This window comes from Cellulosimicrobium protaetiae (assembly GCF_009708005.2).
Lineage (GTDB): Bacteria > Actinomycetota > Actinomycetes > Actinomycetales > Cellulomonadaceae > Cellulosimicrobium > Cellulosimicrobium protaetiae.
The window spans coordinates 4,135,558-4,250,900 of sequence record NZ_CP052757.1; the positions used below are offsets into that span (position 1 = coordinate 4,135,558).

General features: G+C 74.4%; 96 protein-coding genes and 1 tRNA gene (2 of these 97 only partly in view). 40 read left to right on the forward strand and 57 right to left on the reverse strand.

From position 1 onward, the window contains the following. From FIC82_RS17795 to FIC82_RS17815, 5 genes are all read right to left on the reverse strand, one after another. Window positions 1-461, reverse strand: partial view of a UxaA family hydrolase gene (locus tag FIC82_RS17795; RefSeq protein WP_168732061.1) — the beginning only. 1,090 nt of this gene lie to the left of the window's left edge; only the first 461 of its 1,551 coding nucleotides appear in the window; it begins with the start codon at window positions 459-461; its stop codon lies off the left edge, out of view. Further along, a complete protein-coding gene (locus FIC82_RS17800) occupies window positions 458-1,792 on the reverse strand; it encodes a Gfo/Idh/MocA family oxidoreductase (protein ID WP_154800505.1) in 1,335 nt (444 codons plus the stop codon). The genes FIC82_RS17795 and FIC82_RS17800 overlap by 4 nt, the downstream gene beginning before the upstream one ends. Window positions 1,793-2,012: 220 nt before the next feature. Further along, window positions 2,013-3,359 carry an ABC transporter substrate-binding protein gene (locus FIC82_RS17805; RefSeq protein WP_154799372.1) on the reverse strand — a complete coding sequence of 449 codons (1,347 nt, stop codon included), beginning with the start codon at window positions 3,357-3,359 and terminating at the stop codon, window positions 2,013-2,015. 93 nt (window positions 3,360-3,452) lie between these two features. Continuing rightward, a complete protein-coding gene (locus FIC82_RS17810) occupies window positions 3,453-4,430 on the reverse strand; it encodes a carbohydrate ABC transporter permease (RefSeq protein WP_154799373.1) in 978 nt (325 codons plus the stop codon). Further along, a complete protein-coding gene (locus FIC82_RS17815) occupies window positions 4,423-5,346 on the reverse strand; it encodes a carbohydrate ABC transporter permease (RefSeq protein WP_154799374.1) in 924 nt (307 codons plus the stop codon). The genes FIC82_RS17810 and FIC82_RS17815 overlap by 8 nt, the downstream gene beginning before the upstream one ends. Before the next feature lie 243 nt (window positions 5,347-5,589). Between FIC82_RS17815 and FIC82_RS17820 the strand changes: the two genes are divergently transcribed. The 3 genes from FIC82_RS17820 to FIC82_RS17830 all read left to right on the forward strand — a co-directional run bounded on the left by FIC82_RS17820 (window position 5,590) and on the right by FIC82_RS17830 (window position 9,251). Beyond that, the gene (locus tag FIC82_RS17820; RefSeq protein ID WP_154799375.1) at window positions 5,590-7,566 is read left to right on the forward strand and encodes a DUF6807 family protein; all 1,977 of its coding nucleotides are present in this window, start codon (window positions 5,590-5,592) and stop codon (window positions 7,564-7,566) included. Further along, complete coding sequence (locus tag FIC82_RS17825) at window positions 7,563-8,741, forward strand: Gfo/Idh/MocA family protein (protein ID WP_253691259.1); 1,179 nt, start codon at window positions 7,563-7,565, stop codon at window positions 8,739-8,741. The genes FIC82_RS17820 and FIC82_RS17825 overlap by 4 nt, the downstream gene beginning before the upstream one ends. Window positions 8,742-8,831: 90 nt before the next feature. Continuing rightward, complete coding sequence (locus FIC82_RS17830; protein WP_168732062.1) at window positions 8,832-9,251, forward strand: TIGR03618 family F420-dependent PPOX class oxidoreductase; 420 nt, start codon at window positions 8,832-8,834, stop codon at window positions 9,249-9,251. A 22-nt stretch (window positions 9,252-9,273) separates the two neighbouring features. Here the strand turns inward: FIC82_RS17830 and FIC82_RS17835 are convergent, their stop codons facing one another. The 8 genes from FIC82_RS17835 to FIC82_RS17870 form a co-directional block, all read right to left on the reverse strand. After that, a complete protein-coding gene (locus tag FIC82_RS17835; RefSeq protein WP_154800508.1) occupies window positions 9,274-10,389 on the reverse strand; it encodes a mannonate dehydratase in 1,116 nt (371 codons plus the stop codon). Between the two features lie 2 nt (window positions 10,390-10,391). Beyond that, on the reverse strand, window positions 10,392-12,011 hold the full coding sequence (locus FIC82_RS17840; protein WP_253691260.1) for a mannitol dehydrogenase family protein: 1,620 nt from the start codon (window positions 12,009-12,011) through the stop codon (window positions 10,392-10,394). Window positions 12,012-12,202: 191 nt separating this feature from the next. Then, window positions 12,203-13,312 carry a Gfo/Idh/MocA family protein gene (locus FIC82_RS17845; RefSeq protein ID WP_253691261.1) on the reverse strand — a complete coding sequence of 370 codons (1,110 nt, stop codon included), beginning with the start codon at window positions 13,310-13,312 and terminating at the stop codon, window positions 12,203-12,205. Beyond that, window positions 13,309-14,124: an ABC transporter ATP-binding protein gene (locus FIC82_RS17850; protein WP_216609929.1), complete on the reverse strand. Its 816-nt coding sequence runs from the start codon at window positions 14,122-14,124 to the stop codon at window positions 13,309-13,311. The genes FIC82_RS17845 and FIC82_RS17850 overlap by 4 nt, the downstream gene beginning before the upstream one ends. Further along, window positions 14,121-15,143, reverse strand: coding sequence for an ABC transporter substrate-binding protein (locus FIC82_RS17855; RefSeq protein WP_154799378.1), 1,023 nt, complete (start codon window positions 15,141-15,143; stop codon window positions 14,121-14,123). The genes FIC82_RS17850 and FIC82_RS17855 overlap by 4 nt, the downstream gene beginning before the upstream one ends. A 69-nt stretch (window positions 15,144-15,212) precedes the next feature. Then, complete coding sequence (locus tag FIC82_RS17860) at window positions 15,213-16,106, reverse strand: ABC transporter permease (RefSeq protein WP_154799379.1); 894 nt, start codon at window positions 16,104-16,106, stop codon at window positions 15,213-15,215. Window positions 16,107-16,168: 62 nt separating this feature from the next. Continuing rightward, the gene (locus FIC82_RS17865; RefSeq protein ID WP_154800510.1) at window positions 16,169-16,996 is read right to left on the reverse strand and encodes a sugar phosphate isomerase/epimerase family protein; all 828 of its coding nucleotides are present in this window, start codon (window positions 16,994-16,996) and stop codon (window positions 16,169-16,171) included. Window positions 16,997-17,485: 489 nt separating this feature from the next. Further along, window positions 17,486-17,773 (reverse strand): adenine nucleotide alpha-hydrolase family protein, encoded by a 288-nt coding sequence (locus FIC82_RS17870; RefSeq protein WP_154799380.1) that lies wholly within the window; start codon window positions 17,771-17,773, stop codon window positions 17,486-17,488. 317 nt (window positions 17,774-18,090) lie between these two features. Between FIC82_RS17870 and FIC82_RS17875 the strand changes: the two genes are divergently transcribed. Beyond that, entirely contained in the window at window positions 18,091-19,095 is a 1,005-nt protein-coding gene (locus tag FIC82_RS17875; protein ID WP_154799381.1) for a LacI family DNA-binding transcriptional regulator, read from the forward strand. A 154-nt stretch (window positions 19,096-19,249) separates the two neighbouring features. Next, window positions 19,250-22,639 (forward strand): 3-keto-alpha-glucoside-1,2-lyase-like domain-containing protein, encoded by a 3,390-nt coding sequence (locus tag FIC82_RS17880; protein ID WP_253691263.1) that lies wholly within the window; start codon window positions 19,250-19,252, stop codon window positions 22,637-22,639. A 372-nt stretch (window positions 22,640-23,011) separates the two neighbouring features. Here the strand turns inward: FIC82_RS17880 and FIC82_RS17885 are convergent, their stop codons facing one another. After that, window positions 23,012-24,052, reverse strand: coding sequence for a LacI family DNA-binding transcriptional regulator (locus tag FIC82_RS17885; protein ID WP_168732064.1), 1,041 nt, complete (start codon window positions 24,050-24,052; stop codon window positions 23,012-23,014). Between the two features lie 136 nt (window positions 24,053-24,188). On the opposite strand from FIC82_RS17885, the gene uxaC reads away from it, so the two are divergent. The 4 genes from uxaC (at window position 24,189) to FIC82_RS17905 (ending at window position 27,819) form a co-directional block, all read left to right on the forward strand. Beyond that, entirely contained in the window at window positions 24,189-25,691 is a 1,503-nt protein-coding gene (gene uxaC / locus FIC82_RS17890; protein WP_253691264.1) for a glucuronate isomerase, read from the forward strand. Window positions 25,692-25,950: 259 nt separating this feature from the next. Beyond that, the gene (locus tag FIC82_RS17895) at window positions 25,951-26,121 is read left to right on the forward strand and encodes a hypothetical protein (protein ID WP_154799383.1); all 171 of its coding nucleotides are present in this window, start codon (window positions 25,951-25,953) and stop codon (window positions 26,119-26,121) included. Beyond that, the gene (locus FIC82_RS17900) at window positions 26,121-26,477 is read left to right on the forward strand and encodes a YciI family protein (RefSeq protein ID WP_154799384.1); all 357 of its coding nucleotides are present in this window, start codon (window positions 26,121-26,123) and stop codon (window positions 26,475-26,477) included. The genes FIC82_RS17895 and FIC82_RS17900 overlap by 1 nt, the downstream gene beginning before the upstream one ends. A gap of 10 nt (window positions 26,478-26,487) precedes the next feature. Further along, complete coding sequence (locus FIC82_RS17905; protein WP_168732065.1) at window positions 26,488-27,819, forward strand: RNA polymerase sigma factor; 1,332 nt, start codon at window positions 26,488-26,490, stop codon at window positions 27,817-27,819. A gap of 131 nt (window positions 27,820-27,950) precedes the next feature. On the opposite strand, the gene FIC82_RS17910 is transcribed toward FIC82_RS17905, so the two are convergent. Further along, window positions 27,951-28,694: a FadR/GntR family transcriptional regulator gene (locus FIC82_RS17910; protein WP_168732066.1), complete on the reverse strand. Its 744-nt coding sequence runs from the start codon at window positions 28,692-28,694 to the stop codon at window positions 27,951-27,953. 175 nt (window positions 28,695-28,869) lie between these two features. Here FIC82_RS17910 and FIC82_RS17915 point away from each other — a divergent pair, with 175 nt between their 5' ends. The 3 genes from FIC82_RS17915 to FIC82_RS17925 are packed head-to-tail and all read left to right on the forward strand — an operon-like array spanning window position 28,870 to window position 32,068. Beyond that, window positions 28,870-29,664 (forward strand): (Fe-S)-binding protein, encoded by a 795-nt coding sequence (locus FIC82_RS17915; RefSeq protein ID WP_154799385.1) that lies wholly within the window; start codon window positions 28,870-28,872, stop codon window positions 29,662-29,664. Further along, a complete protein-coding gene (locus tag FIC82_RS17920; protein WP_171445718.1) occupies window positions 29,661-31,388 on the forward strand; it encodes a LutB/LldF family L-lactate oxidation iron-sulfur protein in 1,728 nt (575 codons plus the stop codon). Before FIC82_RS17915 ends, FIC82_RS17920 begins: the two co-directional genes overlap by 4 nt. After that, window positions 31,385-32,068 (forward strand): LutC/YkgG family protein, encoded by a 684-nt coding sequence (locus tag FIC82_RS17925; RefSeq protein WP_154799386.1) that lies wholly within the window; start codon window positions 31,385-31,387, stop codon window positions 32,066-32,068. The genes FIC82_RS17920 and FIC82_RS17925 overlap by 4 nt, the downstream gene beginning before the upstream one ends. Before the next feature lie 85 nt (window positions 32,069-32,153). Here FIC82_RS17925 and FIC82_RS17930 read toward each other — a convergent pair whose 3' ends face one another. Further along, window positions 32,154-32,843, reverse strand: a complete 690-nt coding sequence (locus tag FIC82_RS17930; protein ID WP_253691265.1) for an NUDIX hydrolase — start codon at window positions 32,841-32,843, stop codon at window positions 32,154-32,156. Window positions 32,844-33,071: 228 nt separating this feature from the next. On the opposite strand from FIC82_RS17930, the gene FIC82_RS17935 reads away from it, so the two are divergent. After that, window positions 33,072-33,785: a uridine kinase family protein gene (locus FIC82_RS17935; RefSeq protein WP_336240110.1), complete on the forward strand. Its 714-nt coding sequence runs from the start codon at window positions 33,072-33,074 to the stop codon at window positions 33,783-33,785. Between the two features lie 24 nt (window positions 33,786-33,809). Here the strand turns inward: FIC82_RS17935 and FIC82_RS17940 are convergent, their stop codons facing one another. The 8 genes from FIC82_RS17940 to FIC82_RS17965 all read right to left on the reverse strand — a co-directional run bounded on the left by FIC82_RS17940 (window position 33,810) and on the right by FIC82_RS17965 (window position 44,067). Continuing rightward, the gene (locus tag FIC82_RS17940) at window positions 33,810-34,367 is read right to left on the reverse strand and encodes a hypothetical protein (RefSeq protein ID WP_154799387.1); all 558 of its coding nucleotides are present in this window, start codon (window positions 34,365-34,367) and stop codon (window positions 33,810-33,812) included. Between the two features lie 162 nt (window positions 34,368-34,529). After that, window positions 34,530-35,417: a methyltransferase gene (locus tag FIC82_RS17945; RefSeq protein ID WP_168732067.1), complete on the reverse strand. Its 888-nt coding sequence runs from the start codon at window positions 35,415-35,417 to the stop codon at window positions 34,530-34,532. Between the two features lie 192 nt (window positions 35,418-35,609). Then, window positions 35,610-36,686, reverse strand: coding sequence for an LLM class flavin-dependent oxidoreductase (locus FIC82_RS17950; protein ID WP_168732068.1), 1,077 nt, complete (start codon window positions 36,684-36,686; stop codon window positions 35,610-35,612). Continuing rightward, window positions 36,683-38,122, reverse strand: coding sequence for an LLM class flavin-dependent oxidoreductase (locus tag FIC82_RS17955; protein WP_154799388.1), 1,440 nt, complete (start codon window positions 38,120-38,122; stop codon window positions 36,683-36,685). The genes FIC82_RS17950 and FIC82_RS17955 overlap by 4 nt, the downstream gene beginning before the upstream one ends. Continuing rightward, window positions 38,119-38,964, reverse strand: a complete 846-nt coding sequence (locus tag FIC82_RS20895) for an ABC transporter ATP-binding protein (protein ID WP_216609930.1) — start codon at window positions 38,962-38,964, stop codon at window positions 38,119-38,121. The genes FIC82_RS17955 and FIC82_RS20895 overlap by 4 nt, the downstream gene beginning before the upstream one ends. Continuing rightward, complete coding sequence (locus FIC82_RS20900; RefSeq protein WP_418884334.1) at window positions 38,940-39,803, reverse strand: ABC transporter permease; 864 nt, start codon at window positions 39,801-39,803, stop codon at window positions 38,940-38,942. Before FIC82_RS20900 ends, FIC82_RS20895 begins: the two co-directional genes overlap by 25 nt. Further along, on the reverse strand, window positions 39,800-40,945 hold the full coding sequence (locus FIC82_RS20905; protein ID WP_154799389.1) for an ABC transporter substrate-binding protein: 1,146 nt from the start codon (window positions 40,943-40,945) through the stop codon (window positions 39,800-39,802). The genes FIC82_RS20900 and FIC82_RS20905 overlap by 4 nt, the downstream gene beginning before the upstream one ends. 554 nt (window positions 40,946-41,499) lie before the next feature. Next, complete coding sequence (locus FIC82_RS17965) at window positions 41,500-44,067, reverse strand: ATP-dependent Clp protease ATP-binding subunit (RefSeq protein WP_053369871.1); 2,568 nt, start codon at window positions 44,065-44,067, stop codon at window positions 41,500-41,502. 312 nt (window positions 44,068-44,379) lie between these two features. Between FIC82_RS17965 and FIC82_RS17970 the strand changes: the two genes are divergently transcribed. The 3 genes from FIC82_RS17970 (at window position 44,380) to FIC82_RS17980 (ending at window position 48,092) form a co-directional block, all read left to right on the forward strand. After that, window positions 44,380-45,027, forward strand: coding sequence for a hypothetical protein (locus FIC82_RS17970; RefSeq protein ID WP_253691266.1), 648 nt, complete (start codon window positions 44,380-44,382; stop codon window positions 45,025-45,027). Between the two features lie 286 nt (window positions 45,028-45,313). Then, complete coding sequence (locus FIC82_RS17975) at window positions 45,314-46,267, forward strand: universal stress protein (protein ID WP_154799390.1); 954 nt, start codon at window positions 45,314-45,316, stop codon at window positions 46,265-46,267. Between the two features lie 49 nt (window positions 46,268-46,316). Next, window positions 46,317-48,092: an ABC transporter ATP-binding protein gene (locus FIC82_RS17980; protein WP_154799391.1), complete on the forward strand. Its 1,776-nt coding sequence runs from the start codon at window positions 46,317-46,319 to the stop codon at window positions 48,090-48,092. 166 nt (window positions 48,093-48,258) lie between these two features. Here FIC82_RS17980 and FIC82_RS17985 read toward each other — a convergent pair whose 3' ends face one another. Genes FIC82_RS17985 through FIC82_RS17995 form a run of 3 tightly spaced genes read right to left on the reverse strand, consistent with a single transcriptional unit; the run spans window position 48,259 to window position 51,461 of the window. Then, complete coding sequence (locus tag FIC82_RS17985; RefSeq protein WP_154799392.1) at window positions 48,259-48,939, reverse strand: HEAT repeat domain-containing protein; 681 nt, start codon at window positions 48,937-48,939, stop codon at window positions 48,259-48,261. After that, entirely contained in the window at window positions 48,939-49,349 is a 411-nt protein-coding gene (locus FIC82_RS21340) for a putative toxin (RefSeq protein ID WP_154799393.1), read from the reverse strand. Before FIC82_RS21340 ends, FIC82_RS17985 begins: the two co-directional genes overlap by 1 nt. A gap of 36 nt (window positions 49,350-49,385) precedes the next feature. Beyond that, a complete protein-coding gene (locus FIC82_RS17995) occupies window positions 49,386-51,461 on the reverse strand; it encodes an ABC1 kinase family protein (RefSeq protein WP_154799394.1) in 2,076 nt (691 codons plus the stop codon). 132 nt (window positions 51,462-51,593) lie between these two features. On the opposite strand from FIC82_RS17995, the gene FIC82_RS18000 reads away from it, so the two are divergent. Continuing rightward, a complete protein-coding gene (locus FIC82_RS18000; RefSeq protein ID WP_154799395.1) occupies window positions 51,594-51,926 on the forward strand; it encodes a cupin domain-containing protein in 333 nt (110 codons plus the stop codon). Window positions 51,927-52,013: 87 nt separating this feature from the next. Here FIC82_RS18000 and FIC82_RS20910 read toward each other — a convergent pair whose 3' ends face one another. Next, the gene (locus tag FIC82_RS20910; RefSeq protein WP_216609931.1) at window positions 52,014-52,307 is read right to left on the reverse strand and encodes a hypothetical protein; all 294 of its coding nucleotides are present in this window, start codon (window positions 52,305-52,307) and stop codon (window positions 52,014-52,016) included. A 297-nt stretch (window positions 52,308-52,604) separates the two neighbouring features. Between FIC82_RS20910 and FIC82_RS18010 the strand changes: the two genes are divergently transcribed. The 6 genes from FIC82_RS18010 (at window position 52,605) to FIC82_RS18035 (ending at window position 60,455) form a co-directional block, all read left to right on the forward strand. After that, window positions 52,605-53,651 carry a LacI family DNA-binding transcriptional regulator gene (locus FIC82_RS18010; RefSeq protein ID WP_168732070.1) on the forward strand — a complete coding sequence of 349 codons (1,047 nt, stop codon included), beginning with the start codon at window positions 52,605-52,607 and terminating at the stop codon, window positions 53,649-53,651. 124 nt (window positions 53,652-53,775) lie between these two features. Beyond that, window positions 53,776-54,942, forward strand: a complete 1,167-nt coding sequence (locus FIC82_RS18015; protein WP_154799396.1) for a Gfo/Idh/MocA family protein — start codon at window positions 53,776-53,778, stop codon at window positions 54,940-54,942. Between the two features lie 134 nt (window positions 54,943-55,076). Then, entirely contained in the window at window positions 55,077-56,258 is a 1,182-nt protein-coding gene (locus FIC82_RS18020) for a dihydrodipicolinate synthase family protein (RefSeq protein WP_154800518.1), read from the forward strand. After that, on the forward strand, window positions 56,255-57,157 hold the full coding sequence (locus FIC82_RS18025; RefSeq protein WP_168732071.1) for a sugar phosphate isomerase/epimerase family protein: 903 nt from the start codon (window positions 56,255-56,257) through the stop codon (window positions 57,155-57,157). The genes FIC82_RS18020 and FIC82_RS18025 overlap by 4 nt, the downstream gene beginning before the upstream one ends. Window positions 57,158-57,434: 277 nt before the next feature. Next, complete coding sequence (locus tag FIC82_RS18030) at window positions 57,435-59,735, forward strand: heavy metal translocating P-type ATPase (protein WP_418884335.1); 2,301 nt, start codon at window positions 57,435-57,437, stop codon at window positions 59,733-59,735. 123 nt (window positions 59,736-59,858) lie between these two features. Next, complete coding sequence (locus FIC82_RS18035) at window positions 59,859-60,455, forward strand: alpha/beta hydrolase family protein (protein ID WP_168732072.1); 597 nt, start codon at window positions 59,859-59,861, stop codon at window positions 60,453-60,455. 19 nt (window positions 60,456-60,474) lie between these two features. On the opposite strand, the gene FIC82_RS18040 is transcribed toward FIC82_RS18035, so the two are convergent. Continuing rightward, complete coding sequence (locus tag FIC82_RS18040; RefSeq protein WP_168732073.1) at window positions 60,475-61,017, reverse strand: rRNA adenine N(6)-methyltransferase family protein; 543 nt, start codon at window positions 61,015-61,017, stop codon at window positions 60,475-60,477. A gap of 165 nt (window positions 61,018-61,182) precedes the next feature. Here FIC82_RS18040 and FIC82_RS18045 point away from each other — a divergent pair, with 165 nt between their 5' ends. After that, window positions 61,183-61,938: a hypothetical protein gene (locus FIC82_RS18045; RefSeq protein WP_154799397.1), complete on the forward strand. Its 756-nt coding sequence runs from the start codon at window positions 61,183-61,185 to the stop codon at window positions 61,936-61,938. A 179-nt stretch (window positions 61,939-62,117) separates the two neighbouring features. Here the strand turns inward: FIC82_RS18045 and FIC82_RS18050 are convergent. The 3 genes from FIC82_RS18050 to FIC82_RS18060 form a co-directional block, all read right to left on the reverse strand. Then, window positions 62,118-62,193: transfer RNA gene (locus FIC82_RS18050), tRNA-Thr, on the reverse strand. A gap of 112 nt (window positions 62,194-62,305) precedes the next feature. Beyond that, window positions 62,306-63,856, reverse strand: coding sequence for an alpha/beta hydrolase (locus FIC82_RS18055; RefSeq protein ID WP_168732074.1), 1,551 nt, complete (start codon window positions 63,854-63,856; stop codon window positions 62,306-62,308). An 89-nt stretch (window positions 63,857-63,945) separates the two neighbouring features. Next, on the reverse strand, window positions 63,946-64,539 hold the full coding sequence (locus FIC82_RS18060; protein ID WP_154799398.1) for a hypothetical protein: 594 nt from the start codon (window positions 64,537-64,539) through the stop codon (window positions 63,946-63,948). 128 nt (window positions 64,540-64,667) lie between these two features. Between FIC82_RS18060 and FIC82_RS18065 the strand changes: the two genes are divergently transcribed. After that, a complete protein-coding gene (locus FIC82_RS18065) occupies window positions 64,668-65,900 on the forward strand; it encodes a low temperature requirement protein A (protein WP_154799399.1) in 1,233 nt (410 codons plus the stop codon). A 149-nt stretch (window positions 65,901-66,049) separates the two neighbouring features. Beyond that, window positions 66,050-66,424 carry an SHOCT domain-containing protein gene (locus FIC82_RS18070; protein ID WP_168732075.1) on the forward strand — a complete coding sequence of 125 codons (375 nt, stop codon included), beginning with the start codon at window positions 66,050-66,052 and terminating at the stop codon, window positions 66,422-66,424. Window positions 66,425-66,481: 57 nt separating this feature from the next. Here FIC82_RS18070 and FIC82_RS18075 read toward each other — a convergent pair whose 3' ends face one another. Beyond that, the gene (locus tag FIC82_RS18075; RefSeq protein WP_154799400.1) at window positions 66,482-67,618 is read right to left on the reverse strand and encodes a DNA polymerase III subunit delta'; all 1,137 of its coding nucleotides are present in this window, start codon (window positions 67,616-67,618) and stop codon (window positions 66,482-66,484) included. Then, a complete protein-coding gene (tmk, locus tag FIC82_RS18080; protein ID WP_168732076.1) occupies window positions 67,615-68,388 on the reverse strand; it encodes a dTMP kinase in 774 nt (257 codons plus the stop codon). Before tmk ends, FIC82_RS18075 begins: the two co-directional genes overlap by 4 nt. A 59-nt stretch (window positions 68,389-68,447) precedes the next feature. Here tmk and FIC82_RS18085 point away from each other — a divergent pair, with 59 nt between their 5' ends. Then, window positions 68,448-69,158 carry an HAD-IA family hydrolase gene (locus FIC82_RS18085; protein WP_154799401.1) on the forward strand — a complete coding sequence of 237 codons (711 nt, stop codon included), beginning with the start codon at window positions 68,448-68,450 and terminating at the stop codon, window positions 69,156-69,158. Between the two features lie 87 nt (window positions 69,159-69,245). Here the strand turns inward: FIC82_RS18085 and FIC82_RS18090 are convergent, their stop codons facing one another. After that, complete coding sequence (locus tag FIC82_RS18090) at window positions 69,246-69,749, reverse strand: MarR family winged helix-turn-helix transcriptional regulator (protein WP_154799402.1); 504 nt, start codon at window positions 69,747-69,749, stop codon at window positions 69,246-69,248. 86 nt (window positions 69,750-69,835) lie between these two features. On the opposite strand from FIC82_RS18090, the gene FIC82_RS18095 reads away from it, so the two are divergent. Further along, entirely contained in the window at window positions 69,836-70,045 is a 210-nt protein-coding gene (locus FIC82_RS18095; RefSeq protein ID WP_154799403.1) for a hypothetical protein, read from the forward strand. A gap of 12 nt (window positions 70,046-70,057) precedes the next feature. Here FIC82_RS18095 and FIC82_RS18100 read toward each other — a convergent pair whose 3' ends face one another. Continuing rightward, a complete protein-coding gene (locus tag FIC82_RS18100; protein WP_154799404.1) occupies window positions 70,058-71,140 on the reverse strand; it encodes a Gfo/Idh/MocA family protein in 1,083 nt (360 codons plus the stop codon). Window positions 71,141-71,276: 136 nt separating this feature from the next. Here FIC82_RS18100 and FIC82_RS18105 point away from each other — a divergent pair, with 136 nt between their 5' ends. Together FIC82_RS18105 and FIC82_RS18110 are read left to right on the forward strand one after the other, a co-directional pair. Then, complete coding sequence (locus tag FIC82_RS18105) at window positions 71,277-72,179, forward strand: ABC transporter ATP-binding protein (RefSeq protein WP_154799405.1); 903 nt, start codon at window positions 71,277-71,279, stop codon at window positions 72,177-72,179. Beyond that, the gene (locus FIC82_RS18110) at window positions 72,176-74,866 is read left to right on the forward strand and encodes an ABC transporter permease (RefSeq protein WP_154799406.1); all 2,691 of its coding nucleotides are present in this window, start codon (window positions 72,176-72,178) and stop codon (window positions 74,864-74,866) included. The genes FIC82_RS18105 and FIC82_RS18110 overlap by 4 nt, the downstream gene beginning before the upstream one ends. A gap of 65 nt (window positions 74,867-74,931) precedes the next feature. Here FIC82_RS18110 and FIC82_RS18115 read toward each other — a convergent pair whose 3' ends face one another. The 5 genes from FIC82_RS18115 to FIC82_RS18135 all read right to left on the reverse strand — a co-directional run bounded on the left by FIC82_RS18115 (window position 74,932) and on the right by FIC82_RS18135 (window position 83,415). After that, window positions 74,932-76,377: an MFS transporter gene (locus tag FIC82_RS18115; RefSeq protein ID WP_168732077.1), complete on the reverse strand. Its 1,446-nt coding sequence runs from the start codon at window positions 76,375-76,377 to the stop codon at window positions 74,932-74,934. A gap of 1 nt (window position 76,378) precedes the next feature. Next, on the reverse strand, window positions 76,379-76,942 hold the full coding sequence (locus FIC82_RS18120; protein ID WP_168732078.1) for a MarR family winged helix-turn-helix transcriptional regulator: 564 nt from the start codon (window positions 76,940-76,942) through the stop codon (window positions 76,379-76,381). Between the two features lie 611 nt (window positions 76,943-77,553). After that, window positions 77,554-80,316 (reverse strand): type I DNA topoisomerase, encoded by a 2,763-nt coding sequence (gene topA / locus FIC82_RS18125; RefSeq protein ID WP_154799409.1) that lies wholly within the window; start codon window positions 80,314-80,316, stop codon window positions 77,554-77,556. Window positions 80,317-80,489: 173 nt separating this feature from the next. Further along, on the reverse strand, window positions 80,490-81,632 hold the full coding sequence (locus FIC82_RS18130; RefSeq protein WP_154799410.1) for a phosphatase PAP2 family protein: 1,143 nt from the start codon (window positions 81,630-81,632) through the stop codon (window positions 80,490-80,492). A gap of 76 nt (window positions 81,633-81,708) precedes the next feature. Further along, window positions 81,709-83,415, reverse strand: coding sequence for an ABC transporter substrate-binding protein (locus FIC82_RS18135; RefSeq protein WP_154799411.1), 1,707 nt, complete (start codon window positions 83,413-83,415; stop codon window positions 81,709-81,711). Window positions 83,416-83,550: 135 nt separating this feature from the next. Between FIC82_RS18135 and FIC82_RS18140 the strand changes: the two genes are divergently transcribed. Further along, window positions 83,551-84,261, forward strand: a complete 711-nt coding sequence (locus FIC82_RS18140; protein WP_168732079.1) for a TetR/AcrR family transcriptional regulator — start codon at window positions 83,551-83,553, stop codon at window positions 84,259-84,261. A gap of 159 nt (window positions 84,262-84,420) precedes the next feature. Here the strand turns inward: FIC82_RS18140 and FIC82_RS18145 are convergent, their stop codons facing one another. From FIC82_RS18145 to FIC82_RS18155, 3 genes are read right to left on the reverse strand one after another with little or no spacing between them, the layout of a single operon-like run. Further along, a complete protein-coding gene (locus FIC82_RS18145; RefSeq protein ID WP_154799413.1) occupies window positions 84,421-88,083 on the reverse strand; it encodes an ATP-binding protein in 3,663 nt (1,220 codons plus the stop codon). Next, complete coding sequence (locus FIC82_RS18150; protein ID WP_216609932.1) at window positions 88,083-88,841, reverse strand: DUF4194 domain-containing protein; 759 nt, start codon at window positions 88,839-88,841, stop codon at window positions 88,083-88,085. The genes FIC82_RS18145 and FIC82_RS18150 overlap by 1 nt, the downstream gene beginning before the upstream one ends. Next, window positions 88,838-90,562: a DUF3375 domain-containing protein gene (locus FIC82_RS18155; protein WP_168732080.1), complete on the reverse strand. Its 1,725-nt coding sequence runs from the start codon at window positions 90,560-90,562 to the stop codon at window positions 88,838-88,840. Before FIC82_RS18155 ends, FIC82_RS18150 begins: the two co-directional genes overlap by 4 nt. Window positions 90,563-91,007: 445 nt before the next feature. On the opposite strand from FIC82_RS18155, the gene FIC82_RS18160 reads away from it, so the two are divergent. After that, window positions 91,008-91,721, forward strand: a complete 714-nt coding sequence (locus tag FIC82_RS18160; protein ID WP_253691267.1) for a vitamin K epoxide reductase family protein — start codon at window positions 91,008-91,010, stop codon at window positions 91,719-91,721. Between the two features lie 121 nt (window positions 91,722-91,842). Here the strand turns inward: FIC82_RS18160 and FIC82_RS18165 are convergent, their stop codons facing one another. The 6 genes from FIC82_RS18165 to FIC82_RS18190 all read right to left on the reverse strand — a co-directional run bounded on the left by FIC82_RS18165 (window position 91,843) and on the right by FIC82_RS18190 (window position 98,331). After that, window positions 91,843-93,336 (reverse strand): S1 family peptidase, encoded by a 1,494-nt coding sequence (locus tag FIC82_RS18165; RefSeq protein WP_154799414.1) that lies wholly within the window; start codon window positions 93,334-93,336, stop codon window positions 91,843-91,845. A 135-nt stretch (window positions 93,337-93,471) separates the two neighbouring features. After that, a complete protein-coding gene (locus tag FIC82_RS18170; protein WP_154799415.1) occupies window positions 93,472-94,443 on the reverse strand; it encodes a LysR family transcriptional regulator in 972 nt (323 codons plus the stop codon). An 85-nt stretch (window positions 94,444-94,528) separates the two neighbouring features. After that, a complete protein-coding gene (locus FIC82_RS18175) occupies window positions 94,529-96,202 on the reverse strand; it encodes a DUF7059 domain-containing protein (RefSeq protein ID WP_154799416.1) in 1,674 nt (557 codons plus the stop codon). 103 nt (window positions 96,203-96,305) lie between these two features. Next, a complete protein-coding gene (locus tag FIC82_RS18180) occupies window positions 96,306-96,833 on the reverse strand; it encodes a hypothetical protein (protein ID WP_154799417.1) in 528 nt (175 codons plus the stop codon). 107 nt (window positions 96,834-96,940) lie between these two features. Further along, complete coding sequence (locus tag FIC82_RS18185; RefSeq protein ID WP_154799418.1) at window positions 96,941-97,540, reverse strand: hypothetical protein; 600 nt, start codon at window positions 97,538-97,540, stop codon at window positions 96,941-96,943. A gap of 80 nt (window positions 97,541-97,620) precedes the next feature. Continuing rightward, window positions 97,621-98,331: a DUF981 domain-containing protein gene (locus FIC82_RS18190; RefSeq protein WP_253691268.1), complete on the reverse strand. Its 711-nt coding sequence runs from the start codon at window positions 98,329-98,331 to the stop codon at window positions 97,621-97,623. Window positions 98,332-98,466: 135 nt separating this feature from the next. Here FIC82_RS18190 and FIC82_RS18195 point away from each other — a divergent pair, with 135 nt between their 5' ends. Both FIC82_RS18195 and FIC82_RS18200 read left to right on the forward strand, forming a co-directional pair. Then, complete coding sequence (locus FIC82_RS18195; protein WP_154799419.1) at window positions 98,467-99,156, forward strand: TetR/AcrR family transcriptional regulator; 690 nt, start codon at window positions 98,467-98,469, stop codon at window positions 99,154-99,156. A gap of 134 nt (window positions 99,157-99,290) precedes the next feature. Continuing rightward, window positions 99,291-101,528, forward strand: a complete 2,238-nt coding sequence (locus tag FIC82_RS18200) for an exo-beta-d-1,3/1,6-glucosidase (protein ID WP_168732081.1) — start codon at window positions 99,291-99,293, stop codon at window positions 101,526-101,528. Window positions 101,529-101,612: 84 nt separating this feature from the next. On the opposite strand, the gene FIC82_RS18205 is transcribed toward FIC82_RS18200, so the two are convergent. Next, the gene (locus tag FIC82_RS18205) at window positions 101,613-103,928 is read right to left on the reverse strand and encodes a sodium-translocating pyrophosphatase (RefSeq protein ID WP_154799420.1); all 2,316 of its coding nucleotides are present in this window, start codon (window positions 103,926-103,928) and stop codon (window positions 101,613-101,615) included. 207 nt (window positions 103,929-104,135) lie between these two features. Here FIC82_RS18205 and FIC82_RS18210 point away from each other — a divergent pair, with 207 nt between their 5' ends. From FIC82_RS18210 to FIC82_RS18225, 4 genes are all read left to right on the forward strand, one after another. Then, window positions 104,136-104,726: a sigma-70 family RNA polymerase sigma factor gene (locus tag FIC82_RS18210; RefSeq protein ID WP_253691269.1), complete on the forward strand. Its 591-nt coding sequence runs from the start codon at window positions 104,136-104,138 to the stop codon at window positions 104,724-104,726. Then, window positions 104,723-106,132, forward strand: a complete 1,410-nt coding sequence (locus FIC82_RS18215; protein ID WP_154799422.1) for a hypothetical protein — start codon at window positions 104,723-104,725, stop codon at window positions 106,130-106,132. Before FIC82_RS18210 ends, FIC82_RS18215 begins: the two co-directional genes overlap by 4 nt. A gap of 121 nt (window positions 106,133-106,253) precedes the next feature. Then, complete coding sequence (locus FIC82_RS18220; RefSeq protein ID WP_168732082.1) at window positions 106,254-106,859, forward strand: RNA polymerase sigma factor; 606 nt, start codon at window positions 106,254-106,256, stop codon at window positions 106,857-106,859. After that, window positions 106,856-108,091, forward strand: coding sequence for a serine/threonine-protein kinase (locus FIC82_RS18225; protein ID WP_154799423.1), 1,236 nt, complete (start codon window positions 106,856-106,858; stop codon window positions 108,089-108,091). Before FIC82_RS18220 ends, FIC82_RS18225 begins: the two co-directional genes overlap by 4 nt. A 24-nt stretch (window positions 108,092-108,115) precedes the next feature. Here the strand turns inward: FIC82_RS18225 and FIC82_RS18230 are convergent, their stop codons facing one another. Next, entirely contained in the window at window positions 108,116-108,877 is a 762-nt protein-coding gene (locus tag FIC82_RS18230; protein ID WP_154799424.1) for an alpha/beta fold hydrolase, read from the reverse strand. 91 nt (window positions 108,878-108,968) lie between these two features. Here FIC82_RS18230 and FIC82_RS18235 point away from each other — a divergent pair, with 91 nt between their 5' ends. After that, on the forward strand, window positions 108,969-110,366 hold the full coding sequence (locus tag FIC82_RS18235; protein WP_253691270.1) for a M18 family aminopeptidase: 1,398 nt from the start codon (window positions 108,969-108,971) through the stop codon (window positions 110,364-110,366). 138 nt (window positions 110,367-110,504) lie between these two features. On the opposite strand, the gene FIC82_RS18240 is transcribed toward FIC82_RS18235, so the two are convergent. Further along, a complete protein-coding gene (locus FIC82_RS18240) occupies window positions 110,505-111,164 on the reverse strand; it encodes an SRPBCC family protein (protein WP_216609933.1) in 660 nt (219 codons plus the stop codon). Between the two features lie 102 nt (window positions 111,165-111,266). Here FIC82_RS18240 and FIC82_RS18245 point away from each other — a divergent pair, with 102 nt between their 5' ends. Further along, window positions 111,267-113,801 (forward strand): DEAD/DEAH box helicase, encoded by a 2,535-nt coding sequence (locus tag FIC82_RS18245; protein WP_216609934.1) that lies wholly within the window; start codon window positions 111,267-111,269, stop codon window positions 113,799-113,801. A 139-nt stretch (window positions 113,802-113,940) separates the two neighbouring features. Here the strand turns inward: FIC82_RS18245 and FIC82_RS18250 are convergent, their stop codons facing one another. From FIC82_RS18250 to FIC82_RS18265, 4 genes are all read right to left on the reverse strand, one after another. Then, on the reverse strand, window positions 113,941-114,441 hold the full coding sequence (locus FIC82_RS18250) for an Rv3654c family TadE-like protein (protein WP_154799426.1): 501 nt from the start codon (window positions 114,439-114,441) through the stop codon (window positions 113,941-113,943). Further along, complete coding sequence (locus FIC82_RS18255; RefSeq protein ID WP_253691271.1) at window positions 114,438-114,851, reverse strand: TadE family type IV pilus minor pilin; 414 nt, start codon at window positions 114,849-114,851, stop codon at window positions 114,438-114,440. The genes FIC82_RS18250 and FIC82_RS18255 overlap by 4 nt, the downstream gene beginning before the upstream one ends. 57 nt (window positions 114,852-114,908) lie before the next feature. Further along, window positions 114,909-115,115: a DUF4244 domain-containing protein gene (locus FIC82_RS18260; RefSeq protein ID WP_154799427.1), complete on the reverse strand. Its 207-nt coding sequence runs from the start codon at window positions 115,113-115,115 to the stop codon at window positions 114,909-114,911. 209 nt (window positions 115,116-115,324) lie between these two features. Continuing rightward, window positions 115,325-115,343 carry the 3' portion of an aminoglycoside 3'-phosphotransferase gene (locus FIC82_RS18265; protein ID WP_154799428.1) on the reverse strand. It continues 788 nt past the right edge of the window, so 19 of the gene's 807 nt are visible here — the last part of the coding sequence; its start codon lies off the right edge, out of view — the gene reads right to left on this strand; the stop codon is at window positions 115,325-115,327.

Below are 115,343 nucleotides of genomic sequence, written 5' to 3' on the forward strand. Positions count from 1 at the left end.
AACTGGTCGGCGATCATGCGAGCCGTGCTCGCGGAACAGTTGACCGAGGTGAGGATCGCGACGTAGCTGCGCGTGCCCGTCGTCCCGTTCGCGCGGCGGTAGCCGCGGAACGTCGGGCGAGGTCCGGGCGGCGCGGCCAGCGGGGTGTGCACGGTGGCGAGCTCGTGCTCGCGCTCCCCCGGCGCGTACCCGAGGTTCTGCGTGTGCACGTGCTCGCCCGCACGGACGTCGCGCGTCGCGACCCCGATGACCTGCCCGTACTTGCGCACGGGACCGCCTGCGGGGACGTCCCGCAGGGCGACCTTGTGCCCGCGCGGGACGGCGTCGAGCACGTCGACGGCGCCGCCCCCGGCGACCTCGACGACGTCGCCCGGCGCGAGGTCGCGCGTCGCGACGGCGACGTCGTCCTCGGGGCGCAGGACGAGCACGGGCGCGTCGGTCGCGCGCGCGGCCGTCGTCACGACGGCACCGCCTCGGCGCGGACCGCCGCGGTGCGCTCGAGCGACACGCCGAGGTCGGCGGTGCGCACCACCTGGCCCGTCTCGAGCGACCGGTTCGCCGCCACGCCGACGGCGACGCTGCGCAGCCCGTCGACGTAGCCCGCGGCCCGCGCGAGCGGGTCGTCCCCCGGGCCTCGGAAGACGTCGGCGAGGAGCAGCCGGTCGCCGCCCCCGTGGGAGCCCTCGCCCTCCTCGATGACGACCTCGCGCGCGGGCTCCCAGTGCCGCTGCACGACGAGCCGCGCACCGTAGGGCCGGACGTCGCTCGCCCCGGGGTCGTGCACGGCGCTCGGGTCGACCGCGGGGCGGCGCTTGCCGTCCGGCCCGAGGTCCGCGGCGGCGCGCCCGGACTCGACGTGGGCGCGCTCGACGACGTCGAGCTCGGCCCGTCCGCGCGTGCCGTTGACCGCGACGCGGTACCCCTCCCACGGGCTGTGCGCGGTGAGGGAGTAGGTGAGGGTCGCGCCGCGCCGGTAGCCGACCAGCGCGCCGATCGTGTCCTCGATGGTGACGCCGGGCGCGAACACGTCGCGGTCGCGGACGTAGCCGTCCTCGCCCTCGGCGTCGAGGTAGAGCGCGCGCAGGGTGTCGTCGGACGCGAGGTCGATCCCGAACGGGTCGTCCGGCGTGGCGTCGCGACCGAGGCCGGGACGGTCGCCCGGCGGCCGCCCCGCGCCGTCGTCTCCGTAGAAGCGGAGGCCGCCGCGGGCCGCGACCGTCTCGGGGACGTCGTCGATCCACCAGTTGACGAGGTCGAAGTGGTGGCTCGCCTTGTGCACCGCGAGGCCGCCCGACGCGGCCTTGTCGCGGTGCCACCGGCGGAAGTAGTCGGCGCCGTGGACCGTGTCGAGCAGCCACTCGAAGTGCACGGAGACGACGTCGCCGATCTCCCCCGAGGCGATCACGCGCCGCAGCGCGGTGTTGCGGGGCGAGTAGCGGTAGTTGAAGGTCACCGTGAGCGTCGCGGACGAGCGCTCCGCCGCGGCCCGGATGCGCGCCATCCCGGCGGCGTCCGTCGTGAGCGGCTTCTCGCACACGACGTCGACCCCGGCGTCCAGGGCGGCGACGACGTAGTCCGCGTGGGCGTGATCAGGCGTCGTCACGATCAGCGCGTCCACGGCCTGCTCGGCGAGCATGCGGCCGAGGTCGGACGGCTCGTAGCGCGGCAGCGGCACGAGGCCCGCGGCCTCGAGGCGGCGGTCGTACCACGCGGCGCGCACGGGGTTGGGCTCGCACCACGCGACCAGGTGCCCGTCCTCGCGGTGCTCGCCGAGCAGCGCGTCGACGAACATGCGCGCGCGGTGCCCGGTGCCGGCGACGGCGTAGCGCCGGGGGCTGGTCGTGGCGAGCTCGGTCGGGGTGGTGCCGGGGTGGTGCACGGTCTGCGGTCCTCTCGGGTCCTGGGTCGCCGAGACGGTTCGGCGGGGCTGGGGTCGTTCCGGTGCGAGGCGTGGCCGGGCCGGTCCGTGGGGCGACGGACCGGCCCGGCCGGTCGGGGAGGCGGGCGGCGGGTTACTTCCCGATCGCGGCGCCCACCTCGTCGAGGAACTGCGCAGCGGCGTCCTGCGGCGACTTCTGCTCGAACAGCACCTCGGTGTTGATGCGCTTGAGGATCTCGACGACGTCCCCGGCACCCTGCGGCGGGACGGGCGGACCGTCCACGATGTCGTCACCGAGCCCCTCGAGGAAGTCCGCGGCCTGCTTGTCGGCCGGGGGCAGGCTGTCCTTCACGGCCGCGCGGACCTCGGTGTTCGCGGGCAGTCCGCGGTCGGAGAGCATGAGCGCACCGGCCTCGGGGTCGTTGAGGAGGAAGTCCACGAACGCCGCGGCCGCCTCGGGGTGCTCGGACGTCTTCGAGACCGAGTAGTACATGGCGGGCTTGAAGTACATGCCGGTGCGCTCGGCCTCGGTCTCGCCGGGCAGGCGCAGGAGCTGGAGCTCCCGGCCCGACGCCGTGCTGATGGCCCCGAGCTGGTTCGTCCACCACATGCCCATGGCGCCCGTGTTGGTCCCCAGGAGCGAGCCCTCCGGGCCGGCGCCCTCGAGCTCGACGGACCGCGCGGCGTCGGGCTGGCCGCCGCCCGCCTGGAGGTCGAGGGAGAGCTGGAAGAAGTCCGCGACGGTCTCCGCGGAGACGCCGAGCTCGCCCTCGGGCGTGTACAGCGCCTCGCCGCGCTGGCGCGCGAGGATCGACAGGCCCGCCTCGTTGAAGCCGTAGTCCTGCGTGCCGTAGACACCCCCGCCCCCGCCGGCGCTCACGGCGTTCGCGACCTCGACGTACTGCTCCCAGGTCCACGACCCGTCGTCGGGCACCTCGACGCCCGCGTCGGCGAACACCTGCGGGTCGGCGAGCACCGCGTAGGCGTTCACGCCGGTGGGGATGCCGTAGAGCGCCCCGCCCGTCTCGCCCGAGCCGAGCACGGAGCCGTCGATCGAGCCCGTGTCGATGTCGAGCGACCCGAGGTCCGCGAGGACGCCGCGCGAGGCGTAGTCCGCGAGGTAGCGCTCCTCCTGCGTGATGACGTCGGGTGCGTCGCCCGCGGCGACCGAGGTCGCGAGCTTGTCCCAGTACCCGCCCCAGTCGGTGTAGTCGGGGACGACCGTGATGTCCGGGTTCTTCTCCTCGAAGAGGTCGATGATCTGCTGCGTCGTCTGGTGGCGGGTGTCCGACCCCCACCACGAGAAGCGGATCTCGACGGGACCGGACTCCGCGGCCGACGACTCGTCGTCGCCGCCCGGGTTGGCGACGCCGCCGTCGCCCCCGCAGGCGGTCAGGGCGAGGGCACCGACGGTCAGGGCGGCGGCGAGCGCCGCGCGGCGGGCGCCTGGCCGGAGCGAGCGGTGGATCGAGGTGTTCATGACTCTCCTTGTGCGTGACGGGACGTCGTCGTTCTGTCGTGCGGAGCGGTGCCGGACGGCACCGGGTGCGGGCGAGCCCGCGGGTGGGAGGGACTACTTGATCCCCGTCGTGGCGATGCCCTTGACGAGGTACTTCTGACCGAAGAGGAACACGAGGAACACGGGGATCAGGGAGACGATCGACATCGCGAACATCGGGCCCCACGAGCTCTGGCCCGTGGCGTCGACGAACGTGCGCAGTGCGATCGGGACCGTGTACATGTCCGGCTTGGTCAGGAAGATGAGCTGGCTGAAGAAGTCGTTCCAGGTCCAGATGAAGGTGAAGATCGCCGTGGTCGCGAGCGCCGGCAGCGCGAGCGGCATCATGATCCGCAGGTAGATCCGCCCGTGGCCGCAGCCGTCGAGCCGCGCGGCCTCGTCCAGCTCCTTGGGGATGCCGCGGAAGAACTGGACCATGAGGAAGATGAAGAACGCGTCGGTCGCGAGCAGCTTCGGCACGATGAGCGGCAGGAACGTGTTGATCCACTCGAGCGAGGAGAACAGCACGTACTGCGGCACGATCACGACGTGGATCGGCAGCATGATCGACATGAGCATGATCGCGAACCAGACCCCGCGGCCCCGGAACTGCAGCCGGGCGAACGCGTAGGCGGCGAGCGAGCACGAGACGAGGTTGCCGAGCACCGACCCGAGCACCACGATCGCGGAGTTGAGCAGGTAGTGGCCGAACGGGTGCGTGAGCGCGTTCCACCCGTCGGTGTAGTTGCCGAGGTCGACCGCGGACGGGATGAGGCCCGGCTCGCGGAAGATCAGCGCCGACGGCTTGAACGAGCTCGCGAGCATCCACAGCAGCGGGTACAGCATGACGAGCCCGAACGCGATGAGCAGCACGTGCTTGAGCACGGACCGGACGCGGGCCGACTGCGCGCGACGCCGGGGGCGCGGGGCGGTGGGCGGCGCGTCGGCCGCGAGCTCGGAGAGCGTCGACCGGGAGCGGGTGCCGGGGACGGCGTCCTCGGTGACGACGGCGTCGGTGGGGGTCCCCGTGGCGGGGTGCGTGGTGTCAGTCATCGTAGAAGACCCAGTACTTCGAGGCGAGGAAGTTGACGAACGTCATCCCGCCGATGATCAGGAGCAGGAACCAGGCCATCGCCGACGCGTAGCCCATCTCGAGGGAGCCGAATCCCTTGAGGTAGAGGTAGAGCGTGTAGAACATCGTCGAGTCCGCCGGCCCGCCGGTCCCGCCGCTCACGACGAACGCCTGCGTGAACGACTGGAAGGCGTTGATGAGCTGCAGCACGAGGTTGAAGAAGATGATCGGCGTGAGCATCGGGACGGTGATCGAGCGGAACTGCCGCCACCGGCCGGCGCCGTCGATCGAGGCCGCCTCGTAGTACATGCGGGGGATCTGGCGCAGCCCGGCGAGGAAGATGATCATCGGCGCCCCGAAGGTCCAGACGTTGAGGGCGACGAGCGTCCCCAGCGCGTAGTCCGGGTGCGAGACCCACCCCTGCCCCTCGATCCCGACGAGCGCGAGGACCTGGTTGATGAGTCCGTCGGCGCCGAAGACCTGGCGCCACAGGATCGCGATCGCCACGCTCCCGCCGAGCAGCGAGGGCAGGTAGTAGATCGAGCGGTAGACCGCGAGCCCGCGCAGCCCCTTGTCGAGCAGGAGCGCGAGGCCGAGCGCGGCCGCGAGCTGGAGCGGCACCGAGACGAACACGTAGGTGAACGTCACCTGCAGCGAGTTGAGCAGTCGCGGGTCGTCGAACATCCGCTGGTAGTTGTCCCACCCGATCCAGGTCGGCGCCTGGAGCAGGTTGTAGTCCGTGAAGGACAGGTAGAGCGACGCGACCATGGGGCCCGCCGTGATGAGCGCGAGGCCCACGAACCAGGGCGCGAGGAACAGCGCCGCGGCCTTCCCGTCCCCCTTCTTGCGTGCGGGCCGCCGCGCTGCGGTCCCTCGCGCGAGCTCGGTCACCGCCATGCGAGACCCTCCTCGCACCTCGTGCCGGTCATCGGTCACCCTTCCGGTCGTCGTCGATCGGTAGTCCGGCATTCCCCGGGGAGGGGAAACCGGTTGCTGGATGAGGACCGTAGCACATGTGGAACCGGTTTCCCATGGTGTACGGTCGGGTCATCGCGCGGCACCGGCCGACCCCGGCGAGCGCGGGCACCACGCCGTCGTGCGTGCCCGCGCGACGCGCGGACCACGACTCGAGGGAGAACGATGGCAAGCGTGAGCACACGGCGAGGCGGGGTGACGATCGCCGACGTCGCGACCGCCGCGGGCGTCTCCCGGGCGACGGTGTCGCGCGTCATGAACGGCCGCGCGACGGTCGACCCGGAGATCAGCGCGCGCGTCCGCCAGGCTGCCTCCGACCTGAGCTACCGGCCCAGCAACGTCGCGCGGAGCCTGTCGCTCGGACGGACCAACACGGTCGCGCTCGTCGTCCCGGACCTGGGCAACCCGGTCTTCCAGCAGATCCTGCGCGGCGTCACCTCCGCGGCCGCCCCGGCCGGGTACCGCGTCCTCGTCGCGGACACGGCCGAGGACCCCACCGAGGAGGCCGCGATCGCGCTCGAGGCACGGCTGCGCTGCGACGCCCTCGTGCTCGTCTCCCCGCGCATGCCCGCGTCCGAGCTCGCGCTCCTCGTCCCCGACGTCTCCCCCGTCGTGCTCGTCAACCGCGAGATCGCGCCCACGGGCGAGGCGGCCGTGCCGTCCCTCGTCGTCGACTACGCCGACGCCGCGGCCCAGGTGCTCGAGCACCTGCTCTCCCTCGGCCACCGCCGGGTGGCCTACCTCGCCGGGCCGCCCAGCAGCGCCTCGGACGCGCTCCGGCGCACCGGGTTGCGGCGCGTGCTCGAGCGCACCCCCGACCTCGAGCTCGTCGAGCTCCCCGCCGGCCCCGACATCGCCGCCGGTCACGCCGCCGTCGACGAGGTCCTCACGGCCAGGCCGACGGCCGTCGTCGCGTTCAACGACCTCGTCGCGTTCGGCCTGCTCGCCGGGCTCAACGAGGCCGGCGTCGCGGTGCCCAAGGACATGTCCGTCGTCGGCTTCGACGACATCGACCTCGCCCGCTACGCGACGCCGTCGCTCACGACGGTCGCCGTGCCGCAGGCCGAGCTCGGGCGGCACGCCTGGAAGGAGCTCTCCGCGCTCGTCGACGGCTCCGCGCCCGCGTCGCGCACCACCCGGTTCGAGCCCCGGCTCGAGGTCCGCGCCACGACCGGGCCCGTGCCGCGCCAGGTCGCCCGCGCCCGCGTGGTCCCGGCGGCCGCGCCGGCCGGCGCGGTCGTCACGGAGAGCGCCGGGACCGGCCCTGCCCAGCCCGCGTCCCGCGAGGTCCGCTGGTCCCCCGACGGGGAGGCCGTCGTGCTGCGCGCCGGCGACCTGCGCCTGGCCCGCTACCAGCAGGGCGACCGGATCCCCGCCGTGCACGCACCGCGCTCCTACCTGCACCCGGTCCACACGCTCGCCGGCGTACCCCTCACCGACGCGGGACCCGTCGACCACCGCCACCACTACGGCGCCTCGATGGCCGTCGCCGACGTCAACGGGACGTCCTACTGGGGCGGGCGCACGTTCGTCGCCGACGTCGGCCCGACGCTCCTGCCCAACCACGGTCGCCAGGTCAGTCACGCGCTCGCCGTCGACCCCGTGGAGCAGCACCTGCTGCACGACGGCGTCCGCTGGCACGACGAGCAGGGCGTCCCGCAGCTCGAGGAGGACCGGCGCCTCGACGCCTGGGTGCTCGACGACGAGTCCTGGGTCCTGGACTGGCGCTCGACCCTCCGTGCCGAGCGCGGCGCCCTCGTCCTCGGGTCGCCCGCGACCAACGGGCGCCCCGGCGCCGGCTACGGCGGCTTCTTCTGGCGGCTGCGCGCGGCGACCTCGACGACCGTGCTCTGCGCGCACGGGCGTGGCGAGGAGAGCGCTCACGGAAGCACGTCGCCCTGGGTCGCGTTCGTGCAGGAGCACCCCTCCCACACCACGACCCTGCTGCTCGTCCAGCAGGGCGAGACCGTGCCCTGGTTCCTCCGCGCGTCCGAGTACCCCGGTGCCGGGCCCGCCCTGGCGTGGGACGCCCCGCGGACGGTCCCCGCGGGCGGCACGCTCGAGACGGGCGCGCGCGCCGTGCTCGTCGACCGCGGGCTCGACCTCGACGAGGCCGCCGCGCTCGCGGAGCGCGTCCGGTGACCGGTTCGCCCCGGGCCGCCTCGGGGACGAACCACGTGCTCGACCGGGCGCAGGCGGCCGTCCCGGTCGCCGTCGTCGGGGTGCACGGCCACGGCGGGTCGCACCTGCGCACGGTGGCCGCGCTCGCGGAGCAGGGCCACGTCCGGCTGAGCGCCGTCGTCGACCCGCGCCGGCCCGACGACGCCCCCGCGCCCTGGTTCCCGACGCTGGGCGACCTGCTCTCGTCGTCCGACCCCGGCGTGCGCCCCGAGGTCGTCGTGATCTCGACGCCGATCCCCACCCACCTCCCGCTCGCGCGCGCCGCCATGGAGGCGGGTGTCGACGTGCTGCTGGAGAAGCCGACCGCCGCGTCGCTCGCGGAGCACCTCGCGCTGGTCGAGGTGGCCGAGCGCACGGGCCGCCGGTGCCAGGTGGGCTTCCAGACCTTCGGCTCGCACGCGGTGGACGCGGTCGCCGAGCTCGTCGCGGACGGCGAGATCGGCGACGTCGTGGGGATCGGGGCGGTGGGCGCGTGGGTACGGACGACGGGCTACTGGCGCCGCGCACCGTGGGCAGGCCGACGCCGGCTCGACGGTCGCGACGTCGTGGACGGCGTCGTCACCAACCCCCTCGCCCACGCGGTCGCGACCGCGCTGCGCATCGGCGGCGCCCGCACGGCCGAGGACGTCGCGCACGTCGTGACCGACCTCTGGCGCGCCAACCCGATCGAGGCCGACGACACCTCGTCGCTGCGCGTCGTCGCGCGCGACGGCCTGCCCTACGGGTTCGGCCTCACGCTCTGCGCGCCCGAGCGCACCCCCGCGCGCGTGCTCGTGCTGGGGACGGACGGCGAGATCACGCTCGAGTACGAGCACGACCGAGTGCTGATGCGCACCCCGCGCGTCCAGGTCGAGAAGACCTATGGGCGCACCGGGCTCCTGGAGGACCTCCTCGCCGCGCGGCGCGACCCGCGGCGCAGGCTCGCGTGCGACGTGCGCGACACGGGCGCGTTCATGCGCGTGATGGAGGCCGTGCGGACGGCCGCGGACCCGCGGCCGCTCGACCCGGCGGCCGTGACGTGGACGGGCGAGGGCGACGAGCGCCGTCCCCTCGTCGACGACGTCGTGAGCTGGTGCGAGGAGGCCGCTCGCACGGCCCGGACGTTCACCGAGCTCGGCGCGCCCTGGACGCGCTGAGCGCACTCGCGGGCCACACGCGCGAGCGGTGGGCGGGCCCGTCGTGACGTACGGTCAGGACGTCCCGTCCGTGCCGTCGAAGGAGGCGTCGTGCCCCGACCCCCGCTGCCGTCCCGTCTCGTCGAGCTGCTCCGCCGCCCGAACGCCGCCGTCATGGCGACCGTGCGGTCCGACGGCGCACCCGTCACCGCGGCGACCTGGTACGTCTGGGAGGTCGACGGCCGCGTGCTCGTCAACCTCGACGAGTCCCGCGTGCGGCTCCAGCACCTGCGGAACGACCCGCGCGTCTCGCTCACCGTGCTCGACGAGAACTGGTACACGCACGTGACGCTCATCGGGCGCGTGACGGAGCTGCGCGCCGACGAGGGACTGGCCGACATCGACCGGATCTCGCGCCACTACACGGGGCACGAGTACGCGAACCGGCACAGCCCGCGCGCCAGCGCCTTGATCGAGGTCGAACGCTGGTACGGCTGGGGCGAGGCGAAGGCCGCAGCCGGGGACGCGTAGCACCCCGTCGCCGGCCCCACCGTCAGGCGTCGTAGCGGAACGCGTCCCACGCGCCGAGCAGGTACTGGACGCCGAGCGCGCGGTCGTACAGGCCGTAGCCGGGCCGGGGCTTGTTGGTCGTGTTCTCGTCCCACAGGTGCCGGCCGTGGTCGGGGCGCACGTAGCCCTCGTAGCCCGCCTCGGCGTACGCACGCATGATGCCGGTCGTGTCGACGCTGCCCTCGCACGCGCGGTGCGCGACCTCGGTGAAGTCGCCGTTCCCCAGGTGCTTGATGTTGCGCACGTGCGTGAAGTGGATGCGGTCCATGAACGTGCGCACGGCGTCGACCGCGTCCTGCCCGGGGTTCGCGGAGAACGAGCCGAGGCACAGGGTCAGGCCGTGGTTCGGGCTGTCGTTCAGGGACAGCACGCGCGCCAGGTCGTCCTTGGTCGACACGACACGGGGCCAGCCGAAGACGTCGTAGGGCGGGTCGTCGGGGTGCACGCCCAGCCTGACGCCAGCCTCCTCGCACGCCGGGATGACGGCGTCGAGGAAGTACCGGTAGTGGGCGTACATGTCCTCGCGCGTCACGCCCTCGTACGCGGCGTCGAGCTCGGCGAAGCTCGCGAGCCGCTCGGGCTCCCAGCCGGGCAGCGTCAGCCCGTGCGTGTTCGCCTCCATGTCCGCGATGAGGCTCTGCGGCGACATCGCGTCCACGACGGCGCGCTCGAAGAACAGCGCCGTCGAGCCGTCGGGCAGCGGGTGCCACAGGTCGGTGCGGAGCCAGTCGAAGACGGGCATGAAGTTGTAGCAGACGACCTTCACCCCGGCGCGGCCCAGCCGGCGGATCGTCGTCACGTAGTTCTCGATCGCCTCGTCGCGGCTCAGCCCGAGGACGGTCTTGCCGAGCTTGATCGACTCGTGCACGTTGACCGACTCGACCACCTCCGCGTCGAAGGTCCGGGTGATCCCGCGCGCGCGGGCCTCGTCGTTCAGCCCGGTGATCTTCGCGACCTCGGCGTCGATCTCCGCCTGCTCCCACACCTCGCCGGCCTGCTTGCCGTGCAGGCTCCACACGATCGTCTCGACGCCGGGGACCTGGCGCACGTGGTCGAGCGTGACCGTGTCGTTCCCCTCCCCGTACCAGCGGAACCCCATCTTCACGGCGTGGTCTCCTCGTTCGTCGTGGTGGTCGTGCTGCTGGATGTCGCGCTCGCGACGACGACCGCGTCGGCGATCTCTCGCAGGCGGCCCTCCGGGACGCCGGGCAGCAGGCCGGGGAGGAGGACCAGCGCGCGGACCGCCGCAACGTCGTCCGGCGCGTTCTCGACGACCGCGCGCAGCTCGTCTCCACGCGGGTCGTCCACCGCGCGCGCCGCCCGCGTCTCCGCGACGACGTACCCGGCCCAGGCGGCGAGCGCGGCGACGACCCCCCGCGGGGCCGGGGCCCCCGGATGCGCGTCGAGGAGGTCGGCGAGCGTCGCGCCCCAGCGGAACGGGATCTTCTGCGTCCCGTCCATCGCGACCTGGCGCGTCGTGTGCCCGGTCGCGGGGTTCGCGAACCGGTCGAGCAGCGTCTCCGCGTACGCGCCGAGGTCGACACCGTCTGGCGCGTCCAGCGTCGCGAGCGCGTCGGCCTGCAGCGCCCGGGCGCCCGCGGCGAGCGCCGGGTCGGCGACCGCCTCCGCGATCGTCGCGCACCCCGCGAGCGAGCCCGCGTAGGCGAGGTAGGAGTGCGCGCCGTTGAGCAGGCGCAGCTTCGCGCGCTCGTACGGCGCGACGTCGCTCGTCAGGGTCGCCCCGCCGCGCTCCCACGCGGGGCGGGGGCCGGCGAAGCGGTCCTCGATCACCCACTGCAGGAACGGTTCGGCCACGACCAGGCCCTCGTCGCGCGCGCCGAGCAGCGACTCGACCTCGTCGCGCTGCGCGGGCGTCGTGGCCGGCACGATGCGGTCGACCATGCTGCACGGGAACGTCACCGAGGCGGCGAGCCAGTCGCGCAGCGCGTCGCCCTCCGCGCCCGGGAGCGCGGCGTCGACCGCCTCTCCCACGAGCCGCGCGAGCACGTGCCCGTTGTCGGCGAGGTTGTCGCAGCTCAGCACGGTGAGGGGGGCTCCCCCGGCCCGACGGCGCGCCGCGAGCCCGCGCACGAGCAGCCCGACGGCGCTGGTCGCCGCGACGGCTCCCGTCGCCTCTCCCGTCGCGTCGTCCGGGAGGAGCGCGTTCGTCGCGCCCGCGCCCGGAGAGCTCGTTGCCGCCTCCTCGCGGAGCAGCGTGTCGAGGTCGCCCGCGACCGCGTCGACGTCGAGGTGCCCGTCGGCGCGGCGCGCGTACCCCTTCTCGGTCACGGTGAGCGTCACGACGTGCGTCGTCGGGGCGGCGAGCGCCGCGAGGACGCGCGGCGTCTCCTCGGCCGGCCAGGCGACGTCCGTCACCGACCCCACGACGCGCGGGGACGCGCCGTCGGGCCCGACCGTCAGCACGGTGTAGACCCCGCCCTGCGGACGGAGCTGGTCGCGGACCGCCGCGGACCGCTGCGTCACCCCGAGGATCCCCCAGCGCGTCTCGCCCGTGGCGCGCGCGGCGTCCTCGGTGACGACGGCCTGGTGCGCGCGATGGAAGGCGCCGATCCCGAGGTGGACGATCCCGACCTGCGTCGGGCGGACGGGAACCGGCGGGAACGCGGGGTGCGCGTCCCGGTGCAGTCGGGGCTGCGCCGCGCTCGGGGCGTCGGGTGACGCCGCGCCGGGTCGGTTCGGGGCGTCGGTCGGGGCGGTCACGCGGCCTCCTGCGGCTGGGGCGGGTCTCGGATCGGCGACGGGCGTCACCGGTGCGGCACGGCCAGGGGCGCCCCGGCGACGAGCCTTGCGAACGATTGTATCCATACGGGTACGGGGAAAGTCGCGGTTCGGTGCGTGGCGTGTGCAAACGTTCGCAGGTCGGTCACGACGACGCCCGAGAGTCGGCGACGTCACCGCACCGGGGCTGCGGACTCCCGCGCGGCAAGGTCGGCCGGGCGGACGGCGCGTCCGGTCGCGGCGGCCTCGCGGATCGCGCACAGGAGCCGGACGGTCTCCACGGCGTCCGCGGCCCCGACGGGTGGCGGCGCGGCGCCGTCGAGGGCCGCCAGCACCCGCTCCCACTGGGCGCGGTGCCCGGCGTGGCCGATCGCGAGCGGGTCCGCCGCGCCGCCGGCCGAACCCCCGGACCCTGGTGCCGCGACCCCCGGCACGTCCCAGCGCAGCACCTCGTCCTGCGCGAGCTCCACCGAGCCGTGCGACCCGTGGAGCGCGAGGGTCGCCGGGAACCCGGGGGGCGTCGCCGTCGTCGTCGTGACGACACCGAGCGCCCCCGACGCGAGGCGCAGCGTCGCGACCGTGGTGTCCTCGGCGGTGTCGTCGGCGGCGACCGGCCCGGGGCCCACCGCGCGCGCGAGCGTCCCCGCCTGGGCCGTGACCGACTCGACCGGCCCGCACAGCCAGCGCAGGAGGTCGACGTTGTGCACCCCCTGGTTCATGAGCGACCCCCCGCCCTGCCTCGTGGACGACCGCCACGGCGCGGCGGCGTAGTAGTCGTCGTCGCGGTACCAGGGCACGTGCGTGGCGACGAGGCGCAGCCGACCGAGCGCACCGTCGTCGAGCGCGCGCCGGAGCGCCTGGTGCTGCGGCTCGAAGCGGCGCTGGGACACCATCGAGACGAGAAGGCCCCGCTCGCGCGCCACCCGCTCGACGCGGAGCGCGTCGCCGACGGTGAGCGCAAGCGGCTTCTCGACGACGACGTGCTTGCCCGCCTCGAGCGCCGCGAGCGCGAGGCGCGCATGGCTCCCGCTCGGCGTGCAGACCGCCACGACGTCGACGTCCTCGTGACGGACCACGTCGTCGGGCGGCACGTGCGCGGCGTGCCCGCCCGGGGTCAGGTGGGCGTCGAGGTCCCCGCCCCCGCTGTACGCGACGAGCCGGGCCCGGGGCGCCAGGTCGCGCAGCGCGAGCGCGTGCAGCACGCCGATGCTGCCCATCCCGACGATCCCGACACCGACCACGGGCCCGGCGGCCCCCGGAGCGGACTGCACGGTCCCGGTCACTCGGCGACGTGGCTGGCGCCGAGCAGGTCGCGCAGCCGCTCGGCGGCACCCGTGAACCGCGGGTCGACGAGCGTCGTCCCGTAGTCGCGCTCGTCGGGCAGCCCGGGCTCGAGGGTCTCGACGATCCGCCCCGGGCGCGGGCTCATGACCACGATCCGGCTCCCCAGGAACACCGCCTCCGGCACCGAGTGGGTGACGAGCACGATCGTCGTGCCGGTCTCGCGCCAGATGCGGTTCATCTCGATGTTCATCTGCTCGCGCGTGAGCGCGTCGAGCGCGCCGAACGGCTCGTCCATGAGGAGCACGCGGGGCTCGTGCAGCAGCGCCCGGCACAGCGCGACGCGCTGCTGCATACCGCCGGACAGCTCGTGCGGCAGCGCCTTCTCGAAGCCCGTGAGCCCGGTGAGCGCGATGAGCGCGTCCGCACGCTCGTGCGCCCGGCGCCGGTCCATGCCCCGCATCTCCGCCTGGAGCAGGATGTTCTTGCGCACACCGCGCCACTCGAGCAGCGCCGAGCGCTGGAACGCGAACCCGATCTCGCGCTGCGGGCGCGTGACCGCCTTCCCGTACAGGCGCACCTCGCCCTCGGTGTAGGCCGTGAGACCCGCGACGATCTTCAGCAGCGTCGACTTCCCGCAGCCGGACGGCCCGACGATCGTGACGAACTCGCCCGGCTGGACGCTCAGCGAGACGTCGTCGAGCGCCACCGTCTCCGACCGTTTCGACGTGAAGCGCATCGTGAGGTCGCGGACCTCGATGATGGGGTCGGCGCCGACCGCGTCTGCGCGGGCGTCGAGCTCGGTCGCGGTCACAGGTCCGCCCCGAACGCGCCGTCCCAGAAGTCGGCCGGGGTCGTGCCGCCGTCGAAGTCCGTGTTCTCGGACAGGAACGTCAGGGTGTCCGTCCACTGCTCCTCCGTGTTGACGCCGGGGGCGGGCGCGTTCTCGAGGTCGAGCAGGTCGATCGTCGCGGCGAGCTGGGCCGCCAGGACCGCCTCGTCGGGCGCCTGCTCCGCGCCCGCGGTCATCGCCGCGACCGCCGCGTCGGGGTCCTCGGACGCCGCGAGGAACGAGCGCGACGTCGCGCGCACCATCGCCTCGACGAGCTCCGGGTCGTCCGCGATGAGCTTCTCGTTGGCCACCAGGCCGGTGCCGAGCAGGTTCATGCCGAAGTCCGCGAAGGGCAGCGCGTCGACCTCCTCACCGGTCTGGTTCTCGATCGTCGGCGCCTGGTCGTGGTGGAAGCCCTGGATCGCGTCGACCTTGCCCTCGATGAGCGCGGCGATCTTGCCCGCCGCGTCCACGTTGACCACGGTCACGTCCGCCGGGTCGACACCGTTGAGCTCCAGCCAGGCCGGGAACGTCCCGTACATCGCGTCGCCCGGCGTGCCACCGACCGTCTTGCCCACCAGGTCGGCGGGCTCGGTGATGCCCTGCTCGGCGAAGAACTCCACCGAGCTGGGCCCGGTCTGGAGGAACACGCCGACGCTGCGCACCGGCATCCCCGAGCTGATGGCGTTCGCGAGCGGCGGCGTGTCCGCCCAGCCGAAGTCGGTGTTGCGCTGCGCGACCTGCTGGACGGTGTTCCCCGACCCGTTGCCCGGCTGGATCGTGAGGTCGATGCCCTCCTCCTCGAAGATCCCCTGCTCGACGCCGTAGTAGAACGGCGCGTGCTCGCCGTAGGGGACCCAGTTGAGCGTGACCGTGACCTCGGTGAGGCCGCCCTCGCCCTCGGCGGGTCCGGACGGGTCGGCCGACTGCCCGCAGGCCGCCGTCCCCGCCACCACGACGCCGGCCACGGCCAGCGAGACTGTCAGACGTGCACCACGCATGGGAAGACTCCTTCTGCTCGCGCCGCCTCGTCGTCGAGGCGGCGAACTCTCGGGTGGGTCAGGGGTGGGTCAGGAGGACGCGAGGACGAGGTTCCCGCGCCGCGACGCGTGCCACGGGATGAGGAGCCGCTCCAGCAGCTCGACCAGGAGGAAGAGCACGACGCCGATGAGCGACATGAGGATCAGGTCGGCGAACAGGAGCGGCGCGTCGAGGTTGCCGCTCGCGAGGAGCAGCACGTACCCGAGGCCCCGGTCGGCGCCGACGAACTCGCCGACGACGGCGCCCACGACCGCGAGCGTCACGGCGACCTTGAGGCCGGACATGAGCTGCGGCAGCGACCCCGGGAAGCGGATCTTGCGGAACGTCTTCCAGCGCGAAGCGCCCATGGTCGCCGACATCTCCAGCAGCTCGGGGTCGATCGACCGGAGCCCGGCGACGGCCGAGACCACGACCGGGAAGAACGCGATGAGCACCGCGAGGATGATCTTGGGCGTCGCGCCGAACCCGAACCAGACCACGAGGATCGGGGCGATCGCGATCTTGGGGATCACCTGGGCGAAGAGGATGAGCGGGTAGAGCGACTTCTCGGCCGTCGGCGAGTAGACGAGGAGCACTGCGGTCGCCACGCCGATCACGGCCGCGAGCACGAACCCGACGACCGTCTCCATCGTGGTCACCCACGTGTGCTCCGCAAGCATGGCCCAGTCCTCGACCATGGTGTCCCACACGGCCCCCGGCGCGGGGACCAGGTAGGCGGGCACGAGCTCGCGCCAGGCGACGAACCACCACACGGCGAACAGCGCGAGCAGCACGAGCGCGGGACGCCAGGCCGCCGAGGCGACCGCCGCCACCCGGCTGCCGAACGACGTCGTGCCGCGCGTGCGCGGGGCGGAGCGCCGGGCCGCCCCGGCGGGCGGTCGCGCCGCCTGGCGGGCCGGTCGCACTTCCTGGGCAGTCGTCATCGTGCGGTCCTCCATGGTCGTGGTCCTGGTCGTCGGCGGGGCGTCCGGGCGGGGAGCGTCGGTCATCGGAACGGCACCGCCTCGGCGTCGAGGATCGTGGTGAAGGCCTCCCAGGCCTCCGTGAACAGCTCGGGCCCGGAGAAGCCGCCCAGGCTGTGGGCGTCGCTCAGGTGCGGCTCGAGTGAGAAGAACCCGTCGAAGCCGTCGTCGCGCAGCGCCCGCACGGTCTCGGGCACCTCGCCGTCGCCGCGCCCCGCGGGGACGACGGCGCCGGTCGCCGCCAGCGCGTCCTTCACCTGGACGTACTCCAGGTGCGGGCGCAGCAGCGCGTAGCCGTCGGTGAACGGGCGCACACCGACCTGGACGAAGTTCGCCGAGTCCCACGCGAGCGCCAGGTGCGGCGAGCCGACGGACTCCACGACGTCCAGGCACCGTTCGGGGACGTCCCCGTAGATGCCCTTCTCGTTCTCGTGCACCAGCACGACGCCGGCCGCGCGCGCCACGTCGGCGAGCGCCTCCATGCGGCGCAGGACGACGTCGCGCCACGACGCCGGGTCCGTCCCGGGGCGCACGAAGAACGAGAACACGCGGACGTACGGCGCCCCGAGCTCGCGCGCGACGCGCGCGGCGTGCCGCATCCGGTCGAGGTGGGGGTCGAAGTCCTCGTCGACGAAGATCTTGCCCACCGGAGACCCGATGCTGGAGACGCGGAGGTCGTGCCGGCGCAGCAGGCTCGCGACCCGCTCCCGCTGGTCGTCGTCGAGGTCGAGCACGTTGGTGTCCCACGCGCTGCGGAGCTCGACGAAACCCAGCCCGAGCCCGGAGGCGACGGCGCACTGCGTCTCGACGTCGGGAGAGATCTCGTCGGCGAAGCCCGAGAGCGTCCACATCGCGCGCTCTCCCTTCTGCTGGGGCTCCCGGTGCGACGACGCGACCGGCACCGTGGGACCGCAGACCGCAGCCTCCGGCCCGGGGAGGGGCTGGTGCGGAGGGGCGGCGCGGGGCCGGTGAGGCGCGGACGCGGGGTCGTACGGGACGGTGGTCGAGGTCCTGCGCGCGGAGCTCGTTCTCCGTGCGCCTGGCATGGACAGTAGGTGCGGGCCATGGCATGGACAACGAGTTGCCATTTGTTGCACCTGACAGCGCTGGACGAGCAGCCGCGGCGCGAGGCGCACCGGGCCGCGGGTGCCGGACCGTGCGAGAGCGCGACGCGCGCGAGAGGGCGTGGTTGCCGTCGGTTGCCACCGGTCGGCGACGCTGGGCGCCGCCTGGCGACGTTGCGGCGACGGTGCGGCGACGGTGCGGTGACGGATCGTCGCCGGCTGCCGGTCCGCGTCGGAGGCGCTCCAGGCAGGGCCGCGCGGAGGCGCTCCGGCACGTCAGGTGCCGGGGTCCGCCGGGGCGCCGAGGTCGAGCGCGACGAGCCGGAAGCCCGCCGACCGGACCGCCCGCAGTACCTCACCGCGCAGGGGCTCGCTCGCCACGACGGGCAGCTCCGCCTGGGGGGCCTCGATCCGGGCGAGCTCGCCGTGGTGGTGGACCCGCAGGTCCTCCAGGCCGAGCCGGCGCAGCTCGCTCTCGGCCGCCTCGACCTGGACGGCCGCCTCGCCGTCACGGGCCCGGTCGACGGCGAGGTCGACCGGCGGAGCCTGGTCGGTGTGGCTCATCGACGCCGTCCGCCGGGCACGACCAGGACGGCACCGGAGGGTCGGGGTCCAGGCCGCCGACGTGCCGCCGTCGGGCGCAGGGACGCGTTCGCACGCGAGATCACGGAGCCATTGGAGGATGCCGCCGGGTGGCCGTCAAGGAGTTGCCACCGGTTGCCGCGGGGCTGCCACGGGACGCGCCGCGGGGCGGGCCGTGGCAGGGGTGGGGAACGAGGTGGGCTCGGCGCGCGTACCGGCTGGTCACACGGCATGTCCACGACACGAGGGCGACAACCGGTTGTTGTCCAGCGCTGTCAGGGCCGTTACAGTCCGACCGCATGACCTCAGCCGGCAATGGTGCCAGCCCGACGATCTACGACGTGGCCCAAGCCGCCGGCGTCGCCCCCTCGACCGTGTCGCGGACGTTCTCGCGTCCCGGCCGCGTCAACGCGCAGACCGCGGAGCGCATCCGCCAGGTCGCCGCCGAGCTCGGCTACCGGACCAACCCGCTGGCCCGCGGGCTGCCGACGGGCCGGACGTCGCTGCTCGCGATCGTCGTCGCCGACGTGACCAACCCCTTCTTCTTCGAGATCATCCGGGGAGCGGAGAAGACGGCGCGCGACGCCGGGTACACGCTGCTCATGGTCGACGCCCACGAGTCCGACGAGGCGGAGCGTCGCGCGCTCGACCGGACGCTGCCCCTCGTGGAAGGCCTGATCCTCGCGACGTCGCGGCTCTCGGACTCCTCGATCCGGGTCGCCGCGAAGCAGCGGCCGACCGTCGTCATGAACCGGCACATGACCGACGTCCCGAGCGTCCTGACGGACAACGCCCAGGGCATGCGCAGCGCCGTCGAGCACCTGGCCGGGCTCGGGCACACGAGCCTCGCCTACGTCGCGGGGCCCGAGGCGTCGTGGGCCGACGGGATGCGCTGGCGCGCGTTCCGCGAGGCGACGCGCGAGACCGACGTCCAGGCGCGGCGGATCGGCCCGTTCGCCCCGACGCTCGCCGGCGGGCTCTCCGCGGCCAAGTCTCTCGTCAAGCACCCCGCCACCGCGGCGGTCGCGTACAACGACCTCATCGCGATCGGCGCGATGCGCGGGCTGCGCCGGCTCGGGGTCGAGGTCCCACGGGACCTGAGCATCGTCGGTTTCGACAACATCTTCGGCTCGGACTTCTGCACCCCACCCCTCACGACCGTCGCCGCACCCCTGCGGCACTTCGGGTCGTTCGCAGTCCAGCGCCTCCTCGCGCAGCTCCGTCCGTCGCCCGCGCCCGCCGCCGGTCCGACGCTGCTCCCGGCCAAGCTCGTCGAGCGCGGCTCGACCGCCCGCCCGGCCTGACCGCACCCCGCGGGCGCGGCCTCCGGCGGACCAGGGGCAACAAGTGGCAACTCGTTGCCCGGACCGCGCACGCCCCCGGATAGTGACGGCACAGCGCACCGATGCGCGCCCTGTGCGCAGTCCGACGCACGGTCCTCGACGGAGAGGCAGGCTGATGGAACACCCCTCGACCGACGCACCACCCGCGCACGTCACGCCCCGGCACCGACGCAGAAGACGGCGTGCCGTCGTCGCCGCGCTCGCCGCCCTGGCCGTACCGTCCGGCGTCCTCACGGCCCAGGCCGCCGTCCCGACCGCGGCACCCGCCGTCGCACCCGCCGCGGCGCAGGCGGACATCCGCCCGCAGGAGCCCGGCGTGACGCTGCGCGTCTTCGACGTCCAGGTCATCCTCGACGACTACTGCACGCTCAAGCCCGGCCAGACGCCCAACGTCGACAAGATCATGCCGACCATCGACTGGACCACGGCGGCCGACTTCGGCCTCACGGACAAGTTCGTCACCGAGGTGACGGGGTACCTGAACGTCCCCGAGGCCGGCACGTACGACTTCCGGATCACGAACGACGACGGCGCGCGCCTGCTGCTCGACGACGAGCTCGTCGTCGACCACCCGGGCCGCCACGGCGCGACGTCGAAGGAGGGGTCGATCCAGCTCGACGCGGGCTACCGCGCGCTGCGCATCGACCACTTCGACGGCGAGTTCGACCAGCGGCTCAAGCTCGAGTGGCGGCCGCCGGGCGCGTCGGGCTACGTCGTCGTCCCGAACTCCGTGCTGAGCACCGACGCCGACGTCACGCGCGTCACCTCGCCCGGCCGCAAGGAGTGCGAGGGCGTCACCGAGGCCCCGGGCGACGGTCTGCCGCTCACCGAGGTGCACCCCGACTACACGCTCACCGACCTGCGCCCCGAGGGCTTCCAGCCCCAGGTGACGGGCATGGACTGGCTGCCCGACGGTCGTCTGGCCATCTCCACGTGGGGCGGTGACCGGCTCACGCAGCGCGGCGAGGTCTACCTGATCGACCACGTCCAGGGAGACACCGGCGCCGACGACGTGACCTACACGAAGGTCGCGGAGGGCCTCACGGAGCCGATGGGCCTCAAGTACGTCGACGGCACGATCTACGTGTCCGAGAAGGACGGCCTCACCGCGCTCGTCGACACCGACGGCGACGAGGTCGCCGACGACTACGACACGATCGCGACCTGGCCGTTCGGCGGCAACTACCACGAGTTCGCGTTCGGCCTGCTCTACGAGGACGGCTACTTCTACGTCACCACCGGCATCGCCATGGTGCCGGGCGGCAACTCGCTCGACCCGCAGCTCGCGGAGAACCGCGGCTCGGTCATGAAGATCAGCAAGGAGACCGGCGAGGTCGAGTACGTCGCGGGCGGCCTGCGCACCCCCAACGGGCTCGGCTGGGGCGCCGACGGCGGCATGTACGTCACCGACAACCAGGGCGTCCGCATCCCGACGTCGAAGCTGGTGCGCGTCGAGGAGGGCGCGTTCTACAACCACTTCACCAACCCCGACGGCCCCTACGACGACCAGCCCGTCACCGAGCCGGTCCTGTGGATGCCGCACAGCGAGATCTCGAACTCGCCGAGCAACCCGGTCGTGCTCACCGAGGGCGTGTTCGCCGGGCAGCTCGCGATCGGTGACGTCACGTACGGCGGCCTCCAGCGCGCCTACCTCGAGGACGTCGCGGGACAGGAGCAGGGCGCCGTCTTCCGTATGACGCAGGGCCTGGAGTCCGGCGTGAGCCGGACGAGCGTCGGTCCTGACGGCGCGATCTACGTGGGCGGCATCGGCTGGTCCGGCAACTGGGGCCAGGCGGGCAAGCTCTCCTACGGGCTCCAGAAGCTCACGTATGACGACAACAACGCGTTCGACATGCTCGCGATGCGCGCCGTCGAGGGCGGGTTCGAGATCGAGTACACGCAGCCGCTCTCCGAGGAGACGGCGCAGGACCTCGCGTCGAAGTACACCGCCGCGCAGTGGCGCTACGTCGCGACCCCGCAGTACGGCGGTCCGAAGGTCGACGAGGAGGACCTCGACGTCACCTCCGCGACCGTGTCGGAGGACCGCAAGACCGTCACGCTCCAGATCGACGGGCTCAAGCCGGGGCGCGTCGTGAACGTCCACTCCCCGCGCCCGTTCGCGTCCGAGACCGGGCAGGAGCTGTGGAGCACCGAGGCGTGGTACACCCTCACGCGTCTGCCCGACGGCTCCGTCGCACCGCCGGTCTACGAGGCCGAGGCCGCGGACATCAGCGGCGGCGCCGGCTGGAACAGCAACCACGCCGGCTACTCGGGCTCCGGGTTCGTCGACCGCAACTGGGAGCCGGGCGCCCAGACGACGTTCGCCGTCCGCACCGAGGAGGCCGGCCCGCACGATCTCGCGATCCGCTACGCCAACGGCCAGAACAGCGACCCCGCGCCGCTGCCGAGGAACCTGAGCCTCTACGTCAACGGCGAGAAGCTCAAGCAGGTCTGGTTCGACAGCACCGTGGCGTGGTCCACCTGGGCGACCCAGGTCGAGACCGTGCCGCTGCGCGAGGGCGCCAACACCATCACGATCCGGCACGACGACGACGACATCGGCCACGTCAACCTCGACAGTCTCACCGTCACCCCGACCGAGCGCGTCACCCTGTTCGACGGCGACGACCTCGACCAGTGGGCAGCCGTCAACGGCGGCGGTCCCGCCACGTGGCCGATCGCCGACGGGTCCGTGGAGTCGTTCGGCGGCGACATCCGCACCCGGGAGAAGTTCGACGACTTCCGGATGCACGTCGAGTGGTACCAGCCGGAGCACGACCCCTCCCAGACCGGTCAGGCCCGCGGCAACAGCGGCGTCTACATCCAGGAGCGCTACGAGGTGCAGGTGCTCGAGTCCTTCGGCATCGACCCGCCCAAGAACAACGACGCCGGGGCGATCTACCTGCAGAAGGCCCCGGACGTGAACGCGGCGACCCCGATGGGCACGTGGCAGACGTACGACCTCGAGTTCCGGGCGGCGCGCTTCGGCCCCGACGGCAAGAAGACCGAGGACGCCCGCATCACCCTCGTGTGGAACGGGCAGGTCGTGCACGACGACGTCGCGGTCACCGGCAAGACCGGCAACGGCAAGAACGAGGGCCCGACGTCGGGGTACATCAAGCTCCAGGACCACGGCGACCCCGGGCTCAACCCGCGGTTCCGCAACATCTGGATCGAGCGCCTCCCCAGCGTGGAGGAGCCCGGCCAGGAGGAGGTCGCGGTCACCGCGACCGCCGAGGTCCGGTGCCTCGCGGGCACGCCGTACGTCGCCGTGCGCGCGGTCAACGACGACACCGTCCCCCTGGACGTCGTCCTCGACACGCCGTTCGGGTCCAAGACGTTCACCGACGTCGCCCCCGGCAAGAACGCCTACCAGTCGTTCGCCGTCCGGGGCGTCGAGGACCCGACGGCCGGATCCGTGACCGTCACCGCCCGTCCGTCCGACACCTCTGACGAGCGGCAGACCGTCGCGACACCGGAGCACGGCCAGCCGTCCTGCGGCTGACCGTGCCGGTCCCGGACCCGGGGTCGTCCCACGCGCCACCCGGCGCGCGAGGCGGCCCCGGGTCCGTCGTCCGCCGAGGTAGAACCCTGGTACCGCGAGATAGAACCGTGGTCACGCGAGGTAGAACCGTGGTCGTGCCCGACGGCGCATGGTTGCGTTGGGTGGTCGAGGTGAGTGGTGGTGCCGCGTCTACCATCCGCCGCTCGTTCCTCGCGGCTCCCGCCAAGCCCGCCACGACGCGGCACCACCACTCACCCCGACCGGCGTCGTCTCGCCCTGGTCGGTCCTCAGCCGGGCGGCCGCAAGCCCGCCACTCGCATGACCAGGGGCCTACCTCGGCAGACCACGGTTCTACCTCGGCAGACCAGGGGTCTACCTCGGGGGGACCGAGAGCTCGCTGGTGGGGGCGAGGGTCGTGGAGTCGCGGACCACGAGCTCGACCGGGAGGACGTCGTCCGGTGACGCCGTGGGAGCGGCCGCGGGGTCGCCGTCGGACCCGCTCGGTCGGCGTGTGCCGAGCACCGCGACCAGGCGGTCGACGGCGCGGGCGCCGAGGCGCGCGAGGTCGGTGCGGACCGTGGTGAGCGGGGGCGTCGCGAGGGTCGCGACGAACGTGTCGTCGAACCCGACCACGCTGAGGTCGCGCGGGACGTCGACCCCGCGCTCGCGCAGGCGCGCGACGAGGCCGAGGGCGACGAGGTCGTTGTAGGCGAGGACCGCCGTCGCGCCCGACGCGACGACGAGGTCGGCGGCGGCGCGGCCGCCCTCGACCCGAGGGCGGAACGACCCGACGGTCACGGTCTCGACGTCCGGGTAGCGCTCGCGGGCGGCGTCGAGGCCCGCGCGGCGCCGCGCGTCCGACCACGACCGGTCGGGCCCGCCGACGTACGCGACGCGGCGGTGGCCCAGCGCGCGCAGGTGCTCGACGGCGAGGACGACGCCGTGCGCGTCGTCGGAGGAGACGGACGGGACGCCGTCATGACGGAGGTTGACGAGCACGACGGGGGCGTCGCGCGCGGCCTCCAGGTCCGCCTCGGCCGCGCGCGGGGAGCACAGCACGAGCCCGTCCGTCTGGGACCGCAGCCCGGTCACGAGCTCGGTCTCGAGCGCGGGGTCCTCCCCCGCGTCGACGACGAAGACGGCGTGGCCGGTCTGGCGTGCCCGCGCCTGCACGCCCTTGGTCACGGACGCGAAGTAGGGGTTCTCCAGGTCGGGCACCACGAGCCCGAGGGCTCCGGTCCGTCCGGCGCGCAGCCCGCTCGCGGCGCGGTTGGGCCGGTACCCGAGACGGTTCGCGACGGCGACGACGCGGTCGCGCGTCTCGGGGGCGACCCGCTCGGGCTCGGCGAGGGCGCGCGAGACCGTGGAGATCGACACCCCGCTCTCGCGGGCGACGTCACGGACGGTGACCACGGCTGCCTCCTCGGCGCTCGGGGCCCCGCGGGGAGAACCGGGGCTGCGAACGATTGTAGCGCTCGGCGACGGAACACCATCGGAGTACCGATGACGTAGGATGCAAACGTTCGCAACGACGCCTCTGGAGGAACCCGTGACGAGCACGGCCCACCTGGACCCGACCACCGCGACGGCGCCGTGGTCCCTGCACCCCGACCGCGCGCTCCCCGCCGACCCCGTGCTCCGACCGCTCGCCCGCGAGGTCTACGCCGCGACGCGCGACCTGCCGATCGTCTCGATGCACGGCCACGTCGACGTCGCGCTGTTCGCCGACGACACCCCGTTCGGTGACCCCGCCGCGCTGTTCGTCACGCCCGACCACTACCTCGTGCGCATGCTCGTCGCCCAGAGCACGTCTCCGCACGGGTCGCCGGGCGTGCGCGGCGTGCAGGACCTCGGGGTCGAGCCGCTGCCCGGTGCCCCCTCCGGCACCGCCCCCGCCGAGACGAACCCGCGCGAGATCTGGCGCCGGTTCTGCGCGGGCTGGCACCTGTTCCGCGGCACCCCGACGCGCTACTGGACCGAGCACGCGCTCGTCGAGGTCTTCGGCGCCCCGGTGAGGCCGTCGGCCGAGACCGCGGACGCGCTGTACGACCACCTGGTCGACCGCCTCGCGCGCCCCGAGTACCGCCCGCGCGCGCTGTTCGAGCGGTTCGGCCTCGAGCTCCTCGCGACGACCGACCCCGCGCAGTCCCCGCTGGCCGACCATGCGCGCCTCGCGGCGGACGGCTGGGGCGAGCGCGTCGTGCCGACGTTCCGCCCCGACCCGCTGCTGCACGTCGACCGCGCCGACTGGGCCGCGCAGGTGGCCGAGCTCGGCGCGGCCGCGGGGACGGACGTCGTCGACTACCGGTCCTACCTCGACGCGCTCCGCGCCCGCCGTGCCGAGTTCGTCGCGGCAGGAGCCCGCGCGACCGACCACGGCCACCTGACGGCCGACACCACCCCGCTCGACGACGCCGACGCCGCCCGCATCCTCGACCGCGCGCTGCGCGGCGAGGTCACGGCGGCCGAGGCGCGGGCGTTCTCCGCGCACATGCTCTTCCAGATGGCCGCGATGTCGGCCGAGGACGGGCTCGTCCTGCAGCTCCACCCCGGCGTCCTGCGCGACCACTGCGCCGGCATCGCGCAGGCCTACGGGCCCGACAAGGGCTACGACATCCCCGAGCGCACCGAGTACGTGCGCGCGCTGCGCCCCGTCCTCGAGGCGTTCGGCCACCACCCGGGCTTCCGCATGATCGCGTTCACCGTCGACGAGGACACGTTCTCGCGCGAGCTCGCGCCGCTCGCCGGCGTCTACCCGGCGCTGCGGCTCGGCGCCCCGTGGTGGTTCCTCGACACCCCCGACGGCATGCGCCGCTTCCGCGAGGCCGCGACCGACTCCGCGGGCTTCTACAACACGAGCGGGTTCGTCGACGACACGCGCGCGTTCTGCTCCATCCCGGCGCGCCACGACCTCGCGCGCCGCATCGACGCGGGCCACCTCGCCCGTCTCGTCGCCGAGCACTGCCTCGACCTCGACGAGGCGGTCGAGACCGCCGTCGACCTCGCCTACCACCTGCCGAAGGCGTCCTACCCCACCCCCGCCCCCCGCTGAGTGCGGAAATTTGCTGTTCGAGAGCCGTCTGGACTGCAGATACCCCGCACTCACGCTTGAGACGGTCCCCGGAGAGACCCGTGACCACCCCGGATCGCGGTGAGGCCCGCCGCGCGGGCGCGTCGCCGACCCCTCCACGCCCGCCCCAGTTGGCCTGACCGGCACCAGAAAACTCGTCGGCGCGACGTGTCGATCTCGCAGCCCGGGCTTCGTCGTCCTGGTGAGCGGCCGCACGGGCCGCACCGACGGAGGAGGCACGATGCGATTTCTGGAGACGATCCTCGCGGCGAACCGGGAGCAGCCGCCGGAGCTCGCGCGCTACCGTGACGGACGGCGCAGCGTCGGCGACGGGATCGACGTCGCCGACGTGGTGCTCTACGGGACGACGGTGCTCCGCCGGCCCGCGACGACGAGGGCGGAGGACCTCTGATGCGCTACCTGATGCTCGTGCTCGGCACGCCGCACGACCCTGACCTGCGCCCCGAGGAGTTCGAGGCGGCGCCCCCGATCGAGGAGTGGGTCGGGCGCCACTACGGCAGCGGCGCCGCCGTGGTCGGCGACCGGCTACGACCGGCGGAGGACGCCGTCGGCGTCCGGGTGCGCGGCGGCAAGGTCCTCGTCACCGACGGGCCGTTCTCCGAGACCAAGGAGACGATCGCCGGGTTCGACGTCCTCGAGGCGCCCGACCTGGACACCGCGATCGCCATCGCGTCCGAGCACCCCATGGCGTACGGCGGGGCGATCGAGCTGCACCCGGCCTGGCCGCTCGACCTCGACGGGTCGTGACTCGTCGGTCGTGACGGACCCGAGCCGCGCCGTCGAGGACGCGTTCCGCACCGAGTGGGGACGCGTCCTCGGCGCGGTCGCGCGCAGCACGGGCGACCTCGACCTTGCCGAGGAGTCCGCGCAGGAGGCGTTCGCGACCGCGCTGCGCACGTGGGGCCGCGACGGCGTCCCCGAGCGGCCCGGCGCCTGGCTCACGACGACGGCCCGCCGGCACGCGATCGACGTCCTCCGACGGCGCCGGGTCGAGGCCGACCGGGTCGCCGCGTCGGGACGCCTGGGCGAGCGCGTCGACCCGGGTCCCCGCGACGGCAGCCCCACCGCCGACCCCGTCGTCGAGCAGGTCGCCGTCGGCCTCGACGACGACGCGTGGGTACTCGACGACCCTGACGGCGACCTCCTGCGCCTGCTGTTCACGTGCTGCCACCCGGCCCTGCCCGTCGAGGCCCGGGTCGCGCTCACCCTGCGGTCGCTGACCGGCATGACGACCGCCCAGGTGGCACGCGCCTTCCTCGTCCCCGAGGCGACGATGGCGCAGCGCCTCGTCCGGGCCAAGCGCCGCATCCGCGCGACGGGTATCACGTTCCGCGTGCCGCCCGCAGAGCTCCGGGCGGAGCGCGTCGACGGCGTCCTCGCCGTCCTGTACGTGCTCTTCACGGAGGGCTATGACGCCTGGGCGGAGCCTGCCGACGTGGTCGAGGGATCGGCCGAACGGCGCGCGCTCGCCGACGTCGCCGTCCGGCTCGCGCGCCTGGCCGCGCGGCTGCTCGACGACGAGCCCGAGGCCCGCGGGCTGCTCGCCCTCTTGTTGCTCCAGCACGCCCGCCGGGACGAGCGCGTCGACCGGGACGGCTCGACGCGGACCCTCGCCGAGCAGGACCGCGCGCGCTGGCGCCGCGACGAGATCGCCGAGGGCGTGGCCGAGCTCGAGGTGGCGCTCGCCGTCGGCCGCCCCGGGCCCTACCAGGTGCAGGCCGCCGTCGCGGCCCTGCACGACGAGGCCCCCGACGCCGCCGCGACCGACTGGCCGCAGATCCTCGGTCTGTACGACGTGCTGCTCGACCTCACGGACTCACCGGTCGTGGCGCTCAACCGCGCGGTCGCGGTCGCCGAGGTGCACGGCGCGGACGCCGGCCTGGCCGCGCTCGACGCCATCGCCGCCGAGCCCACGCTCGCGGGGTACCACCTGCTGCCTGCCGTCCGGGCGGAGCTGCTCGTGCGCGCCGGACGGCCCGCAGAGGCCGCCGTCGAGCTGCGCCGCGCCCTGACGCTCGTCGATCGCGAGGGCGACCGCCGCCTCCTGGAACGCCGCCTGGCAGCCCTGCATCCCGCGAGATCACCCTAGCCGTCGCGAGATCGACCCACCGAGGGTCGATCTCGAACGCTCAGGCCGATCTCGCGGGACCCTGGATCGACCGTCACGCCCCGAACATGGCGCGGCGACGCACGCCCGCAGCGCGTCACCGCGGGTGGCCCTCATTGGCCCGTCTCGGCGTAGAAGCCCTCGATGTGGGCGCGGACCTCGCACGCCGCGCGCTCGCCGTCGCCCGCGGCCACGGCCTCGAGGACCGTGCGGTGCTCGGCACGCAGGCGTGCCGCCGTCCGCTCCCAGGACGGCAGGTCCGCGCTCCCCGCGGCGACGTACGACTCGATCGCGCCGCGCAGCCCGGTCATGACCGCCTCGACGAGCGGGTTGCCCGCGAGCCGCACGAGGAGCACGTGGAACGACGCGTCGAGCTCGCGGAACCCGTCGGCCGCGAGCGCCGGGTCGTCCATGCGGTCGAGCAGCGCGCGCGCCGCGGCGAGCGCCTCGGCGACCTCGGGCGTGCCCGGCCCCGGGTCGGCCCCCCGCTCGCCGGTGCCCTGCGCGGCGACGACCCGCTCGGCTGCCGCGCCGGCGGCCCACGTCTCGAGGAGCACGCGCGTCTCGACCACGTCGCGCACGGCGAGCGTCCCCGACGCGACGTGCAGCCGCACGGCCGCCCCGAGGCCGGCGGCGGGCCGGTCGACGACGGTCGCCCCGGCGTCGGGCCCGGACCCTACGGCGGTGCGCACGATGCCCATGGCCTCGAGGACGCGGATCGCCTCGCGGACCGAGGGGCGCGAGACGCCGAGCTCCTCGGCGAGCGCGCGCTCGGCCGGGAGCCGCTCGCCGAGCGCCCAGCGGCCCGCGGCGAGGTCCGCCTCGATGCGGGCGAGGACGCGTTCGTGGGTGCGCACCCGCCCAGGGTAGGCGACCTCGCGGCACTGTGGTCAGACCACATGCGGTCGCGTGGTCTACAGTGGACGATCTGTGGTCAGACCACAGCCGCGGCGCCTCACCGCGGCGGTCTCGGCAGGCGGCGCGGACGCGGCCCGGCGAGACTGGACCGACTCGCCCTCCCCCGGAGCAACGATGCGCATAGCCCTCACCGCGACCTGCATCGGCGACGTGATGTTCCCCCAGGCACCGCGCGCCACCGCCCTCCTCCTCGAGCGCCTCGGGCACGAGGTGTTCTTCCCCGAGCGCCAGACGTGCTGCGGCCAGATGCACGTCAACACCGGCTACCTCGACGAGGCGGTCCCCGTCGTGCGCAACCACGTCGAGGCCTTCTCCCCCGTGCTCGACGGCGAGTGGGACGCCGTCGTCGTCCCGTCCGGGTCGTGCACCGGGTCCGTGCGGCACCAGCAGGGCATGGTGTGCCGACGCGCCGGGCTCGACGAGCTCGCACGCACCGCCGACGCGGTCGCCGCGAAGACGTACGAGCTCTCCGAGCTGCTCGTCGACGTGCTGGGCCTGACCGACGTCGGCGCCTACTTCCCCCACCGCGTCACCTACCACCCGACGTGCCACTCGCTGCGCATGCTCCACGTGGGCGACAAGCCGCTGCGGCTCCTGCGCGCGGTCAAGGGCATCGACCTCGTCGAGCTGCCCGCGGCGGAGGCGTGCTGCGGGTTCGGCGGCACGTTCGCGCTGAAGAACGCCGAGACGTCGACCGCGATGCTCGCCGACAAGATGACGCACGTGAAGTCCACCGGTGCCGAGGTCCTCACCGCGGGCGACGCGTCGTGCCTCATGCACATCGGCGGCGGGCTCTCCCGCATCCGCGCGGGTGTCCGCACGCTGCACCTCGCCGAGATCCTCGCGTCCACCAAGGACGAGCCCGCCCCGGCCGGGACCGGCCCGTCGACGCGCGGAGGTGCCCGGTGAGCCGCACGTTCCTCGGCCTGCCCGTGCGGCGCGGCGCGCGCACCCTGCCCGACGACGTCGCCCGCCCCGGAGGGCACGGCACCTCGGCGGGTGCAGCGGCAGCGTCGGACGCGTTCGGCGACGTGCCGCACCCGGACGCACCGCTGCGCTGGGGCGGGTCGTTCCCCGACGCGGCGCGCGAGGCGCTCCAGAACACCCAGCTCCGCCGCAACCTCGCGCACGCGACCTCGACCATCCGGGCCAAGCGCGCCGCCGTCGTCGGCGAGGTGCCGGACTGGGAGGCGCTGCGCGACGCGGGCTCCGCCATCAAGACCGACGTCATGGCGCGCCTGCCCGAGCTCCTCGAGGAGCTGGAGCGCAACGTCGTGGCGCGCGGCGGCGTCGTGCACTGGGCGCGCGACGCGGACGAGGCGAACCGGATCGTCGCGGACCTGGTCCGGGCCAAGGGTGTCGACGAGGTCGTCAAGGTGAAGTCCATGGCGACGCAGGAGATCGGGCTGAACGAGGCGCTCGCCGCGGAGGGGATCGCCGCATACGAGACCGACCTCGCCGAGCTCATCGTCCAGCTCGCCGACGATATGCCGTCGCACATCCTCGTGCCCGCCATCCACCGCAACCGGGCGGAGATCCGCGAGATCTTCCTCGCCCGGATGGGCGACGCCCCGCCCGACCTGTCCGACGTGCCGCGCGAGCTCGCGATGGCCGCGCGCGCCCACCTGCGCCGCAAGTTCCTCTCCGCGAAGGTCGCGATCAGCGGCGCGAACTTCGGCGTCGCGGACACGGGGACGCTCACGGTCGTCGAGTCCGAGGGGAACGGGCGCATGTGCCTCACGCTCCCCGAGACGCTCATCACCGTCATGGGGATCGAGAAGGTCGTGCCCACGTACACCGACCTCGAGGTGTTCCTCCAGCTCCTGCCGCGCTCGTCCACCGGGGAGCGCATGAACCCGTACACCTCCCTGTGGACGGGCGTCACGCCCGGCGACGGCCCGCAGGAGTTCCACCTCGTGCTGCTCGACAACGGCCGCACCGACGTCCTCGCCGACGAGGTCGGACGGGCCGCGCTGCACTGCATCCGCTGCTCCGCGTGCCTCAACGTGTGCCCGGTGTACGAGCGCGTCGGGGGCCACGCGTACGGGTCGGTGTACCCCGGCCCGATCGGCGCCATCCTCACGCCGCAGCTCACCAAGTCCTCCGGCGGGCTGTCCGGCCACCACGACCCGAACGCGTCCCTCCCCTACGCCTCGACGCTGTGCGGCGCGTGCTACGACGTGTGCCCCGTGAAGATCGACATCCCGTCGATCCTCGTCGAGCTCCGGGCCCGCGAGGTCGACGCCGACCGCGGCCGCCCCACCGGCTGGGGCGCCGCCATGAAGGCCGCGTCGTACGTCATGTCCGACGCGCGGCGGTTCGAGCTCGCAGAGAAGGCGGCGGGACTGGGGCGCGTGGTCGCCGGATCGGAGGGCCGGATCTCGACCCTCCCGCCGCCCGCGTCCGCGTGGACCCGCTCACGCGACCTCCCGGCCCCCGCGAGTCAGACCTTCCGCGACTGGTGGCGCACCCGCCCCGCCCCCACCGCCCCGCCCGCCGACCCCGGGATCCCTCCCCGAAATGGGGCTGCGGAGAGGAACAACCCAGGGTTCGCCGAACCCGGGATCACTCCTCAGGATGAGCCCTTGCTGGGGGACGACCCCGGGTTCGGCGAGAAGGGCGAGGGCCGATGAGCGCGCGCGACGACGTCCTCGGCCGCGTCCGCGCCGCGCTCGGCGGGTCGACGACGACCGGCTCGGCGGCGTCCGGCTCCGTCCCGCGGGCGTACCGCGAGCGCGGCGACCTCGCGCCCGGGTCGCCGGAGGCCGTAGACGTCCTCGTCGATCGGCTCGTCGACTACCGGGCGCACGTACACGTGGCCGCCACCCCCGGCGAGGTGGCGGCGATCGTCGGCGACCTGCTCGCGGACGCCACGTCCGTCGTCGTGCCGCCCGAGCTTGACACCGCGTGGCTGGGCGCGCTGGGCGCCGGGAGCGCCGTCGTGCCCGATGCACGCGACGACCCGCGCACTCCCGACGAGCTCGATCAGGTGGACGCCGTCGTCACCGCGGCGCGCGTGGCGATCGCCGACACCGGGACGATCGTGCTCGACGGCGAGCCCGACCAGGGGCGCCGCGCGATCACGCTCGTCCCCGACCTGCACGTGTGCGTGGTGCGCACCGACCAGGTCGTGGGGACGGCCCCGGAGGCCGTGCGGCTGCTCGCCGCACACCCGGAGCGACCGCAGACGTGGATCAGCGGCCCCAGCGCGACGAGCGACATCGAGCTCTCCCGCGTCGAGGGCGTCCACGGCCCGCGCACCCTGCACGTGGTCCTCACCCCGCCGAGGGAGAACCGTAGTCGCGCGAGGTAGAACCGTGGTGGCGCGAGGGAGAACCGTGGTGGCGCGAGGGAGAACCGTCGTCGCGACCACGGTTCTCCCTCGGCGAACCAGCGTTCTACCTCGCGGGGAGTCCTGCCCGACGGCGGTGGCGCACCTCGGCGAGGACCGTCGCCAGGCGGGCGGTGAAGTCTGGCGGCGTGCCGGGCGGCAGCGCGTCGACCGGGAACCAGGCGACGTCCTCGCTCTCGTCGCTCACGACCGGGCGTGCGTCCGGGTCGGCGAACGCGACGAACCCGACGTCCCAGTGCGTGCGGCACGTGCCGAACGCGGCAGCGAGGTCGTGCCGGTGCACGTCGACCGGGGCAGCAGGCACGGTGTCGATACGGGACGCGGCGTCCGTGCAGGGCGCGGCGTCCGTGTCGACGGACAGCTCCGGGTCCGGGTCGAACGGGACGAGGTCGGCGATCCCGCTCTCCTCGCGCGCCTCGCGGTAGGCAGACCCGGCGAGCGTCGTGTCGCCCGGCTCGGTGTGGCCGCCCACCTGGACCCAGAACTGACCCTTGCGGTGGAAGCAGAGCAGGACGCGGTCCAGGTCCGGGCTGAGCACGAAGCAGCTCGCCGTGAGGTGCTGCGGGCCGCCTTCGCGTCGGACGGCGTCGGCGCGCGCGCCGGAGTCGTCATCGCCGCGGACGAACGCGCGGTACTCGGCCGCGAGCGCCGCCTGCCGGTCGTCGGCCGGCTCCCACCGGTCGAGGCGGGCGAGGGCGTCACGGGCGAGCAGTGCGGCGGGGTCGAGAGCGGTCACCGGGGAAGGCTACGCGGGCCGGGTGCGCGCGCCCGCACGGTGACGGCCGTCCACCGTCGGCGACCGTTGCACCGTCGAGCGACCGATGCGCTGGCGCGCGAGCGATGCACTGGCGCGCGAGCGAAGCACCACGGAGTGCGTCGTTCGACCGGGAGCGCGCCGCTCGGTGGTGGGAGCGAGGTCCGTCGTGGGGGCGCCGGGTTCCACGCGCTGCGAGAATGGTGTCCCGTGAGCGACCCTCAGCACCACGACGGACTCCCGGTCGAGGCCGGACCCGGTCCCGGTCTGGAGACCGACGACTCGGGCGCGGACCCGGCCCTCTTCGACCTCCCGCCGGGCTCGCGCGAGGTGCCGACGCGCATCGTGCTCCTCACGGGTGCGTCCGGCTCCGGCAAGACGTCGCTCACGCGGCGCCTCGGCCTCCCGGTCGTCGCGCTCGACGACTTCTACCTCGACCACGACCATCCCAACCTGCCCCAGCGCTTCGGCATCGTAGACTGGGACGACCCGCGCTCGTGGAACGCCACGGATGCCGTCGCGGCGCTCGTGGACCTGGCTCGCACGGGGCACGCGGACGTGCCGGTCTACGACATCCCGACGTCGACGCGCACGGGGATGACCCACCTCGACGTCACGGGTTCGCGCGTCGTGCTCGCGGAGGGCATCTTCGCGGCGGAGATCGTCGCCGCGCTGCGAGCCGAGGACGTGCTCGCCGACGCGATCTGCCTGCGCCGCAACCGTCTGGTGACGTTCTGGTTCCGCCTCCTGCGTGACCTCGCGGAGATGCGCAAGCCGCCGCCCACGCTGTTCCGGCGCGGATGGGCGCTGCTGCGGGCCGAGCCGGGATTCGTGCGGCACTGGGAGTCGCTGGGCTGCCGCGCGCTCACGCCCGCGCAGGCCGAGAAGGAGATCCGCGCGCTCCTGCGGCCGTCCTCGGCGTAGGCGTCACGCCCGCGGGTCGGCGACCTAGACCGTCGCGACCGACGGCCCGCCGCACTCGGCCCCGAAGTCACCGGTCGTCGGCAGGAACTCCGGATCCACCTCGCGCTCGACGACGACGTCACCCGACGCGAGCTCCACGACGCGCACGACGATCGGCCCGACCGGGCCGTTCAGCGCGGAGCCCGTCCAGTCGCCTCGCGACGGTTCGGCCTGCGGGTCCTCCCTCGTCGGCTCGGGCGACGTCCCGGCGGCTTCGGGCGGGTCCGGCGAGGCCGGCTGGACCGGCTGGACCGGCTGGACCGGCTGGACCGGCGCGATCGTCGTGGGGACCGGCTCCGGCCCGGGCTGGATCGTGCCGTCGCGTACGAGTCCGCACGTCTCCACACCGACGCAGCTCACGACGACACCGTAGGCGTCCCGGTCCTGCCAGGAGTCGTCGAGCCGGACCTCGAGGCGTGCCACGTAGCCGATCGCGGGGCACGCGGTGACCAGGCCACCCGGGCCACCGCACGCGGGCAGCACGGCGACGAACAGCGCCGCGGCGAGTCCGTGCGGACGCCGTCGTCCTCGTCGGTCACTCATGATCGGCTTCCCCTCCGCGGGCCGGCACGTCCTCCGTGACGCCCACGTCCAAGCCTGTGTCGCGTGAGGCTGGATCCTTGCTCCGAGACCTGCGCGTCTACCCGCGGGACCTGCCGAGAAGGGGATCGTGGCCCCGGATCGACACTGCTCCCGGGCTACGTCTCACGTCTTGGCGGGGAGGGTCCCGACGACGATCGTCGCGCCGATCTCCTCGTCCCGGACGACGCGCGCGACCAGCCCGGCGCGCTCGAGCACCGCGACGGCGCCCGCCGACTGCCGCTCGCCCGACTCGGTGAGCAGGTGACCGCCGGGCGCGAGCCACTCCGGCGCCTCGGTCGCCACCCGGCGCAGCACCTCCAGCCCGTCGCCCCCGCCGTCGAGCGCGACGTGGGCCTCGTGGTCGCGCGCCTCGCGCGGCAGGAACGGGATCTCGCCCGTCGGGACGTACGGGACGTTGGCGAGCAGCAGGTCGACGCGTCCCCGGAGCGCGACGGGCAGCGGGCCGAACAGGTCGCCCTCGTGGGCGGTGCCGCCGACGGCGGCGACGTTGCGCGCGGCGCACGCGACGGCGGCCGGGTCCACGTCCGTGGCGTGCAGCTCGATGTCGGCCAGGCCGCCGAGGTCCGTCGCCGTCGCGAGCCCGAGCGCCCCCGCACCGCAGCACAGGTCGACCACGACCACCCGCGAACCCTCGGGGCCGTCGTCGGGCGCGTTCCCCGGCGCGTCGTCGGGGATGTCGTCGAGCGCGTCGTCGTGCAGCGCGACCGCACCCGCGGTCCGGCGCCCGAGCGCGGCCGCCTCGTCGACGAGCAGCGCGGTGCGCTGGCGGGGCACGAAGACCCCGGGGTCGACGGCGACGCGGAGCCCGTGGAAGTCGACGTACCCGAGCACGTGCTCGAGAGGCTCGCCCGCGACGCGGCGCGCGACGAGCGCCTCGAGGTGCGCGTCGTCGTCTGACCGCTCGGCGAGGAGCGCGGCCTCGTCCTCCGCGAAGACGCACCCGGCGGCGCGCAGGCGGAGGGTGATGTCGTCGAGTCGGCTCGGGTCCACGTCCGGACGGTACCCCGTGCCGTGCCTCGACGGGCAGGCGTCGGCGCGCGTCCCGGCGCCGCCCCGCTGCTCGCCCGAGCACTCGCCGAAGAGGCGGACCCCGTCGCCGCACGAGACCGACCCGCACGTCCGCGATCGACCCTCCGGAGGTCGACCGGGACGCGCGGGCCGGTCGGCGCGTCGGCTCGGGGCTCAGTCGCGGAGCAACGGGAGGAGCTGCGACCCCTGGCGCTCGATCTCGCGCAGGTACGGGGTGTCGGAGAGCACGAAGTGCGTGACGCCGAGGTCCTGGTAGCGCCGCAGCGACTTGGCGACGTCCTGCGGCGAGCCGACGAGCCACGTCGTGCCCGCTCCCCCGCCGCCGAACCGGCCGGGCGTCGTCCACAGGTTGTCGTCGAGCACCTCGCCGCGTGCCGCGAGGTCGAACAGTCGCTGCTGCCCGACGGCGGTCTTCCGCCCTCGGTCGCGCGCCGACCAGGCCTCGCCCTCCTGCGACCGCGCGGCCAGCTCCGCGACCTTCGCCTCGGCCTCGGCCCACGCCTCCTCGGTCGTGTCCCGCACGAACGTCGTGATCCGGAGCCCGAACTCGAGCGGCGCGTGCTCGCGCCCGAGCTCGTCGCTGAGCCGCTTGAGGCGGTCGATCCGCTCCGCGATCCCGTCGAGCGGCTCGCCCCAGAAGAGCTGCACGTCGGCCTCGGTCGCGGCGACGCGCTCCGCGGCCGGTGACGCGCCGCCGAAGTAGATCCGCGGGTGCTTGCGTTCCCCGCGGACGACCGGGCGCGGCCCGAGCGTCGACCGGGTCACGGAGAAGTGCTCGCCCGCGTAGGTGACCTCCTCCTCCGTCCACAGGCGCCGCACGATCTGCAGGAACTCGCGCGTGCGGGCATACCGGTGCGCGGGGTCGGCCTCGGCGTCGCCGTACGCCTCCTGCCCGTCGGTGCCGGACACGATGTTGACGCGCAGCCGTCCGCCGCTGAGGTGGTCGAGCGTCGCGGCGGCGGACGCGAAGTGCGCGGGCCGCCAGAACCCGGGCCGGATCGCGACGAGCGGCTCGAACGTCGTGGTGCGGGCCGCGAGCGCCGTCGCGACCGTGAACGTGTCGGGACGCCCCCAGCTCGTCCCGAGCAGCGCCCCCACGAACCCGTGGCGTTCCAGTGCGTGCGCGTGGCTCGTCAGGGTGTCGAGGCTGTTGTGGCCTCCCACCGCGTCGTCCCCGCGGTGGCCCGGACGGACCTGGTTCGGGATGTACCAGAGGTGCTCGGCGCTCACGCGAGGGCCCCCTCGAGGACGGGCGCGCCGTCGTCGGACACGGGGCGGGCGGGGGCGGTGCCCGTGGTGGCGGGGGCGGCTCCCGCCACCCCCGCGTACCGGTTCGCCGGCCGTTCGAGGCCGTAGTGCTCGCGCAACGTGCGGCCCTCGTACTCCTCGCGGAACAGGTCGCGCTCGCGCAGCACGGGCAGCACGTGCTCGACGAACTGTTCCAGCCCCGACGGCAGCACCGCGGGCATGATGTTGAACCCGTCGGCGGCCTCGGCGTCGTACCACTCCTGGATGGCGTCGGCGACCTGCTCGGGCGTGCCCGCGAACGTGCGGTGCCCGCGGCCTCCCCCCAGGCGTCCGATGAGCTGGCGCACCGTGAGCCGCTCGCGCCGCGCGAGCTCGACGATCAGCGTGTACCGGCTCTTGGCCCCCTCGATCTCGTCCTCGGACGGCAGGTCGGCGGGGAGCTCGCGGTCGAGCGGGAGGTCCTCGGGCGCGAGCCGCAGCGTCTTTGCGAGCTGGGCGCGCGCGTACTCGGGGACGATGAGCTCGTCGAGCTCGCGCTCCCGCGCGAGCGCCTCCGCCTCGGTGGACCCGATGACGGGGACGATGCCCGGCAGGATCTTCACCGTGCCCGGGTCGCGGCCGACGGCGACCGCCCGGGCCTTGAGGTCGCGGTAGAACGCCTGGGCGTCGTCGAGCGTCTGGTGCGCGGTGAACACCGCCTCGGCGTAGCGCGCGGCGAGGTCCTTGCCGTCCTCGGACGACCCCGCCTGCACGACGAGCGGCCGTGCCTGCGGCGAGCGCGGCGTCGTGAGCGCACCGTGCACGGAGAAGTGCGTCCCCGCGTGCGCCGGGGCGTGGATCTTCGACGCGTCCGCCCACACGCCCGCAGCCTTGTCCGCGAGCACCGCGTCGTCCTCCCACGAGTCCCAGAGCCGGAACGCGACGTCGAGGAACTCCGCCGCGCGCTCGTACCGGACCGCGTGGGCCGGCTGGTCGTCGAGGCCGAAGTTGCGCGCGATGTCCGGGCCCGCCGTCGTCACGACGTTCCACCCGGCCCGGCCGCCGGAGACGTGGTCGATCGACGCGAAGCGCCGCGCGAGGTTGTACGGCGAGTTGTAGGTCGTCGAGGCGGTGGCGATGAGCCCGATGCGCTCGGTGACCGTCGCGATGGCCGTGAGGACGATGAGGGGGTCGAGCGACCCGGCCGGGCGTCGCCCGACGTCGGACCGCAGGCCCGGCCCGTCGGCGAAGAAGATCGAGTCGAGCTTCCCGGCCTCCGCGACCTGCGCGAGGCGCTGGAGGTGCGCGATGTTCGTCGACGTCCACGACGGGTCGCTCTCGGGGAGCCGCCACGACGCCTCGTGGTGGCCCGTGCTCATGAGGAACGCGTTGAGGTGCAGGCGGCCGGGGCGGTGGCCCTGGGGGTCGTAGCGGGTCATGCGGCGGTGTCCTTCCTGTCGTCCCGGACGACGCCGAGCGCGTCGAGCAGCTCGGTGCGCAGCCGGGAGAAGCGGGGGTCGGCGGGGTCGCGCGCCTCGCCGGGGCGGTAGCTCTGGTCGATGCGGCGCTCGGCCGCGATGCGTCCCTCGTCGAGCACGACGACGCGGTCCGCAAGGACGATCGCCTCGTCCACGTCGTGCGTCACGAGCAGGACGGCGGGGCGGTGCCGGGCGCACAGGTCGCGCAGGAGCGCGTGCATGCGGATGCGGGTCAGGGCGTCGAGCGCGCCGAACGGCTCGTCGGCGAGCAGGAGCCGCGGGGAGCGCACGAGCGAACGGGCGAGCGACACGCGCTGCTGCTCGCCGCCCGAGAGCTCGTTGGGCCACGCGCGCTCGCGCCCGGCGAGCCCCACCTCGGCGAGGCTCGCGCGGCCGGCGTCGCGCGCCGCGCTCCGGCCGCGCGCCCCGGCGTCGAGACCGAGCACCACGTTGTCCAGCACGCGCGCCCACGGCAGGAGCCGCGAGTCCTGGAAGACGACGGACACCTGGTCCGGGACGACGACCTCGCCCGAGCCCTCCACGCCGTGGTCGAGCGCGGCGAGCGCGCGCAGCAGCGTGCTCTTGCCCGAGCCCGAGCGGCCCAGGATCGCGACGAACTCGCCGTCGTCCACGGTGAGGTCGAGGTGGTCGAGGATGCGCTTCTCCCCGTACGACCGCACGAGCGAGCGGACCCGCACGGCCGCACCGACCGCCGTCGGGCGGGCCACGACCGAGCCCGACGGCGCGGTCCCGCCCTGAGCGGGCGCCGTCCCCACGGTCAGTCCTCCAGCGTGCGCCGCCACGACAGCACCCTCCTCTGCAGGAGGCGAACGGCGAGGTCCGCGGAGTAGCCCAGGACGCCGTAGACCACGAGGCCGACGAGGATGATCTCCGTCTGCCCGTACGTCCGCGCGAGCTCCATCATGTAGCCGATACCGGCCGTCGCGTTGACCTGCTCGACGACGACGAGCGCCAGCATCGACCCCGTGACCGCGAACCGCAGCCCGAGGAAGAACCCGGGCAGCGCGCCGGGCAGGATGACGCGGCGCACGAACTGCCAGCGCGAGAGCTGCACCGTCTCGGCCAGCTCGACGTACCGGCTGTCGATGGCCCGCAGGCCGTTGTGCGTGTGCAGGTAGATGGGGATGAACACCCCGAGCGCGATGGTGATGACCTTCATCTCCTCGCCGATCCCGAACCACAGGATGAGCAGCGGCAGGAGCGCCAGGTTGGGGATGGCGCGCTTGACCTGGATCGGGCCGTCGAGCACGGCGTCGCCGACCCGGCTCAGCCCGGCCGCAAGCGCGAGCACGACGCCCGCGACGATGCCGAACGCCAGGCCGAGCGCGGCACGCGTGAGGGACACCCCGAGGTGTGCGCCGAGCTTGCCGTTCGCGACGAGCTCCGCCCCCGTCGTGACGACGGTCCACGGCGCGGAGAGCACGCGCGGGTCGATGAGCCCCGTCGCGGACCCGACCGACCAGACGCCCACGAGGAGCGTCACGCCGACGAGCGCGGCGAGCGGGATCGGTCGTCCCAGCCCCAGGCGCGTACCGCGGGGCCGGACGTCCGTCGTGACCGCGGGTGCGTCGTCGAGCCTCGGGACGGCGAGGTCCACCCGGTCGACCACCGCCGCGCTCACGGCGTGCCCCCGTCGCGCGCCGCCGCCGCGGCCTCGCCCGCGACCGGGCCGAAGCGCTCGTCGAAGAGGTCGGTCGCGTCGAACGGCTCCTGGTCGAGCTCGGTCGCGAGCAGGTCGATCGTCGCCTGCGTGCGCTCGATGCCCTCGGTGAGGTCGGACGGGATGTCCGGGACCGGCGCGTGGTCGATGAGGTACTGCGCATCCTCCTCGCTGAGGCCCTGGTCCTCGACGTAGTACCCCTGCTTCCACTCCTCGGGGTGCTCGTCGATCCAGACCTTCGCCGCCGCCCACGCGGCGACGTACTCGCGCAGCGCCGCGGCCCGGGCCGGGTCCTCGACGACCTCCGTCGGGCCGTAGAGGTGCGAGGCGTCGTCGCGCAGGTGGTGCTTGACCGACGTCGCGCCGTCGGCCTCGTACGTGGCCAGGTAGCGGAAGAGCTGCGTGCCGCCCAGCGGGGCGATGTCGACCTCGCCCGCGGCGAGCGCCGTCGAGTACACGTCGCCCGTGCTCGGCAGCTCGACCAGCTCGACGTCGTCCTGCGTGAGGCCCGCCTCCTGGAGCGCCTTGAGCACGATCGCGCCCTGCGCCTGGCCCGGGCTGAACGCGATGCGGTGGCCGCGGAAGTCCTCGAGCGAGTCGAGCTCGACGCCCGGCGCGCCCGCGAACTCGTAGATCGGCGCGTCCTCCCAGTTCTCGCGGTAGATCGACGCGTAGATCTGCACGTCCAGGCCCGTCCACGTCGCGTGGATCGGCGGGATCTCGGCCACCGCGCCGACGTCGAGCGAACCGGCGCGGAACGCCTCGGTCGTCGCCGGACCGCCGGAGATGTTGGCCCACTCGACCTCGAACGAGAACTCGCTGTCGATGTCGTCGCCCGCCAGCTCGAACGCCTTCTGCGTCGTCGGGTCGCCGATCCGCAGGACCGTGCCCTCGGGCACCTCGGTGGGGAGGTCGGCGTCGGCCGCGAGGGCCGCGCCGTCGGCCGGGTCTGCACCGCCAGAGGCCTGCGCGGCGCTGCACCCACCCGTCGCGAGCAGCGCGACGAGGCCGAGCGCGACGGCGGTCGCGCTGCGACGGCCCGACGGACGGCCCGACGTGCGGCCGGGAGGTGCGGAGGAACGGACGAGCGGGTGTGCGGGCATGGCGAGTCCTCTCGGGGAGAGCGCACGGGGGCATGCGGAAGCCGCGCGCGGGAGGTGAGGTGGGTGAACGAGCCCGACGGCGGCCGGGGCGGCCGTCGGTCAGTGCTTCGACGTGCTCAGCGGCACGGGGTCGGACGACACGCGGCGCGGCGACACGCCCGCGAGTCGGTCGCGCGACGACACACGAGGCCGGGCACGCGCCCGGCGTCGGCGGCGGGGACGGCGACAAGGCCCCCGGGTGTCGTCTGCATGCGGCGACTGTGCCAGCACGCGCACCACCCGGAAAGGAGCATCGCGCCCCGTCCCACGAGGAGGACGAACGTAACGCCGTGCAACGGCGCCGGCTCCTCGACGGCGAGGTAGAACCACCGGTCGCGAGGTAGGACTCGCCGAGCTCTACCTCGCGACCGCTCGTTCTACCTCGCGGGGCCCCGGCTCTCCCCCGGCGGGACGACGACGGGCCCCGACCCTCCCGGAGGAGGGTCGGGGCCCGTGTGTCAGGCGGCTGCCGCTGGAGCAGTCGTCGTCAGGCTCTCAGGAGCGGATCACACCACTCACTCAGCGCCGGCCTGCAGCTCGCCCGTCGGGGGCAGGTCGCGGACCGAGACGCCGGTGGGGGCGTCGAGCGCGGCGGCCGCGCCCACGCTCACCGGGCCGCGGTCGTGCTCGCCCTTGGAGACACCCCGGAAGGTGAACTCCCCGAGCAGGCCCTCGCCGTCGGCGTCCACCAGGACGATCTCGCCGGCCTTGAGCTCGCCGAACAGGATCTTCTCGGACAGCACGTCCTCGATGTCGCGCTGGATCGCGCGGCGCAGCGGACGAGCGCCCAGGACCGGGTCGTAGCCCTTCTCGGCGAGCAGGACCTTCGCCGCCGGGGTGAGCTCGATGCCCATGTCCTTGTCCCGCAGGCGAGCGTCGAGACGGGCGATCATCAGGTCGACGATCTGGATGATCTCGGCCTGCGAGAGCTGCGGGAAGACCACCACGTCGTCGACGCGGTTGAGGAACTCGGGCCGGAAGTGCTGCTTGAGCTCGTCGTTGACCTTCGCCTTCATGCGCTCGTAGGACGTGACCAGGTCGCCGCCGGCGTTGAAGCCGGTCTGGACGCCCTTGGCGATGTCCCGCGTGCCGAGGTTGGTCGTCATGATGATGACGGTGTTCTTGAAGTCCACGACGCGGCCCTGCGAGTCGGTCAGGCGACCGTCCTCGAGGATCTGCAGGAGCGAGTTGAAGATGTCGGCGTGCGCCTTCTCCACCTCGTCGAACAGGACGACCGAGAACGGCTTGCGCCGCACCTTCTCGGTGAGCTGGCCACCCTCGTCGTACCCGACGTAGCCGGGGGGCGAGCCGAACAGCCGCGAGACGGTGTGCTTCTCGGAGAACTCCGACATGTCGAGCTGGATGAGCGCGTCCTCGTCCCCGAAGAGGAACTCGGCGAGCGCCTTGGCCAGCTCGGTCTTCCCGACGCCGGTCGGGCCGGCGAAGATGAACGACCCACCGGGGCGCTTGGGGTCCTTGAGGCCCGCACGCGTACGGCGGATGGCCTGCGACAGCGCCTTGATCGCGGCCTCCTGGCCGACGACGCGCTTGTGCAGCTCGTCCTCCATGTGCAGCAGGCGGCTGGACTCCTCCTCGGTGAGCTTGAAGACCGGGATGCCCGTGGCCATGGCCAGGACCTCGGCGATCAGCTCCTCGTCCACCTCGGCGACGGTGTCCAGGTCACCGGACTTCCACGCCTTCTCCTTGTCGGCGCGCTTCGCGGTGAGCTGCTTCTCCTTGTCGCGCAGGCCGGCGGCCTTCTCGAAGTCCTGCGCGTCGATCGCGGACTCCTTCTCGCGACGCGCCTCGGCGATCTCCTCGTCGAGCTCCTTGAGCTCCGGCGGGGCCGTCATGCGGCGGATGCGCAGGCGCGCGCCCGCCTCGTCGATGAGGTCGATCGCCTTGTCCGGGAGGAACCGGTCGTTGATGTACCGGTCCGCGAGCGTGGCCGCGGAGACGAGCGCGGAGTCCGTGATGGACACGCGGTGGTGCGCCTCGTAGCGGTCGCGCAGGCCCTTGAGGATCTCGATCGCGTGGTTGAGCGACGGCTCGGCGACCTGGATCGGCTGGAAGCGGCGCTCCAGGGCCGGGTCCTTCTCGACGTGCTTGCGGTACTCGTCGAGCGTCGTCGCGCCGATGGTCTGGAGCTCGCCGCGCGCGAGCATCGGCTTGAGGATGCTCGCGGCGTCGATCGCGCCCTCGGCGGCACCCGCCCCCACGAGGGTGTGGATCTCGTCGATGAACAGGATGATGTCGCCGCGCGTGCGGATCTCCTTGAGGACCTTCTTCAGGCGCTCCTCGAAGTCACCGCGGTAGCGCGAGCCGGCCACGAGCGCGCCGAGGTCGAGCGTGTAGAGCTGCTTGTCCTTGAGCGTCTCGGGCACGTCGCCGCGCACGATGTCCTGCGCCAAGCCCTCGACGACGGCGGTCTTGCCGACGCCGGGCTCGCCGATCAGCACCGGGTTGTTCTTGGTGCGGCGGCTGAGCACCTGCATGACGCGCTCGATCTCGAGGCTGCGCCCGATGACCGGGTCGAGCTTGCCCTCGCGCGCGGCCTGGGTGAGGTTGCGCCCGAACTGGTCGAGCACGGCCGACCCCGACGGCTGGCCCTCGGCGGGGCCGCCCGCGGCGACGGGCTCCTTGCCCTGGTAGCCGGACAGGAGCTGGATGACCTGCTGGCGCACCTTGTTGAGGTCGGCGCCCATCTTGGTCAGGACCTGGGCGGCGACGCCCTCGCCCTCACGGATGAGGCCGAGCAGGATGTGCTCGGTGCCGATGTAGTTGTGGCCGAGCTGGAGCGCCTCGCGCAGCGACAGCTCGAGCACCTTCTTGGCGCGCGGCGTGAACGGGATGTGCCCGCTCGGGGCCTGCTGGCCCTCGCCGATGATCTCGGTCACCTGGGTGCGGACGCCGTCGAGGGAGATCCCGAGGGACTCCAGCGCCTTGGCCGCGACACCCTCGCCCTCGTGGATGAGGCCGAGGAGGATGTGCTCGGTGCCGATGTAGTTGTGGTTGAGCATCCGTGCCTCTTCTTGGGCAAGGACGACGACCCGACGGGCTCGGTCTGTGAATCTCTCGAACATGTGCTGCTCCTCGTGAGCGGCGTACACCTGCCCGCCGGACGACGGGTACAAGCCTGACCGCATTGACTCTATGCGGTTCGAACGAGCCGCACCCCCTCCGTATGCCGTTGTTCGCCAGGGGCGTGAAAGAGGGGTCGGGCCGTGACCTGCGAGGGCCGTGGCCGACGTCGTCCCCGCCGTCGCCGCGAACGGTCGGGGCGGTCCCGCCGCAGATCACCCGGCCCGACACGCGTGTCGGGCGTTGACCGGGACCCGCCGCGCGGGCAGGCTCGGAGTGCGTCCGCACGGACGGCCAGAAGGGTGGCGAGAGCGATGCACCAGCCGGACCAGCAGCCCGAGGACCCGACCGCGCCGGGACCCGAGGAGCACGACGCGCGGCCGGCCGCCACGCCGGTGACGTGGGAGCAGGTGGTCGCCCGGTTCCACGGGGTGGTCGCGGAGGTCGACGACCCGCTGACGTGGGGCCTCGACCTCGACGAGGAGACGCTCACCGGGGCGGGTCGCGGGGCTCACGACCCGGCGGAGGAGCGGTTCCTGCGTTCCTACGTGTCGTTCACGGGCGAGACGCTCGACGTCGAGACGCTGCGCGTCCTGGCCGCGCACGACGAGCAGGCGGAGGACATCGTCCGCACCGCCCTCAGCGGGGCGCTCGCCGCGCCGCTGCACTCCGACAACCCCGGCGACGACGACTTCCTCGACTCCTACCAGGAGTACCGCGCGGCGATGCGCGCGATCGTCGAGGAGGTCGACGTCGCCCCGGCCACGCGGGCCACGTTCGTGGTCGACGGCGCGGCGCGCCCGTGCCTGCACGTCTCCGTGCGGGAGCACTCGGCCGTCTACGTGCCGCTCGGCGACCGGGCGGTCGTCGCGTCGGGCCCGTCGGACCTGCTCGCGCGCGTCGACGTCGTGACCGGTCCGCTGCGCAACATCCTCCACGACGAGCCGGAACCACGATTCTGACCCCCTGACTCCCCTGACTCCCGGCCCGGCCCGACCCGCCGCCGAACCCGGGTTACGGTCACCCAGGCCGCCGAACCCGGGGATACGGGTGGGTTCGGCGCCGGCAGGGACGACAACCCCGGGTTCGGCGACCATCTGGTGACCCTCGGCCGTCCGTCCGGGACAGGCGTCCCGGGCGGATCGCGGTGTCGCGGCCTAGGGTCGAGTCAGCACCGGTGCCAGGTGACGGCGTCGGGACAGCACGCCGACGGCGCACGCGGTCGGCCGACCGGGCGGAGGTGGCGGGATGCGCGGCGTGATCGTCGGTGTGGACGGGTCGGAGGAGTCCGGCAGCGCGCTCGACTGGGCGCTGCGCGAGGCGGCGGACCGGGGAGTGTCGCTCACGGCCGCGCTCGCGTTCGAGTCGCGGCAGGGTCCGGGCGACGGCCCGGACGCGGCGGCCGAGGAGAAGCGGGCGCTGGTCCAGGAGTGGCTGGACGCCGCGCACGCGCGCACGGGACTCGGCCCGGACGCGGTGACGACGACGGCGGTCGCCGAGCGCGGCAGCCCGGCAGCGGTCCTGCTCGCTCTCGCCCAGCCCGGGACGGCCCAGCCCGTCCAGGACGACGTGCGGCCCGCAAAGGGCGACGGCGACGACGCCGACCTGCTCGTCGTCGGGCGCTGCGGCCGGGGACGCCTGGGACGCATGGTCCTCGGGTCGGTGCCGACCGCCGTCGTGCAGCACGCGACGATCCCCGTGACCGTGGTGCGCGGCACGCCCGACGTGCGTCACGACCACGCGCGGCCCGTCGTGGTCGGGGTCGACGGGTCGTCGACGTCGGTCCAGGCCCTGCGGCACGGCGCGGACGTCGCGCGGCGCACGGGCGCGACGCTCGAGGCCCTGTTCTGCTGGCAGATCGTGTCGCTCGCCCCGTTGCCCGACTCGTGGGGATGGACGCCGCCGATCGACGACTACGAGAAGTTCGCCTCTCAGAAGCTCGACGCCGCGCTCGAGGCTGCGGGCGTCGACCTGCCCGACGACCGCGTGGTGCGGAGCGTGAAGCACGTGCACGCCGCGAAGGGGATCATCGAGGCGTCGTCGCACGCGGAGCGGCTCGTGCTCGGCAACCGCGGCGTCGGCGGGTTCGACCGCCTCCTGCTCGGGTCGGTGAGCCGGCACGCCGTCGAGTACGCGCACTGCCCGGTCACGGTCGTGCGGCCCCCGGACGCGACCCACCCCTCCGGCGCGCACGACGCCTGAGGGTTTCGCCCCTCGAAACGATTCGACGCCGCCCGCCCGCGGGTGGACGATGTGGCACGTGCAGATCGAGGACACCTACGACGGCTCCCGACCCGTCCGCACCGTCACCCGGCTCTTCGCGCCCCAGCGCGGGCGGCTCGCCGCCGCGGCGCTCGCGTTCGCCGTCAAGCACTCGCCCGTGTGGGTGATCCCGGCGCTCACGGCGACGGTGATCGACGTCGTCGTCGAGCACCGGCCGCTGCGGGAGCTGTGGATCACGGGCGCGATCATGCTCGCCGTGGTCGCGCAGAACCTCCCGCTGCACACGCTCTACGTGCGGTGGCTCTCGACCGCCGTGCGCACGGTCGAGAACGGGCTGCGCATGGCGCTCTCGCGCCGACTCCAGGAGCTGTCGATCGGCTACCACCGCCGCGTGAGCGCGGGCGTGCTCCAGGCCAAGATCGTGCGCGACGTCGAGAACGTCGTCGAGGCGTCGCGCACCACGTTCGACTCGGGCATGGCCGCGCTCACGACGCTCGTCGGCGCGGTCGTGCTCACGGCCGTGCGCGTCCCGGAGTTCCTCGTGATCTTCGCGCTCACCGTCCCCGCGGCGGCCTGGCTCGTCGTCGCGATGCGCCGCCGCATGACCACCCGCAACGCGGCGTTCCGGGCCGAGGTGGAGAACATGTCGGCGCGCGTCGCCGAGATGACGCACCTCATCCCCGTGACGCGCGCGCACGCGCTCGAGGAGCGCGAGCTCGACCGCATGGGCTCGGTGCTGCACCGCGTGCGCGAGGCCGGGATCCGGCTCGACGTCGTCAACGGCCGGTTCGGCGCGCTGTCGTGGATCGTGTTCCAGGTGCTCTCCGTCGCGGGGCTCGTCGGCGCGGCGTGGGTCGCGTGGACGCAGACGTTCGCGGTGTCCCCCGGCGACGTCGTCATGCTGTCGAGCTACTTCGTCACGCTCACCGCGTCCGTGACGGGGCTGCTGAGCCTCGCGCCGATCATCACGAAGGGTCTGGAGTCCGTGCGGTCCATGGGCGAGGTGCTCGGCGAGCCCGACGTCGAGCGCAACGCCGGCAAGCGCGTGCTCGACCGCGTCGAGGGTCGCGTCGCGTTCGAGGACGTCACGTTCGCGTACGACGACGTTCCCGCGCCGGGCGAGGAGCCCGCCCTCGCGGTCGACCACCTGTCCCTCGCGGCACGGCCGGGCGAGACCGTCGCCCTGGTCGGGGCGTCGGGGTCGGGCAAGTCGACGGTCCTCAACATGGTCATCGGGTTCCTCGCGCCGACGTCGGGGCGCGTCCTCGTCGACGGCGTCGACACCGCGACGGTCGACCTGCGCTCCTACCGCCGGTTCCTCGCCGTCGTGCCGCAGGAGTCGATCCTGTTCGAAGGGTCCGTACGCGACAACGTCACCTACGGCAGCCCCGACCTCACCGACGCGGCCGTCGAGCAGGCGCTCCGCGACGCGAACGCCTGGGACTTCGTCACCGAGATGGGCGGCCTCGACGCCGTGATCGGCCAGCGCGGCGGGCGCCTCTCCGGCGGGCAGCGCCAGCGCCTCGCCATCGCCCGCGCCCTCGTGCGCGACCCGCGCGTGCTGGTCCTCGACGAGGCGACGTCGGCGCTCGACACCACGTCGGAGCGGCTCGTGCAGGAAGCGCTCGGCCGGCTCATGCGCGGACGCACCACGTTCGTCGTCGCGCACCGGCTCTCGACCGTCCGCGGTGCCGACAGGATCGTCGTCATGGACCACGGCCGCGTCGTCGAAGTGGGCAGCCACGACGAGCTCGTCGCCGCTGGCGGGACTTACGCGCAGATGCACGCGACGCCCGCGGCCTGAACGCCGGCGCAGACCCACTCCTGGCCGCTGAGGCGAGCACTCAGAGTTGGCGTCACGCCGAGCAATCTATCGAGCCTCCAAATCCATTTAAAATAACTCATCGCCGCAGCGTTTGTACTGGTCAGACGGGGTCCCCGACTCGAAGCCAAACCCGATCGGTCGAAATTCAGCCAGAATCCGGACGCTTGCGGACGGATATCCTCCGCAGCGCTGACGCCGCTGCGCGCTTCGCCGGCAGGTCCCCTGTGAGAGCGAGCCTAGCGAGCGCAGCCCTTGCTTGAGGCCAGCGCATCTCACCGAGCGCCTCAGCTGCGAAAACGGCGACGCTAGGGTCATTGAGCAACGCGAGTAGAACCTCGGGCACTCTTTCATCGCGCGACTTTGAAAGGTTATGGATAATCTCGAAACGCGATCCTCCGAGACCGCGGTCGCTAGCCAGTTCGAGGAATATGTCGGCCCAGTCCGGGGCCACCAACTGGCCGAGCGCCGACCCTATGTAGTCACGAATTCGCTCCTGCCAGGTTGGATCGCCCTCCCGCCCTGATTCGGCCTCGATGGGATCGCGATAATCCGCAGGGACGCGACGGATAAAGAAGGCAAGCTGTGGAATAGCAAAATTCGCGGCCTGCGGCACGGAGACCTTGTCGATGAGCGCCTGCACGAATGGCGGATAACGGGCCGAAAACACGTGCGCAAGGAGCAGTGGCGCGAGAACTTCCACATTATCCCCATCGAGACGGACATCATCTAGGCTCGCGACTGCGATTCCTCGCGCTTCAAGTTCGCCGAGAAGACCCGCAGCCGCCTCGTTGACGAGACGCTGGGACTCAAACGCCTTTTCGAACATCAGACCCTCGTCATTCTGCGTACCGTAATGCGTGAATGATTGGCCAGCGTGCGAGATACGCGAGTATGAGACGCTACCCATACGTGAGCCCTGCCGCCGGATCCAGCAATCCCGCAGATCATCCTTGATCTGGCGCGAAGGTACTGATACCGAATGTTCTTCACCTCATGGACGTGGCGAATCTGAGACTGCCACCCATCTGGAATTCGAGTTCTAGTTCCCACACGGAATGACTTTGCGTTCTTCACGAGCCCCGTGATTTGCTGCCATTCTGCTTCACCTCGCTTGCCAAGATTACAGGACGCGACACCTCCCGCGTTGTGCACGAGGACTTCGCGTTCGACGTCGCGGTGATGGCGCCGGTGGTGCCCGGACAAGTACCGGTGGCGTCGCCCGTCGCCGTCGACCACTCGGCCGTCCCGGGGGCCTGGAGGTGTCCGGCCAGGTCAGCGCGTCTGGCCGCCTCCCGCGCCGGTCCCGCGGAACGCGAACACGAGGACGCGCACGGCCAGGACGGTCCCGACGAACCCGAGCGCGGCGCCGAGGACGGCGAAGAGGCGCAGTCCCTCGACGAGCTCGGGGCCGGAGTCCGCGGAGACGAGCACGACCGCCGCCACGACGGCCGCGGCGGCGATGACCGTGGACACGACCTGCTGCACGAGGCCGGTGAGGAACGCGCGGTCGTCGGGGTGGGCGAACGACCGGACGTTGACCGTGAGCCGCCCGGCCTCGACGTCGCTCGTGATCTTGGCGAGGCGCCGCGGCAGCCGTTCGAGCTCGGGCGCGAGGCCGAGGAAGAGGCTCGTCGCGCGCTCGCGCAGGCCCTCCGGCGTGACGACGCGCCGCACGAGCGGCTGCGCGGTCGCGCGGGCCCCGGCGACGAGGTCGAACCCGGGGTCGATCAGGCGCAGCGTCCCCTCGAGCGACGTGAAGGTGCGGAACGCGGCGGCGACCTGCGACGGGACGGCGAGCCCGGCGTCGGTGACGAGCCGGAACAGCGCGGTGAACATCGCGCCGCTCGCACCCGCGCCGCGGAACCGCACGATCACCTGCCCGACGGCGCGCTCCAGGCGGCGCACGTCGAGGTCCGCCGGGGCGTCGAGCAGCTCGAGCAGCGCGTCGGTCGCGGCGACGGCGTCGTCGGCGTCGACCGCGAGCAGCACGGCCGCGAGCGCCAGGCGCTCGGGCTCGCCGAGGCGTCCGACGGAGCCCATGTCGAGGAGGCCGAGCCGGCCGTCGTCGGTGACGAGCACGTTGCCGGGGTGCAGGTCGGCGTGGAACGTGCCCGCGACGAGCACCTGCTCGAGCGTCGCGGTGAGGAGCCGCGACGCGAGGTCCGCGCGCACGACGTCGTCCAGGCCCGCGAGCACGTCCGCGGCGCGGCCGACGGGAACACCGTCGAGCCGCTCCATGACGAGCAGCGTCGTCCCCGACAGCTCGGGGTAGACCTCCGGGACGCGGACGCGCGGACCCGCGGCCGCTCCGGCGCCGTCGCCCTCAGGACGCCGCTCCCCCACCGCACCCCGCTCGAGCGCCGCGCGCAGCGCGAGCGTGTTCTCCAGCTCGACCGTGTAGTCGAGCTCCTCGCGCAGCGACGCCGCGAACCCGTCCGCGAGGTCGACGACGCCGAGCGAGCGCCCCCACGCGGTGTCGCGCTCGATGCGACGCGCGAGGCGGCCGAGGATCGCGAGGTCGGTCTCGACCTGGGCCCGCGCACCGGGCCGCTGCACCTTGACCACGACCTCCGGCCCGTCGAGCAGGCGCGCCGCGTGCACCTGCCCGACCGACGCCGACGCGAGCGGATCGGGCGAGAACTCGGCGAACGCCTCGTCGATCGGGCACCCGAGCGCGTCGACCACGGCCGCCTCGACCTGCGACCACGGAGCGGGCGGGACCTCGCTCTGGAGAGTCGCGAGCGCGTCGGCGAACGTGGCGGGGAGCAGGTCGCGCCGCGTCGAGAGGACCTGCCCGAACTTCACGAACGTCACGCCCGCGTCGCTCAGGGCGTCGCGGAGCGCGGCGGCCTGCCGGCGCTGGTCGGTGCGTGAGAGTCGCGACCCGTCGGGCTGCCGCGCCCCGCGCGTGAGCGCCCCGCCGAGGCCGTGCCGGACGCCGATCGCAAGGATCTGCGCGTACCGCCGGGTCTCGCGACGCCCCTGCCGCAGGCCGCGCAGCGCGCGCCACGGCCCGGGCACCGATCCCGTGGGGACCAGCAGCTCGAGCACGAGCAGCACGCAGAGCCCGAGCACGAACGCCCACGCGAACGCCAGGACCACCGCGACGAGCGCGACGCCGGGTGCGACGGTGAGCGTCCCGTCCGCACGCGACCAGCCGGCGTCGGGCAGGCCGTTGGTGAGCACCCACGACGCGACGGACAGCATCGCGAACGCCACCACGGCGGAGCGGACCCAGCCGACAGCCGCCCCCATGACGCGTCGTGCCGTCGCCGCGAGCAGCAGGAGCATGACGACCGTGAAGACGATGCCGACGAGGCCGATGAAGAACCCGGAGACGACCTGCATGACCGTCACTCTTCCCGACCGCGCCGCGGATCACCACCACATACGGCGTGCTCAGTCCGCGGGAGTGCCCGAGACAGGCACTCGACCGCCCGGCGCGGCATGATGGAGCTCCCCCCACAGGTCGGAGCCCCGATGACGAACGTCGACCTTCTCACCGACGCCCACCTCACCCACGCCCGGACCGCCCCGAACGGGCGCAGCGCCGAGGTCGTGCTGCACGACGGCCCCCTGCGTCAGACGATCCTCGCGCTGCGCGCGGGCGTCGAGCTCGGTGAGCACAACTCGCCGCCCGCCGCGTCGATCCAGGTGCTGCGCGGACGTGTCCGCGTCACGGCGCTCGGCGAGGGCGACGTCGAGCTGGGCGCGGGCGAGCTGCGCGTCCTCACGCACGAGCGGCATGCCGTGGGCGCCATCGAGGACTCTGCGTTCCTGCTCACGACGGTGACGAGCATCCCGGGCGCCTGAGCGACGGCGCACGACCCCGGTCGCCGAACCCGGTTTCTCGGGTCACCGGCACTCGGCCTCGCCCGGCGACCCGGGTTCAACAGGTCGTCAGCGCCGCACGGCCCACGCCGCGAGCGAGAGCGCGACGACGTCCTCCGCGACCGCGCCGGGCCAGTCGGGTCGCGACCCGACGGAGAGACGTCGCCAGGCCGCGCCGCCCCACGTCCCGACGGCCGCACCCGCGGCACCGGCCACCGCGGCGGCGACGACGCCCGCCGGGCCCGTGCGATGCCGGGCAAGGAGGAACCCTCCGGCGGCACCGCTCCCGAGCCGGAACACCGGCCCGGGCGGGTCGAGGCGGCTCGGCGTCTGCGGCAGCTTGTCGCCGACCATCTCGCCCACGACCCCGGCGACGGCGCCGGCGCGCGCGAGCAGGCCGGGTCCGCCGGACCCGCCCCCGACCCACCCCCGAGCACCGGCGCCGCGGCGCCGAGGCTGCTGCGCGACCCCGCGGCGACGCCGAGAGCGAGCGCCCGGGCGAGGAGCGCCGTCGTGCCGGGTGCGGGTGCTGCGTCATGAGACGTCATCGGGGTCCTCCTGCGGCTCGTCGGCCGGGCATCGGGTGGCGGTCCCGTCGAACGTAGCCGCTCCGGGCGCGGCCCACCCGGGGTGCGGGAGCGGTCCCGCTAGCCTGGGTCCGTGCCCGGACCCACTCTGAGCGAGGTCGCGCGCGACGCCGGCGTCTCCCTCGCGACCGCCTCCCGCGCGATCAACGGGAGTGCGAACCGCACGGTGCGCCCCGACCTGCGGGAGCGGGTGCTCGCGTCGGCCCGCCGGCTCGGCTACTCGCCGGACCCGAGCGCGCAGGCCATGGCGCGCGGCCGCACGACGAGCGTGGGCCTCGTGGTGCACGACATCGCGGACCCGTACTTCTCGTCGCTCGCCGCGGGTGTCGCGGAGGCGGCCGACCGCGACGGTCTCATCGTCACGCTCACGAGCACGCGGCACTCGCCCAAGCGGGAGCGCGCGTTCGTCGAGCTCATGGACCGCCAGCGCGCCCGGGCGGTCGTGCTCGGCGGCGGACGGCTCGCGGAGGACGCCGACGGCGCGCTGCGGGGCGCGCTCGAGCGGTACCGCGCGTCGGGGGGCGGGGTCTCGCTCGTGGGCCAGCCGCTCGGCGACCTGCCCGCGGTGGAGATCGCCAACGCCGACGGCGCCGCGGACCTCGCGCGCGCCCTGCACGGCCTGGGCTACCGCGCGTTCGGCGTGCTCGCGGGCCCGGCAGGCCACCGCACCGCGCTCGACCGGGCGCGCGGCTTCACCGAGGCGCTGGCCGACCTCGGGTCCCCCGTCCCCCCGGACGCGGTCGTCGAGTGCGCGTTCACGCGCGACGGCGGCCACGGCGGGATGCGCGACCTGCTCGACCGTCTGGGGTCGGGTTCGCTCGGCACGGGCACCCCGCCCGTCGCCGTCTTCGCGGTGAACGACGTCATGGCCGTCGGGGCGATGGCCGCCGCGCGCGAGGCGGGACTGCGCGTCCCCGAGGACGTCGCCGTGGCGGGCTTCGACGACATCGTGACGCTGCGCGACGTCACGCCGGGCCTGACGACGGTCCGCATCCCGCTCGCCGAGGTCGGGGAGCAGGCGCTCGCGCTGGCGCTCGCGGCGCCGGACGACGACGCCGAGCCCCGGCGGGTCGAGGTCCGCGGCGAGGTCGTCCTCCGCGAGTCCACGCCCCGGCTCTGACGCGCCGACGCAACCCTGACGACACGACGCTGTTGACGTCGGAAAGCGGTTCCCCTAGGCTCGCGGAAAGCGCATTCCGCGACCGGCAGATCGCCGGACGCCCGACCGACGACGGAGCCGATCGATGACCACCACCCGAACCCTGCGGATCGCGATGAACGGCGTGACCGGCCGCATGGGGTACCGCCAGCACCTCGTCCGCTCGATCCTGCCGATCCGCGAGCAGGGCGGCGTCGAGCTCCCCGACGGCACGCGCCTCCAGGTCGAGCCGGTGCTCGTCGGGCGCAACGAGACCAAGCTCCGCGAGCTCGCCGCGCAGCACGACGTCGAGCACTGGACCACCGACCTCGACGGCGCGATCGTCGACCCGGCGACCGACGTCGTCTTCGACGCCTCGATGACCGCGCTGCGCGCCAAGACGCTCACCAAGGCGATGCAGGCCGGCAAGCACGTGTACACCGAGAAGCCGACGGCCGAGACCCTCGCCGAGGCGATCGACCTCGCGCGGCTGCGCGAGGAGACCGGGGTGACCGCCGGCGTCGTGCACGACAAGCTCTACCTGCCCGGCCTCGTCAAGCTCCGCCGCCTCGTCGACGAGGGCTTCTTCGGCCGCATCCTGTCCCTGCGCGGCGAGTTCGGCTACTGGGTGTTCGAGGGCGACCACCAGGCCGCGCAGCGCCCCTCGTGGAACTACCGGACCGAGGACGGCGGCGGCATGACGACCGACATGTTCTGCCACTGGAACTACGTGCTCGAGGGCATCCTCGGGTCCGTCAGGACCGTCACCGCGCAGACCACGACCCACATCCCCACGCGCTGGGACGAGCAGGGCCGGGAGTACGCCGCGACCGCCGACGACGCCGCGTACGGGATCTTCGAGGTCGAGACCCCGGGCGGAGACCCGGTCGTCGCGCAGATCAACTCGTCCTGGGCCGTGCGCGTCTACCGCGACGAGCTCGTCGAGTTCCAGGTGGACGGGACGCACGGCTCCGCGGTCGCCGGGCTGCGCCGGTGCGTCGCGCAGCAGCGCGCCCACACCCCCAAGCCCGTCTGGAACCCGGACCTGCCCGTCACGGAGCCGTTCCGCGACCAGTGGCTCGAGGTGCCCGCGAACGCCGACCTCGACAACGGCTTCAAGGCGCAGTGGGAGGAGTTCCTGCGCGACGTCGCCGCCGGCCGCCCGCACCGGTACGACCTCCTCTCCGCCGCGCGCGGCGTCCAGCTCGCGGAGCTCGGCCTGCGTTCGTCGGCCGAGGGCCGCCGCCTCGACGTCCCGGAGATCGCGCTGTGAGCGCGCCCGCCGCGGCGCCCCGGGCCGCCGCCCCGTCGCTCCCCGGCGCGCGCGAGCTGCGCGACCGGGACGGCAGCGGCGCCGTCGTGCGCCTGCCCCGCTTCGCCGACGACGGCCGCGTCGCCGGGACCGAGATGCGCGAGCTGCTCGTGCCCGGTCCCTGGACGACGCCGTCCGCGCCCTTCACGTCGCGCGTCGCCTTCGCGGCCGCGCACGTCGTGCCGCAGGTGGGCGCGGAGAACGTGCCCGGGGCGCCCGCCGTCGTCGACTGGGACACCACGCTCGCCTACCGGCACCGGCTCTGGGAGCACGGGCTCGGCGTCGCCGACGCGATGGACACCGCGCAGCGCGGCATGGGACTCGACTGGGCCGCGACGCAGGAGCTCGTGCGGCGCTCGGCCGCCGAGGCGCGGACGGTCGGCGGCCGGGTCGCGTGCGGCGCGGGCACGGACCAGCTCGACCCCGCCGTCGTCGCGGGCTGGGAGCCGGGCGACCCCGCTGCGCTCGCCGCCGTCACCGACGCGTACCGCGAGCAGGTGCGCGTGGTCCAGGACGCGGGCGCCCAGGTGATCGTCATGGCGTCGCGCGCGCTCGCCCGGGTCGCCCGCTCCCCCGAGGAGTACGCGCGCGTGTACGACGCCGTGCTCGCCGAGGCCGACGCGCCCGTGATCCTGCACTGGCTCGGCACCATGTTCGACCCCGCGCTCGCCGGGTACTGGGGCACGGGCGACGACGTCGCCGCGGCCACCGACGTGTTCGTCGACCTGGTCCGCGCGCACCAGGGGCGCGTCGACGGCGTGAAGGTCTCGCTGCTCGACGCCGAGCACGAGAAGGAACTGCGGGCCCGCCTCGCGGCGCTCGACCCGGGTGACGGCCCCGGCGCGCCCGGTCCCGTGCGCCTCTACACGGGCGACGACTTCAACTACCCCGAGCTCGTGGTCGGCGACGGCCGCGCGCACTCGGACGCGTTGCTCGGCATCTTCGCCGCCATCTACCCCGCCGCGTCGACGGCGCTCGGCGCGCTCGACGCCGGGCACCCCGACCGCGCGCACGCGATCCTCGCGTCGACCGAGGCCCTGGGACGCCACGTGTTCGCCGCACCGACGTACTACTACAAGACGGGGATCGCGTTCCTGTCCTGGCTGAACGGCACGCAGCCCGCGTTCCAGATGGTCGGCGGGCTCCAGTCCGGGCGCTCGGTCGCGCACCTCGTCGCGCTCGTCCGGCTCGCGGACCGGGCCGGGCTCCTGCTCGACCCGGACCTCGCCGCACGCCGCGCGCGCGCGTTCCTCGAGGCGAACGGGGCAGCGGCGTGACCGCCGCGGCGCCTGACCTCTCGCGCTGCTCGCTCAACACCGCGACGGTCAAGCGCGCGACGATCGAGGAGGCGGTCGCGCTCGCCGCGGAGGCGGGCTACGGGGCCGTCGGGTTGTGGCGCGACCGGGTCCAGGAGATCGGCGCCGAGCGGGCCGCGAAGGTCGTCGCCGACGCCGGGCTGCGCGTGTCGTCGCTGTGCCGGGGCGGGTTCCTCACCGCGACCGGCGCGAACGACGTCGCCGCGGCGCTCGACGACAACCGGCGCGCGATCGAGGAGGCGGCCACGGTCGGGACGCGCGAGCTCGTGCTCGTCGTCGGCGGGCTCCCGGCGAACGGCACGCCCGGGCAGGGGCCGCGGCCCGACGCCGGCCCGGCCGACCGCGACGTCGTCGCGGCTCGCGGGCGCGTCGCCGACCGGCTCGCCGACCTCGCGCCGTTCGCCGCGGACCACGGCGTGCGGCTCGTGCTGGAGGCGCTGCACCCGATCTTCGCGGCGGACCGCGCGGTGCTCTCCACGCTCGGCCAGGCGCTCGACCTGGCCGCACCGTTCGACCCTGCGGTCGTCGGCGTGGTCGTGGACACCTACCACGTGTGGTGGGACCCGGACCTGCGGTCGAGCGTCACGCGCGCCGGGGCCGAGGGTCGGCTCGCGGGGTACCAGGTGTGCGACTGGATCCTGCCCCTGGCCCCCGACCCGCTCCTCTCGCGCGGCTACGTGGGCGACGGCTACGTCGACTTCGCGACCATCACCCGGTGGGTCGCCGAGGCCGGGTACGTCGGCGACGTCGAGACCGAGATCTTCCACCAGGAGGTCTGGGACGACGAGCCCCGGACCGTCGTCGCGACCGTGGCGGACCGCTACGCCCGCCACGTGCTGCCCCACCTGATCCCGGCCTGACCTCGGCCTGACCTCGGTCTGCCCTCGGCCGGCCCCGGCACCGACGAGGGCCGGACGACGGCCCGTTCGCCGTCCGGTGCACCGGACCCCGCACGACCGGACGGCGTCCCGGTCCACCCACCACAGCCCGTGCGCTGCTCGGCACCCTCCCGCCGAGCGGCGCACGGGCTGTCGTGCGCCGTGGGCCGCGACACCCCCGGGGGGTTGACGAAACGGACATGGAGGTGCATGATCGTGAGCAGAGCATACCCCCTAGGGGTATCTGGAAGGAGGAACGGTGGACCACCGTACGGAGCACGACCACGGGCACCAGCCCGGTCCGGACGCCGGCGACGCGCACCGGTCGCACGCGCACCATGCCGAGCGCACCGCGCACGCAGCGACCGCTGCGCACGCGGGGCACGACCACGCGAGCCACGACACCGCCGCGCACGGTCACGACGCGCACGACATGCCCGGGTACGAGAAGTCCGGCCACGAGACGTCCGGCCACGACGCGCACGCCGGGCACGACATGTCCGGCCACGGCGGCCACGGCGACCACGTCGGCCAGTTCCGCCGCCTCTTCTGGATCATGCTCGTGCTCGCCGTCCCGACGGTCGCGCTGAACCCCATGTTCGCGATGCTCCTCGGCTACGACCTGCCCGACGCCACGTGGGCGTCGTGGGTGTCCCCCGTGCTCGGCACCGTGATCTACCTCTGGGGCGGGCGCCCGTTCCTCAGCGGTGCCGTGAGCGAGCTACGGAGCCGCAAGCCCGGGATGATGACGCTCATCTCGCTCGCGATCACGGTCGCGTTCGTGTCGTCGCTCGGTGCGAGCCTCGGGCTGCTCGCGCACGAGCTCGACGTGTGGTGGGAGCTCGCGCTCCTCGTCGTCATCATGCTGCTCGGCCACTGGCTCGAGATGCGCTCCCTCGCGCAGACCGCGTCGGCGCTCGACTCGCTCGCCGCGCTCCTGCCGGACGAGGCGGCGCGCGTCGCCGAGGACGGGACGGTCACGACCGTCGCGCCGACCGACCTGCGCGTGGGCGACCTGGTCGTCGTCCGCCCGGGCGGGCGCGTGCCCGCCGACGGCGAGGTCGCGTCGGGGTCCGCGGACGTCGACGAGTCGATGATCACCGGTGAGTCGCGGCCCGTGCGCCGCACCGTCGGCGACGCGGTCGTCGCCGGGACCGTCGCGACGGACGACGCGCTGCGCGTGCGGATCACGGCCGTCGGCGAGGACACCGCGCTCGCGGGCATCCAGCGGCTCGTCGCCGACGCCCAGGCGTCCTCGACCAAGACGCAGCGCCTCGCCGACCGCGCCGCGGGCTGGCTGTTCTGGTACGCGCTCGGCGCGGCCGCCCTGACCATCGCCCTGTGGCTCGTCTTCGGGACGCCGGAGCAGGCGCTCATCCGCGCGATCACCGTGCTCGTCATCGCGTGCCCCCACGCCCTCGGCCTGGCGATCCCGCTCGTCGTGTCGCTCTCGACCGAGCGGGCCGCGAAGGCCGGCGTCCTGGTCAAGGACCGCCTCGCGCTCGAGCGCATGCGCACGGTGGACACGGTCCTGTTCGACAAGACCGGGACGCTCACGGCGGGCGAGCCCGTCGTCGCGCACCTGGCCACCGCGGGCGGCACGACCGAGGACGAGCTCCTCGCCCTCGCTGCCGCAGCCGAGGCCGACAGCCAGCACCCGCTCGCACGGGCGATCGTCGACCGTGCGGCCGAGCGCGAGATCGAGGTCCCGCAGGCGACCGGCTTCCGCTCGCTCACCGCGGTCGGGGTCGAGGCGACCGTGCCGACGCCGCAGGGCGCACGCCGCGTCGCCGTCGGTGGCCCCGCGCTCCTGCGCGAGCGCGGCCTCGACCCGCTGCCCGACGCCGACGCGTGGGCGCACGACGGCGCGACCGTCCTGCACGTGGTGGTCTCGCCCGAGCCGGGCCCCGGTCCCCACGATGACGAGCACGGTCACGAGCACGGCCACGCGGCCGGCGAGGTCGTGGGCGCGTTCGCCCTCGCGGACGCGATCCGCCCCGAGTCGCGCGAGGCGGTCGACGCCCTGCACCGCCGCGGCATCAAGGTCGTCATGATCACGGGCGACGCCGAGCCCGTCGCCCGCGCGGTCGGGCGCGAGCTGGGCATCGACCAGGTGTTCGCGGGCGTGCGCCCGGAGGACAAGGACGCGAAGGTCGCCGAGCTCCAGCACGACGGGCGCGTCGTCGCGATGGTCGGCGACGGCGTCAACGACGCCCCGGCGCTCGCGCAGGCGGACGTCGGCATCGCGATCGGCGCGGGCACGGACGTCGCCATCGCGTCGGCCGGGGTGATCCTCGCGAGCTCCGACCCGCGCGCGGTGCTGTCGATCATCGAGCTGTCGCACGCCTCGTACCGCAAGATGCAGCAGAACCTGTGGTGGGCCGCGGGCTACAACATCGCGGCGGTGCCGCTCGCGGCGGGCGTGCTCGCCCCCGTCGGGTTCGTCATGCCGATGGCGGTGGGCGCCATCCTCATGTCCGCCTCGACGGTCATCGTGGCGCTCAACGCGCAGCTCCTGCGCCGGACCGACCTCGACCCGGCCCACCTCGCATCCCGCTGACCCCTCCACCACCGTCCCCACCCCCGCCGAACACGTCTTGAGGGACGGAAAGGGCCGTTCGACGACCCTCAGGTCGTGCTCGACCGCGGGCGAGGTCGTGGTCGGCTGCGAGAGACTGGGCCGGTGACCACGCCGAACCCCGTCCGGCCCGTCGCCGGCGTCCTGCTCACGCCGGGCGCCGGCGCGAGCCGTGACCACCGCGCGCTCGTCGCGATCGACGACGCGCTCGGGGCGCTCGACCCGCCGGTGCCCGTGCGGCGCGTCGACTTCCCGTACCGGACCGCGGGCAAGCGGATGCCCGACCGCCCGCCCGTCGCGATCGCCCACGTGCGCGCCGAGGCCGAGGCGTTCGCCGCCCAGCTCGGCACGACGACGGACCGCCTCGTGCTCGGCGGTCGCTCGTACGGCGGGCGCATGTGCTCGATGGCCGTCGCCGAGGGGCTGCCCGCCGCCGGGCTCGCGCTCGTCAGCTACCCGCTCCACCCGCCCGGGAAGCCCGAGCGCCTGCGCACCGAGCACTTCCCGGACCTCCGCGTGCCCGTGCTCCTCGTCTCGGGGCGCACCGACCCGTTCGCGACGCCCGACGAGCTCACCGAGCACACCGCCGCGATCCCCGGTCCGGTCACGCGCGTCGAGCTGCCCGGTGCGCACGACCTCAAGGGCCAGGACGCGGCGGTGTGCGACGCGCTCGTCGCGTGGCTCACGACGCTCAGCGCCTGACGGCTCGCGGCGCCGGCCGTCAGCGCCGCCCGCGCCGGACACGGAGCACGGCCGCGTCGACACGTGGCGGCGGCCGGAACGCCGACCGCGGCACGGCCCGCCCGACCTCGACGGCCCAGCGCCGTGCGGCGCGCCCCGCCGTGCCCTCGCCCGCGACGATGCGCCGCGCCGCCTGGCGCTGCACGACGACGTCCGCCGCCACGAGCGCGGAGCCCCGCGCGAGCACGCGGGCGAGCAAGGGCGACGTCAGGGCGAACGGCGGGTTCGCGACGACGCGGAACGGGCGCCGCGGCAGGCGCAGGTCGGCGAGGTCGACCTCGAGGACCGTCACGTCGGCGTCGGCGAACCGCTCGCGCAGGGCGCGGGCCCGCCGCGGGTGCAGCTCGACGGCGAGGACGCGCGCGCCCGCCGCGACGAGGTGACGCGTGAGGGCGCCGTCCCCGGCCCCGAGGTCGAGGACGAGCTGGCCGGGACGCACCCCGGCGTCGTCGACCACGCGCGCCGCGTGCTCAGTCGTGAGCGGGTGCCAGCCCCACTCGCGTCGCGTGCCCGGCCCGGCCACGACGCACCGCCGTCAGGAAGAGCATGGCGGCCACGCTAGGACGGCGGGACGTCTCCGTCGAGCGATTTGTCCGGGCTCGTGACGGGTCTCTCCCACGCCTTTCCGAGGGCGCGCCGGGACTGCGTACGATGTGCCGCGGACCACGCCCGAGCCGAGCCGGAGGTGATGATGCGCGTCGTTGGCCGCCTGCTCGCGCTCGCGACCCTGGGGGTCGTCACGACGACGCTCGCCGCGGCACCCGCCGTGGCCGACGACCGGGACGGGGGCGGCGGTCTCGCCGTGACCGTCGACGCCGTGTCGTTCGACGCGAGCAGGATCGAGCAGGACTGGGGCTGGTACGGCTGGGTCGTGACCCGTCTCGACGGGTCGGGTGCCCGTCACCTCGGGGAAGGTTTCTCCTCGCGCGACGTCGAGGACGGCGTCCTCGAGCTGAAGATCCCGAGCCGCAACGGACAGTTCGCCGACGGCTACTGCATCACGTGGGTCCTCGTCCAGGGGATCGACCACCAGTTCGCGGACTGGAACGGGGACACACCCGTGTGCACGACCCCGCCGGCCCCCGACCCGACGACCCCGCCGCCGGCACCCGAGACCGGTCAGCCCGCGGAGGCGCAGCCTGCAGCCGAGGCCCCCGCCCCGGTCGTCGAGCAGCCGGAGCCGACGGCCGCCCCGGAGCCCGTCGTCACCGAGGAGCCGACGCAGGAACCGACGACCGAGGCCCCCGTCGAGCCCACCCCCACCGCGGAGCCCACGACGCCCCGGCCCGACCCGTCACGCACGCCCCTGACGTCCGCGGCCGAGCGCATGGCACCGCCCCCTCCCACGGAGGAGGCGTTCCCGACGCTCGCCGTGGTCGGCGTCGGCGGGCTCGTCGCCGCCGCCGCGGGTGGGGCGATCCTGCTCGTCCGTCGCGTCGGCTGATCACCGCGCTCGGCACACGCTCAGCGCATACGGGCGCAGCGCTCCTGGCGGCGCGGCGGCGCGGCGGCGCGGCGGCGCGGCGGCGCGGCGGCGCGGACGAGAGCAGCCGGACGCCGCGGCCCCGGCGCCCCGCGACACAAGAAAGGCCGGGTCCGAAGACCCGGCCTGACCTGCCGTGATGGAGCCGCCTAAGGGAATCGAACCCTTGACCTATTCATTACGAGTGAATCGCTCTGCCGACTGAGCTAAGGCGGCGTGCTACGTCCCGGTCCGCTCCGCGAACCGCTGGCAACGAGCGCCTACTGTACCCAACGACCGGGCCAGATTCCAAAGCGGCCTCCTGGGCCGCCGTCGGGCACCCTCCGGGTCAGCAGCGCAGGCCGTCCTCGGGCACCGTCCCGTCCACGAGGTAGGCGTCGACGGCGTCGCCGACGCACGCGTTCGAGCGGCCGTAGGCGGTGTGGCCCTCGCCCTCCCACGTGAGCAGGACGGCCGAGTCGAGCGTGTCCGCGAGCCCCTCGGCCCAGACGTACGGGGTGGCCGGGTCGTTCGTCGTCCCGATGACGACGACCGGCGCGGCGCCCTCGGCGTGCAGGTCGAACTCGGGCTCTGCCACGGGGTACGCCCAGCCGTCGCACGTGAGGCCGCCGAACGCGAAGAACGAGCCCATCGTGGGTGCCGCCTCCTCGAGGCGCTCGAGCTGGGCCTGCATCGCCTCGGGGTCGTCGTCCTGGCGACCGTCGAGGCAGTTGACCGCGCGGAACGCCTCCGACGAGTTGGACGAGTACGTCCCGTCCGCGTTGCGGTCGTTGTAGAAGTCGGCCAGGTAGAGCAGCAGGTTGCCCGTGCCCTCCTCGAACGCCTCCGTGAGCGCCTGCGTCAGCACCGGCCAGCTCTGGTCGTTGTACAGCGTCACCGCGATGCCGTAGAAGCCGAGCGTCTGCGTCACGCGACGCTCGGAGTCGGTCGGCAGCGGGTTCGCCTTCGCGGCGTCGAGCAGGCTGCGGATCTGCCGCATCCCCTGGTCCGCGTCCCCGCGCAGCGGGCACTCGCCCCCGGCCTGGCAGTCCTCGACGTACGCGCGCAGCGCGTCCTCGAAGCCGACCGCCTGCTGCTCGGAGATCGTGTCCGGGTCGAGCGTCGTGTCGATCGCGCCGTCGAGCACGAGCCGGCCGACCTTCTCCGGGAAGAGCCCCGCGTACGTCGCCCCGAGCTGCGTCCCGTAGGAGTACCCGAGGTAGGCGAGCTTCTCGTCGCCGAGCACGGCTCGGAGCATGTCCATGTCGCGCGCGGCGCTCTGCGTGTCGACCTGTCCGAGCAGGTCGCCCGTGTTCTCGGCGCACGCGTCGGCCCACGCCCGACGGTCCTCCGCGAGCGCCTCCAGGCCGGCCTCGTCGGTGTCGTAGTCGCGCGACAGGGACTCGTCCTTCGCGGCGTCGTCGAGGCACACCACGGACGAGGACAGCCCGACGCCGCGCGGGTCGAACCCGACGAGGTCGTAGGCCTCGGTGACGCGCTCGCCCACCGTCGGCGCGAGGGTCGCGATGAAGTCGACGCCGGAGGCGCCGGGGCCGCCCGGGTTCGTCAGCAGGGAACCGATGCGCTCCCCCGTCGCCGGCAGGCGCTTGAGCGCGAGCTCGATCTCCCCCGCGCCGGGGTCCGCCCACGACAGGGGCGCGCGCGCCGTCGTGCACTCCCAGCCCCCGCCGCAGTCCTCCCAGGCGAGGCCCTGCCCGTAGAAGTCCTCGAACCCCTCGGGTCCCGTCTCGCCCGTCCCGGCCGCGGCGGTCGCGACGTCGTCCACCGGGGTCTGCTGCTTCGGCGGCACCGAGCACGCCCCGACGACGAGGGCGAGGACGAGGGTCGCGGCGCAGGCCAGCGCGCGGCGAGCGGGGCGGCGGGAGAGGGGGGTCGTCACCCGGACACGGTAGCCGCTCACCCTGCGCACGCGGGACGGTCCCGCCGGGGCGGGACCGTCCTTTCACGCGCTCTTCACCGCAGCGGCGGCTACTCCTCGACCCAGACCGACTCGCCGGTCGCGCCGTCCGCCGCGGGTGGCACGGCGACGGTCCCGCCGTCGCCCAGGACGACGCTCACCTCGCCGCTCGCGTCGACGTCGTCGGGCACCTCGACCACGGACGTCGCGGGCACGTAGTCCATGGTGCACGGCGTGTCCGGGGCGATCTCGACGAACGTCACGACGACGTCGCCGCCCTGCACCGCGGCCTCGTCCTCCGCGAGCACGGGGCACGTGCTCGACCCGTACGTCACGACGAACAGCAGCCCGGGCTCCGCGCTCCACGCGGCGCCGGTCCCGCCCTCCGTCGGTGCGTCGACGCCCGGAGGCAGGCCCTTGCCGTGCGCGCCCACGACGACGTCCATCGTCGCGGCCTCCGGCAGGCCCTCCTCCTCGGAGGCGTCGTCCGACGGGTCGTCGGACGCGTCCTCGCCCGGCTCGGTGGACTCCTCGGAGGCGGACGTGTCGTCCCCGCCGCCGTCGGTGTCGGAGGCGCACGCCCCCAGCAGGCCGACCGCGAGGACGAGCGAGAGCGCTGACGCGGCGCGGGCCGTCCGGGAGACGGGGCGGCGGACGGGAACCATGGGGCACTCCTCGGTCGACGACGGGTGGCGCGACCATCGTGGTCCCTCGCCGCGCGTCGTGCGCGGCGAAACCGCGACGCGCCGGGCGATCGTGACCGGACGGTGACCCGGGGTGGGAGCATCCCCGCATGGACGCACCGCTCACGGCTCCTGGTCCCGCGCCACGCTGGGGACTGCGCACCGACCTCCTGCGGCACGGCGACAGCGGCGACTCGAGCCGCGTCGGCTACGTCGAGCTCTTCTTCGACCTCGTCTTCGTCTTCGCGGTCACGCAGCTCTCGCACGGCCTCATCGAGCACCCGGGCGCCGAGACCCTCGCGCACACCCTCGTCCTGGGCGTCGCCGTGTGGTGGGTGTGGGTCGACACGATGTGGGTGACGAACTGGCTCGACCCCGAGCGGGCCGCCGTCCGGGCGATGCTCATCGTCCTCATGCTGCTCGGCCTCGTGCTCGCGAGCGCCATCCCCGAGGCGTTCGGCGACAAGGCCCTGCTGTTCGCGGTCATGCTCGTGACGATGCAGGTGGGGCGCAGCGTGTTCGTCATGGTCGCCATGGGGCGGGTCTGGCCCGAGAACGCGCTGAACTTCGTCCGCATCTCGGTCTGGCTCGTCGTCTCGGGGACCTTCTGGGTCGCGGGCGCGCTCCTGGAGGAGCAGCGGCTCGCCCTCTGGGCCGTGGCAGCGGCGATCGACCTGGCGGGCCCGCGCGCGATGTTCTGGCTCCCGGGCCTCGGGGCGTCGCGCGCGAGCACGTGGGTCGTGCGGGGCGAGCACATGGCGGAGCGCGTCAGCCTGTTCGTCATCATCTGCCTCGGCGAGTCGATCATCGTCACGGGCGCCGCGTTCGCGGAGCTCCCGCTCGACGCGACGACCGTCTCCGCGTTCTGCTCCGCGTTCGCGAGCACGGTGCTCATGTGGTTGCTGTTCTTCGACCGCTCCGAGCGGCGCGCGACCGAGTACTTCACGTCGCGCGACGAGCGCGGCATGGTGGCGCAGACGGCGTACACGTACGTGCCGTTCGTCATCGTGACGGGCATCGTGCTCACGGCGGTCGCTGACGAGCTCGTCCTGCTCCACCCGCTGGGTCACGACGGCGCGGGCCACGCCGACGCCTGGACGGCCGCGCTCGTGTGCGGTGCGGCGGCGACGTACCTCGTCGGGAACGCGCTGTTCCGCCGGGCGACCGGCGGGGCGTGGTCCGTCCCCCACCTCCTGGGAGCCCTGGCGGTGGGCGTGCTCTTCGTGACGCACTCCTGGCTCACCCCGCTCACGCTCAACTGGGTCACGGACGGCATCCTGCTCGCCGTCATCGTGGGCGACGTGGTGCGGGCGCGGCGCCGGGCGGAGGCGGAGCCGGGGTGATCCGCACCGAGTGGCGGAGTACGGGACGTTCGCGTGCTTCACCCGGCTTTCACCGGGCGCGAACCCTCCATCGTCGCTAGGTTCGCCCTGTTGGAGCGCGGCAGCCGGCCGTGCGCAGGTACGGGGATCCGTCGAGAAAGGGCGCGACCGTGGACTTCTGGGACTTCTTCTGGCTCCTCGTCTGGAGCTTCTTCTTCATCGCCTACCTCATCGTGCTCTTCCAGATCATCGCGGACCTGTTCCGTGACCGTGAGCTCTCGGGCTGGTGGAAGGCACTGTGGATCATCTTCCTCATCTTCCTGCCCATCCTGGCGTCGCTCGTCTACCTCATCGCCCGCGGGCGCGGGATGGCGGAGCGGCAGGCGGCCGCGGTCGTGCAGGCGAAGCAGGACACCGACGCGTACATCCGGCAGGTCGCGAACACGTCGCCGGCCGAGCAGATCACGCACGCGAAGGCGCTCCTCGACTCGGGCGCCATCACGCCCGAGGAGTTCGCGCAGCTCAAGGCCAAGGCGCTCGCCTGACGGACGCCGCGTGACCGGACGGGTCGGTCGCCCCCGGGCGAGCGGCCCGTCCGGTCATCAGCCCTGGGGGCGCAGCGCGACGACCATCGCCTCGACGGCGAGCAGCGGCGCGACGTTGCCCTCGAGCCGCTCGCGCGCCACGCCGATCGCGTCCATCCGCCGCACGGTCTGCTCGGGCGTGGAGTCCTCGGCGAGCGAGCGCACCGTCTCGGCCAGCTCGCTGTTGACGAGCTCGACCTCGGCCCCGAGCTGGACCACGAGCACGTCGCGGTAGAGCGACAGCAGGTCGACCATGGCACGGTCGAGCACGTCGCGCTGGTGCCGCGTCGCACGCCGCTTCTGGTCGGCCTCGAGGTCGCGGAGCTGGGACCGCAGGCGGGGTGGGAGCGTCTCGCCGTCGGCGACGCCCAGGGCACGCAGCAGCTCCGCCTTCTCGGCCGCGTCGCGCTCCTCGGTCGCCGACCTCGCCTCGGCCTGCGCGAGGTCCACGAGCTCCCCGGCGGCGAGCACGGCGTCGCCCACGCCCCGGACGCGGCGCGCGAGCGAGAGCACGGACGTCCGTCGCTCGCGGGCCCCCGCGTCGCGGGCGAGCCGGCGCGCGAGACCGATGTGGCTCTGCGCCGCGCGCGCGGCGACGAGCGCGACGTGCTCGTCGACGCCGTCGCGCTGGACCAGCAGCCCGGCGACCGCCTCGACCGGCGGCACCCGCAGCACCACTCCGCGGCAGCGCGAGCGGATCGTGACGAGCACGTCCTGCGGGCTCGGGGCGCACAGGATCCACACCGTGTGCGGGGCGGGCTCCTCGATCGCCTTGAGCAGCACGTTCGTCGTGCGCTCCGCCATGCGGTCGGCGTCCTCGACGACGATGACGCGCCGCCGGCCCTGGGACGGGCTGCGGCTCGCGACCGTCACGAGGTCGCGCACCTCGTCGATCTTGATCGTCACGAGCTCGGTCGCGACGAGCGTCACGTCCGGGTGCGTCCCCGCCAGCGTCGTGCGGCACGCCTGGCAGTGCCCGCACCCGCCCTGCTCGCACTGCAGCGCGGCGGCGAACGCGCGCGCGGCGTTCGAGCGGCCCGACCCGGGCGGGCCCGTGAGCAGCCACGCGTGCGTCATCGCGGCAGGGTCGGTCGCGGCGGCGCTCAGGGTCGCGACGGCCTGCTCCTGCCCGACGACGTCGTCCCAGACGGTCATGCGCGCGTCGCCCCGCTCCCGGTCGCCGGACCGGTCGGGGTCTCGGGCAAGAGACCGACGCCCGGGGTGTAGCCGATCGCGCTGTCGGTGTCGTCGAAGCCGTCGTCCGAGTCGGCGGCGACCGTGTCCTCGGCCTCCTCGACGACGGGCGTGAGCTCGAGCCGGGCCGCGACGTCGACCCGGATCTGCGCCTGGAGGTCGCCGATCGTCGCCGACGCGTCGAGCACGATCCAGCGCTCCGGGTCCGCCGCCGCGCGGGCGAGGAACGCCTCGCGCGTGCGGCGGTGGAACTCGGCCCCCGCGCGTTCGAGCCGGTCGTGCTGGCGGCGGATCCGTGCCGCGGCCGCCGCGGGGTCGAGGTCGAGCAGGATCGTGACGTCCGGCATGAGGTCCTGGACGGCCCAGCGCGAGATGAGCTCGACCTCGTCCGCGCCGAGCTCGCGGCCCCCGGACTGGTACGCGACGGAGGAGTCGAGGTAACGGTCCGTCACCACGATCGCGCCGCGCTCGAGCGCCGGGCGCACGAGGCTCGCGACGTGGTGCGCGCGGTCGGCGGCGTAGATCAGCGCCTCGGTGCGCGGGTCCATGTCCTGCCCGTGCAGCACCGCGGCGCGCAGCTCCTTGCCGAGCTCGGTCCCGCCCGGCTCGCGCGTCAGCACGACCTCGCGCCCCGTGAGCTCGCCGAGCCACTGCCCGAGCAGGCGCGCCTGCGTCGACTTGCCGACGCCGTCGCCGCCCTCGAAGGAGATGAAGTACCCGGGTGCGCTCACGGCGTCCACCCTAGCCGCGGCGTCGGACACGGGTGCGGCCGCGGGCTAGCCTCGGGGACATGCCCGACCCCGCTGCCACGCCCCGTCCCCTGCCCTCGCCCGGCGACGCGTTCGCCGGACGCACGTTCGACGCCGTGCTGTTCGACATGGACGGCACGCTCATCGACTCCGTCCCGGCGGTCGACCGGAACTGGCGGCGCTGGGCGGCGGAGCACGGCCTGCCCGACCCCGAGGAGTTCCAGGTCCAGCACGGCACCCCGGCGCGCACGCTCATCGCGGAGCTCCTGCCGGAGGACGGGGTCGAGTCGGCGTACGACCGCATCCACGCGCTCGAGCTCGAGGACAACGAGGGCGTGACGATCCTGCCCGGGACGCGGGACGCGCTCGCCACGCTGCCGCAGGAACGGCACGCGATCGTCACGTCCTGCACGCGCCCGCTCGCCGCGGCCCGCATGGCGGCGTCGGGGCTCGTCGCACCGTCCGTGGTGGTCACGGCCGACGACGTCGCCCACGGCAAGCCCGACCCGGACCCGTTCCTGCTCGGCGCGGAGCGGCTGGGCGTGGACCCGGCGCGCTGCCTCGTCGTCGAGGACGCACCGGCCGGGATCGCCGCGGCGCGCGCCGCCGGGTGCGCCGTGCTCGCGGTGACGGGGACGCACTCGGCGGCCGAGCTCGCGGCGGCGTCCCCCGCGCCCGACGCCCTGGCGACGGGCCTCGGGGCGGTCCGCTTCGCCGTCGGGCCGGACGGCGTCCGCGTCACGGACGCCTGACCCTCCCGCCGAGCAGGGGGTTGTCTCTCGTCCTAGGCGCCTGACGGGCCAGAACCGCGTGCTCGGCAGGCGGCAGACGCACGGTCGTCAGTAGACGCCCGCGCGCAGCGCGGCCGCGACGACCTTGGACGCCGCGGCGTGGACCTCGGCGAGCTCGTCCAGGCTGAGCCCCGTGGCCGCGACGATCGACGGGGGGATGCGCTCGGCGTCGCGGCGGCGCGCGCGGCCCTCGGCGGTGAGCGTCACACGGACCTGGCGACCGTCGTCGGGCGAGCGCGAGCGGCGCACGTAGCCGAGCGCCTCCAGCCGTTTGAGGAGCGGCGAGAGCGTCCCGGCGTCGAGGTGCAGCCTGCCCGCGAGGTCGCCGACGGTCGACGTCGTGCCGGCCGCGTCGTCCTGCCAGAGCGCGAGGAGCACGAGGTACTGCGGGTGCGTGATGCCGAGCGGCTCGAGCAGGGGGCGGTACAGCGCGACCATGCCGCGCGCACCCGCGGAGAGCGCGAAGCAGACCTGCGCCTCGAGCGCGAGGGGGTCGGCGAACAGCGTGCCCGCTCCCCGCGCGACCGTCACGTCGACCTCGTCACCCGCCATGGCGCCATGGTACCGAGGATCGCGGTATTCTTGGCACACCAATGATTGGTGCACCAACGACCGTCGACCCAGCAGCGGAGGACACCGTGACGCGGAAGAACGACCGGCGCACGCTCGGCATGCGCATCACCGAGGGCTTCCTCCCGATCTTCGGCCCCGCTCAGGTCGGCCGGCAGGACGCCGACGGCCGCGGGGTCTCGGACGTCGAGCGCGAGCGCGACCAGGAGCTGCGGACCCGGTTCGAGCGGGTGACGGGCCCGGACGGCCGCAGCTACGTCGTCGAGCACTCCGACTGACCCGAGATCGACTCACTCCCCCGGGTAGACGACCCCGATCTGGCGGCGCACCTCGTCGAGCGTGCGCATGACCTCGAGCGTCGAGTCCCACGACATGCGCGGGCTCTGCGTCTCGCCCGCGGCGACGCGGCGCGCGACCTCGGCCGCCTGGTACTGCTTGCCCTCGCCCGTGAAGCCGTCGTAGTACCAGGACGAGCCGTCGTGCCGGACCACGCGGAACGACGTCGGCGCGTAGAACGCGCCCTCGACCTCGATGCGCCCGGCGGTCCCCGAGATCACGGCCGTCGTCGCGGTGCGCGACCACAGCGTCGTGGACAGGGTGGCCTGGGTGTCCCCGTAGCCGAGCGTGATGCTCACCTGCCCGTCCACGCCCGTCTCGGTGAGCGAGCCCACGGCGGTGACCGACGACGGCGCGCCCAGCACGTCGTGCGCGAACGACACCGGGTACACGCCCAGGTCGAGCAGCGCGCCGCCCGCGAGCTCCGGCGCGTAGAGGCGGTGCTCCGGGTCGAACGCGAACCACTGCCCGTGGTCGGCGCTGAGGTTGACGACGTCGCCGATCTCCCCGCGCGCGATCACCCCGCGCAGCGCGGCCACGTGCGGCAGGAACCGCGTCCACATGGCCTCCATGACGAACACGCCGGCCTCGCGCGCGGCGTCGAGCACGTCGACCGCCTCGGCCTCGTTGCGCGTGAACGCCTTCTCGACGAGCACGTGCTTGCCCGCGGCGATGGCGAGGAGCGCGTGCTCGCGGTGGTGGGAGTGCGGCGTCGCGACGTAGACGACGTCGACCTGCGGGTCCTCGACGAGCTCCTGGTAGCCGTGGTGCGTCGTCGGGACGCCGTGCGCGGTCGCGAAGCGCTCGGCGCGCACGCGGTCGCGCGAGCCGACCGACGCGACCCGACCCTGCGTGTGCAGGCGCACGGCCTCCGCGAACGACGACGCGATCCCGCCCGCACCGAGGATGCCCCACCGGATCGGGGGCGCGCTGCGCGGGTCGGGGACCGTGCCGGTGACGTCGGCGGTCAGGTCGGGGAGGGGGTGGACGGCGGACCGGGCGGCGTGCTCGGCGGGCGTCGGGGCGACGGTGCTCATGAGTCCACGCTATCCCGGTGGGATCGCTCCCACCGCTCCGCGTCCACAGAACGTCGGTCCGCGCGGAGCCGCGCGCCGCGGCCTCTCCCCCGCGCGGGTGGTGCGGCGGGCGGCGCGGCGCGTCACGATGGGGACCATGACGTCCCCCGCGCCCCGGACCGCCGCGTCGACCGACACCCCGGACGCGCCCGAGGCGCGCGCGAGCGCGCGCGACCTCGTCAAGGTCTACGGGTCCGGCACGACGGCGGTCCGCGCGCTCGACGGCGTCGACGTCGACTTCGCCCGCGGGCGGCTCACCGCGATCATGGGACCGTCCGGCTCCGGGAAGTCGACGCTCATGCACTGCCTGGCGGGGCTCGACTCCCCGACGTCCGGCAGCGTCGTCATCGACGGCCAGGAGATCAGCCGCCTGTCGCAGCGCCGCCTGACGGCCCTGCGTCGCACGCGTGTCGGGTTCGTCTTCCAGGCCTACAACCTCGTGCCGACGCTCACCGCCGCGGAGAACATCACGCTCCCCCTCGACATCGCGCGGTCCCCCGTGGACCGCGCCTGGTTCGACGAGGTCGTCGACTCCGTCGGGCTGCGCGACCGCCTGCACCACCGCCCGTCCGAGCTCTCCGGCGGGCAGCAGCAGCGCGTCGCGTGCGCACGGGCGCTCGTCTCCCGGCCGTCGATCGTGTTCGCCGACGAGCCGACCGGCAACCTCGACTCCCGCTCCGCGGGCGAGGTGCTGGCGTTCCTGCGCCGGTCCGTGGACGAGCTCGACCAGACCGTCGTCATGGTCACGCACGACCCGCGCGCGGCGTCGTACGCGCACCGCGTCGTGTTCCTCGCCGACGGCCGCCTCGCGGGCGAGCTGCTCGACCCGACGCAGCAGGACATCCTCGACGCGCTCGCGCTCGCGGCGGACGACGGCGGTCCGCCCGGGCCCGCGAGCGCCGAGCCTGCGAGCGCCGGACCTGTGAGCACCCGGCCCGAGGCCTCGGGTGGGTCGGCGGCGCCCGTCGGGCGGCACGCTGCCCCGGCCGACCCGGCATGATCCGCGTCGCCCTGCGGGGCGTGCGGGCCCACGTCGTGCGGTTCGTGCTCTCGGTGCTCGCCGTGACGCTCGGCGTCGCGTTCGTCGTGGGCACGTTCGCGTTCCGCGGCATGCTGTCCTCCACCTTCGACGACATCATCGCGACGACGCTCACCGCCGACGTCTACGTCCGCGGCGCGCAGGAGGTCACCGGCGACGCGGCCGGTCCGGGCGGCGGGGGCGGCGGGAACGGGTTCGCGGGCGACCGCACGCTCGTCCCGGCGGACCTCGCACCGGACGTCGAGAGGGTCGACGGCGTCGCGCGCGCCGTGCCGGACGTGTCGGGGCCGGTCGTGCTCGTCGCCGCCGACGGGACCGCCGTCGTGACGACGGGCCCGCCGAGCACCGCGTTCTCGATCGACCCCGAGGACCCGAGCCTCACCCTGCTCGACGGCGCGTGGCCCGGGCCGGACGAGATCGTGCTCGAGCAGAGCGCGGCGGAGACCGCCGGGCTGACGACCGGAGACGAGACGACGGTCGTGCTGGGCGGCGAGCCGACGCCCGTCACCGTGTCCGGGGTCTTCGGGATCGAGGCCGCCGCCGCGGGCGCGGTGCTCGTCGGGATCGACGGCGAGACGGCGCGCGAGGTGTACGCCCCGGACGGGATGGTGCCGCAGCTCTCGGTCTGGGCGTCGCCGTCGTCGGGGCCTGTCGACGAGGAGGCCCTCGCGGCACGCGTCGGGGACGTGCTGCCCGACGGCGCGGAGGCCGTCACGGGCGAGCAGGCGCGCGCCGAGGCGAGCGAGGCCGTCGAGGAGGTGCTCGGGTTCGTCGAGACGTTCCTGCTCGTGTTCGCGGCGATCGCGCTGTTCGTGGGGGCGTTCATCATCGCGAACACGTTCGCGATGTCGGTGCGCGAGCGCCTGCGCGAGCTCGCGCTCCTGCGGGCGCTCGGCGCGTCGCCCGGCCAGGTGTTCGCGTCGGTCCTGGTGCAGGCGCTCGTCGTCGGGCTCGTGGGCGGCGGGCTCGGCGTCCTCGCCGGCGCCGGGCTGGTGCGCGTGATCCGCTGGGGGCTCACGCTCGCCGGGATGGAGTTCTCGGGGCGCGTCCCGCTCGGCGCGCCGCAGGTCGTCGCCGCGGTCGGGCTGGGGGCGGTCGTCAGCGTGCTCGCGGCCGTCCTGCCCGCGCGACGCGCCGCGGCGATCCCGCCGGTCCAGGCGATGCGCGACGACGTCGCCCCGGACCGCGGGACGGGCGTCCGGGCGGTGGGCGGGATCGTGCTCGTCGCCGCGGGAGCCGGGGTCCTGTGGCTCGCGGCGTTCCTCGGCTCGTCGGTCGCCGACGCCCCGACCGGGTGGGCGTGGGTCGACGACCTGAGCCCGCGCGTGCTGCTCGGCGTCGGCGCGGGGCTCGTGCTCGTCGGGGTGCTCGTCGGGTCACCGGCCGTCGCGCGCGGCGTGCTGACCGTGCTCGCGTGGCCGCTCGTCGTCGCGCTGCGGCCGCTCGGACGACTGGCGCGCGGCAACGTGACGCGCAACCCGCGCCGCACGGCGAGCACCGCCGGTGCCCTGCTCATCGGCATGGCGCTCGTCTCGGTCACGGGAGTCATCGCCGCCTCGACCCAGGCGTCCGTGCGGAGCATCGTCGAGAACGAGGTGCGCGCCGACCTCGTGGTGGACTCCGCGACCCTCGTCGTGCCGGAGGGAGCCGTGGAGGCGATCGCCGCGACGCCCGGCGCCGCGGTCGTCGACACCGTGCGGCTGGGGCTCGCGCCGGTCGCGACGGTCGGCGCCTCCGGGAGCGGAACGCCCGGGTCCGACGACGGGTCCGACGAGGCGCCGGGCGACGGGTCGGGCGGCGGCGAGGCTCGCGGGACGGACGTGGCCGGCGTGCCCGCGGGCTTCTTCGACACCGCGCTCGATCCCGTGGCGCTCGCGGGAGACCCGACGGCGACGCTCGAGGCGGGGGACGTCGTCGTGCACCGGCGCACCGCGCGCGAGCGCGGGTGGGAGGTCGGCGACACCCTGCGCCTGGGCGAGGGAGACGCCGCGGTCGAGGCACGCGTCGGCGCCGTGATCGACAGCCAGCTCGTCGGGACGGGGATCCTCGTGCGCGACGACGTGTTCGACGCCGTCGTGCCCGCCGCGCAGGCGAGCGTCCGGATCGTCTACGTGTCCGCCGCGGACGGGGCGACCCCGGCCGAGGTGGAGGACCTGCGCGCGGCGCTGACGACCGCCGTCGAGCCGTTCCTCGTCGTCACGGTGCTCGACCGCGAGCAGACCGCCTCCGCGTTCGCCGACCAGGTGAACCAGGTGCTCGTGATCCTCTACGCGCTCCTCGCGCTGTCGATCGTCATCGCGCTGCTCGGCATCGTCAACACGCTCGCGCTGTCGATCATCGAGCGAACGCGCGAGATCGGGCTGCTGCGCGCCGTCGGGCTCGGACGGCTGCAGCTCGCGGGCGTCATCGCGATCGAGTCGGTGCTCACCGCGGTGTACGGGACGGTGCTGGGCGTCGCGACGGGCATCGGCATCGGCGCGGCCCTGCCCGGCGTGCTCGCGGACGAGGGCCTGAGCACGCTCGCCGTCCCGTGGGGCCAGGTGCTCGCGATCCTCGGCGTCGCCGTCGTGATCGGCCTCGTCGCGAGCGTCTGGCCCGCGATCCGCGCCGCCCGCCTCCCGGTCCTCGACGCCGTCACGGTCGACTGACAGGACCCCGCTGAGTGCATGAAATAGTCGCGCTCCGGGCACCCAAACGCGCCTATTTCATGCACTCACGGGACCGGGGAGGGGACCGGGGTGCGGTAGCGGCGGAGCGGGGTGTTGCGCCAGGCGACCAGACCGACGACGGCGCTCGCGGCCAGGCCACCCACCACCAGCGCGACCGGGGCCGACGTGAGCGACGCCAGCACGCCGCCGCGGAAGTTGCCGACCTCCGGGCCCGCGACCCCGACGACGTGCTCGACCGCGGACACGCGCCCGCGGAACTCGTCCGGCGTCTCCAGCTGGACGAGCGCGCCACGGGTCACCACGCTCACCGTGTCGGCGGCGCCCGCGACCGCGAGGCACGCGAGCGCGAGCCACAGCGGCCCCGCGAGGCCGAACCCGGCGAGCGCCACGCCCCACGTCGCCGCGGCGGCGAGCTGGAGCGCGCCCGACCGCGACGCGCGGGTCACCGCACCCGAGAACAGGCCCGCCCCGATGCCGCCCACCGCGATCGCGGAGAGGAACAGGCCGAGGGTCCGCGGATCGCCGTCGAACCGGATCTCGTTGACCAGGGGGAACAGCGAGACCGGCATCGCGAGCAGGGTCGCCGCGACGTCGGTCGCGAACGACCCGCGCAGCGTCGGTTTGCGCCAGACGACCGCCCACCCGCCCGCGGCGGCCCGACGACGCGGCGCGGGTGCGGCGGTCGGCGCACCCGTCGCCGGGGCCTCGCTGGGGGCGTCCGACCCAGCCGCACCGACCTCGGCCGGTGCGCCGACGGGTACGACGACACGCACGACGCCGGACACGACATCGGCCTGGGCGTCGGCGTCAGGGTCGGGGTCGGGGTCGGCGTCGGCGTCGGCTTCGGCTTCGGCGTCGGCGTCGGACGGTAGGGGCGTCCTGGACGGCACCCCGGGCGGGAGCGGTGGGAGGCGCACGAGCCCGAGCAGCGCGACGACCGCCGCCGCGGCCTGGAGCCCGTACGCCGCCGGGAGGTCCCACCGCGCGACGACGAGGCCCGCGAGCGCCGGGCCGACGAGCATCGAGACCTGGAACGCGAGGTTCTGGAGCGCGAGACCCGCGGCGACCTGGTCCGGCGGAAGGAGGCGCGGCGGCACGGTCCGCCGGGCCGGGGAGCCCAGCGCGTTGCAGGCCGCCCCGAGGCTCACGAGCGCGAGGAGCAGCCACACCGACCGGTTGCCCGCGACGGCCTGCCCGACGAGACCGACCGCGGCGAGCGCCTGCCCGGTCGCGGCGAGCCGCATGATCGTGCGGCGGTCGTGCACGTCGGCGAGGTGCCCGCCGACGAGGCCCAGGGTCAGGAGCGGGACGGCGGTCGCCAGGCCGATCGTGCCGGTCCACAGCGGGCTGCGCGTGAGCTCCCAGACCTGCAGCAGCACGGCGACGCTCGCGACCTGGAACCCGAGCCCGCCGACGGCCGAGCCCGCCCAGAGGTCGCGGTACGCGCGGCTGGAACGCAGGGGGCGGACGTCGAGGACGTGGTCGCGCACCTCAGCGGTCCTGGTGCGGGGCGCCGTCGGGGACGGGCCCGGCGGGCACTTCAGGCCCTGCGGGCTCTCCGGGCACCGGGTAGCCCGCCGCGTCGAGCCGCTCCACGAGCCGCTCGCGCAGCGAGCGGCGCGCGAGGACGCGCTCGAGCTCGACCACGACGGCGCTCAACGCGTGCGGCAGCTCGTCGTCGAGCTCCGCGACGGACTCCTCCGTCGCACGCCACTCGGCCTCGAGGAGCGGGACGATCGCCCGCGCCCTGTCGGTGAGCGCGACGCGACGCGTACGGGCGTCCGCCCCGGGTTCGGTCTCGACCCAACCCTCGCTCCGCATCGCGGTGACGGTCTGGCTCATCGCCGAGTGCGTCCGCCCGAGCGACGCCGCGAGGTCGCGGATGGTCAGCGGGCCGGTGTGCGCGAGCCGGATCAGCGGGTACACGAACCGCGAGCGCACGCCCTCGATGCCGCGGTCGGTGTAGACCGTGGCGATCTCGTCGTCGAGCCGCCGCAGCAGCGCGTGCAGCGCATCCCAGCGCCCGGGGACCGTCGTGGGGTCGATGGATGTCACAGCACTGTTATAACAGCACTCATCTATTCTGCCAACCGCTTCCGACCCGCGAGGTAGCGTCGTGGTCGCGCGAGGAAGAGCCGTGGTTCTTGTGCCCGACGGCGCGTGGCTGGCTGGTGTGGTCGGGGTGGGTGGTGGTGCCGCGTCTACCATCCGCCGCTCGTCCCTCGCGGCTCCCGCCAGGCCCACCACGACGCGGCACCACCACCCACCCCGCCCGGCTTCGTCGCACCCTGGTCTGTGCGCGCCTCGGGCGACCGCCCGCGGTGCCGGATCCGCCAGCGTCGCATCGCGCCGAGCAGGTGGTCCTGGCTGGTCCTGGGCGGTGGACGAGCCATGGTCACCTGTTCGGCCTGCCGGGACCGCCTGGTCGGCCAGGCGTCGGGCATGGCGGGTCGACAGGTGAGCGGTGGGGGTGGGCTCGGATGCGAAGGGGCGTCAGAGCGGCGCTCCGAGAACCCACGGCCCAGAGACCAGGGTGACGGCGCGGCGGCCCGAGCACCGAGACCACCCACGCCGCGGACCGACCACGCGGAGCTGAGGGCCGACCACGGTTCTCCCTCGCAGAACCGCGGTTCAACCTCGGCCGGCCGGGGGCCTCGCCCGAGCGGCTACTTCTTGGCGGCGGTCTTCTTGGCGGCAGGCTTGCGGGTCGTCGTGCGCTTCTTGGCCGGGCCCTGCGCGCGCTTCTCGGCGAGCAGCTCGATCGCACGCTCGGGCGTGATCGACTCGGGCGTGACGTCGCGCGGGAGGGTGCGGTTCGTCTCGCCGTCGGTGACGTACGCGCCGAACCGGCCGTCCTTGACGACGATCGGCTTGCCGCTGTTCGGGTCGTCGCCGAGCTCGCGCAGCGGTGGGGTCGCGGCACGCTGGCCACGGCCGCGCTTCGGCTGCTTGTAGAGCTCGATCGCCTCGTCGAGGGTGACGGTGAACATCGACTCCTCGTCGGGCAGCGAGCGCGAGTCGGTGCCCTTCTTGAGGTACGGGCCGTAGCGGCCGTTCTGCGCCGTGATCTCCTCGCCGGACTCCGGGTCGGTCCCGACGACGCGGGGCAGCGACAGCAGGCGCAGCGCGTCGTCGATCGTGATCGTGTCGAGCGTCTGCGTCTTGAGCAGCGACGCCGTGCGGGGCTTGGGCTGCGCGGCCTTGGCCTTCTTCTGCGCGGCGGCCGAGAGGCTCGTGTCGATCGGCGGGAGGTCGAGCACCTCGGTGACGTAGGGCCCGTAGCGTCCGGCCTTCGCGACGACCTCGTTGCCCGAGACGGGGTCGGTGCCCAGCACCTTGCCGTCGTCGGCGCCGGCCGCGAGGAGCTCGCGCGCCTTGGCGACGGTCAGCTCGTCGGGGGCGACGTCGTCGGGCACGGACGCGCGCGGCGGGTTCTCGCCCTCCTTGACGGGGACGGAGAGGTCCTCCACGTAGGGCCCGTACCGCCCGACCCGGAGCTGGATGCCCTCGCCGATCGGCACCGAGTTGATGCCGCGCGCGTCGATGTCGCCGAGGTTCGCGACGAGGTCGCGCAGGCCCTCGGCGTCCTCCCCCTTCGCGGCGTCGCCGAAGTAGAACTCCGTGAGCCACGCGACGCGGTCGCGGCGCCCGGCGGCGATCTCGTCGAGGTCGGCCTCCATCCGGGCGGTGAAGTCGTAGTCGACCAGCCGGTCGAAGTGCTCCTCCAGGAGCCGCACGACGGCGAACGCGAGCCAGCTCGGCACGAGCGCCTGCCCGCGCGACAGCACGTACCCGCGGTCCTGGATGGTCGAGATCGTCGAGGCGTACGTCGACGGCCGACCGATCCCGAGCTCCTCCAGCGCCTTGACCAGGCTGGCCTCGGTGTACCGGGGCGGGGCCGACGTCGAGTGGCCGTCCGCCGTGAGGTCGTCGCCGCGCAGGGCGTCACCCTCGGCCATCTGCGGCAGGCGCGCGTCGTCGTCACCCTTCGCCGCGACGACGGGAGCGTCCTCGGCGTACCGGTCGACGTCCGAGCTCTCCTCGTACGCGGCGAGGAAGCCGCGGAACGTGATGACGGTGCCCGACGCGGCGAACACGGCGTCGCGACCCGCGACGTCACCCGCGTCAGCCGACAGCGTCGCACCGAGCCGCACGGACGCCGTCGAGCCCTTGGCGTCGGCCATCTGCGACGCGACGGTGCGCTTCCACACGAGCTCGTAAAGCCGGAACTGGTCGTCGCTCAGCTCGCGCTTGACCTGCGCGGGGGTGCGGAACGAGTCGCCCGCGGGGCGGATCGCCTCGTGCGCCTCCTGCGCGCCCTGGTTCTTCGCGGCGTAGACCCGCGGCTTCTCCGGGACGAACTCGGGGCCGTAGAGCTCGGCCGCCTGGCGGCGGGCCGCCGTCGTGGCCTCGGCCGACAGCGACGGCGAGTCCGTACGCATGTAGGTGATGTAGCCGTTCTCGTACAGCGACTGCGCGGTGCGCATCGCCTGGCGCGACGACATGCGCAGCTTGCGGCTCGCCTCCTGCTGGAGGGTCGACGTCGTGAACGGCGCCGCGGGGCGGCGCGTGTACGGCTTGGTGTCGAGCGAGCGCACGGCGAACGCCGCGTCCGCGAGTCCGGCCACGACCGAGCGGGCCGTCGCCTCGTCGAGGTGCGTGACGCCGTCGCGCACCGCGGCCGCCTTGAGCTGCCCGCGGTCGTCGAAGTCGCGGCCCGACGCGACGCGCGCGTCACCGACCTGCACGAGCCGGGCGCCGAACGCCTTCCCGGCGTCGGGAGCCGACGCGTCCGCGTGCTCGAACGTCCCCGTGACGTCCCAGTACTCGGCCGCGACGAACGCCATGCGCTCGCGCTCGCGCTCGACCACGAGGCGCGTCGCGACCGACTGCACGCGACCGGCCGAGAGGCCCTGCGCGATCTTGCGCCACAGCACCGGCGAGACCTCGTAGCCGTAGAGGCGGTCGAGGATGCGGCGCGTCTCCTGCGCGTCGACGAGGTGCTCGTCGAGGTCGCGCGTGTTCTGCAGCGCGCGCTGGATCGCCTCGCGCGTGATCTCGTGGAACACCATGCGCTTGACCGGGACCTTGGGCTTGAGCGCCTCGAGGAGGTGCCACGCGATGGCCTCGCCCTCGCGGTCCTCGTCGGTCGCAAGGTAGAGCTCGTCGGCGTCCTTGAGCGCCCGCTTGAGCTCGGCGACCTTCTTCTTCTTGTCCGCGTAGACCTCGTAGTACGGGTCGAACCCGTTCTCGACGTCGACCGCGAACTTGCCGTACGGGCCCTTCTTCATGTCCGCGGGCAGCTCGGACGGCTGCGGCAGGTCGCGGATGTGCCCGACGCTCGCCTCGACCTCGTAGTCGTCGCCCAGGTAGCCCTGGATCTTGCGAGCCTTGGCGGGAGACTCGACGATCACGAGCTTGCGTGGCATCCGATCCTGCTTTCGTCCGTACGTGCTGGTTCCGTGGGGGTGCGGTCGCGGTGCCCGACGGCGGCCGGTCGCCACCGCGGGCGGCGCGGCACTCGCGCCCGTCGCGCCGTGACGGCCTTCCGGTCGCCCGCCGCGGCAGCCTCTGACGTTACGCCACTCGCGCCAGCGGCACCCTATCGCTGAACGCGGCGGGCGTCCGGGCGGGCTGTGGACTGTCGGACGAGGAGCAGGACCGCGAACGCGGCGGCCGTCACGGCGAGCACCCCCGCGACACCACCCGCGTAGGCCGTGACCTCCTGCGCCGTCGTCGTGTCCCACGTCGCCGGCGTCGCGCGCAGGGCGAGCGCCGCCGCGACCCCGGCCGCGCCCGCACCGAGCAGCAGCAGGACCGCCATGACCGTCGACCCGGGGGTGGGACCGGCGCCCGGGTCGAGCGACGACCGCGGGGTGAAGGCGCACACGAGCGCGGCCCAGGCGAGCACGACGAGGACCGCCGCGACGACGTCGCTCGGGCGGTGCCACTGGCCGACGAGGGTCGACACCCCGGTCGCCGCCGTGTACGCGCCACCGAGGACGGCGACGAGCGGCCGGGCGCCGCGCGGCACGACGAGGAGCAGGGCCGCCGCGACCGAGCCCGCGACCGTGGTGTGACCGCTGGGCAGGGAGTTCTCCCAGTGCCAGCCGCCGATGAGCTCCTCGCGGCCGAGGAGCGAGTGCTTGACGAGCTGCGTCGTGACGTTCGCGCCGACGACGAGGAACGCGACCTGCACCGCGAGCCCCCAGCGGCGACGCAGCAGCGCGATGCCCATCGCCGCCGCGAGGCCCCCGACGACGAACGCGACCGAGACCGTGTCCAGGACCGGCTCGGCCACGGCCCAGAGCTCGCCCTGCCCGGTGACGGCGCCGTCGAACGCTGCGCGCTCGAGCATCTGCCCCGCGTAGGTGTCCACGAAGTACCGCCACACGACCCACGCCGCCGCGACCGCGAGCACCGCGACGACCGCCGCGACGACTCGCGACGCGGTGCTCGGCCCGTCGTCACGGCCAGCAGGAGCACCGGGCGACGGTCGCGGGGCGGGCGGGTGCGCGGACGCTCCCGGGTGACCGCCCGCGACGGCCGGGCGGCCGGGCGGGTACGGCGGCACGGGCTGCCCGGGCTGACCCGGCGGCACGGCGGCGTACGAGGGGACGGCCGGGCCGGGCGGCGTCGCCGGTCCAGGCGTGGGCGGCAGCACCGGCGGCGTCACCGGGAGCGGCCGCGTTCCCGTCCCGCCGCTGGTCGGCAGCGGCCGGGTCGGGGCGTGGTCGGAGGGCATCCCTCCACCGTAGAGGACGTGTGTGTGCGTTCGGGAGAGACGACGGGCAGAGGTGCGCGCCGACCCCCGTCCGGCGCTACTCGACCGGGCCGGGCGCGAGCCGCGTCAGGATCATCGACGCGGCGGGGCTGGTCGGCTGCGGCGACGCGTACGGGTCCTCGGCCGACGGGAAGCCCGTGTACGCACGGGTCGAGTACTGGGCCGCCGTCGGCCGGCCGAGCAGCGGGATCGCGGGGACCTGCTCCACGTAGACCCGCTGGATCGTGGCCAGGGCCTCCGCGCGCTCCGCGTCGTCGGTCGAGGAGGCGTAGGTCAGGAACGCGGCGTCCGCCTCGGCGTCCTGGAACCGGCCGAAGTTCGCGTCGGCCGTCGTGCCGATCGGGCGCACGTGCGCACCGTTCATCTGGCTGGAGTACGTGTCCCACGGCGTCGCGCCGCCGTCGGTCCAGTGCATCGACGCCTGGAAGTCGCCCGTGCCGATCCGGTCGAACCACTCGGCCTCGTCCTGCCCCTCGACGGTCGCGACGATGCCGAGCCGCGCGACGGCCTCCCCGACCATCTCGAGCTCCGCCATGTAGTCCGTCCACCCGGCCGGGTTCGTGAGGGTGAACGTCACGGGGACGCCCTCGTCGTCGTGCAGGACCCCGTCCACGAGCTCGTACCCGGCGTCCTCGAGGATCGCGGCGGCGTGCTCGACGTCGACCGCGAGCGTCCGGTCCGCGAGGTCCGGGCTGACGAACGACTCGCCCGCGGGCATCGGCAGGCCCGTCGCGCTGCGCAGCGGCGGCCACACGCCCGACGTCGCGAGGTTCGAGATGTCGTCACGGTCGAGCACGAGGTTCACCGCCCGCCGGACCGCCACGTCGTCGAACGGCGGCACCTGCGTGTTGAGGAAGAGCGCGTCGACGGCCAGGCCGGTCGGGGCGAACTGGTGGAGGTGCTCGGGGTCGGCGGCGAGGTAGACGCTCTCGTAGGAGGGGATGTACGCCCAGCCCCACTGCGCCTCGCCGCTCACGTACGCCGCGGTGAGCGCGCCGTTGTCCGGGTAGGCGACGTACCGCAGCTCGGGGACGGCGAGAGGCCCGCCCCAGTAGTCGTCCCGCGCGACGAGCGTGACCCCGTCGGGCGCGAACTCCTCCAGCACGTACGGGCCCGTCCCGACGGGGTCGAGGTTCGGGTCGTCCAGGACCGTCTCCGCGGCGCGCGTGGCCCACACGTGCTCCGGCACGACGAACGTGTTGATCGCCTTCGTCCTGTTGACGTACTGACCGCTCCCGAACGTGACGACGACGTCCTGCCCCTCGACCCGGACGTCCTCGTACGGGAGGAGGTCCGGGTTGAGCGCGGGCTCGTCCCTGCGGAGCCCGAACGTGAAGGCGACGTCGTCGGGCGTGAGCGGCTCGCCGTCCGACCACGTCACGCCCTCGCGCACCGTGACCCGCAGCTCCGTGTAGCCCGCGTCCCAGGACCAGGCGCTCGCGAGCCAGGGGGTCGGGTCCTGCGCGGGGTCGACGAGGTTGACCTGCGCGAGCGGCTCGTAGAGGACGTTCGCGTATCCCAGCTTCTGCGCCGCGGATCCGCTGTCGAACGGGTTGTTGTCCTCCTCGCCCACGGTGTTCGGCATCCCGACCGTCAGGACCGGGGAGTGCGGTGCCACGGGGGGCGTCGTCTCGTCCGCCGGTGCCACGAGCCCGCAGCCCACGGTGAGGAGGACGAGGGCCGGGGCGGCGGCGCGCCGGGCCGACGCGTGACGCGGACGACGGGTGCGGGTGCGAGCGGTCACGTGGGGCTCCTCGGCGAGTCCGTGATCTGCGGCGACGCCGGGCGATCGTCGCCCTCGACGCCATTCCGGGGGCGATTCAACCACACATTACTAACTTGTCAGTAACAGTATTCGGGTCACAGTATGGTTACCGTCATGACCGACGACTCCCCCACGCGGAGCACCGCCGACGGCGCACCCCCCGCGCGGAGCCCCCGCCCCCGCCGCACCCGACCGGCGACGCTCGAACGCCGCGAGGAGATCCTGCGCGCGGCGATGCGCGTCTTCGGGTCCAAGGGCTACCACCAGGGCTCCCTCGCCGAGGTCGCCGAGCAGGTCGGGATCACGCACGCGGGCGTCCTGCACCACTTCGGCTCGAAGGACCGCCTCCTCACCGAGGTCCTCGAGTTCCGCGACCGCGTCGACGTCGAGCACCTGGAGGGGCAGCACATCCCGGGCGGGCTCGACCTCTTCCGGCACCTCGTCAAGACCGCCGCGATCAACGCCGAGCGGCCCGGGATCGTCCAGGCCTACACCGTGCTCACGGGCGAGGCCGTCACCGACGGGCACCCCGCGAGCGCCTGGGTCACCGAGCGCTTCACAGGCCTGCGCGCCGACATCGCGGGCGCGCTGCGCGAGGTGATCGAGGAACGCCGCGCCGCAGGGGACACCGAGACGGACTACGAGCTCACCGACGCCGCGCTCGACCTCGCCGCGTCCACGATCATCGGCGCGATGGACGGCCTTCAGATCCAGTGGCTCCTCGACCCCGACGCCGTGGACCTCGCCGAGTCCACCGCGTTCGCGATCGAGGCGATCCTCGCCTCCACCCTCGCCGGCGCCCGGCGACCACGACCGCTCGACTGACGTCCCGCCGTCGGGCCGCGCCGCACCACGGTTCTCCCTCGACAGACCAGGGTTCTACCTCGACAGACCACCGTTCTACCTCGGCAGACCACGGTTCTACCTCGGCAGACCAGGGTTCTACCTCGGCAGACCGGGGGTCTACCTCGGCGGGGCGGGGGTCTACCTCGCGAGGGTCGCCGTCTCGGGCTCGGGGGCGGAGGCAGGCTCGGGCGCGGGGCGGCCGTCGCGGTACGCGGCGATCGACAGGGTCCGCAGGCGGGACGACCGGCCCGAGGGGTTGTCGACGAACCCGACGGCCGAGATGTACGGCTCGATCACGTGGATCTTCTGCAGCGGCGTGACGATGAGGAGCTGGAGCCCCAGGCGGCGGAAGAGCTCGAGCGCGAACCGGGTCGACTCGTCCGACCCCCGACCGAACGCCTCGTCGATGACGACGAACCGGAACGCCGTCGAGCGCACCGCACCCCAGTCGAGCTTGAACTGGTAGGCGAGCGACGCCGCGAGCACCGTGTACGCGAGCTTCTCCTTCTGCCCGCCGGACTTGCCGCCGGAGTCGGAGTAGTGCTCGTGCTCGGAGTCGTCGGCGCGCGACCGCTCGGACGCGGAGAGCACGAACCAGTTGCGCACGTCGGTCACGCGCCGGCGCCACGCCTCGTCGAGGTCGGTCATGCCCTCGCGCCCGCGGAACCGCTCGACGAGCGCCTTGACGCGCAGGAACCGGTCCTCCGAGTACGACAGCGCGTCGACGTCGCCCGCGACCGACCCGTCGCCCTCGGCGAGCGCGCGGTCGTCCTCGGCGAGGATGCCGTCGCCGTCGGTGCACGCGCGCAGGTCCTGCTGGAACTCGCGCACCTCGAGGTTGGGCGTGCGCGACATCTCGAGCCGGATGTACCGGCCCGGGTTGTAGTCGATCGCGCGCAGCGAGTCGTTGATCGTGTCGATCCGGTCGCGGATGACGTCGGCCTGCTTCGCGAGCTCCGCGGCGAAGCCCGCGATGTCGCGGATCGCGTTCGTGTTGAGGTACGCCTTGAAGTCGGCCTCGAACCGGGGGAGGTCGTCGCGCACGAGCCGGTCGTGGATCTCGCGGTAGCCGTCGGCCGACCGCACGTCCGCGTCGAGCTCGGCCGTCTCCACGGGGTACGCCGAGCGGAACGACGCCATCTGGCCCGCGACGCGCGTCCCGAGGTCGGCGCGCTCGCGCTGCGCCTGCTCCGCCTCGGCCGTGAGCCGCGAGCGCACCGCGTTCTCGACGGCGTCGAGGTCGGCCGCACGCGTCGGACCGGTCGCGCCGTCCCGGTCCGTGCCGTCCCGGTCCGTGCCGTCCCGGTCCGTGGCGACGGGCGGGCCGACCGCCGCGAGCTCGCGGTCGAACTCGGCGGCGAGCGCCGCCGTCGTCTCCGCGTCGAGCGCCTCGCCCGCGCCGTCCAGCACCGCCCGGGCGCGCTCGCGCGCGGTGCGCGCCTCGTCGAGCGCGTGCCGGTCGGCGCCGAGCGTCGCGACGACGCGGTCGCGCTCGGCCTCCAGCTCGCCGTGGCGGCGCGCGTTGTCGTCGAGCAGGCCGGCGATCCGGCCGAGCTCGTCGCTCGCCTGCTCGAGCCTGCGCTTCTCCTCCGCGAGCTCGGCGATGCGCGCGGTCTCCGCGCCGCGGTCGAGCTCGTCCCAGTCGCGGTACACGTCGAGACGCCCGAGCGCGGCGGAGCGCGCCTGGAGCGCGGTGCGCGCGGCGGCGGCCTCGTCGCGGCGCCGCGCGAGCGCGTCGCGGCGTGCGGTCACCTCCGCCGCCTGCTCCAGCAGCGCGTCGATCTTGGCCTGCGTCGACCACCCGAGCACGTAGCCGCGGCGGTCGTCGACGGCACGCGTGTCGTTCTTCTCGTGGTGGTCCGGCGAGTGCTTCACCTGGCCGGCGCGCGTGACCGCGCGGGGCAGCCGGCGGAACGCGTCGAGGTCGGGCGCGCACGCGTGGTCCGCGCGACGCTCCAGCTCGGCCTCGACCCACGCCGTGAGCGACGGTGCGTCGTCGAGGCGGCGCACGTCGAGCAGGTCGGCGAGCAGCGGGACGTCGTCGCGCGGCGCGGGCCGGGCCGCGGGGACGCGCTCGGGGACCCGGTGGTAGACGAGCCGCAGCCCCAGGTGCTCGCGGTCGACCCACGCGGCGACGGCCTCGTAGTGCGTCGCCGGGACGAGGAGCGAGAGCGCGAAGCCGCGCAGCACGCGCTCGGCCGCGCCCTCCCAGTCGGCGTGCTCGGGGCGCACCGCGAGCAGCTCGCCGACGAACGGCACGTCGCCCGGCGTCAGCCCGACGCCGGCGCACAGCCGGTCGCGGACCTCCAGGTGGGTGCGCGGGAGGTTGGAGCGGCGGTCGGCGAGGCTCGCGAGCTCGGCCTTGACGTCGGCGGTCTCCTGCTCGACGGCGCGCACCTCGGCGGAGACCTCGGCAGCCCGCTCCTCGGCCCGGGCGAGCTCCTCGCGCACGCGCCCCGCGGCGTCGTCGGCCGAGCGCCGCAGCGCCGCGAACGCCTCGGCGTCGACGAGAGCAGCGGCCACGGCCGTCGCCCCGCCGCCGAACCCTGGATCCCTCCCCACGACGGGCCCGTCCTGAGGAGCGACCCCGGGTTCGGCAACCTCAGGTGCACCGAGCGTGAGGCCTGCCGCGGCGGCGTAGCCCGCGAGCTGGGCGACGCGGCGCTCACGGGCGGCGCGCTCGACCTCGCGGCGCGCGACCTCGCCCTCGATCGCCGCGAGCCGGTCGCCACCGTGGCCCGCGCGCTCGAGCTCGAGCCGCTGCCGCTCGGCGGCGAGGACGGAGAGCTCGTCGGCGACCCGGGACCGACGGGACTCGCCGTCCGCGACGCGCTCGTCGAGCGCGCCGATCAGCCCGTCGAGGTCGGCCACGCGGCGCGAGGCCGTGAACGCGCGCAGCGCGTCGCGCCGGGTCACGAGCGCCGCGGCCCGCTCCCCCAGCGCGTCGTGCGCGTCGCAGTCGGCGAGCAGCGGCGCGAGACGCTCGATCTGCGCGGTGGCCCGCACGACGGCGTCGTGCGCGCTCGTGAGGTCGTCGAAGTGCGCGACGAGCCGGTCCGTCCAGCGGTCCGCGTCGAACGGCTCCAGCATGTGCTCGCGCACGAACTCGCCGAGGTCACCCACCGACTTCATCGACACCGTCTGGTGGAACAGGTCCATCGCCTGCTCCGACGGGATGCCCAGCAGGCGGCGGAAGTCGCGCCCGTACTCCGGGAAGTGGTCGCGCACCTGGGCGCCCGACTCGCGCAGCCGGCGGCGCAGCGCCGCGACGTCGCCGCCGAAGCCGGCGAAGTCCTCGGTGATCGTCAGCGGGCGGTCGGCCGTGACGAAGAACCGGTCGGGCTGGCCCGACTGCCCCTGCGCGAGCCAGAACACCTGGGCGAGCGTGACCTCCTGGTCGAACCCGCGGTTGGAGAACCGCCCCAGCACCACCGAGTACGTGCCACGCTCGCGCAGCCCCACGTGGCGCGTCGCGCCCGTCGCCTCGTCGCGCTCGGACTTGAAGTGGCCCGCGACGTAGGAGCGCAGCGACCGCTCGCGCGCCCCGGCCCCCGCCGCCTTGTTGTAGGAGATGCGGTGCGACGGCACGAGCAGCGTCGTCACGGCGTCGACGATCGTCGACTTGCCCGACCCGATGTCGCCCGTGAGGAGCGCGTTGCGGCCGTCGAGGTCGAACGCCCACACGCGCTGGTCGAACGTGCCCCAGTTGAGCACCTCGAGCCGCTCGAGGCGGAAGCCCGCCCGGGCGTCGAGGTCCGCCGCCGGGTCGTGCAGCTCGACCGCGCTGAACAGGCCCTCCATCACGCCACCGTCCCCGTCGTCGTCCCTGCGCCCGTCCCTGCGCCTGTCCCTGCGCCCGTGCCCCTGCCCGCCGTGCCCGACGACGTCGCTCGCGCCCCGCCGTCCGCCGCGACCTCCAGGTACTGCGCGAGGCGCGCGTCGAAGTCCGCGAGCCACTGCGCGTCGACGAACGCCTTGAGGATGCGGCGCACCTCGTACCGGCGGGCGTCGCCGACCGGGTCGCCGTCCTCGCCCGGGGCGCCGCCGTCGGGCGAGCCGTCGGGGTCGGGGCGACCTGCCGGGCGCAGGAAGCCCAGCTCCACGACGCGCCGCACGAGCCCGTCCACGCGGTCCACGAGCCGCGCCTCGTTGGCCGCGGCGCCGGCGTCCTGCGCGAGGAAGACCCGCAGCAGGTCGACGATCTCCGTGCGCGCGAGCACGAGCCGCGTGTCGCCGCCCTCGGAGTCCGCCTGCGCGAGCCGCTTGCGCAGCAGCGCGAGCAGCAGGCTCACGTCGAACGGCAGCTCACGGCGCGGGATGAGACGCGGCACGCGCTCGTCGCGCTCGTGCTCGGGCTGCGAGCGCAGGTACGCGTAGCCGTCACCCTCGTCGACGACGACCTGCAGGCCCATCATCGCGACGGTGTCGCGCACCTGGGCCTCGCGCGCGAGCAGGTCGCGCCACAGCGCCTCGCCGGACTCGCGGTAGACGACGCCCTTGAGCAGCGACGTCACGACGACGGACAGCTCCGGGTCGCGCGCGGTGCGGGTCGTGCTCACGGGGTCTCCTCCCGGGCGGGTTCGGCGGTGTCGTGGGGGTGCGGGTCAGGCAGGGCAGCGGGCGGGTCGTCCGGGACGGCGACGGGGTCGTGCGGCACGGTGGCAGGGCCGCGCGGCGGGTCGCCGCCCGCCCCGGTGCGTGCGTACGTGACGCGCGGCAGGCGCGCGACGCGCACCACGGGGTCCGACGCGCCGTCCCCGGCGGCGGGGCCGCCGGGGCCCTCCCCCTCCCACCGCACCTCGTCGGTGCGCTCCTCGTCGTGGACGACGACGAAGCGCGGGTCCTCGAGCGACAGGTAGGTCACGAGCTCGGCCAGCCCGTGCTCGAGGGGCGCGTCCACGAGCAGGTCGGCGAGCGCGACCTCTCCCGGCCCGCCCGGCGCGGTGAGCGTCGCGCGGACCGTGCGCGCGAGACGCTCCGGGTCCACGTGGACCTGGTCGTACAGCGCGTCGACCTCGAAGTCGTCGTCGCCGACCTCGACGTGGTCGGAGTCGAGGCGGGCGGTCGGCCGAGGCGTGAAGAGCGGCCGCTCCGTCGGGAGCACGACGTCCGGCGCGACGTCGTCGAGCGCCATCCCGGGCGGGCCGCCCGGGCCCGGCCGACCGTCCGCCGCGCGCCCGGCGTCGCGTGCCGCGAGCGCCTTGGCCTCGACGCCGCGCAGGATGTCCATGACGCGCCGGTTCTCGAGCCAGACCTGGTCGTCGAGGAAGCGGCGGAGCTGCTCCGAGAGCGTCCGCACGGTCGCCTGCGTGCGCTCGCCGGCGTCGAGCCAGTCGTAGTGCACACGCCGCAGCCGGCGGTGCTCCTGGTCCGCCGCGGCCCGCGCGGTGGCGGCGCCGGGGCCTGCGGTCCCCGGTGCCGGCCGCACGACGTCGGGCGCGATCGCGTCGAGCGACTGCACGCGCTCGACGAGCGCGGCGAACTCCTCCTGACGGCGGCGGTCGAGCAGGAAGTCGTAGAACGCGTGGAACGAGCGACCCTGGTCGGACTCGGCGATGGCGGCGCGCGAGCGCACGACCTCCTCCAGCAGCTCGCCCTTGGCACCGTCCCAGCCGGTGATGCGCTCGCGCAGCTCACGGTCGAGCGAGCGGAAGTTCGCCTCGACCTCGCGGAAGTCCGACAGGAGGTCGGCGGCGGTCTGCGTGAGCTGCTGGTAGCGGTCGCGCTGGGCGGCGGCGTCGAGCACGGCCACGCGCCCGGCGCGCACCTGCGCGATCTCCTCGTCGATCGCGGCGCGCCGCTCCTCGAGCTCGCGCAGACGCTCGGCCGGGTCGGTCTGCGTGCCGACCGCGATCTGGCGCAGCAGCTCGAAGACCGTGTTGAGCCGCGACTCCGTGCCCACGAACCCGCGGCCGCGCAGCGACGCGACCCAGCGCACGGCCTGCTCGACGGCGGGCGTCGCGTCGTAGTGCGGCTCGCCCGAGCCGGGCGGGTACCAGGCGCGGAGCCAGCCCTGGTCCGGGTGCGCCCAATGGTCGACGTACGCCTGCGGCGCGCGCGGGTACCGGGGCTCGGTGCCGGCGGACCGGGCCGTCCTGCCGTCGACCGCCCACAGGTGGTCGTCGAGGCGTGCGACGAGCTCGCTCTCGGGGATCGCGCGCACGTTGTCCTCGACGAACAGCGTGCCGAGGAACGACAGCACGAGCGGCGCCGTGTCCGCGCGCAGGAGCCGCCACGCCGCGCTCGACCGTCGCAGGGAGTCGACGTCGTCGTGCTGCACGCAGGTCCTCTCAGCGGGCGGGGTTCCGGTCGGGCGGCACCGCGGGGAGCGCGGCCGCCCCCAGATCTTAGGTCGGACCGCCCCCAGTCCCCGGCCCGACCCACCGTCGCCACACACCCCGGCCGAGAACGACACCACGCCCCGCCGAGCACGACATGGCGGTCGTCTACGGCCCCATGACGACCCTCATGTCGTGCTCGACGGGTGGGGGGGGTGAGGCGGGTGGGCTCGGTCGCGTGGGGTGGGCTCGGTCGGGTGGGGGGTGGGCTCGGCGGGTGGGGGCCGAAGCCGGGACCATGGTCCCTGTCGGTGGCAGGTGCGCGCTTCGTAACCTGGACGCGGCGCCGAGCCGGCAGCGCGCCCACCCTGCCGGCCGGCGCCACCTTCTGCCCGCCCGCCGGGGCGTCCCCGACCCGGCGGGGCCCCGCGGACCCGAGGACCGCCCGTGACCGAGACGACCACCGCCCTGGCGGACGACGCGCGCCCGGGCGGCCGGGCGCCGTCGGGCGCGCACGGCGGCGCGACGCCCGCGGACCCCGCGTTCGACCCGTTCGCCCGGCCCACCGGCTGGAGCCACTCCCGCGGCGTGCTGTTCGGCGAGATGCTGCTGTTCGGCCTGCTCAGCCTCACCGCGGCGTTCGTGCTGTCGTACGACGCAGTCGTCCTCGCCGCGAACCCCACCGCCACGCTGTCGTGCGACGTCAACACCGTGCTGTCGTGCGGCACCGTCGCCCAGTCGTGGCAGGCGCAGGTGTTCGGGTTCCCCAACGCGTTCCTCGGCCTGGTCGCGGAACCGATCGTCATCACGACGGCAGTCGCGGCCCTGGGCGGGACGCGGTTCCCCCGCTGGTTCCTCTTCGCCGCGCAGTGCGTCTACTTCCTCGGCGTCGTGTTCGCCTACTGGCTCTTCTACCAGTCGATGTTCGTCATCGGCGCGCTGTGCCCGTGGTGCCTGCTCATCACGGTCTCGACGACGCTCGTGTTCGCGTCCCTGCTGCACTGGAACGTCCTGGAGGACAACCTGTACCTGCCGCGCGGCACCCAGGCGCGGCTGCTCGGGTTCGTCCGCTCCGGCGCGTACGGCTACCTCGTCGCGGCGGTGCTCGTGGGGCTCGCGATCCTCGTCGTGCTCAAGTACGGCCCGGCGCTGCTGGCCTGACGGGCTCCCCGCCCGCGGCGCGCCGCGCCGAGCACGTCCTGGCGCGCCGTCGAGCACGAGGCTGCTCCCCGAGAGAACGGGAACGACGGCAGCCTCGTGCTCGACGGTCGGACGGGTCAGGTCAGGGTGTCGTGGCCCCCAACGAGTACGCGCCCGAACCGGCGTACGCGTGCACCACGAACCGGTAGTAGCCCGCCGCGCCGCTGTACGTCAGCGACTCGTTCGCCCCCGGCGACGTGGACTGTGCCACGCTCGACCAGGCCGATCCGTTCCACCGCTGCAGGTACAGGTCGTAGTCGCTCCCGCTCGGGCCCGTCACGCACGCGCGGTGGGTCCCGGACGTCGCGGCCGTGTAGTACGAACCGTTCGGCTGGACGGCCGTCGCCCCGGCGGAGAGCGTCCCGGAGTACGACCGCGCGTAGCCCGTGCAGCCGGTCGGGGGCTCGGGGTTGCCGCCCCCGCCGCTCGTGACGAGCGTCAGCCCGTACGCGGAGAGGATCTCGCCGACGGGCTGGAAGTACGTCGTGCCGCCCGAGCGGCAGTTGCCGGACCCGCCCGACGTCACGCCCTGCGCCTGGTTGCCCGCGAGCAGCGAGCCGCCCGAGTCGCCCGGCTCGGCGCACACCGTCGTGCGGATGAGCCCGGTGACGGTCCCCTGCGGGTAGGTGACCGAGGCGTTGTACGCCTGGACCGTCCCGCAGTGCCAGCCCGTGGTCGAGCCCGAGCGGCACACCGACGCCCCGACCGGAGCCTGCGTGGCACCGGCCACGGCGACACGGCCGCCGGAGTAGTTGTTCACCGCGCCGACCGGGGTGTTGCCCGCGTCGACCTGGACCCAGGCGTAGTCGTTGCCGGGGAAGCTCGACCCGCGGAACGTCCCGGCCGGGCCGGAGGTGCGCGCACCGGTCGAGCCGCAGTGCCCGGCCGTGACGAACCCGCCCTGGACCGCGAACCCGACGGAGCAGCGGCTGCCGCTGCCGATCGTGTACGCGTTGCCACCGACGACGTCGATCAGCGGGCGCGGGGTCTCGGCCGTCTCCTCGTACGCGACCGCGTCCGCGGGCACGCCCGCCGCCGCGACCTGCGCGGCGACGTCGGCCTCGCCGCCGTCGCGCACGGAGACGACGACGCGGTTGCGCGTGACGTCGACGTACCAGCCCGGCAGCGCCGCCGGGTCGTCGGCGAGCGCGCCGTCGAGCGCCGCACGCCAGGTCTCGAGGTCGGCGAGCGTGTGGTCCACGCTCACCGCGGTGGCGCCCTCGGCCCGCACCGTGCGGGCGTCGGCGGCGTCGGTGACGCCGACGTAGAGGACGTTCGCCGAGTCGTCGACCCAGGCTCCCGCGTAGTCGACGCCGAGGCGGTGCTCGAGCGCCGCCTCGGTGCCCGCCGCGTCGGACTGGAAGGCGAGACGCGTCGTCGCGTCCCGCGCGCTGAGGCCCAGGTCGCGCTGCAGCGCGCGCTCCAGGCCGGGGGCCGTCTTGGGGACCGCGCGCACCGTCGCGCGTCGGTCGTCGGGTGCGGGCGTGCCGGCGACGGCGTGCGTCGCGGCCGCGCCCGTCAGGAGCGTCGCGGCGGCGGTGACCGCGGCGATCCTCCTGCGGAGTGGTCGTGTCATGTCGTCCATTCCCTTCGCCGGGCCCGGGTGGCCCGGTCGAGGGTCACGCTAGGGAGACGTCCAGCGCGCGCCCAGATCACGATCAGGTCATATGCCGGGCGCTATGTGCGGGTGCACCCCTACGCGGTGCGTCCCCTACGCGATCTCCACCGGGTGCTCGGCGCGCCACCTCCGGTACCGGGGGGAGCGCTGCACGGCGTCGCGGTGGGCACCGACCGCCGCGCGCGCGACCACCTCGACCGGGATCCGGTCCACCGCGTCGCGCCGCCAGCCGACGTGGTGCGTCCAGCGCAGCGGTGCGCCGTCGAGCGCGACCGTGCGCACGCCCGGCGCGTCGAGCAGCACCGGCTGGACGAGCGCGACGGCGTACCCGCCGCGCACCTGGTCGATGCACGACGTCCGGTCCGACTCCCCCATGGCCCGCGGCGTGAACCCCGCCCGCGCGCACGCGCTCACGAAGCAGCGCTCGAAGCACCCGCTCCCCGGGGCCGTGAGCCACAGCGCGTCGGCGAGCTCACCCAGCCCGACGGCGTCGCGCCCCGCGACCGGGTGGTACTCGTCCACGAGGACGAACACCGGGTCCGTCGAGACCGTCGTCCACACGAGACCGCCGTCGGTCGGCGGCGACGCGTCGTCGCACAGGCCGACCAGCGCCACGTCCAGCGTCCCGCTCGCGAGCCGCTCCGCCGTCTCCTCGACCGACCACGACGTCGCGGTGGTGACGAGGAGGTCGTCGACCCCCAGGGCGGCGGGCAGCGCCGCGTGCAGGCGGCTCGCGAGGAGCCCGCCGATCGCGGAGCTCACCGTCCCCACGCGGACCGTCCCGACGCGGCCCTCGTCGTGCACGTGGCGGTGCGCGTCGTCGACGAGCGCCGCCATCGCGGGCAGCACGACGCGGGCGTGCCGCAGCACGAGCTCGCCGAGCTCGGTCGGCCGCGCGCCCTGGCGGTCCCGCGTGAAGACGCACCCGCCGAGCGTGCGGTCGATCCGGTTGAGCTGGGCCGTGAGGGCGGGCTGCGCGAGCCCGAGCGCCGCGGCCGCCTTGGTCACGCTCCCCGACTCGGCCACCACGACGATCATGCGCAGGTGTCGCACCTCGAGGTCCATGCCACCCGAACGTAACGGTGCGGACCGGCCCTGTCTCGCGGCGACCTGGCGCACCCGCGACCACGAGGTGGCCGCGGGCCACGCGTCACGCGCCGGGCGCCAGGAATCCGTCGCGCACGAGGCCCCGCACCGCGGGAAGCAGCTCGCCCGCGAGGTCGTCGGCGGGCACCTCGAAGAGCGCGGCGATCGCCCCGACGAGCTGCCCGACGGTGAGCTCGCCGTCGCTCGCCCCCACGAGCGCCGCGAGCCCGGTCGACGCCCGGACGGCGCGGCCGAGGCCGTCGCCCTGGCGGAGCAGGACGACCGTCGGGTCAGGCGCGCCGGGCGTGTGGAACCGCTCCTCGGTCACGTCGGGCGCGACGGCGAGCCGCGCCCCCGCGAGCGCCGCGTCGTCGCGGGCGGCGAGCCAGTCGTGCGCGGCGAGCGACGCCGCGAGGTGCGCGCCGAGCGGCTGGCGCACCGGGCCCGTGTGCTCCTCGAGCCGGCGGAGCGTGGGGCGCGCGCCGTCGACGGGTCGCCGCAGCGTCACGATCCCGAACCCGACGGCCTCCACGTCGCGCGCCGCGAAGTCCTCGAGCCACGCGTCGTAGGCCGTCGCCCAGGCCGCGGGCTCGCGCTCCGGGGTCGTGCCGCCGTCGCGGATCCACGTCTCGGCATACTCGGCCGGGTCCTGCACCTCGCGCTGGACCACCCACCCGTCCAGCCCGGACTCGTCCAGCCACGCGCCGACGCGCTCGTCCCACGGGACGCCGCGGCGGTGCTCCCAGTTGCCGAGGAGCTGCGCGACGCCGCCGGGGGCGAGCACCGCGCCGACGCCCGTCACGAGGTCGCGGACGACGTCGTCACCGGCGCGCCCGCCGTCGCGGTACTCGTACGCGGGCAGCGCGCCCGCCCCGTCGGCCCCGGCACGCGGGGTGATGACGAACGGCGGGTTCGACACGACGAGGTCGAAGCGCTCGCCCGCCACGGGGTCGAGCATCGACCCCTCGCGGAGCTCGATCGGCGCGCCGGTCCCCGCCGCGCCCGCGGCCACGTCGTCGGACCCGGCGTCGTCGAGCGCCGCGTTGAACGCCGCGAACCCGAGGGCGCGGCGCGAGATGTCGGTGCCGACGACCGACCGCGCGTGCCGCGCGGCGTGCAGGGCCTGGATCCCGCAGCCGGTCCCGAGGTCGAGGACGCGCCCTACGGGCGTGCGGACCGTCACCTGCGCGAGGGTCAGGGACGCCCCGCCCGCGCCGAGCACGTGGTCGGGCGCGAGACGCCGCCCCGTCGCGAGCTCGCCGAGGTCGGACGACAGCCACCACGTGACCGGGCCGGCCGCGTCCGACGCCGCGTAGGGCCGCAGGTCGACTACGGCGCGCACAGGGTCGTCGTCCTGCGCACCCGCCGCCTCGACCAGCCCGAGCCGCCGGGCGCCGTCGACCCCCGTCCGCCCGAGGGCGGACTCGAGCGCGGCGCGGGGGACGTCGTCGCCCAGCAGGAACAGCGTGGCGAGGACCGCCGTCGGATCGTCCGCGCGCCCGCGCAGCGCGCGCCGCGCCGGCACGGCCTGCTCGCGGTGCAGCGCGGCCGACGCGACCGGGCCGAGCACCTGCTCGACGCCGTCGACCGTGAACCCCGCCGCCGCGAGGTCGGCACGCAGCGTCGCCGCGGCCGCGGCGAGCTCCGCGGGCGCGAGGCCCGCGCCGGGCGTGGCCGGGCTCACGACACGCTCCGGCGCGGCGGGAGCGGTCGAGGCAGGGGCGTCGGCGGGAGGCATGGGTCCATCCTGGCGGATCCGGCCCGGGACGGCCGGTCCGGCCCCGGACGCACCGGACCCCCGGCCGCCGAGGCGGGCCGAGGGTCCGGTGGGAGAGGGGACGTCAGCAGTTCTGCGTGCCGTACACGGCGACGTTCTGCACGCTCGTCGTGAACTCCTGGTCCGACATGACCGAGGTGATCGCGGACATGTCGGCGCTCGCCGGGTCGTCGACGGCGGTCTTGAGGGTGTCGGTGAGCTGGCGGAACACGCCCGTCACCTTGTCCCAGTCGCCGCTGATCTCGGCGGGGGCCTCGGCGGCCTCGAGCGCGGCGGTGAACGTCTCGAACTCGGCGACGCCGGCGGCCGGGTCGCTCGCGTCGATCGAGCCGAGCGAGCTCTGGGCGTCGATCAGGGTCTCGTAGGCCGTGCAGAAGTCGCCCGACGCCTCGGCGTCGCCGGTCTCCTCCTCGGCGGGCTCCTCGGACGCGGAGGACTCCTCCTCCGCCGGGGTCGTCTCCTCCGTGGCCGTCGTCTCGGTGTCGGTGCTCGCGTCGTCGCCCGAGCCGCCGCACGCGGCGAGGCCGAGGACGAGGAGAGCGCTCGTCGCGAGGGCGGTCGTGGTCTTCGTGATCGTCAGTCGGTTGCGCATGGGGCCCATGGTTTCCCACGACGGCGCCGCGCGCCGCCCCGAACCGCCGAAGTGGGGACCGCTCCCCATGTGGCGAGCGACACCGGGTGAAGTTCGGCGGTGCCGCCTCACCGGGTGCAACCCGCCCGGAAGTAGTCCGTCACCGCCTGGGACGACGACGTGAGCGCGCCTGTGTCGATACGCCGCCCGACGCGGTCGATCGCCCGGGACAGCTCGTCCGTGTCGCGCGTCCCGGTCGCCTCGACCTCGTCGGCGATCATCGTCAGGTAGGTCGTCACGACGGCCCAGTCGCGGGCGACGTCCTCAGGAGGGGTCGCTCCGACGAGCGTGTCCCGTGCGGTCGTGAACCCCTCCACGAGGGCCTCGGGGTGCTCGACCGTGAGGTTCACCTGCGCCTTCGCGGCGACGCCCCACGCGACCTCCGCCTCCCGGCACAGCGGGTCCACGGTGGGTCCCTCGACGTGTCCGGACGTCTCGCCGTCGGTCGCGTCGACGGGTGCGCCGTCGTCGGACGGACCGTCGGCGGAGTCGATGCTCCCGCCGTCGTCCGTCGGGGCCGCCGCGGCGGGCGGGGAGGGCGCGGCCGCGGGTGCGGCGTCCGGGAGCGACACCACGTCGAACGCCCCGCTCGCGACGACGGCGACGCACAGCCCCGCGACGACGGCGAGGACCGCGGCGTGGGCCACGGCGCGCACCGGTGATTGCATGGCCCCTATGATGACGCCTCGCGCTTGCGGGGCGAACCCCGCGAGCCGAACGGCTCGCGGGGTTCTGCCCGCGTTCCGCATCAGCCCATCGTGTTGACGATGAGCCCGATGTGCGTGAAGAAGTTCATCGCGCCGAACAGCAGGAACGCCACGCCGGACAGGCCCCACGCCCAGCCGATGATCGTGCGGGCTGCCCGGCGCCCCGAGCGCACGGCGAACGGGAAGAGGATCGCCCCGAGGCCCACGAGCGCGATGAGGCCGGACATGAAGATCGCCTCGACGAGCGGGTAGGCGGCGAACGCACCGGAGATGGGCTCCTCGGGCGGCGCGGCGAAGAGCTGGTACGTCACGCCCGCGACCGCGATGGCGACGAGCCCGAGACCCATGCCGAGCACGAACACCGAGACCGGCCGCGCCACGGCCTGCAGGTGCTCGGTCGCGTCGGCGCGCTCCAGGGCGGCGCGGCCACGGGTCCACAGGTAGAACGCGGCGGCGAGCAGCAGCACGCCGAACGCGAGGCTCGTCTCGCCGAAGACGATGTTGTCGAACGGGAAGCCCCCCGCGGCGAGCGGCCACGTGAGCGTCATGTGCAGCCCGGTCGCCGTGAGGATCGTGCCGAGCACGCCGAAGGCGAGCGACCAGCCCTCGACGACGACGTTCCCCGGCGACCGCAGCAGCTCACGACCGAGCATGACGAGCAGGATCAGCCCGGCACCCACGGCGACGGACATCACGGTGTTGTAGGTAGGCATCTGCGCCCAGTCGATGACGAGCCCCTCGGCGGCGACCATCTCTGTCCACTCCTCTTTCGTTCCCGTGGGTCGCGCTCACGACCCGGGAGACAGTAACCATACGCGCGTATAGGTTATTCCTGGATTCACCCCACGACCCCGGACGAGCGGCGACAGCCTCACTACGATGGCCGCGTGGACGACGGAGCGGGGACCATCGACCGGACGGCGGGGCGCGACGAGGGCGGCGCGGGCGCCGGAGCGGGGCCGACGCCCGGGCTCGCCCAGGACCCGGCGCACGGCGCGCGGCGCGCGGTGCAGGGGCGCAGCGCGCAGCGGCAGCGCGCGATGGTCGAGGCGGCCGCGCACCTGCTCATCGAGGAGGGCTTCGGCGCCGTCACCCACCGCCAGGTGGCGCGTGCGGCGGGCGTGCCGCAGGGGTCGGCGTCGTACTACTTCCCCACGAGCGCGTCGCTGGTCTCCACGGCGGTCGAGGCCGCGGAGGACGTGCGCGCGACGGCGGCGCAGGCGCGCGCCGACGCGTTGCCCCGGCAGGAGCGTTCGAGCGCGGCGACGGCGCGCGAGCTGATCGAGACGTTGTACGCGCCGCACGTGGACGACACGGTGGTCGACGTGCGCCTGGACCCGATGCTCACGGCGATGCGCGACCCGGCGCTGCGGCCGATCATGCGCGCGTCGCGACCGCGGCTGCTGGCGGCGGCGCGCACCGTGCTGGACGCGTCGGGCCACACGCACGTGTCCGACGTGGACCTGGTGGCGCACGTCGTCGACGCGGCGCTGCTGTCCGCGGCCGCGGCGGAGGACGGCCGCGTGCTGGACCACGCGACGGGGACCGTCGCGCGCTTCCTCGACCACTGGCACTGAGGCGACAAACTTACTTACCGGTTATTCAGTCTTGCGGGTAGAGTGGCCGCGCCCGGGCTCCCGAGCGCGTCGGCCGTCACGCCCGACGCGCGCCTGCGCGGGCAACCGTCGCCGTCGCCGTGGAAGGACCGTCCGTGAGCACCCTCCCCTACCTCGACCCCGCTCTGCCCGTGGCCGACCGCGTCGAGGACCTCCTCGCGCGGATGACGCTCCCCGAGAAGGTCGGGCAGATGCTGCAGCTCGACGCGCGCGACGGCGTCGGGCCGGCGGTCCTGGACAAGCACGCCGGGTCGCTGCTGCACACCTCCCCCCAGAACGTGGTCGAGGCGCACGCGCTCACGGGGCAGACCCGGCTCGGCATCCCTCTGCTCGTCGCCGAGGACTGCATCCACGGCCACTCCTTCTGGGTCGGCGCGACGATCTTCCCCACGCAGCTCGGCATGGCCGCCACGTGGGACCCCGAGCTCGTCGAGCAGGTCGCCCGGGCCACGGCGGTCGAGGTCGCCGCGACCGGCATCCACTGGACGTTCTCCCCCGTGCTGTGCATCGCGCGCGACCTGCGCTGGGGACGCGTCGACGAGACGTTCGGCGAGGACCCGTACCTCATCGGCGAGCTCGCGTCGGCGATGGTCCGCGGGTACCAGGGTGACGGCCTCGCGGACCCGACCGGGATCCTCGCGACCGCCAAGCACTTCGCCGGCTACTCCGAGACGCAGGGCGGCCGCGACGCGAGCGAGGCCGACATCTCGCCGCGCAAGCTCCGGTCCTGGTTCCTGCCCCCGTTCGAGCGCGTCGCCCGCGAGGGCTGCGCGACGTTCATGCTCGGCTACCAGTCCATGGACGGCGTGCCCGTCACCGTCAACGGCTGGCTGCTCGACGACGTCCTGCGCGGCGAGTGGGGCTACACGGGCACGCTCGTCACCGACTGGGACAACGTGGGCCGCATGGTCTGGGAGCAGCACATCCAGCCCGACTACGTGCACGCCTCCGCCGCCGCCGTGCGCGCGGGGAACGACATGATCATGACCACGCCGAAGTTCTTCGAGGGCGCGCTCGAGGCGGTCGCCCGCGGCCTCGTCGAGGAGACCGCGATCGACGCGGCCGTGCGCCGCATCCTCACGCTGAAGTTCCGCCTGGGCCTGTTCGAGGACCCGCGGCGCCCCGACGTCGCGCGCCAGGAGGCCGTCATCGCCTCGGCGGCGCACACCGCCGTCAACCTCGAGGTCGCGCGGCGCTCCCTCGTCCTGCTCGCGAACGACGGCACGCTCCCCTTCACGGGCGGGCGCACGGTCGCCGTCGTCGGCCCCAACGCGGACGACGACCACACGCAGCTCGGCGACTGGGCCGGGGCGTCCGGCCAGGCCGACTGGCTGCCCGACGGCCACCCGCGCGAGATGACCACGACCGTCCTCGACGGCTTCCGCGACCTCGTCCCCGAGGGCTGGACGGTCACGCACGCGCGCGGCGCCGACATCCTCACGCTCGAGCCCGACCCCGAGGGCGAGCTGTTCCCCGACGGGCAGCCGCGCCCGCAGGTCGTCGTGCCCGCCGCGCCCGACGACGCGCTGATCGCCGAGGCCGTCGCGACGGCGCGCGACGCCGACCTGGTCGTCGCCGTCGTCGGCGACCGGATCGAGCTCGTCGGGGAGGGCAAGTCGACCGCGACCCTCGAGCTCGTGGGCGGCCAGGTCGCCCTGCTCGACGCGCTCGTCGCGACCGGCACGCCCGTCGTGGTCGTCGTCGTCGCGTCGAAGCCGCTCGTGCTGCCGCCGTCAGCGCACGCGGCGGCCGCGATCGTCTGGGCCGCGAACCCGGGCATGCGCGGCGGGCAGGCCGTCGCCGAGCTCGTCCTCGGGCAGATCGAGCCCGAGGGCCGGCTCCCGATCTCGTTCGCCCGCCACGCCGGGCAGCAGCCCACCTACTACAACGTGGTCCGCGGCCAGCACGGCGACCGGTACGCCGACCTCACGCAGAGCCCCGCGTTCGCGTTCGGGGACGGCCTGAGCTACACGACGGTCGAGTACGCCGACCTGCACGTGCTCGGCTCGGTGCACGGCCCCGACGACGTCGTCCGCGCCCAGGTCACGCTGACCAACTCGGGCTCGCGGCCCGTGCGCGAGACCGTGCAGGTCTACGTGAGCGACACCGTCACGTCCGTGACGTGGGCCGAGAAGGAGCTCAAGGCGTACCGCAAGGTCGCGCTCGCCCCCGGCGAGTCCGCCGTCGTCGACCTCGAGGTGCCCGTCGCGGACTGCACCCTCGTCGACGCCCAGGGCCGGCGGGTCGTCGAGCCGGGCGAGTTCGAGCTCCGCGTCGGGCCGTCGTCCCGCGAGGACGCGCTCCTGCGCGCACCGTTCACCGTCAAGGGCTGAGAGCGTCCCCGGTCCGCGAGACCGGGGACGGGGGCGCCCGGGCCGCGCACGGCCCGGGCGTCCTCGTACGTGCTGACCGGACGATCAGGCGCCGGTCGCGACCCGCTCCGGCTCGACCGTGGACTGCTCGCGGTCGACGCGCGCCGCGCGGAGTCGCGACATGATCACCGCGCCGAACGCGATCGCGGCCGCGACCACGGCGATGCCGATGCGCAGCGCGTGGTTCGCGTCCGCGGGCACGCTCATGAGCACCACCGCGGGGGCGATGAGCACCGACACGAGGTTCATGACCTTGATGAGCGGGTTGATCGCCGGCCCGGCCGTGTCCTTGAAGGGGTCACCGACGGTGTCGCCGATGACGGTCGCCGCGTGCGCCTCGGAGCCCTTGCCGCCGTACGCGCCGTCCTCGACGATCTTCTTCGCGTTGTCCCAGGCCCCGCCGGAGTTGGCGAGGAACACCGCCATGAGCACGCCCGCACCGATCGCCCCGGCGAGGAACCCGGCCAGCGGGCCGACGCCCAGGCCGAAGCCGACCGCGATGGGCGCGAACGCGGCGAGCAGGCCGGGCGTCGCGAGCTCGCGCAGCGAGTCCCGCGTGCAGATGTCGACGACCTTCCCGTACTCCGGGCGCTCCTGGAACGTCATGATCCCGGGGTGCTCGCGGAACTGGCGGCGCACCTCGAAGACGATCGCCCCCGCGGCCCGCGTCACGGCGTCGATCGCGAGGCCGGAGAAGAGGAACACCGTCGCGGCGCCGAGGATCAGGCCCACGAGCGTGATCGGCGAGATGATCTCGTAGTCGAGCATCGCCGTGACGAGCCCTGCACCCTGCTCCTGGACGTCCGCGAGCGCGTGGCTCACGGCGTCCGCGTACGACCCGAACAGCGCGGTCGCGGCGAGCACCGCCGTCGTGATCGCGATGCCCTTGGTGATGGCCTTCGTCGTGTTGCCGACCGCGTCGAGGTCCGTGAGGATCTGCGCGGCCTCCGCGTCGCCGTCGCCGGACTCGCCGACCGACATCTCGTAGATGCCCTGCGCGTTGTCCGACACCGGGCCGAACGTGTCCATCGCGACGATGACGCCGACCGTGGTGAGCAGACCGCACCCGGCGAGCGCGACGAGGAACAGCGCGAGCCACACCGAGCCGCCCGCGAGGAGGAACAGGCCGCAGATCGCGGCCGCGATGACGCCCGCCGTGTACACCGCCGACTCGAACCCGACGCCGATGCCGGACAGCACGACGGTCGCCGCGCCCGTCCGGGAGGTGGCGGCCACGTGCAGGGTCGGCTTCGACGTCGTGCCGGTGAAGTAGCCCGTGATCCACAGGATGATGCCCGCGAGGACGATGCCGATGACGACGGCGAGGCTCGCGACGACGCGCGGGTCGGCCGCGATCCCCGACAGGTCGCCGAGGTCCGCGGTGCCGTCCAGCGCCGAGAACGACGACGGGAGGTAGACGAACGCGGCGACCGCGGCGAGCACCGCGCCGATGAGCGCGGAGAGGTAGAAGCCGCGGTAGATGGCCTTGAGCCCGTTCTCCTGGCCGCGCACGCGCGTGATGAAGACGCCGAGCACGGCGACGAGCGCGCCGAGGGCCGTGACGATCAGCGGGAAGACGAGACCTTCCTCGCCCATCGCGGCCTTGCCGAGGATGAGCGCGGCGACGAGCGTCACGGCGTAGGACTCGAAGAGGTCCGCGGCCATGCCCGCGCAGTCGCCGACGTTGTCGCCCACGTTGTCCGCGATCGTCGCGGCGTTGCGCGGGTCGTCCTCGGGGATGCCCTGCTCGACCTTGCCGACCAGGTCCGCGCCGACGTCGGCCGCCTTGGTGAAGATGCCGCCGCCGACGCGCATGAACATCGCGAGCAGCGCGGCCCCGAAGCCGAAGCCCTCGAGCACCGCGGGGGCGTCGCCCTTGTAGACGAGCACGACGCCCGCGGCGCCCAGCAGGCCGAGGCCGACGACCGACATGCCGACGACGCCACCGGTGCGGAACGCGATGCGCGCGCCCTCGGTGCGCCCGCCCGGCCGGGTCGCGGCCGACGCGACGCGCACGTTGGCCCGCACCGCGAGCCACATGCCGAGGTAGCCGATCGCCGCCGAGAACCCGGCGCCCACGAGGAACGCGACCGAGCGCCCCACGCGGATGCCGCCGTCGCCCGGCAGGAGGAACAGCAGGCCGAACACGATCACCGCGAACAGGGCGAGCGTGCGGAACTGGCGGCTCAGGTACGCCCCGGCGCCCTCCTGCACCGCCTGGGCGATGTCCTGCATCTTCGCCGTGCCGTCGTCCGCGGCGAGGACCTGTCTGCGCAGGACGAACGCGAAGACGAGCGCCACGAGCGCGATCACCGCGATGACGGCGACGATGGTGAGACTTTCCGAACCGAGCGTGAGCATCCGTCCTCCTTGACGAACCGCGCGACCGTCGCGCCGGTCCCCTGCCGGAGCGATGGGGGTGAGTCTACGCACGTGTGGCGCACGTCACGACCACTCGTGCAGGACGTCACAAGCACGCACCGAGAACCCGCTCGATGCCTCGCCCGGGGGGTCGACGCTCACCGGGCCCCAACCGATCTCTCGACCCGGACGTTGAGTAGGTCGAGAGTGTTCACAGGGAGCGGGGAGGCGGTCGCGATGGCGCGGTGGGAAGAGGTGCTGGACGAGATCGTCCGCACGCGGCGTCGAGCCCTCGTGGGGTACGCGTACCTCCTCACGGGCAACCTCTGCGAGGCGGAGGACCTGGTGCAGGACGCCCTGTTCCGGACCTTCCGCCGCGGCCGGGCCGCGACCGACTTCGAGCTGGCCGAGAGCTACGTGCGCCGCGCGATCGTCACCACCTTCGTCGACGGCACCCGTCGGACGACGCGATGGAGGGGCGTCCGCCACCTCGTCACCTCACCGGACCGTACCGACCGTGTCGAGCCGGTCGTCGAGGCCCGTGTCGACGTCCTCGCGGCACTGGCCGTGCTGACGCCCCGGGAGCGCGCGTGCGTCGTCCTGCGCTACTTCTCCGACCTCACCATCCGCGACGTCGCGGACCGGTTGTCGATCAGCGAGGGCACCGTGAAGCGATACCTCAGCGACGCGAACGCGAAGCTCGCGACCAGGCTCGGGCCGATCCGGGCCGCCGACGACGACCTCACCGTCACGCCGTCCGGGACGACCGCCACACCTGCTCAGGGAGGTGCACGATGAACGGCCCCACGAACCACGGCCCCGTCGAGCTCGACGTCGTCCTGCGGACGCTCGCGCACGAGGTCGTCCCGCCGACGGACGACGCCACGACCGTGGCACGCGTCCGCGACGGGGTGCGCCACGCACGGCGACGGCGCGCGATCCTCGTCGGCGCCGCGACCGCGCTCGTCGTCGCGGCGGTCGGCGTCGGCGCGAACGCCGTGCTCGAGGAGACCCCCCGCCCCGTCCTGCCGGCGCCCGCACCGAGCCCCGACCCGACGCCCAGCCCGGCGCCGACCCATCGGACCGCGTTCCCCGCACCCGTCACGACGGACGCGCTCCTGTGCCAGGCGCCCGCACCGGACTCCACGGGCAGCACCCCGCTCGCGACCGTGACGATCGACGAACCGGCGGTGACCGTGACGTCCCTGCGCCTGGTCGACGTCTCCGCCCACCTGGACGTCGACGAGGCCGCGCGGGTCGAGGTCCTGGACCCGCGCGTGAACGCGGGGTACGTCATCGTGCAGGACGGGGTCGTCGTGTCGTCGACGATGACGCACCACGAGGCGCCCGCGCCCGCGCTCGACCTCACCGAGGGGGAGGTGATGGACGTCGGCGGCCGCGTGGACTCGTTCGCCATGTGCGATCCGAAGGGCGTCACCTCGCACTCGCCGTCGCTCCTCCCCGGGGAGTACGAGCTGGCCGTCGTCGTCCCGTGGGTCGTGTCGTCGTACGCGCTCGAGCGTGACGGCGCGTGGGGCGAACCGGTGACCGCCGCAGGGTCGGAGGAACCGCTGTTCGACGGCTGGCTGGTGTCCGACCCGGTCCCCTTCGTCATCGAGCCGTCACCGGAGGCGGAGGCACCCGGGACGTCCGAGGTCCCCGGCGCCTTCTCCGGCGCCACGACCACCTTCCCCACCGCGCCGACCTACGAAGACCTGCAGTGCGGCCAGACCGCACCCACGCCCACGGGCGACGAGCTGCTGGCCCGTCTGGACATCGCGACGGACCCCCTGGCGGTGACGAACGGGGGCGAGACGACCCTCTCCGCGCAGGTCGTCGGCATCCCGACGGCGCGCACGGAGACCGTCGACTTCCGGTGGCTGCGTGCGTACGTCATCTCCCAGGACGGACGGATCGTCAGCTCGACGGTCCCCGCCACCGACTCGGACGGGAACGTCGTGCTCGAGCCGGGTGGGACCGAGCCGCTGGACCACGTCGTGTCCGCGTCGGTGGCCTGCGAGTGGGGGCTCCCGTCGGGCACCGCGCTCCCGCCCGGCGAGTACGCCGTGCAGGCCGTGCACCCGTGGATGATCACGTCCTACGACCTCCAGCAGCCGGACGGCTCGTGGGGCGCCACGACCACGGGAGGCGACCTGTACAAGGGATGGCTCGTCTCCGACCCCGTCCTCCTCACCGTCTCCTGACACCTTCCCCCGACCACCCGCTGCTCCGTGGAACGGCGGCGGACGACCTGCTACCCAACGGTTCTCGCCCGGCGAGCGTCGTGATCGGTAGACGACCCGACCACGACGAGGGAGGACGGACGTGCCACGCTGGGACGGCGAGCTGGGCGACCTGGTCGCCCGGCGCGGTCGTGCGCTGAACGGTTACGCCTACCTGCTGTGCGGCGACGCGCAGCAGGCGGAGGACCTCGTGCAGGACGCGCTCGTCAAGGTGTTCTCCCGGCTGCGCCGGCCGCCCTCCGCACGGCCCGGCACCGTCCGCACCGTCGACCTCGGCGTGGACCCACCCGGACGCGCAGCCGCGCCGGACGTCGCGAGCACCGAGGGGTACGTGCGCAGCACGATCCTCACCCTCTACCTCGACGGCTACCGGCGCCGGCGCCGATGGACGGGCGTGCGTCACCTCGTCGCGACCGACGACGCGGTGCGCGGCCCCGAGGCGGCTGCCTCCGCGCGCGCCGACGTCGCCGCGGCCCTCGCCGGGCTGACGCCCCGGCAGCGCGCGTGCGTCGTCCTGCGGTACTTCGAGGACCTCACGGTTCCCCAGGTCGCCGCCGCGCTGGGCAGCGCGGAGGGCACCGTCAAGCGCCACCTGCACGACGCCATGGCGGTGATGCACGCCACCTTGCACGACGACCACGCGGGCACCCGTCCCGCACCACGCCCCGGCGGGAGGCGAGCACGATGACCACGCACCACGCGCGCGACGACTGGGAGACGACTCCGGACGACGGCGAGGCCCTCGCCCACGCCCTGCGCACGATGGCCGACGACGCACCCGCGCCGTCCGCCGACGTCCCGTCGAGGCTCCGGGCCGTCCGGTCCCAGGTCCGACGACGGCGCGCGGCCAAGAAGACAGCGCTCGGCGCCGCGACGCTCGGCGTCGTCGCCGTGCTCGCCGTGGGCGCGACGCAGCTCCCCGCATGGGACTCGAGCGAGCCGCTGCCCGCAGAACCTCCGAGACCGGTCTCCGTCGCGTGCGGCACGACGGTCGACCTCGACCCTCTGCCGGACGACGGACCCCTGATCCTTCCCGCCTTCGCCGTCGTCCTCGAGGGCGACGGTGAGGTCGCCGCCGGGGACCGCTGGAACGGCATGCTCCGCGTCACGGGCGGGACCGTCGGGCCCGGCCACACGGTGCGGCTCGTCGACGTGGACCTTGTCGCCACGCGCGGGCTGGAGGTCGTCGGTGTCCCCGCCGAGCCGGTCGTCCCGTCCCAGGAGTCCGCCGTGGAGAACGACACCACCGGTCCCCGGATCGGTGCGCACTTCGTCTCGTGCGAGTCCGGCGCACCCCTCGCACCGGGCACGTACGACGTGTACGCCGGGGCGACGCTGCTGCCCGGTACGGGCGAGCTCCCCCTGGTCGCGGGTCCGGTCTCGATCGACGTGGGAGACCGTCCGACGACGCCCTCCCCCGTCGTCGGCTACCAGCCGCCCTGGCTCGAGGGCACGCCCGTCTCGTGCGGCATGTCTGCCGACGACCTGGCGCCGCTGGCCGGCCCCGGGCTCACGCTCGAGACCCGCGGTCTCGCCACCGAGGAGCCCGGCGTCGTCGACACGTCGCTCACGAACGCGGGGAGCGAGCGGTTCTCCGGCGTCGTGGCCAGCGTCGGGCCGGTGGCCTGGGTGCGGGACGGCATCGTGGTGGCGGTCGGCCCGAACGCCCTGGAGTCTCCGCTCGAGGTCGAGCTCGCCCCGGACCAGCTGCTGGACCTCGGCGCCCAGGCGATCGCGACGGACTACTGCTCCCCCGGCACGGACGGTCTGTTCACGACTCCTGTCACTCCCGGCGACTACGACCTCGTCCCCTACCAGGGCGTCCTCACGAGCTCCGGCGCCGACTACGCGGCGTGGGCCGTCGGCGACCCCGTCGCCGTGACGCTCGGCACCGACGGCACCATCGTCCCGCGAGGCTGACCCGCAAGCCCGGGATGAGTCCCGCTACCGCGCAGTCGCGCCGAGCGCGAGGCGCGCGACGTCGTCGGGCCGCGTGAGCGGGTACAGGTGCCCCTCGCCCGCGATCCCGACGCGCGGGATCCCGAGCTGTCCGGCGAGCTCGCGCTGCTCGCGCAGGAACCGCGCGCTCTGCCGCAGACCCGTGACGAGGAGCGGGTGCGCCTCGGGCGGGAGGCGGCGCCCGCCGTCGACCAGGGCGCGCACGCGCGGAGCCTGCGCCCAGCTCGCGAACCACTCGTCGGCGAGCATCGGCCACGTCGCGCGGGCACCGTAGCGGCTCCCGGCCGCGTCCGCGGCCAGAGGGTCCGGACCTCGCACGACCCACCGGACGGCTCCCCGGCGGAGTGTCGGACCCGCCGTCGCGAGCACGCCCGCGAGGACACGGGCGGCGGCGGACCCCGCACGGGCGAGCGGGCGGCCGGGGTGCAGCGCGGGTACGTGCGGCTCCCACGGGCTCGTCGGGTCGAGCAGCACCAGCCGCTCTACCTCGTCCGGGTGGCGCAGCGTCCACTCGATCGCGGCGAGACCGCCCACCGAGTGGCCGACGACGCGGACCGGGTGCGAGCCGCCGATCCCTAGCGCACGACGGATCGCGTCCACCGGACCCGTGACGGGGGTGCGCCAGGCGTCGAGGACACGCACGTCGTCGTCGACCTGCCCGTCGGTCTCCACCGTGCGCAGTGCCCGGGCGAGCGGCGCGAAGTCCTCGGGAGTCAGGGCGAGGCCCGGCAGGACGACCCAGGTCATGCCGACTCCTCTCTCTCCCGGAGGCGCTCGGTGCCCCGGGCGGCCCCGACCACCCTACGGAGCGCTCCTGGGCGTGCGTAGGGTGGAGCCTGTGTCCACGCCCAGCACCCCCGTGACCGACCCGACACCGCACGACCGCGCGCTCGCGCACGCGCACGACCTCGCGACGTTCGTCGAGGCGTCCCCGTCGTCCTACCACGCGGCCCACGAGGTCGCGCGCCGTCTCGAGGCAGTCGGCTTCGAGCGGCTCGACGAGACGGCGGCGTGGCCGACGACGACCGGCAGCGAAGGCGAGGGGCCTGCGGGCGGGCGGTACGTCGTCGTGCGCGACGGTGCCGTGATCGCCTGGGCGGTCCCGTCGGGCGCGACCGCGACGACACCGTTCGCGATCCTCGGAGCCCACACCGACTCGCCCGGTTTCAAGCTCAAGCCGCGGCCGAGCGTCGTGCGCGAGGGCTGGTGGCAGGCGGGGGTGGAGGTCTACGGCGGCCCGCTGCTCAACTCGTGGCTCGACCGCGAGCTCGAGCTCGCCGGGCGCCTGGTGACGTCCGACGGCGCGGAGCACCTCGTGCGCACCGGGCCCCTGCTGCGCATCCCGCAGCTCGCGATCCACCTCGACCGGGCGGCGAACGAGGGTCTCGCGCTCGACAAGCAGCAGCACACGCAGCCGGTGTGGGGGCTGGCGTCGGCGTCCGGTCCGGCCGGGTCGGACACGGTGGGCGGCGGCGAGCGACCGAGCGGCGGCGACGTGCTCGCGGAGCTCGCGCACCACGCGGGCGTCCGGGCGAGCGAGGTCGCGGGCTACGACGTCGTCGTCGCGGACACGCAGTCGCCCCGCGTGTTCGGCGCGCACGGTGCGTTCCTCGCGTCGGGCCGGCTCGACAACCTGATCTCGGTGCACGCCGGTCTCGTCGCCCTGCTCGAGGTCGCCGGCACGCCGGAGTCTCCGCTGAAGGGCGACGTGATCCCCGTGCTCGCGGCGTTCGACCACGAGGAGATCGGGTCCGAGTCGCGCTCCGGGGCGTCAGGGCCGTTCCTCGCGGACGTGCTCGACCGGGTCGCGGCCGGCCTCGGCGCCACCGGGGAGGACCGGCACCGCCAGCTCGCGGCGTCGCTGTGCGTGTCGAGCGACGTCGGGCACTCGGTGCACCCCAACTACCCGGAGCGTCACGACCCCGCGAACCGCCCCCTCGCGGGCGGCGGCCCGATCCTCAAGATCAACGCGAACCAGCGCTACACGACCGACGCGCACGGCGCGGCGGCCTGGGCGCGGGCCTGCGCACGGGCCGGGGTGCCGAGCCAGGAGTTCGTCTCGAAGAACACCGTCCCGTGCGGCTCGACCATCGGCCCGCTCACCGCGACCCGCCTCGGCATCCGCACGGTCGACGTCGGCGTCCCGATCCTCTCGATGCACTCCGCGCGCGAGCTCACCGCCGTCGTCGACCCGTGGTACCTCTCCCGCACAATGACCGGAATCTTCCGCGGCTGACCCATCCCCCTCCCCCGGCCCCCGCCGAACAGGCGGTCCTGGCTCGTCCCGGGCGTCGGACGGACCAGGACCGCCTGGTCGAGCGACCAGGATCGCCTGGTCGGCGGGTCGAGCAGGGAGCGGGCGGTGGTCGGCAGGTCAGTAGCGGCGTTGGCCGCGCTCGGCGCGGGCTCGGATGCCGCGCAGCATCCTTTGCGTCATGAGGAAGCTCACCGGCTGCACCGCCTCGACGACGGCGCGGCCCACGGCGCCGAGCGGGAGGTAGCGCTCGCGGACCAGCAGGCGAGACCTCGGCGTCCCCTCCTCGCCCGGCGGCAGCGGGCGGACGACGAACGCCCACGAGAAGCGGAACGGCATCGTGTCCGGCTGACCCGGCCCCGGCGCACCGAGCAGCACGAGGTGCGAGCCCGGCTCCAGGAGCGCGACGCGCAGCGCGGCCTCGTCGGCGAGGTGGACGTCGTCGCCGACCGCGAGCCCCTGCCAGCGCTCCTCGACCGCGTCGGCGCTCCGGATGCCCAGGCCGACGAGGTTCTCCAGCGCGTCGTACGAGTAGAACCCGCCGCGGCCCTGGCCGAGTTGCACGAGCCACGGCCAGACCTCCGCCGGCGGCGTGTCGATCGACACGGCCCGCGTCGCGACGACGGCGCGCGCGTCGGGCACGAGGTCGTCGCCCGGGAGGACGCACTCGTGCTCGCCCTCCCACGTGCCCCAGGTCTGGGTCATCCGCCGGGTGAGCAGGAGCGCCCCCACGGCGAGCGTCGCCGTCGCCACGACCCGGACCCCGCGCACCGCTCCCATGCGTCGATCCTCGTCCGCGCCGGGCGCGCCGCGCGAGGGCCGGAGGTCCTGAGCACCTGGCGCTCGGCCGCAGGGCGGGCCGGAGGTGGGAGACTCGGAGGCGTGCCGCACGCCCCCGCCCCCACCTCCCTGCGACCGACGAGCGCGGCCCTGCTCGACGTGCTGCGCGCGGGCGGACGGCGCGACGAGCGGCTGCTGCACGTGCGCGAGCTGCCCGCGCGGAAGGGTACGCAGGCCGAGTGGCCGGCGTGGTCCGACGCGTCGCTCGTCGCGGGGTACCGCGCGCTCGGCGTGGAGCGCCCGTGGGAGCACCAGGTCGTCGCGGCCGACGCCGCGTGGTCGGGCCGGCACGTCGCGCTCGCCACGTCCACGGGGTCGGGCAAGTCGCTCGCGTTCTGGCTGCCTGCGCTCTCGTCCGTCCGGGCCGACACCGCGGCGCGCCTCCTCGACCCGGGCCGCATCGAGTCGGTGGCCCGGCGGGGCTCCGTGCTGTACCTCTCCCCCACCAAGGCGCTCGCCGCCGACCAGCTCTCCGGGCTCCAGCGGCTGCTCGACGCCGCGGGGACGCGCGACGTGCGCGTCGCGACGTGCGACGGCGACACCGGCCAGGACGAGCGGCGCTGGGTCCGCGAGCACGCCGACGTCGTGCTGACCAACCCCGACTTCCTGCACTTCGCGCTCCTGCCGAACCACCGCGGCTGGGCGCGCCTCCTGCGCGACCTGCGGTACGTCGTCGTGGACGAGGGCCACGCCTACCGCGGGGTGTTCGGTGCGCACGTGTCCCTCGTCCTGCGTCGGCTGCGGCGCCTCGCCGCGCACTACGCGCGCGAGGGCGACCGTCCGCCGACGTTCGTCGTCGCGTCGGCCACGACCGCCGACCCCGCGACGAGCGCTGCGCGTCTCGTGGGGGTCGAGCCCGACGGCGTCGTGACGGTCGCGCGGGACACCTCGCCCGCGGGGCGCAAGACGTTCGCGCTGTGGGAGCCGCCCGTCGTCGTGGGCTTCGACGCGGGCTCCGCGGACGGGCCCTCCGAGGAGCCCCCTGCGACACCCGCCGACCGTCGCGAGGACGACCCCGCCGTCGCGACGACGGTCGACGCGGCGGCGGAGCACCCGCGGCGCAGCGCGACCGCCGAGGCTGCGGACCTGCTCGCCGACCTCGTCATCGCGGGCGCGCGCACGCTCGCGTTCACGCGCTCGCGCCGCGGGGCGGAGGCGGTCGCGGTGCAGACGCAGGACAGCGTGCGCGTCGTCGACCCGCGGCTCGTGCGGCGCGTCGCCGCCTACCGCGGCGGGTACCTCCCCGAGGAGCGGCGCGAGCTCGAGGACGCGGTGCGCACGGGCGACGTCCTGGGCCTCGCGACGACCAACGCGCTCGAGCTCGGCGTCGACATCTCGGGCCTCGACGCCGTGCTCATCGCGGGCTGGCCGGGCACGCGCATGTCGGTGTGGCAGCAGGCGGGCCGCGCCGGGCGCGCGGGCGCGGACGGCCTCGTGGCGTTCGTCGCCCGGGAGGACCCGCTCGACACGTTCCTCGTGCACCACCCCGAGGCCGTGTTCGACGCCCCGCTCGAGGCGACCGTGTTCGACCCCGCGAACCCGTACGTGCTCGCGCCCCACCTGTGCGCGGCCGCGGCCGAGAACCCGCTGCGGTCCGACGACCTCCCGGCGTTCGGCGATCCCGAGGCGGTGCGCGGCCTGCTCGACGTGCTCGTCGCCCGGGGCGCCCTTCGCCGTCGCGCGTCCGGCTGGTACTGGACGCACGCGCAGCCCGCCACGGGCATGACCGACCTGCGCGGCTCGGGCGGCGCGCCCGTGCGGGTGGCCGAGGCCCGCACCGGGCGGCTGCTCGGCACGGTCGACGCGGCGTCCGCGGACGGCTCCGTGCACGACGGCGCCGTGTACGTCCACCAGGGCCGCACCTATGTCGTCGAGCACCTCGACCTCGCCGACCACGTCGCGCTCGTGCGCCGCCAGGACGTCGACCACGGGACGTGGTCACGGTCCTCGACGTCGATCACGATCGTCGACGACCCCGCCGACGGCGACGTCGCGGCGGGGCGCGAAGTCGTCGAGCGGTCGTGGGGACCCGTCGGCTGGGGCTACGGCCCGGTCGACGTGTGCTCGCAGGTGGTGAGCTTCCAACGCCGCCGCCTCCTCGACATGCAGGTCCTCGGCACCGAGACCCTCGACCTCCCCGAGCGCACGCTGCCGACGATGGCCGTCTGGTGGACGGTCCCGCAGTCGGTGATCGAGGAGGCGGGCGTCGACGCCGACGAGCTGCCCGGCGCGCTGCACGCCGCCGAGCACGCGTCGATCGGCCTGCTCCCCCTCCTCGCGACGTGCGACCGCTGGGACCTCGGCGGCGTCTCCACGGCGCTGCACGCCGACACCGGCGAGGCGACCGTGTTCGTGCACGACGCCTACCCCGGCGGCGCGGGGTTCGCCGAGCGCGGGTACGAGCTCGGCGCGACGTGGCTGCGCGCCACGCGCGACGCCATCGCGCGCTGCCCCTGCCACGACGGCTGCCCGGCGTGCGTGCAGTCCCCCAAGTGCGGGTCGTACAACGCCCCGCTCGAGAAGGCCGCCGCCGTCCGCCTCCTCGACGCCGTCCTCGCCCACGCGCCCACCTCGTAGCACCGGTGGCCGCCGGGGGTCGCCGAGGTCGTTCCCGACGACGCGCGGTGACATGGTCGAGGCTCGCCCACAACGCGGCACCCGCACTCGCCCGACCCCTTCTCACCGTGGTCCGTGGTCACCGCGACCGGGCGCTCGTTCAGCGCGCAGTTGCCGGACCCGCGCGGGCGGCGGCCGTCGCCTGGCCGACCGCGACACCGAGGACGGTGACGCCCGTGGTCGTGGCGACGTCGACCCGGACGGCCCCGCCGCCCTGCTCGGCGCACGCGGTGACCGCGACCGCGTTGCGGGCCGCGACCTCGCGGGCACGACCGCACGGGTCCCAGCCATCGCGCAGCGCGGTGGCCGCCGCCAGCGCGGCGAGGTCGGCGCCGGTCTGCGCGGCTCCGCGGGCCGCCTGGGCGTGGGCGAGCGATCCCAGGCCGAGGGCGAGCACGAGCACGGCGGCGACGATCCCGAGCACGAGCACCGTGCCCGCGCCACGCTCCGCGCCACGCTCCGCGTCGAGCACCTCGTCGTGCCGCCCGATCGCGACCCAGGCCAAACCGTGACTCCCGCTGCGCCCCTGCGGCGCACGTGCGGCGCGTGACACCGGTCGCGACGTCGGGCCGTCCTCGACCACGGCCCGGTCCCGGCTCATGGCTCGACCCACGCGACGGCCTCGCCGCTCGCGCGCAGCGGCGACCCTGAGAGCCACCCGCCGACGACGGGCGTCGTGACGCGGACCTCGACCCACGGGTCGCCGCGCACCACGCCGACGGTCGCGCCGTCGCCCGCCACCCGGAGCGCCGTCGCGCGCACGGTCGCGTCGTCCTCGCCGATGGCCGCCGCACGGGCCGCGGCCCTCGCCGCGTCGGAGGAGCGCATCTGCGCGCCCGCCGCCGCGGCGAGGGTGAGGACGACGACGAGGACGAGGACGACCGCCGGCAGCGCGACGGCGAGCTCGGCCGTGACCGCACCCCGCTCCCGGTCGTCGCGCGACCGGACCCCGCACGAGCGGACCTCGCACGAGCGGACCTCGCACGAGCGGACCGCGCGCGAACGGAGCACCCACGGCCGGAGCCTGCGCCACGCACCGGTGCCTGCGCCTGCGTCCCGTCGCACGGCTCAGCCCAGCGACAGCGCGCTGCGCACGATGCCGAGCAGCAGCTCGCGCACCTCGCCGCTCTTGAGCACGACGATGAGCAGCCCGGCGAAGCCCGCCGCCGCGACCGTCGCGATCGCGTACTCCGCGGTCGCAAGACCGGCCTCACCGTCCTGTCCCGTGCTCGTCCCCGTCAGGCGCGCGAGCGCTCGCCGCATCGTTCCCGTCATGTCCGGACTCCTCTCCCGTGGCCCGCGGTCGCGGGCGATCGGGGACACCGTGACGGGTCGCGCCCCGGCTCCGCACCCCGCTCCGCGCCGACGGTGGACGAGCCCCTCCCGGGCCCGGCCTGTGGACGGCGACGGCCCTTGCGGCTCGTGGAGTCCTGGTGCCGACGACCCCGCGGGCTCGCACCCGACGAGGCCCGGCGCGCGCGCCGTCAGTCCCAGGTGAGGGGG

Bases quoted from the DNA above. Each gene is read 5' to 3' on its own strand.
- FIC82_RS18085 (WP_154799401.1), top strand. From the start codon at position 68,448: ATGCCCGACCCCGCTGCCACGCCCCGTCCCCTGCCCTCGCCCGGCGAC.
- FIC82_RS17815 (WP_154799374.1), bottom strand. From the start codon at position 5,346: ATGGCGGTGACCGAGCTCGCGCGAGGGACCGCAGCGCGGCGGCCCGCA.
- FIC82_RS17875 (WP_154799381.1), top strand. From the start codon at position 18,091: ATGACCTCAGCCGGCAATGGTGCCAGCCCGACGATCTACGACGTGGCC.
- FIC82_RS18130 (WP_154799410.1), bottom strand. From the start codon at position 81,632: ATGCCCTCCGACCACGCCCCGACCCGGCCGCTGCCGACCAGCGGCGGG.
- FIC82_RS18190 (WP_253691268.1), bottom strand. From the start codon at position 98,331: ATGGTCGCCGCCGAGGGGCTCGTCATCGACTGGGCGCAGATGCCTACC.
- FIC82_RS17860 (WP_154799379.1), bottom strand. From the start codon at position 16,106: ATGACGACTGCCCAGGAAGTGCGACCGGCCCGCCAGGCGGCGCGACCG.
- FIC82_RS17810 (WP_154799373.1), bottom strand. From the start codon at position 4,430: ATGACTGACACCACGCACCCCGCCACGGGGACCCCCACCGACGCCGTC.
- FIC82_RS17965 (WP_053369871.1), bottom strand. From the start codon at position 44,067: ATGTTCGAGAGATTCACAGACCGAGCCCGTCGGGTCGTCGTCCTTGCC.
- FIC82_RS17805 (WP_154799372.1), bottom strand. From the start codon at position 3,359: ATGAACACCTCGATCCACCGCTCGCTCCGGCCAGGCGCCCGCCGCGCG.
- FIC82_RS17985 (WP_154799392.1), bottom strand. From the start codon at position 48,939: ATGTTCGAAAAGGCGTTTGAGTCCCAGCGTCTCGTCAACGAGGCGGCT.
- FIC82_RS18225 (WP_154799423.1), top strand. From the start codon at position 106,856: ATGACCACGCACCACGCGCGCGACGACTGGGAGACGACTCCGGACGAC.
- FIC82_RS18205 (WP_154799420.1), bottom strand. From the start codon at position 103,928: ATGCTCACGCTCGGTTCGGAAAGTCTCACCATCGTCGCCGTCATCGCG.
- FIC82_RS17900 (WP_154799384.1), top strand. From the start codon at position 26,121: ATGCGCTACCTGATGCTCGTGCTCGGCACGCCGCACGACCCTGACCTG.
- FIC82_RS18170 (WP_154799415.1), bottom strand. From the start codon at position 94,443: ATGGACCTCGAGGTGCGACACCTGCGCATGATCGTCGTGGTGGCCGAG.
- FIC82_RS17800 (WP_154800505.1), bottom strand. From the start codon at position 1,792: ATGTTCGTCGACGCGCTGCTCGGCGAGCACCGCGAGGACGGGCACCTG.
- FIC82_RS17865 (WP_154800510.1), bottom strand. From the start codon at position 16,996: ATGTGGACGCTCTCGGGCTTCGCCGACGAGATCTCTCCCGACGTCGAG.
- FIC82_RS18250 (WP_154799426.1), bottom strand. From the start codon at position 114,441: ATGAGCCGGGACCGGGCCGTGGTCGAGGACGGCCCGACGTCGCGACCG.
- FIC82_RS18075 (WP_154799400.1), bottom strand. From the start codon at position 67,618: ATGACCGTCTGGGACGACGTCGTCGGGCAGGAGCAGGCCGTCGCGACC.
- FIC82_RS17880 (WP_253691263.1), top strand. From the start codon at position 19,250: ATGGAACACCCCTCGACCGACGCACCACCCGCGCACGTCACGCCCCGG.
- FIC82_RS17980 (WP_154799391.1), top strand. From the start codon at position 46,317: ATGTGGCACGTGCAGATCGAGGACACCTACGACGGCTCCCGACCCGTC.
- FIC82_RS20905 (WP_154799389.1), bottom strand. From the start codon at position 40,945: ATGCCCGCACACCCGCTCGTCCGTTCCTCCGCACCTCCCGGCCGCACG.
- FIC82_RS18045 (WP_154799397.1), top strand. From the start codon at position 61,183: ATGATGCGCGTCGTTGGCCGCCTGCTCGCGCTCGCGACCCTGGGGGTC.
- FIC82_RS17970 (WP_253691266.1), top strand. From the start codon at position 44,380: ATGCACCAGCCGGACCAGCAGCCCGAGGACCCGACCGCGCCGGGACCC.
- FIC82_RS18105 (WP_154799405.1), top strand. From the start codon at position 71,277: ATGACGTCCCCCGCGCCCCGGACCGCCGCGTCGACCGACACCCCGGAC.
- FIC82_RS18260 (WP_154799427.1), bottom strand. From the start codon at position 115,115: ATGACGGGAACGATGCGGCGAGCGCTCGCGCGCCTGACGGGGACGAGC.
- FIC82_RS18110 (WP_154799406.1), top strand. From the start codon at position 72,176: ATGATCCGCGTCGCCCTGCGGGGCGTGCGGGCCCACGTCGTGCGGTTC.
- FIC82_RS18145 (WP_154799413.1), bottom strand. From the start codon at position 88,083: ATGGAGGGCCTGTTCAGCGCGGTCGAGCTGCACGACCCGGCGGCGGAC.
- FIC82_RS17955 (WP_154799388.1), bottom strand. From the start codon at position 38,122: ATGACCCGCTACGACCCCCAGGGCCACCGCCCCGGCCGCCTGCACCTC.
- FIC82_RS18000 (WP_154799395.1), top strand. From the start codon at position 51,594: ATGACGAACGTCGACCTTCTCACCGACGCCCACCTCACCCACGCCCGG.
- FIC82_RS18020 (WP_154800518.1), top strand. From the start codon at position 55,077: ATGCGCGAGCTGCTCGTGCCCGGTCCCTGGACGACGCCGTCCGCGCCC.
- FIC82_RS18240 (WP_216609933.1), bottom strand. From the start codon at position 111,164: ATGGGAGCGGTGCGCGGGGTCCGGGTCGTGGCGACGGCGACGCTCGCC.
- FIC82_RS17855 (WP_154799378.1), bottom strand. From the start codon at position 15,143: ATGCGTGGTGCACGTCTGACAGTCTCGCTGGCCGTGGCCGGCGTCGTG.
- FIC82_RS18175 (WP_154799416.1), bottom strand. From the start codon at position 96,202: ATGCCTCCCGCCGACGCCCCTGCCTCGACCGCTCCCGCCGCGCCGGAG.
- FIC82_RS17835 (WP_154800508.1), bottom strand. From the start codon at position 10,389: ATGGGGTTCCGCTGGTACGGGGAGGGGAACGACACGGTCACGCTCGAC.
- FIC82_RS18140 (WP_168732079.1), top strand. From the start codon at position 83,551: ATGACCGACGACTCCCCCACGCGGAGCACCGCCGACGGCGCACCCCCC.
- FIC82_RS18090 (WP_154799402.1), bottom strand. From the start codon at position 69,749: ATGGCGGGTGACGAGGTCGACGTGACGGTCGCGCGGGGAGCGGGCACG.
- FIC82_RS18230 (WP_154799424.1), bottom strand. From the start codon at position 108,877: ATGACCTGGGTCGTCCTGCCGGGCCTCGCCCTGACTCCCGAGGACTTC.
- FIC82_RS17940 (WP_154799387.1), bottom strand. From the start codon at position 34,367: ATGAGTGACCGACGAGGACGACGGCGTCCGCACGGACTCGCCGCGGCG.
- FIC82_RS18060 (WP_154799398.1), bottom strand. From the start codon at position 64,539: ATGGTTCCCGTCCGCCGCCCCGTCTCCCGGACGGCCCGCGCCGCGTCA.
- FIC82_RS18215 (WP_154799422.1), top strand. From the start codon at position 104,723: ATGAACGGCCCCACGAACCACGGCCCCGTCGAGCTCGACGTCGTCCTG.
- FIC82_RS18165 (WP_154799414.1), bottom strand. From the start codon at position 93,336: ATGACACGACCACTCCGCAGGAGGATCGCCGCGGTCACCGCCGCCGCG.
- FIC82_RS17975 (WP_154799390.1), top strand. From the start codon at position 45,314: ATGCGCGGCGTGATCGTCGGTGTGGACGGGTCGGAGGAGTCCGGCAGC.
- FIC82_RS17895 (WP_154799383.1), top strand. From the start codon at position 25,951: ATGCGATTTCTGGAGACGATCCTCGCGGCGAACCGGGAGCAGCCGCCG.
- FIC82_RS17820 (WP_154799375.1), top strand. From the start codon at position 5,590: ATGGCAAGCGTGAGCACACGGCGAGGCGGGGTGACGATCGCCGACGTC.
- topA (WP_154799409.1), bottom strand. From the start codon at position 80,316: ATGCCACGCAAGCTCGTGATCGTCGAGTCTCCCGCCAAGGCTCGCAAG.
- FIC82_RS18065 (WP_154799399.1), top strand. From the start codon at position 64,668: ATGGACGCACCGCTCACGGCTCCTGGTCCCGCGCCACGCTGGGGACTG.
- FIC82_RS18180 (WP_154799417.1), bottom strand. From the start codon at position 96,833: ATGCGCAACCGACTGACGATCACGAAGACCACGACCGCCCTCGCGACG.
- FIC82_RS17925 (WP_154799386.1), top strand. From the start codon at position 31,385: ATGAGCGCGCGCGACGACGTCCTCGGCCGCGTCCGCGCCGCGCTCGGC.
- FIC82_RS17915 (WP_154799385.1), top strand. From the start codon at position 28,870: ATGCGCATAGCCCTCACCGCGACCTGCATCGGCGACGTGATGTTCCCC.
- FIC82_RS18185 (WP_154799418.1), bottom strand. From the start codon at position 97,540: ATGCAATCACCGGTGCGCGCCGTGGCCCACGCCGCGGTCCTCGCCGTC.
- FIC82_RS17870 (WP_154799380.1), bottom strand. From the start codon at position 17,773: ATGAGCCACACCGACCAGGCTCCGCCGGTCGACCTCGCCGTCGACCGG.
- FIC82_RS17995 (WP_154799394.1), bottom strand. From the start codon at position 51,461: ATGCAGGTCGTCTCCGGGTTCTTCATCGGCCTCGTCGGCATCGTCTTC.
- FIC82_RS18100 (WP_154799404.1), bottom strand. From the start codon at position 71,140: ATGAGCACCGTCGCCCCGACGCCCGCCGAGCACGCCGCCCGGTCCGCC.
- FIC82_RS18015 (WP_154799396.1), top strand. From the start codon at position 53,776: ATGACCACCACCCGAACCCTGCGGATCGCGATGAACGGCGTGACCGGC.